This window comes from Sporolactobacillus sp. CQH2019 (genome assembly GCF_028765345.1).
Classification (GTDB): domain Bacteria; phylum Bacillota; class Bacilli; order Bacillales; family Sporolactobacillaceae; genus Sporolactobacillus.
Window position 1 is genome coordinate 288,357 of sequence record NZ_JARAJZ010000004.1, and the last position, 93,973, is coordinate 382,329.

Below are 93,973 nucleotides of genomic sequence, written 5' to 3' on the forward strand. Positions count from 1 at the left end.
GGGTAATGGTCGGAGAGAGCACGATCTCCGGAGCTGAAGAAAATACGGGTTTGATAATTTTGAGGCCCACCACATTTCCCCCTTTTTTAATGTTCCATACAACATATGCAGAAATGAAGGAACGGTCATTGGCAAACAAACGCCTGACAAAAGATAAGAAATGAACCCAGCGGCAACTCACGTTATCCCGGATTCCTTATATATTATTAACGACGATACAATGATTTCAGGGAGCGTATGCAAATGAGACACAACGATTATGAAACGGGGGATCGTACATCCTCTATTCCCCGTCCCTTCCTTTCCTATCCGCGGACCGGGCAGGGGCAGGCCCGTTTATTTATCACCCCCCTGAAAGCCGTGACGACCGAATTTTACACCGTGTCCGATGGCCGGAAAAGGGTGTACACGGAAAAAGATGCCATGGAGGGCTACGGGATTCAGCGAATTTTAAGTTCCGATGAGGTGTCCTACACGAATCTTTTCATCAACGGCATTCTGCAATCCAGGCTGAGTTACACTGTTGAAACCGGAAAACTGAAATTAAAAACGGAGGATGTGCCCGAGAAGGGGACGCCTATTATTCTGCAGATGATAACACTCTAACCGCCCGGAGAAGCTGCGGCGCTGGCCGGTCCGGTCAGCGTTTTCATCAATGATGGCAACAATTCCGCCTGATCTCGGATAGCCGCCTACACGATTATTGCCGCCTCATAATACAGTTAGAGTACAGACCTTCATGGGAGAGATGCAGACTATGAAAATATTGCTGGCTACCTACTGGCCGATTCCGCACGTAGGCGGCGTTTGGACCTATATGTCCCAATTGAAAACGAAACTGGAATCATACGGACATGAAGTCGATTTACTTGGCTATGACGAAGCAAACATCAACGTTACGATGCTCAGCAAAGGGCAGGTGATCGAAAGGGACAAAATAATTCCGCTGATCAACGCCAACCTGACTCCGGATAACTACCCGGCCATGTATGCCAATTTTCTTGTCAAATGGACTGAATTTCAACGGTACGTCTATGAATTGAGCGCGGCCTATTTCGGCATAAACGATTACGACATCATTCATACGCAGGATGTCTTATCGACGGTCGGGATCAGCCGGATCAAAAATAGGGGGATTCCGCTCGTAGCAACACTTCACGGCTCCGTTGCCCACGAAATCAGGCGCCAGCTGCTGACCATCCACAAGTCGGACACCTCGTACATGGCCCGGGCCTATTACGATGATCTGGAGCGCGCCGGGGCTGTCGCCGCCGACACGACCATTGTCTGCAACCAGTGGCTGCGGAATGTCCTGACCGGGGAATTCAATGTTCCCGATCAGCAGCTTAAGGTGCTGCACTACGGATTCGACACCGAAAATTTTCTGCGCAGGATGAAGGAAAAGACATCGGTGGAACGTCCCAAAGATAAAAAAGTGATCATCTACACCGGGAGGCTGGTGGAGCTTAAAGGGCTCAATTATCTTCTGTCCGCGCTCGGTGAATTAAAGAAAGTAAGAAACGACTGGGAATGCTGGATTGTCGGGAGCGGTGAAAAAGAAGCAGAATTGCAGAACCAGTCTTTTTCTCTCGGTCTGACCGATTCTGTGCGCTTTCTCGGAAAAAGAAACGACGTCCCGGCTCTGCTCGCCCATTCCGATATACTCGTTCTCCCGACACTGATTGAAAATCAGCCGCTTTCGGTCATTGAAGCACAGATAGCCGGTAAAGCGATTATCGCCAGCGATGTCGGCGGTGTGCCGGAAATTATCAAACACGGAGTGACAGGGCTGCTTACTCCGCCCAAAGACATTCAAATGCTTAGCAGCCAGATCAACCTCCTGCTTTCAGACGATCGCTTCCGGAAAAAGCTGGGCTCCAATGCCAAAAGATGGGGCATGACCCACTGGTCGATGGATAAAGGCGTCAAAAAACTGATAGATGTTTACCAGCATGCCATCTATCGTAAGAAAATGGGGTGAGGAAATGAGTCATTTCATCGATTCGATTAAATATCTGATCTTTCTCTTCTGCTGGAAAATCGCCGGTTTCTGGAAAAAATTATGGTCCCGGAAAAAAAGCGAAACGGACGCAGTCCTGTCCGATCAGCAAGCTGAAATCGTTTTAATAAATATAGATCAATACCGTTCTTTATTTGCGGCCCCTACCGCTCATCCCGAAATCTTCATGCCGAAACCCGTCTTTGAAAAAATCATCCGTACACTGCCCGCTAACTATGTGATCCCCGACCTGGCCGCCCTGAAAAAAGTGATCGAAGCGTATCATCGGCCGCCCGCACCTGAAATACAGCGGTTTTCAGAAGGCCTGGCCGCCGATTACCGGGTACTGGAAAAAATCAAGTCGTCTCTGCCTGCCGATTACATTTTTCCATTACCTGTGAACTTAAAAACGAATCAGCCCGCCCAGCCGGCGATCAGCGCCATCAGCACTATTCCCGCCGGTGCTTTCCCTGCAGCCGACCCGGATCAGGCGGTCCATACCGACACCGGAATTCCCGGCCTGATAACGCTGACTATCCCTGCAGCCCCTGCCGAAACGCTTTCAAATCAGAAAATCATGAAGCCCGTGTCCGGCCAGGAGAACGCCGGTTCCGCCGACGACTACAAATTTGTCTTTCTGAAATAAAGGGAGGACGATCCGGGACCGGCAAAGTATCTCTTTGATTTTTAATGACGGACCCTCATACCGTGAAATAAAGCGGGCGATACCGGGGTAAATTCAAACCGGGTTCTGATTATTCACACTTATTGGCAGCAAGTCATTTACTGATAATTCTCTGCCGATCACTATTGAATCACGGGCTATTTACTGTCGATTGTTCCGGATATTCTGCGCAGGTTTTTTATATAGAGTGAATAGAAAATGAGGAGGGAAACCGTGAAAGCTGTCGTAACCGGCGGAGCCGGATTTATAGGTTCTCATCTTGTCGACGGTTTGATTGCCAGAGGCGATGAGGTGCATATTATTGATAATTTAAGATCGGGACGGCTGGAAAATGTTCATCCGCAAGCGGTTATTCATATCGAGGACGTTACCGGCGCAAAAGCCGGAGCGCTTATTTTACAGATCAAGCCCGATGTTGTCTTTCACTTGGCCGCCCAGGCCGATGTCACGACATCGGTTCTGGATCCTGGGCTTGACGAGACGATCAATATCAGCGGAACCATCCGTGTACTGGAAGCCTGCCGGCTCGCCCGCGTAAAAAAGATTATTTTCGCTTCCACCTCCGCCGTATACGGCGACATTCGAAAAAGCCCGGTCTCAGAAACAGACCGGACTGCACCGATTTCTTATTACGGCCTGTCCAAACAGACGGCTGAATCTTACATCCGTCTCTACCGGCGATTTTATCAGCTTCCCTACACAATCCTCAGATACGGCAATGTCTACGGACCGAGACAGGTAGCCAAAGGCGAAGGCGGAGTCGTAGCCGTTTTCCTGAATAAGCTTCGAAAGAACGAACCTTTGAAAATTTTTGGAGACGGCGAACAGACACGCGATTTCGTTTATGTCAGAGACATCGTCCGCGCCAATATCGCGGCAATCGATAAAGGAGATGGCGAAACTATTCATGTCAGTACCGCGCAAAGCACATCCCTTAATCAGCTCATCGAAATCCTGCGCCGCCTACACGGTTCTCCGATTAAAACAGAGTATGACGATGCCAAACCGGGAGACATCAGGCACAGCTGTCTGAATAACCGCAAGGCCGGACAGCTTCTCGGCTTTGCCCCGTCCTTCAGCGTCCCGGAAGGGCTGCGCGAGACTTATACAGCCGAGACGGCGCACGGTGCCTCCCGTCGCGGCAGACAGCCGTAACCCATTTCCCGCCCCCATAAGACGGCCGATGATCATCCGAAAAAAGAATGACGGGCCGTGAATTAAAACGGCTGTCCGTACTTGTTAAAATGGGAACATACAAAACCGCGCCCTGCACGCAGACTTTGCCGATCCGTTTAATTCACATATTTATACGTATTGCTGATCATATCCAGCTTCGCGATTTTACCGCTCGCTTTGTAGTAGCGGAAAAATCCGATCGCAGGAGCCGTGTTGGGATCCGCCGCGCTGTCGTTTTGGTGATTTTCCCGCAGCTCAATCGAGTAGTAGGCACCATCATTCGTCGTATCGATATAAACCTGATCCGGCGAATATCCGGCGGCTTTGATCACTGCCGCTTCCGCCTCTGCCTGAGTGACCGTGTGAACACTGCTGCCCGGCTGAGACGAACCGGAAACCGCGCTGCTTCCGCCGGAATCCGCCGACTGCGCGGCAGACGCCCCGGCCTGTCCGCCCGCGGACGTGCCGGAGCTGCCCGAAACGGATTCGGCGGCCGGCTGCGGTTTGATTGCCGCAGTCGAGCCCGTCGCCTGCTCATCTTTAAGTGCCCTATTCTTGATTTCCTGAGCTTGAATCAGCACTGCGTGATCGACGGACGGCCGATCAATTAACTGGCCGGCTGAATCAATGGCTCCGATCAAATCTCCCTTTTTCAGCGATGCTTCGGCAGACTTAAGAGCCTGCGTCTCCGCAAGCAGGGCCGTTGCCTGCTTGTCAGCCTTTTTATCCGCCAAAGCTGTTTCAAAAGCCGTCGCCGCGTGATCATAATTGCCGGCAGTCACTGCGTTTAAACCTTCTTTCATCGCCTGATTGTAAGCTGTATTTGCCCCGCTTCCGCATGCAGCAAGCATGAGTATCGCGGTCAAAATGACAGCTGTCATAACTTTTTTCATAGCGGCCTCCCAATCTGCTGCGTCGTTGACTGTACCTTTCGGTCGTTTTACCGTACCCGATATAAAATACAGGCTGCCTCCCTAAGTATCACCGGCTCAGATCCGTCTTTTTCGGATAAAAGCGATTCGGGCAGCAATCATGGGTAAGGAAAATGTATGATTCTTATCTATCGAATAACCGCTTCATTATTTGTAATCCTGTGCCAGCTGCCTGAATGCTTCCAGTGAGCGTTCAACCTTTTCCGTAGGGATGCAATAGGCAATTCTGAAATAACCGGGACATCCGAAACTGTCGGCCGGAACGAGAATGAGATCATACTTTAACGCCCGGCTGCAGAACCGGCCCGCGTCTTCTTCCATTGCCTTCGGGAACATATAAAATGTTCCTCCCGGCTTGACACAGGAGAATCCGAAACCGGTCAGTGCCCTGTACAGAATATTCATGTTTGTTTCATACACGGACAGATCCGCAGTCAGATCGACAACTTCCGCCACGGCAAGCTGAATGATCGAGGGCGGGCAATTATGGCCGATGCCTCTTGAGATCTGCCCGCACATCTCCACAATCAGTTTCGCATCTTTGCACGCGGGATTGACCGCAAGATAACCGATGCGTTCGCCGGGAAGCGACATCGACTTGCTGAAAGAGTAACAAGTGATGGTGTTATGATAATACTTGGCGGTATAGGGCGCATCCACATGCTTGAAGACAATTTCCCTGTAAGGTTCGTCCGAGATCAGGAAGATATCATGTCCGAATTCGCGTTCTTTCTCTGTCAGAAACGCCGCCAGCCTCTCAATTGTTTCCGTCGAGTATACGATGCCGGACGGATTGTTCGGCGTATTGATTAATACAACCATGACTTTGGATGAAAACATTTTTTCAAATTCGGGAAAATTGATTTGAAAACCGTCGGTATCCGCCGGAACAATCTTCAGAACAGCACCCGTTTTATTGACATAAGGATTGTACTCCGGAAAATACGGGGCGAAGGTCATCACTTCGTCCCCTTTTTTCGTCACGGACCGAAGCGCATGGGCGATCGCACCTGCAGCTCCCGACGTCATAAAAATATGTTCTTTTTCATAGTCCATTCCGAAACGTCTGTTTAGAGATGCCGCAATTTTTTCACGGACCGAAGAGATACCCAAACTCGGGCTGTATCCGTGGACCGCCGCCGAATTTTTGCTTGCCGCCAGTTCAATCAGTTTATCGGTAAAGGCCTGCGGCACCGGAACAGACGGGTTGCCCAGACTGTAATCAAAAACTTTTTCATAGCCGATTTCTTTGGCCCTTTCCGTACCGTATTCGGAAAGTTCCCTGATAACCGACTTCTTGCCCAGCATCTGTTTATATTCCTCAGCGATCATGTCCGTCTTCCTCTCCTATCCCCCGGTTATCCGGTTGTTCAGTCTTTTTTTACGCCTGTCCCTGCAAAGCGGCCGTACAGCATCGGCACCGGCCGGGACAACGTGTCTACCTTTTATTATAACGTCCTTTCTGCGGCTGAAAAAGCCTGTTTTTTTTACACTGCGGCTTCGATGACCCGGCAAGGCGAAAATGTTCCGCCGCCGGCCGGCCTTCCCTTTCAAATGGACTCATTGCCGAACCGGCGCGACTGCCGATAAACAAAATCCAGCCAGTGTTCCCTTTTCCCGGCGCTGCTCCCTTTCATCCCCGTCAGCATCATTCTTTTCACCGGACGAATGCCGCAGAACTGAAGGATATCTTTGCTGATGACCTTCCACTCGACATCCCCGCGCATCAGCCGGTCGTACCAGGCCGGAGCGTCCATCGAATAAATCACCCAGGCTGTCTTCCCTTTCAGGAGCCCCTTCGGCATGAGTCCTTCGTAGACATAGGCAAAACCGGCGACAAATACTCTGTCAAAAAAACCTTTCAAGACGGCCGGAAAACCGTTCCACCAGACCGGATAGATAAAAATATAGTGGTCCGCCTCCTTTAACAATGTACGATAGCGTTCCGTCCCAGGATCGTCTTTCAGGTCCCTTCTTCGGTGTTTCACGTCAAAAGTTAATACGGGATTAAAACGTTCCTGGTATAAGTCGATCGTTGTCACATCGTGGCCGGATTCCCGAAACCCTTTTTGAACCTGTTCCAGCACCGCATGATTAAAGCTGTTCGGATTGGGATGTGCGTAAATAATGAGAACATTCATCTGCGTATCTCCTTCGGTGAAATTATTTACTCTTGAAGCCGCGATCTTTCAAAGTTTCCGAGATCGGCTGACCTTGCATAAACCGGGACAGCAGCGTGCACATAAGTTCAAGTTCATCTTCCGAATAGATATGATTCAACTGATTGTACATTTGCCGTTCTATGTTTTCTACAGACCGTTCTTTTTCTTCACCGGCCGCCGTGAGCCGAAGCGTCACATACCTGGAATCTTTCGCATGGACGATTTTTCTGGCCAGGCCGTCCCGGACCATACGCTCGACAAGCCGTGACGGACTGCCCGATTCGCAAATCAGCAGTCTTCCGAGTTCTTTAAGGGAGATCCCCCTCCTTTCGTGCAAAACGCGTAACACCTCGGCCTGCGCTGCGGTCAGGTCGAGCTCCTTCAACATCTCGTTAAGCTGCCTGTTCCCCTGGCGCTGCGCCGCCAGAATAAGATAACGCAGTGTTTCGGCTTTATAATTCGTTTTCATTTAAATCCCTTCACACGCAAAGATTTCATTTCATGAAGATCGGCTGCAAGATAGATGACCAATCATTTATTATATAATAGGTGACCAATCATCTACTGTCAACCCTACTCCTGCGGGACATGCCCGGGCACCCGAACAGAAAACGATGATTAAAAACCAATTGAAACGCAGCCTGTAATGAATAGGTTGCCGTCAGTTCCGCTGCACAATGGAACGGGAGCAGCCGGGAGGCTGTCCTGAAAACTGCCTGATATTCTGCAGGCATAATCGACAGTTTTTGCGTTCTTGTCGTATAATATATGACGATACATGGAGCGAATGAAAAAAGTGCGTATATTTGAAAGCGCCGCCAAAATCCGGCAGAATCGGACTGTTTCCGCCTGACGCCCGAAGGCCGTTGCCATTTGTGCAGGCAGTCTCTCCGATCTATTCCCGTAAATATACATTCTCGGCGAAAATTGACAATAATCGGCGCATCTATTTATTTTTTATTGTACAGATATGGACGGACATGCAATACAAAATGGATATGCCCTCAACTCATGTATCCAGCCGGACTGCGGCGCGAAACACCATCGATTCTTCCGAAAAGCGATCGCTTGCACGAGAGCCGGTCTATTCCGCCGAATGTTCATGTGATCGGCGGTTTATTTCTCCGGAAAAGAGGGATATCCTGCACAGACAGGCGTTACATGGCGGAAACATCCGATCTTTTTCCTCGGCCCGCCGTGTATTTCTGTGAATCGCGGCTAAAATCGCCGGGAAACACTGAGACATCATCGGCAGGAAGCAAAATATCAACTGTCATCGGCAGTAAACGGACTGGAATCAATAAGTGCAAATGATCAGAACAGCACGGCCGGCCCTGATTGATGGATCAGCTGCGGCCAGGACTTGACCCACTGGCGTTCCCGATTTATCGATCATGACCGGGAATTTATCAGCCAGCGCAGAAAGTTTATCGATCGTCACGCCTGGTTTATCGACCGGAAGGCGCAGTTTATCGGCTGTCACCGGAAGTTTTTCGGCCTTTACATCCGCTTTATCGACCGCTGCGGAAGTAGCGGCAGTTTACGGTCGCGGAAACGCCCTCTGTCTTTCGGCGGTCTCAGGAAAAGTTGATGATCATCTGACGGCCTAGCAGGAAAATGAGCTAAAGAGATACTCATATAATATAAATAAAAGAGTGATTCATTGTGCATCGGTTCTCAACTTCCATCATGAAGGGCTGCGTCCGCGCTTTTCTTTTGTCGCTGATAACGGCGGCCCTGTTTATCGTTCCTTTCATTGTCCGCGGCCATGGCATCTTATACGTCGTCGATGATTTTAACCTTCAGCAGATTCCTTTTAATATTCTTTCTAATGAAGCGATAAAATCCGGAAATGTTTTCTGGAATTGGAACACGGATCTCGGCAGTCAATTTATTGGCGCGTATAGTTTCTATACACTGGGCAGTCCGTTTTTCTGGTTATCGTGCCTATTCCCCGCAAAATTTTTCCCTTATATGGCCGGTCCGCTGCTTATCTTAAAGTTTGCCGTCGCCGGGGCAGCTTCCTACGCCTATTTCCGTCGCTTTATAAAACGTGACGGTGCAGCGCTGATTGGTTCACTGCTGTATGCGTTTTCCAGCTTTCAGCTCAGCGCGATTACTTTTAATCATTTTATTGATGTAACGGCTCTGTTTCCGCTGCTCCTTTTAGCGTTTGAAATGCGGCTCCATGGCGAAGGAAAGGGACTGCTCGCTTTAATGGTTGCCCTGTCGGCGTTTCTTAATTACTTTTTCTTCGTCGGTGAAGTTGTTTTTCTGATCTTGTACTTTATTGTCAGACTGCTCTCTAAAAAGATAGTATTAACGTGGAAGCGTTTTTTGTCGCTGATCTTTGAAAGTGCTGTCGGCGTTGGCCTATCCTCTATCCTTCTGCTTCCCTCTGTCTTATTTGTGGCTCAGAATCCGCGTGTCAGCCAGAACGTTCATTTAGCAGGTTTATCGAATGCTGTTTACGATTGGGCTACCTATTTGAAAATACTGGCCGGACTGTTCATGCCCGCCCAAGTGGAGCATAAGTGGTCAATTCTAACGCCGTCTGATTTTTCGTCCGTCCATGCCTTTCTGCCGCTGTTTGGATTCGTGTTAATCGTTATCTTTGTGCAATTAAACCGCAAGAGCTGGATGCTTAATTTGATGGCTGTGTGTCTGACGTTCGCCTTAATCCCTGTGCTGAATACACTGTTTTATGCAGGCAACACCAATTATTGGTACTGCCGTTGGTATTATATGCCGATTCTGATGATGGCGCTGGCTTCGGCAAAAGTTCTGGACGAGAAGGCGTCCATTGTGTCTATCCGATCAGCCTTTAAGTTTACCATTTTTCTCTATAGTGCCTTTTTGCTGAGTCTTATTCTGTATGCCGCGGATAAACATCAGGAAATTGTTGAAAACGAACAGATGATGCTGTATCAAGTACTGCTGCTGATTTTCGGGCTTACAGCTTCCTGGGGATTGCTGCGTAACCGCAATCAGTCAAATTTTTATAAAAAAGCTGCTGTATGGACGATCATTTTTGCCGCTCTTTCAGGAGCCTATGTCCTTTACGGCAATGAAACGCTCTATCCGCCCGCTAAGGATTTTACCAGAGTCTATACAAAATCTTCTCAATCGATCCATCTGCCGACGAAAGGAACCTATCGGACAGATACGTTACATGCTTACCGCAATGTCAGCATACTGCTGAATCAGCCGGCAATACAATCCTTTAATAGTACAGTAAACGGTTCGATTTTTTCATTTTATGCTTCTGCCGTCGGTGCAGGAAGAGGTTATCAATCACAGATAAGCGATCAATTTTTCGCGCTGCGTCCTTTTTTATCGGTCAAATATATTCTTGTTATGAACGCCTCTGCGCTGACCCCTCCGTTCGGGAATTTCGGTCAAACAGCACTTCCCGATTTGGTGAAAGTTAACCGGGCGGGAGCTTACACAATATATCGTTCCAAAGATTACATCCCGTTCGGATTCACTTTCGATCATGCCATTTCAATGGCGGCGTTCATGAAAACAAATCCTGTTCAAAGACACTTGCTGTTATTAAAAGGCCTTGTGCTCAACGATCAACAAATGAAAACTTACGCCTCCGTTCTGCCGCCCTTGCCGAATGCGGCACTGAACGATCTGTCGATGAGGACCTATCGGCGCGACGTAGCCGACCGAAAGCAGGAAGCGGGGCAGTCATTTACGCGCGACAATCGCGGTTTTACCTCACATATTAAACTTTTTCGGAATAATCTCGTATTTTTCAGCGTACCGTACGACCCGGGCTGGACGGCGACTGTCAACGGGAGGCCGGCAAAAATTGAAAATGTTGATTCCGGTCTGATGGCTGTTCAAGGCAGCCGCGGCAATGATACGATTCGGTTTAATTTTGTTCCGCAGGGGCTGATGCTGGGAACAAAGATTTCCATATTTTCCATGGCCGTGCTCATCCTTTATTTATTTTCTAAGACTGTTTTCCGCAAATTTCTGCGCATGCTGCCTGCAGTCAAAAAAGAATCTTTCTAATTGGGATATGAATAGGCTCTTACTGCTATAGAGCATCTGTCTAAAAGGCTGCTTTTCCTCTCAATTTACCGCAGCCGGTGAACTGCCGCCTGTCCGTACAGTCGATTCTTTATAAATAAAAGGCCCGCTGACAACGTTAGGTGATAACATGTCAACGGGCTGTGTGTTTAGCCAGGCTGCAGCCGATCTCTATTCGATTTTAAGTTTCTTTCTTTAAATCAGGCTTTTATTAAAATTGTTTAATCCGCTTTTCGCCCTTCTCCGTCAGCAGACCGATTTCCGTGCTTATAACGGTACTCCAGCAAGTGATTTAACACGGATATTTGCTGCAATAATTTCTTGCCTATGTTCGTTTCCAGCACTTTCTTCCTTTTCAGCTCACGGTCGACCAGCCGCTTGACAGATAAAACATCCGTGCCGTGCAAAAGCACATCCTCTTTTGAAGTAAAACGTTTGTGGGCGACCAGCTGCATGCCGTAGGAATTATATAACAAAGTATAGCCTGCAATTCCCGTTTTTGGTTGGTAGGCCTTGGAAAATCCGCCGTCAATAACGATCATTTTGCCATGTGCTTTGATCGGATTTTCTCCGTTAATCTCTTCAACCGGTGTATGTCCGTTAATGATATGACCCTGATCGGCGTTCAGATGGAATTCCTTCAGGATTTTCCGGCAGATTTCTTCTTCTTCGCGCAGCTTGTAATAAGGGTTCTTTTGTTCAATATGCGATGTCTTATCTGCGATAAAATATCGCTCAAAAGTGGTCATCTCTTTTTTCCCGAAGAGCGAGGAGTTTTCTCCGGTCCATAAATACCACATCATATCCGTCGCCAGATCGTCCGTCACTTCAGGATGCGCAAAGCCGTATCGTATATAGTGTTCAAAAACGTCGAGCAGGCCTCTTCCGGCATACGCCTTTCCGCTGATCACCATTTTCTTCATCGACCCGTCTTCATTCAGAGGAATGCACCCGTGAATTAATAGGTTGCCGTTGTATTTTAAATAGAGACTGCCCTTCCTCATCAGAAAATTCATATGCCTGGCCAGTTTTTCGGAATGCTGAAAAGAAAACAATAGTTTATCAATGACTTGTTCTTCTTCTTCAAGCAGCCGATCCGGGTGTTTCGGATCAACGGTTGCAAAACAGGTGTCCTGCAGCGCATACGTTTTTCCGTTGACTGTCAGTGTCTCACGGTCATAATCGACGTTCTCGAGCAGCAGCCGGCCGGACATATTGAAATCCGGGCGTCTTTTGATGATCGGTATCTCAAGTTTAAACTGAATCATCGCGATCGCCTGATGGATTTTGGTAATCTGCAGCTGCTCATCATCAAAAATTTCTTTCTTGCCGGCATCGTGTTTCGGCCGGAAAGCACGATTATCATCGTAGTATCTTTCCGCCAGATTCAGAAGCGGCCGCAGATTGATTCCGTATACATCTTCAATAATATCGAGATTGTCGTATCTGGCGCAGATCCGAACCAGATTGGCCAGACATACCTTTGACCCGGCAAAAGCGCCGAGCCACAGCACATCGTGATTTCCCCACTGAATATCGACGGAATGGTAATTGATAAGGGTGTCCATAATCTTGTCCGGTTCAGGCCCGCGGTCATAAATATCCCCGACGACATGAAGATGGTCGACAACCAGCCTCTGAATGGTATAGGCCAGACCGGTGATCAGCTTATCGGCCTGGCCGAGGGAAATGATCCGCTGAATAATTTTCGTATAATATTCTTTCTTATTGGTCAGTTCATCCGTCTTATACAGCAGCTCTTCAACGATGTAAACAAACTGCTCCGGCAAGGCCTTGCGCACCTTCGAACGTGTATATTTGGACGAAGCGAAAGCAACGAGCCTGATCATCCGTTTAATAGTTTCCGCATACCATCCGTACAGGCTTTGGCTGTCCGCCGCCGCTTCCTTTATCAGCTGCAGCTTATCCTCCGGATAATAAACCAGCGTCGCGAATTCATTCATTTCCTGATCGGATAATTCGCCTTCGAAAAGATCGCGGATTTTTACTTTGACATTTCCGGAGCCGTTCCTCAGGACATGTTGAAACGCCTGATACTCTCCGTGCAGGTCGCTGACAAAATGCTCCGTCCCCTTCGGCAGATTGAGAATAGCTTCAAGATTAATGATTTCGGTTACCACTTTTTCCTCACTGTCATATTTCTCGGCCAGCAAATCTAAATATTTCGTATCCACGGTCCCGTGCATCTCCTGTACGCTTCATTCGATTCTGTGATTGCGGAGAAGAAGCTGCCATCGGCGGAAAGCAGCGAAGGAAGATCCGCCGGTGCCCTTAAGAAAGCGCTGCCATTGTCGGAAAACAACGCATGCACCAGCCTCCTCAAATAGTCTAACGGACGGATTCCTATTTGAAAATATGTTTCTGCAAAGATTGAAGCATCTGTTGTAACTATACCACGTTTTCCACTGCATGTTTCCATTTGTGTGAATAAAAGCGATCATGGAGGCGCGGATTCTCAGACACTTTGCTTTTCCATTTGCTGATTCATTTTTTCTATTAAAAGGCCCGGTTTCTCTAGCAGAACAGCCGAACGGATCCATTTTTTCCTATAAATACTCGTTCACTATTGACAAAGGGCCAAATACATATATACTTGTTCATGCTGTACAAACAGTGAATAGGGCACAAGCTGTTTAAAATTAGCTGAAGGAGTTTTTGCACCGCATCACTTTATTGATTTAAAGCATTTGTGTAAAAAACAGAGAAAAAGAGGAAGAATCATGGTTAACGCAACAGAGAAGAACAAGAAATTGCAGCGCGGCCTGCAGCCCCGCCATGTTATGCTGATGGCTATGGCCGGCATGATCGGTACCGGCATCTTCAAGGGGAGCGGCGACACCCTGAACATTGCCGGTCCGAGTGTGATTATCACCTACCTGCTCAGCGGACTGATTCTGTTTATCGTCATGGTCGCGCTGACTGAACTTGCTATTGCTTATCCCGGATTGAATATCCAGCATATCATCCACAAAGCATTCGGATTCCGGGCCTCGATCATTGTCGGCTGGCTTTACTGGATTAACTGGATGATTGTCACTGTTGTTGAAGTTCTGGCCGCAGGCAGTTTCCTGGAATATTGGTTCCCGCACGCGCCTCTTTGGTTTTTATCCGCACTTTGCGGCCTGTTTATTATCGGAATTAACCTGTTCCAGGTTAAATATTACGGAGAATTTGAATTCTGGTTCGGCGGGATTAAAATTACGGCAATCATTATTTTCATCATCATCGGCCTGCTGATTTTATTCGGGGTCATTCCGAGCCATGTCCAGCCTGTGAAGAACTTTTTCGGGTTCGGCGGCTTTTTCCCGCACGGCCTGTCCGGCATCATTCAGGCTTTCCTCGTCGTCATTTTTTCTTACGGCGGTTCTGAACTGATCGGGCTGACTGTGACAGAAACAAGAGATGTCGAGAAAACACTGCCGAAGATTATTAAGAGCGTCGTTTTCCGCGTCATCCTTTTCTACATTCTGCCGATTACGATCATCTGCGGCATGATGCCTTGGAACAGTGTTTCTGCGACTCAAAGCAGCCCTTTCGTTCAAGTCTTTGAAGCCGTCGGAATACCCGGTGCTTCTCAGCTGATGAATTTTGTGCTGCTGACGGCAGTTCTGTCTGCAGCCAATTCAGGCATTTATGCGACCACCCGTACGCTCTACTCAATGGCCGAACGCGGCGAAGCGCCGCAATTTACCCGCAGGCTCTCGCAGCGCGGAGTGCCGGTCGGCGGTCTCGCACTTACCGGCAGTTTTCTTGTCATCGGAGTATTTCTTGCCTTTTTTGTTAAAGATCAGATCATTGTTCAACTGATGAGCATTCCCGGTTTCACCATTATTCTTGTCTGGATCGCCATTTGTGCGGCCGAACTGAAACTGCGGCCGACCTATGGCAAAATCCCGTTTTTCAGGATCATCGGCTTCCCCTATATGACAATAGCCGGAATTGCCGCACTTTCGGCCATTTTTGTTTCGTTTGTGCTGAATAAGGCAAACATGGTCGGATCGATCACCTGCTTCAGCATCATGGCCGTATTGGTTATTATCTCTTATTTTATCAACAATGAACGGGCCGGAAAAAAAGATTCCGACACAGAAACCGATTAGATGAAACGGCTGAATGATCGTTTTGCGGCCGTTTTAAACAGCAATCATTTCCCGATTCAACCGATCATAACCTGACGATCACCGGTGAACGATCGTCTTCATAAACATCATCAATTAATCCCCCGTGTCAGTCCGCGGGGGATTTGAATTGATTGCTTTTTTTAGCTGAAAAAAGCGGCTGCGGTCCGTTTTGACACCCGGAACCTGCAGAACAGCGGTCCTGCCGGTCAAAAATGTTTCATCGGCCGGTCAGATGCTCATTATGAATGGTGCAGAAAATATCGGCCCGATTTGACAGGATGGATTGTCAAATAACCTTGCGTACGGCCGATCATTTAGTCATGATTCAATATGATTCGGATCCCCGTGGACTTTGTTCCATTATTACTTATATTACTTATACGGAATGTACTTATAAATTATCTTTAATGATCCTTATAAGGCCTGTACCTTCGGCCGTTTCAGGTCCGGCGCATATAGGCACGGACCGTGATCGGAGCGAAAACGGCAACAATCACAGCGGCTCCGATGAGCGATATGACAAGATCATGGCCAAACGTTCCATTGTTGGCCAGATAACGGACAGCAGAAACAAGATGTGAGATCGGATTGACATTGACAAACCACTGGAGCCAGTCAGGCATCGTTTTGACCGGTACGAAAGCATTGGAGAGAAACGTAAGCGGGAACAGAATAATCATTGAGATTCCCTGTACGCTGGAAGCCGTCCGCGCGATCACGCCGAAAAAGGCAAAAATCCAGCTGATCGCCCAGGAACATACAACGACAAGCAGCCCGGCAATCACGACGTATCCAAGCCCTCCGTCAGGACGATAGCCCATGATATAGCCCATGGCAAAGGTGAGCACCGTCGCAATGGTATAGCGGATCGTATCCGCCAGCAGAGCTCCCGCCAGCGGGGCAATGCGGGCAATCGGCAGTGACTTGAACCGGTCGAATACGCCTTTGTCCATGTCTTCACGCAGCTGGACACCGGTGACGATTGAGGTTGTGATCACGGTCTGAACGAGAATACCGGGAATGATGACCGGTAAATAGCTTTGTATATTTCCGGAGATCGCTCCGCCGAAAATATAGGTAAACATCAGAGTGAAGAGAATCGGCTGCAGAGTCACGTCGAACAATTGCTCAGGCGTACGCCGAAGCTTCAGCAAACCTCTGTAAGCCATTGTAAACGAATGGCGTACCGACTGGCCGAGACTTACATGGTTACTCAGCCGGCGGCCGGCCATCTGCTCGATCGAAGTGTTTTTCATATCTTCACCTTCCCCGCTCCATCCGTTTCGTCCGGTACTTTTAACGTGTTTTCTTTCGTATCATGGCCGGTGATGGTCAGAAAGACTTCATCAAGGGTCGGTTTCTGCACGCTCAGTTCGTCCAGCCGGATGCCCTTCTCGCGAAAAGCGGTCAGCAGATCGGCAACCCGGTCGGCGTCCACCATCGGTGCAGTAATTTGCCCGCCTTCCGGCGAAACAGTTGACCGGACTTCAAGCACCCGTTCAACGATTTGGCGGGCAATTCCGGCGTCCTGTTGATTTTGAATCCTTAATTGCAGCGATGCGCTCCCGACCGACGCCTTCAGTTCATCGGCGGTGCCTTCCGCGACCACCCGGCCGCGATCGATGACCGCAATCCGATCGGCCAGTTCATCGGCTTCATTAAGGTACTGCGTCGTTAAAAGTACGGTCGAGCCTGTTTGGACCAATCGGCGGATCGTATCCCACATTTGATTGCGTGTACGCGGATCCAGCCCCGTCGTCGGCTCATCCAGAAAAATCAGCGGCGGCTGTGCAATGAGACTGGCCGCCAGATCCAGCCGGCGGCGCATGCCGCCCGAAAAATTTTTCAACGGACGTTTTGCGGCGTCCGTCAGTCCGAATTCCTCCAGCAATTCCGCAGCTTTGTGCCGTGCCTCTGCACGCCCCAGCCCAAGCAGCCGCGAGAAAATGACCAGATTCTCGGTCGCGCTCAGTGATTCGTCAACCGAAGCGTATTGACCGGTTACCCCAATCAGCTGCCGCACGATCTGCGGTTCTTTAATTACATCATATCCGAAAATTTTCGCCGAGCCCGCATCCGGCCGCAGTAAAGTCGCCAGCATTCTGATCGTCGTCGTCTTGCCCGCTCCGTTCGGACCGAGCACGCCATAAACCGTCCCGGCACGCACATTCAGATTTACGCCGTCAACCGCGCGATTGTCGCCAAACGTTTTAACCAGTCCGCGCGCCTCGACAGCCCAATCCCCGCTGCTCTGTGCCACGGCTCCGCCGTGTATATGTTCCATTATCATTCCTCCTCCGTATCATTACTATAACTTGCATCGGCTTTCTTTAGAATGAACTCACGTCGGGGAATCTTCTCGTTCTCAAGGCGGATTTTTCTGCTTCCCTTTCAGGAAGAACATGAATGAACAGCGGCCTCCGGCCCATTGTTCAGATAATGAAGGAGAAAATCCCCAAAAAATGTGCCGGGCAGTTTAACAAAGAGTGCATCTTTGCACTGTCTCAGTGAAGTGGTAAATGTTCACAATAATTTAACAGTATTGTCTTCCAGTTCGTGGTACTATAAAGATACGCTACATTGTGAACATTTTCACAATGTAGCTTTCTTCGGAGGGATGCAAACGACGATCAGCAAAATAATAAATTATATTGGGTAACAATCCGTCATTTTACAATTTTAATTATTTAGTGCCTGCAATAATGACTGCATTTGAATACTTTATGGGGGAAATGATTATGGAAAACAAAAACATCGTGATTATCGGTGCCGGATACGCCGGCGTGCATGCCGCCAAAAAATTAGCAAAAAAGTACGGCCAGGATGATTCTGTTTCAATAACACTGATCGATCGGCATCCCTATCACACAATGATGACTCAGTTACATGAAGTGGCCGCGCAGCGGGCCGAGCCGGAAGACATCCAGTTTGACCTGCACAGGCTTTTTAAGAATTCAAAGGTCAGACCGGTTACGGATGAGGTCAAACATGTAGATCTTAAAGACAAAGTGGTAACAACGGCAGAGGGAACCTATCAATATGACTATTTAATGTTGGGCATGGGCGGTGAACCCAACGACTTCGGTACGCCGGGTGTCCATGAAAATGGATTCACATTACTGTCCTCTGAAGACGCCGTCAAGCTGCACAAACATATTGAAGAGATCGTTCACCGTGCAGCAACTGTCCATGATCAGAAAAAGCGCCAGGCCATGCTGACGTTCACAGTCTGCGGGGGAGGCCTCACGGGAGTGGAAATGATCGGAGAACTGCTGGGACAAAGAGCCCGGCTGGCAAAAATCAACAAATTGGACGAAAAGGATATTTCCCTGTATTTGGTAGAAGCCGTCCCAAACATCCTGAATGTACTTGACCGAAAAGATGCGGGCAAGGCGGAAAAATATATGACGGAGAATGGGATCCGGATTTTAAAAAATTCACCCATTGTTGATGTGAAACCAGACCGTATTATTTTAAAATCGGGTGATGAAATTGCTTCCCACACGTTAATTTGGACGGCGGGGATCAGGGCCAACTCCGATACAAAAAATTATGGAATGGAATCGGCCCGGGCCGGCCGTTTGAAGGTAAATGAATATATGGAGGCCTCCGGACTTGACAATGTTTATGTCGTCGGCGACCTTGCTTATTTTGAAGAAAACGGAAAGCCGATGCCGCAAATGGTCGAAGCGGCCGAACAAACAGGCGGCACCGCTGCCAAAAATATTATTGCATCGATCAGCGGCGGAGAAAAAACGGCTTTCAAGGGAAACTACCACGGAATCATGGTTTCTATCGGGGCAAAATACGGCGTCGCTAATTTAAACGGCATTCACTTAAGCGGCTTTTGGGCTATATTTATGAAACATATGGTTAATCTATATTACTTTTTTTGTATTCGAAGCGGCTATTATATGATCCAATATATTAAGCATGAATTTTTCCATATTAAATCACAATCGTCGGCTCAGGGGTCTAAATCTGTTATTTCCTGATTGAATCTGCCGTCTTCCCCGGGATGTCCCAGAGAGATGGAATAACTTCTGCCCGCTTTCCCGGCTGATCCTCCGTACGAACGGTCCGGACGGCTTGGAAAAGCGGGCTGTTTTGTTTTTTTTTGGAACTGCCGGCCCGCCGCAGAGGTCAGCGATGTTCTCGATGACCCGTCATCCGTTACGTTCTTCTTGATGGGTAGATAGCTTAAACTATTAAAAAGGGCAGGAATGCTCCATCTCCGCAGATGGGAGTACGTTCCTGCCGAAATAAGGTTTCAGATTCTGATTGTAATCAGATTCGAAAACATTCTGTTCCCCTTTATTGAAAAAGGATTGAGGCTCGCCGATTCTAATTGAACAGGTGATATAATCACGAAACATACCTTGATTCGTCTTTCAATATGATTTTCTTTTGATATGAATCGATGTGCTATGATTATTGTATTTGTTTTTCTTTGTTTACCTGCTTTAGATCTCCATCTTTAACTCCTTTTTCAAAGGTTTGCCTGATTCCGTTCTCGGAAGCCGGTCAAAAAATTCCAGCCGATCAGGGAACTGGAATTTTGCCAATCCTCACTCTTTCATATATCTTCCTAGTTCGGGCCAAAAAACCGTTCTTTCCTTTTCTGAAGAACACTCAGGCTGCTGTCCGGGCTCCAAGTGTCAGCTGGGGGTGATTGCCAATGTTTGAATCCACAGCTTTTGATGCATTTTCAAGTGTTGAAGCACTTGCTCCTATTGGCCACAAACCTTCGAATATCTGCGGACTTAAAAAGCGTAATCGGACCGACCCCGCAAAGAAATATACCAAGCGGGAAAAAACAGATAGCCCGGATCATCTATCCTGACACATATGCAATTGCTGAAAATAATACACTGCCAAAAGAAGTAATGGGACGGCTGGAATCAAAGACTACGAAATAAGTTGCAACGGATAAAACAGATTATGAAATCTTTGGCACATAAAAAGAGAGCAGTCCTTGATTATTGGTGACTACTGTTCGTCAGTTCCGAACCGGTACTTAAAATCAATCCAGTTATATTTCATGCACTTTTTTAGTGCTCGTGGTACTTTAAATTAATTAATGATTTAACTTACTTCTTTTCTTTATCAGCCTTATCATCAATCATTTTCAACATAGAAAAACTTAATAACATGAGTCCGCCAAAAGTAGCATAACTTGAATTATCTTTAAAAAAAGTATGAGATATAAAATCAAGAATAAATAAAATCATTGCTATTGATACTAATACTCTTTCTACGTTCATGTGCTATTCATTCCTTTCAGTAAAATTAACCATTTCTCCACGGAATTAAAACTCCATGACGGTAAAAAAAGCTAATCCCATATCTGCCATTGCCAGAAATCCATTTTATTAACCAGGCATCACCAAGTAATCCCCCAGCTATACCAAGTGCCCACCCATAAAGGGCAGGAGGAAGTTTTATTTCTTTAATAATTTTTGACACAGCGACCACTGCACCGGAAACTGAACCAACATTATTAAATACATTAATTATCTGCTTTGTTGTCCTTGAATTTAAATTAACTTCCCAGCCAATTCTCGGAAAATATTTTACTCCTTGCTTACTCACAACTCTAGAACTTGCGAATGCATTCTCCGCAAAAAAACTATTAAAACAAAAAACCATTAAGACTATTATTAACTTTTAACATTTTTCATAGCACTTTCCTCCCTTGTAATTAAATAAAATTATACGTCACTAATAATTGAGAAGGCGGTCGGAAGATGTCGAATAAAATATAAGTTCCTAATTTTTCGAATTAAATATAAATGTTATAGATGCATTTTTCAATAGATACTTTGAGAGGCAATGATCACTTTTTGAATATGACCCTTGGGCTTCCGTCTAGCTCTATTTATGTAATTCTACTGCCATCAACCACTCCAGACTATCTGATAGTAATAAGACAAACATCACTAGTGGGACTTTGAAATCGATATTTTTCAGCCTCGAAGTGCACCATATGACTTTCTAAGGAATTGTAATCAAACATTGAACCTAAACGAAAAAGCAATGATTTATAAAATGGAATGACTATAGATTTCAAAGAAAACTATTTTGGCCAGTTAAACTCAAATTAGCCAGCTGGATTGGGATAATATAGCACTCTCACGTTTGCTGGCACTCTAAAATTGTCTGCCCGGCTAGTTGAGAACTAAATCCTGAATTTTCGTTTATCTAACCCATAACCCAGTTTCGGATTTTCAATTAAAGCTTTATGGAATGGTATGTCCCCAGTTTTAAGAGGCAGGCTATGATCGACATAGGCAATAGATGAGGCATATGAGCGGACAGCGACGCCCTTATAGATTGGAGAGAAGGGCGGCAATGACAGTATTTCAAGCTCTAACACTGATGATTAGTTTTGGTGTACTGATGCTGATTCTGTCAGACAGAAAAAAGAAATGATCCGCTTCATATGCCCATTCGCACTGGCTATGATTGAAGCAGACCATTTTCACTGAATGCAGTTTTAATTGGAATGCTGTTCCGCTCTGTGCGGATATTGCCATTCCGTCGGTGTTCGAGCACCGGCGGTCTTATTTTATGTTCCCTGTGCTTTTATTATGCCCGCATGTAGTGGGAGGCCGCTCAGAGATTTGATCCGGTTACGAAAGATTTTGACGGCAACGCCGGTTCTTCCGGCCAGCCATCAACTCAAAATATATTATCTTTGGAGTTTTCCATATTGGATCTCTTTACAGCGCAGGACCGAGCCCTCTTTTTACTTCTTAATCATTCAATTCTTTACTGATTTGCTTTATCAACGAATGCGTTCGTATAGGTTTTGTTTAAATCAACCTTTTTCACAGCCGGTTTGAAAGAAGAAAGTATTTTCTGAACGTTTTGCGGAACACCGGCAGGCATCTTACCATCGGTTGTAAACATTGGAAGCTGGCCTTTCAACGCCTGAACGTATAGTTTTTCGTCGCCGCTATAATAATCAGGCGGCATTTTTGCTGCAATTTCTTCAGGCGTATGGGTACTCATCCATTTTAATGTAGCGACATAGGCATCTACCAGTTTCTGAACGGTATCTTTGTGGGTGTTGACATAATCGTTCCTCATATAAAGGCTCGTTGAAGCATAGCCGCCGCCTAAAGCCTGGTGAGATGCATTTTTATGGTTCATGTCGACCAATGTGTATGCCAGATTCCGGTTCTGCAGTATAGAAGCAGTGGGCTCACTTGTCACAGCCGCATCGATTTTGCCGTTTTTTATAGCAGCGACTAACGTACTGCCGGCGCCTACCGGAATGGGTGAATAATCACTTTCTTTTCCGCCGCCTTTGACAACGTTATACGTTGCCAACATGTTCGTTGAAGAACCAAGGCCGGTGATGCCGATTTTCAATCCTTTTAAGTCGGAAACAGTTTTGACTTTGTCTTTCAGACGATTGGATACCATCAACGTTTCCCCCGGAACGTCTGCCATCGTAATGACCGCTTCCACTTGTTTGCCTTTGGTCGCAAGATCCAGAGTATGGTCATAGAAACCGCCGGCACCGTCCGTTTGACCGGCCAGCATGGCTACTTCAGCATCCTGTCCGGCACTTTCTTCTACAAGGCTGACGTTGACTCCGTATTTATCATAATAGCCAAGCTGCTGGGCAAGCATAAACGGCATGTAAATAATTTTCTCCAGTCCGCCGACCATGATGACGACTCTGGGCTTCGCAGCAGAACCGTTTGTACTTGAAGACCCCGGCGCGGCCGATGAACAACCTGCCAATAGCATTGCGGAAACGACAAGGCTCGACAGAGCAGCTGTTATATTTTTCATTGTCCTTTTTTTCATGCAGACCCCTCCAAACTGTTATTTGCGAACATACCGCCAGGCAATAAAACGTTTTTCAAGCTTTGAAACACCCCAGTCGGCAATCAGCGCCGTAACTGAAAGGATCAGCATTCCGGCAAATACTCCCGTTGTATCGAATGCTCCTTGCGATTGGGCAATTAAATAGCCTAATCCATGGGTAGCCCCAATAAATTCTCCGACAACCGCTCCGATTAACGCGAATCCAAAGCTGGAATGAAGGCTGGAGAGAATCCAGGTCAGCGCAGACGGTATAATGACATGCCGAGCCAATTGGCCTTTGCTTGCGCCAAGAAGGCGTGCATTGTTGACCAAATTCCGGTCCACTTCACGTACCCCCTGGAAAGCATTGAAAAATACGATAAAGAATGTTAGCACGAGACCGGAAGCAACCTTTGACGGCATGCCCAGTCCAAACCACAGAATGAAAATAGGAACTAAAACAACACGCGGAATGGCATTGATCATTTTAATATACGGTCCTAAGACAACGGACAGCAACTCATTGACACCCAGTACATAGCCAAAGAGAATCCCAAAAACACCGCCGAGGATGAAGGAGAGAACCGTTTCTTCGAAGGTCACCCAAAATTGAAGCCACAGGGGGCCTGCTGTCGTCCCGTTTACGGCCCATGTCCAAATATGTTTCACGATGTCAAAAGGACTGGAGAAAAAGAACGGATCAATTATTCTATGACTTGATAGAAATTGCCAGGATCCCGTCAATACAACAAATACCGCGAGCTGCAAACTTAAATTCCGGGCTCTGATCTTTAATGCTTCTCTCTTTAACTCGGCCTTTCGTGAAATCACTGCCTTATTTGCGGGACTAGCTGCTGAATTTGTTTGCGCTTTCATAGCTGATGATCACCTCGTCCCTCAGATCTTCCCATATTTGCTGGTGAATCCTCATAAAAGCGGCGTCAAAGCTGATTTCCGCAACATTGCGGGGCCTCGGCAGATCAATCCGATAATCCCCTTTGACCGTCGCTCCCGGTCCTGCTGTAAAAACAATGACCCGGTCACTGAGCGCAATCGCTTCTTCTAAATCATGAGTGATAAAAAAAACAGAGGCAGAGGTTTCCTCCCAGATTCTAAGCAATTCATCTTCCATTAAATGTCTCGTATGAACATCGAGCGCTGAAAAAGGCTCATCCATGAGGAGAATTTCAGGTTGAACAATTAAGCATTGGGCCAGAGCCACTCGTTTTCTCATCCCTCCGGAAAGCTGAGCGGGATAATGGCCCTCAAAGCCTTTAAGGCCGACCCGCGCAATCCACTTCCTTGCTTCATCGTAGGCCTCTTCCTTTCTGTTGCCTCGCAGCCTGAGTCCAAGCGAAACATTGTCAATAACGGTTTTCCACGGAAAAGCATTTTCTGTTTGGAAAACACACGCAGCCCGCCGGTTCGTCCCTTCCAGTCTTTGACCGGAGATAGACACCTCACCTGTTGTGGGAGGCTCGAATCCCGCAATAAGGCTTAACGTGGTTGATTTCCCGCAGCCTGTCGGTCCGACAATCGATACGAATTCTCCCTTTGGAATTTGCAAATGAATATCCCGCAGCACAGAATGAACGTCACCCGAGGGCTTGACGAATTCTTTCGATATCCCTTTGAGTTCGATCATAGCCGGTTCGGCCCGAGTATTAGCCTGATATACAGTCTCCAAAGCACTCATTGATTTTCCTCCATTCCTTTTCGATCTGACAGCGCTTACATTTCCGATTATATATTTTTCTGATTTTATATAAATATTTTGCCAATATAAGTGATAAACGTAATAAAGACAATTAAAACGATTTCCGCAACGGGAATAACAGTACGTTTGTCTCTATAAACGTTACTAAAAACTTCCGGTCAAAGAGGAAATCACACGATAAATGTCTGAATTATTTTCTAATCGATCTGTTTGAAAATGAGTATGGTCCGGGATTATCAGGCGATTGCAGGCACTTGTTTCCCAAAGGCCGAAAAAAATGATACGGATGACGGAAAACATGGGTGCCGAACTTGCGGCGGCCGTCGATTACGTACGTATCGGGAGACATCTATTGAGAAGAAGACACGTAAAAGACGGATCTTTTTAGCAATGTTCCAATCCTCCGCTGCTGTTCAACCGAGACAGTACGGGGACAGAAACATCTGAGTCAGACCATTACCATACAAAAAAGATGAATGAATTTGGCGAGGCGCATTCGATTCAGGCAGCCCAGAACGATTTTTCATTGGGTTAGTTGGCGGTTGCTTGCTTCAGAAAGTTCGGAAAGATTCAAGCCCCACAGGCTTTACGCTCTTCTCAAACGATCGTTCAGGCATTCATGGGGGAACCCGATAAAAAACCGGTGGCGTTTCATTGATCGACTGTGCATTCATATTTAGGATTATTTAGTGCCGCTTATACAGACGCATCAGGAACTTTTTAAAAATCGTTCAAGCATTTTACTGGGAGTTGATTAGGTATGGAACGCAAAGAAAACCGGGTAAAGCTGCGCACCAAAATCAACCTTCTTGTCTTATTGAATCTTCTTTTTGTCCTTTTGCTTTTTATCGTTTCTCTTTCTTGGATCATGGTCCGTCGCGAGTTTGATGAAACGGGCCAAAACGCTTTAGCAACCGCAAAAACGGTTGCCGCATTGCCGGAAATCAAACAGGCCTTTAAAGAACCGGACCCTTCTTTGCAGATTCAACCCATCGCCGAAAATATTCGAAAAAAAATCGGAGCCCAATTTATTGTCGTTTCAAACATGCACTTAATTCGTTACAGCCATCCTGACCCAAAAATGATCGGACAGCGCATGGCGGGAAATGATGATACTTTACTCCTGGGCGGTCAGGGGCGCGTTACCGAGGCTGCCGGGACTCTCGGCCTTTCCATACGCGGGAAGTACCCGATTTTTGATCTTGATCATCATCAGATTGGGGTTGTGTCCGTCGGTTTTCTTACCCGGAATATCTGGAAGAAGCTGACTTCATTAATTTTTGAAATCATCGGCCTTGGTGCCGTTGCCGCAGCTTTCGGACTCGTCGGCGCATTTATTCTCTCCGGCCATATTAAAAAACAGATTTTTAACATGGAGCCGAATGAAATCGCTTTCTTAGCAAATCAGCAGGCCGCGATACTTGAATCCATTCGCGAAGGAATCATCGCTATTGATACAACCGGAAAAATAACGACATTAAACCGGGAAGCAAAAAATATGCTGGAAGACAAAAACGGTGATTTAATCGGCAGAGAGATCACCCGTATTTTACCGAACTCCCGGCTCACCGAAGTCATGGAAAAGGGAGCTCCGCAATATGATCATCAGATGATTATGGGAAATTTTCTGGTTGTCGTTAACAGAATCCCTGTGATGTTTAACGGAGAGGTAATCGGAGCGGTGGCGAGTTTTCGCGATAAGCTTCAACTGGACCAATTGGAAAACCGGCTTGCCGATATCGGTAAATACGTCGATACATTACGCAGCCAGCGCCATGAATTTATGAACAAGCTTCATCTTATTTCCGGGCTGATCCAAATGCAGGAATATGACCTTGTCCGGAAACTCATTACCCAGGTAAATGACGAACAGCAAAATATACTTAATTTCTTTCTGGCTCATATCCGGGATCCGGCAATTGTCGGCGTTCTTATCGGAAAAATGCATCGGGCGAAAGAACTTGGCATTCAACTGACGATTACACCGGAGTCCTATGTTCGGGATCGCTGCCCGCATCGGGACATTGTACTGACGATTCTTGGGAATGCCATTGAAAATGCTATGGAGGCCATTCAATCGGCCGCAAGGGATAAGCGGCCGGCTGTGATTTCCGTTCATATGAAAACTGAAATGGCGGGCCTTTATATGGAAGTCAAAGATAATGGCCCGGGCATTGATCCCGATCTGGGAAAAAAACTGTTTGATGACGGGAGCACGACGAAGGGTACCGGCAGAGGTTTTGGATTAGCACTGGCATCCCGTTTAGTTTCACGAATAAACGGGCGCATTCAAATGGTTTCTTCCTCTGAGGGAGCAGCATTGCAGGTTGACTTGCCTATAATGGAGGGACAAAGATGAGTGATCGTGTGTTAAGTGTATTGGTCGTAGACGACGATTTTATGATAGCAAAGCTTCATGGAAAATTTATCGATTCTCAGAAAGGCTATAAATTAGCGGGAACAGCACATAGTTTTTATGAAGCTATAGAATGTATCGACAGATTGCAGCCCGATCTGATTCTTTTAGACATTTACTTGCCCGACCGCTCCGGAATCGAGCTATTACAAGCCATCAGGACTCAAAACAGACGATGTGACGTGATCGTCATCACTGCCGCAAAAGAGCTGGAAATAGTTGAAAACGGTTTTCGTTTTGGCATCATTGATTTCCTGATTAAGCCATTTGATCTGACCCAGCTGCAGACACCCCTAAATAAATATATTCAGTTTAAATCCCGTCTCTCGCTGTCATCCCGGATTGACCAGGAAACAGTGAATGATTTTAAAAAACTGCGGCTATCTGAATCAGGCAGCGCAGCCAGCCCAAAGGGGATCGATACCCGTACGTTGGAAAAAATAAAAAATTGTATGGTGGACGGCAAAGATTCCTTAAGCGCAGACCGGATTGCCGAATTGGCCGGGGTCAGCCTTTCAACGACAAGAACCTATCTTTCTCATTTAGTTAAAGAACGCGTATTGATAGAAGAACAGAAATACGGGACAGTCGGCCGGCCCTTGCGTCTATACCGAATCGCCGATTAATTTCATTGCAACAAAAAACGAAAAGCTTTAATAGGGAAGGCTTTTCGTTTTTTTCAGTTCTAAAGTAAGCCGTCAACCGCGTAACGAAATTGATTTTTACCGTAAAAAAACCTCACTTACTTTGGTGCGATTCTCCGTAATGGGTGTAAGTGAGATTTTCAGAATGAATTCGAATGGGCTTTTCGCTTATTCAAAATAATTCCTCTTTGCTGCGTATACGTTGTTTACTTTTAATTCTTAGATTCCCTTGATTTTTAGTTTATTGCTCTATTAAGCTTGCCAGTCCAGATTGAGAAAAACCTTCCGTAAATAGCGGTAGCAGTATAAAACAATTCCATTACTAACATTGTCAAAGATGCTGGAGAATATCCGTCTTTAAGCGCGTAAAACCAAAGCGCAACATTAACAAAATCTGAAATCAGCCATAATGTATAGGTTTGTGTGTATCTCCTGAAGCATAAAAAGGATGCTGTTCCGCCAATGGCTAACGCCAGCGAATCCCAAACCGGATTGTTATCCGCAGTGATTAATCCGAGATGATATAATCCAAACCAGGCAGCCAGTATTACAACAACCGTAACCGTCCACTGTTTAATACTCAGGCTCTTAATATTGTAATTCTTGCCCCTGCCCCAGGTACGCCAAGTCATTAGGAGCTCTAAATCAATAAGAAAGAAAAAACATAGTTGATCAATGATACTAAACCAATGGTGTGCCTGAAGATTAACAATTACATAGGCTACAACACTAATTGCCCCAAGAAGCCCATTAATTGTGTGGCCTGAAGACATCGAACAAACACAGCCCATACCGAAAAATACACCTACGAATGACAAAAACGTCAGCCAATTAATGGTGCCGGTTAAAAATACTACTGTTTCTGCTCCTACACCAAACCCAAACATCGTCCAGGGAACTGTCGGAATGGAAGTCAGCTGCTGTTTCAGCCATTGCCCGTAGCTTCCCTCAAAACGCTCTTTTTCGATTGCACTTTCCATGATTTTCTCTCCTTCCTAGCTGCTCATTTGATGATTTTGTAAATCATTTTTGGAATTGTTGCTTCTGCAGAGATTTCAATGTTTTGGTAGATAAGCTGTTTCACTTCTTCAATATGCTCATTATTGCTATGAATGGTCATTAAAGATTCGCCTTTTTGAACCGTATCGCCCATTTTTTTATGGAGTTCAATGCCGACCCCGTAATCCAGAGAATCTCCGGCTTTTTGGCGCCCTCCGCCCAGCATCATACTTGCAATGCCAATTTCATCCGCTGATAGTTTGGATACTTTTCCACTCTTTTTGGCAGGTAATTCAAGCCTGAATGGTGCATGGGGCATTAACCGATAGTTGTCGATTACACGAGCATCCCCACCCTGGGAGTCAACCATTGCACGAAAACGGTCTAAAGCTTCCGAAGACTCAATAGTCTTTTCCAGCATTCTTTTTGCATCTTCAAAGCTATTGGCTTTCCCTCCAAGAAGAACCATATAGCTTCCCAAGGTTAATATGAGCGCCTTTAAATCTTCAGGACCTTTGCCTTTTAAAAGGTCAATCGATTCTTCGATCTCTAAAGTATTGCCGATTTTATTTCCTAATGGCTGATTCATATCAGAAATCACTGCCATGCATTGCATTCCGGCACCTTTACCTATTGCTACCAGTGCTTTGGCCAGGTTTGTAGAATCCTCAAGCGTTTTCATAAAAGCACCTGCGCCCGTTTTAACATCAATGACTAATGCATCTGTTCCAGATGCAATTTTCTTACTCATGATCGAACTTGCAATTAACGGAATGGAATCCACCGTATCAGTCACATCACGTAATGCATATATCTTTTTATCAGCGGGTGCAATATCCCCCGTTGCGCCGATAATAGCCAGTTTCTCTTTTGCTACCTGTTTGATGAACGCATCTTTGCTGATTTCAACCTTGAATCCCGGAATAGATTCCAATTTATCCAGTGTTCCGCCTGTATGCCCCAGGCCCCGGCCTGATATCATGGGTACTGGGATCCCAACGGCCGCGACCATAGCCGCTAGTGGGATGCTGACTTTGTCCCCCACGCCGCCCGTAGAATGCTTATCAACTTTAATTCCCGGAATATCAGATAAATCTAAACGTTCCCCGGATTGCATCATCTTCATCGTTAAAGCAGTCCGTTCATGATCACTCATATCTCTAAAATAGATTGACATGAGTAAAGCACTGGTTTGATAATCCGGGATGCTACCGTTTACAACACCATCAATAAAAAAATTTATTTCATCATCTGTTAATTCTTTTCCATTCCTTTTTTTATCAATAATGTCTACCATTCTCATTTGTTATCCCTCCCATCATTAAATAATTACTTCAAGATACTCAAAAAGCTGCTGCCTGCGCCGTTACCTTTAATATTAAAATTATCTAGTATAGTTGCTCCGAAATCTGCGAATGTCGGACGTGTACCTAAAGAACCATTGCTTTTCATACTTGGTGAATAAACCATTAACGGCACCTGCTCTCTAGTATGATCCGTGCCTTTATAACAAGGGTCATTCCCATGGTCAGCCGTAATCATCAGTAAATCGCTGTCTTTCATGCTGTTTAGAACTTTTCCTAGGCATTTATCGAATTCCATCAGTGCTTTTCCAAAACCAATCGGATTACGACGATGACCATACATGGCATCAAAATCAACCAGATTAACAAAGCAAAAACCTGTAAAATCTTTTGCCATAACATGGTTTACATGATTCATTCCATCGAGATTGCTCTCATTATGGTAGACTTCATCGAGCCCCTGCCCTGAAAAAATATCGTTAATCTTGCCAATGCCAATTGTATGAACGCCATCAGCTTGTAAATAATCCAAATCGGTTTTTCCAGATGGCTTTAAAGAGAAATCATGTCTATTTGCCGTTCTTACAAAATGATCCTTATCGGTACCTACAAAAGGTCTGGCGATAACTCTTCCAATGACATAATTTGGTCCATTAACAAGGCCGCGTGTATAGTCGCAGATACGGTAAAGTTCTTTAACGGGGATGACATCCTCATGAGCCGCAATTTGCAGAACTGAGTCGCCCGACGTATAAATGATTAAATCACCTGTTTTTATTTGATGCTCTCCAAGCTCTATAATAATTTTCGTTCCTGACTCCGGCCGGTTGCCAACAATTTTTCTTCCGGAAAAGTCGGAAATCTTTTTCAATAAATCATCCGGAAAGCCCTGCGGAAAATAATCCAGCGGACGTCTGACAGGCAAGCCCATCATTTCCCAATGGCCATCCATACTATCTTTTCCCGCAGAAATCTCTTGCATTTTTCCAAAATATCCCGATGGTTGGCTCATAGACGGAACGCCTTTAATCGGCCGATCCCTTAAATTTGAAATTCCCAGTTTCCGTAAATTCGGCAAATTTAACTTGCCGTCATAAGCCTCTCCGACATGCCCTAAAGTATCAGACCCGAAGCTATCAAATTTATCAGCATCTGCCGCCGCTCCTGTTCCAACGGAATCTAATACAATTCCAAATATACGTTGATAGTTAGTCAATAGAATCACTCCCTTCCGGAAATCCGGCTGCTGCGCCATTTCTAGTATTGGCCCCTCATAAAAAATTACATATTATCCTCTCCCAATATCTTAACCGTTGCACTGACACCCAGGCGGCTTGCACCGGCTGCAATCATAGCCTCGGCTTCCTGACGGCTATGAATGCCTCCGGAAGCTTTTACACCCAAACGGTTGCCCACTGTTTGACGCATCAAAGCTACGTTTTCAGTTGCAGCTCCCGCAGAGCTAAAACCGGTTGAAGTCTTGACATAATCTGCTGTTCCACTTTCAGCCAGTTTACAGGCCTGAACAATTTGGTCTTCCTTTAGAAAAGATGTTTCTATGATAACCTTCAGTAACTTATTTTTGGCATGTACGACAGATGCAACAGACTCGATATCTGCTTTTACGGCTACATCATTTTTACCGATCAGTTCACCAATGTTAATGACCATATCAATTTCTTCAGCTCCGGCTTCAAGTGCAGTTTCCGCTTCGAACACCTTCGCGGCTGTAGGGATTGCTCCCAGCGGGAAACCGATAACGGTAATGGGTTTAACATGAGAGTTTGCCAGCTGATTTTTTACAAAGGGAACCCAATATGGATTAACGCAAACTGATGCAGTACCATATTTAATTGCTTCTTTACAGGTTCTCGCAATATCTTCTTTTGTGGCGTCAGGCTTTAAATTAGTGTGGTCCAAATACTTTGCTAACTCTTTATTAGATAGTCCCACTTTTTTGAACCCCTTTCTATATCTTTACCACCACAATAGCTCTTTTCTTTACTTTTGTAAATATATTAATTGAAATTAATTTCATTCTGAGCCATAATCCAATTTATAAGTTATAATTTTAATCAATAAAGACTTATAGGAGAATGTAAATGGAACTTCCAAAAAATAAAATCAAGCAGGTTTTAGAGGTCAGCCGTCTTTACTACATTGATAATATGAGCCAGGTGGATATTTCTAAGAAATTGAATTTATCGCGTCCCACAATTTCCAGGCTTCTTCAAGCTGCTAAAGAGCAAAATATAGTCGAAATCAAAATTAATGACCCATTCCAGAATATGGATTCTTTAAAACAGCAATTAAAACAGAAATATAATTTAAAGGATGTCATCATTGCCCTGCAAACTAATGATGATAAAGATACGATCTTAGATAAATTAGGTGAAGAAACGGCAAAATATCTGGAACATATTATTCGAAACAATGATGTCATTGGAATTTCCTGGGGGAAAACAATGGATGCTGTTGCCAATCATCTAAAGGAAAGCGATCGCTCTAACATTAATGTTGTGCAATTAAAGGGAAGTGTCACTAATTCAAGGGAAAATAACTTTTCAATTGATATAACCAGAAAATTTAATGCTGCCTATCATACTCAAACTCAAATACTGCCTTTACCGGTTATTTTCGATAATGCACGTACCAAAGATTTAGTTGTAAAGGATCGCTTTATAAAGAATGTCATAGAACAGGGGTATCAAGCCAACATTGCTCTATTCACTGTGGGCACCACCCTGTCCAGTGCGATGCTTTTCCGGTTGGGGTATTTGGACGATATCCAAATAGATCACCTAAAAAGAGTCTCTGTTGGTGATGTTCTATCAAGATTCATCACAGCAGAAGGCAGAATCGCTGACAGTGAACTCAATAATCGGACAGTCAGTATCGCATTAGATGCTTTAAAAGACAAGGAGTATTCTGTACTGATTGCCGGAGGCCGGACTAAATTAAAACCTATCCATGCTGCTCTCCTTGGCGGATATCCCAATGTATTGATTACAGACCAAAATACAGCTAAAAAACTTTTAGAACTATGAGATTGATTCAAATAAGCAACAAAAAATATTGGGGGCTTCGCTTCGCTGGAAGGTCAAAGCTTCACAAAACCGATCATTGACAAAAATAGGCACAACTTCAGCGGCAGTTGAATGATCAAAGCGATTGTATTTCGCAATGTCCTTACGCTGCATTGTTTCTCCATGATTGATGTAGGCAACCAGTAAAATCCGGCAATCAGGCAAGATGATCCGTTTCAGGTGCTCCGATTTTAGCTGTTCCTTTCGGAAGATCACATCGTCTAAAATCCATTCATCATCATTTAAATGCGACTAGTGTCTCTGAGCGCACAAACGAAACACGGCCGTAATGTTCATGGTGATTCCCCCCGGAATGCGTGGTGTGTGATGCAAATTGATACAAAAGCAAAAAGAGAGGGGAAGGATCATTTTTTGATCTCTTCCCCCTCGACATTTAGGTACTGCGGAGTTCCTGATTGAAATGAATCCGTACTGTATCAATCGTTCAGTGCTCATAATGGTGATCGATCAATTAATTCCATTTTTTGCGTTGCTCTTATATAGATAGAGCCTGGCGTAAAACATGATTAAACTGTCATATAATTCTAAAATACTAAGGCAGAACCACTATGCTGTGAACAGGAGTGGATCGGCGCTTCGATTGCCAAACATGCTATGCGGTCACAAATATTTTCAGGTTTCATCGCTACCCTTGTTGAAAAAGCAATAAATAAAGAATGTGGATATCACTGCGGACATCCACATACTCTTTTCATAATAATATAAATTTATACAGTGGTTTTATTACGGAGAATCTTGCAGCATCTGCCCTAGAAAATGTGCTTTCCATCGTTGATAGTGCGCAGTAGGTGGAACGGTGCAGCATCAACAGAAACAAAGTGAAAATTTGTTAAAATATGGAACAGATAAATTTTTTGTCATGCTGATTCAGCCGTATTCAGGGTGAGTCCGGCGCCATTTGGACACGCCGACCGATAAACGAGGTACATTGACCGATAAAATTGCCGTAAAGACCGATAAACGAGATATGTCGACCGATAAAGTTACTGCGCCGACCGATAAACCGGGTATGTTGACCGATACACATTCCTGAAACAGGCTGTTTAACGTTTCGGTGCAAGTTCAGCTGCATTCGGTGCGGCTTTCCCCTATTTCGGCGCGACTCAAGCCCGATTCGGTGCCAGTCAGGCCTATTTCGGAGCAACCGCTCTTTTTTCGGTGCAACTTCAACCGCTTTCGGTGCGGCTTTCCCCCGGTTCGGTGCGAGTCAGGCCTGATTCGGAGCAACCGCTCTTTTTCGGTGCGAGTTCAGCTGCATTCGGTGCGGCTTTCTCACATTTCGGTGCGACTTAAACTCGATTCGGTGCGACTGATAGTTTTTCTCAGTTCCGATTCTACTTTTTCTGATTGGGTGCAGTCTCATAAATCCGATCGGACAGTTGCACAGTACTCGTTAGCTGTGCAACAGCCGTAAAAAAACCTCATTTATTTGTGGTACGGTTCTCCCCTTATTATTTTAAACGCTCTGTAGATTTGTTCGGTCAGGATCAGCCGCATCAGTTGATGGGGAAAGGTGAATTTTGAAAATGAAAGCTGAAAATCGGCACGATGCAGCACGGCGCTGCTCAGGCCGTTTGATCCGCCGATGATAAAGGCGATATGGCTGTGCCCGTACGTGGCCAGCTCCCTGATCTTTTCGGCAAAGGCTTCCGACGCCATCTGTCTGCCCTGTATGGCGAGTGCAGCGGCGTAAGCGTTGTCCGGCAGTTTTTTCAGCAGCCGCTCGCCTTCGGCTGTCTTGACTTGTTCGGCTTGCGAGAGGCTTTCCGGAGCTTTCTCGTCGGCTACTTCGATCACAGAGACATTCGCATAGGGACCGAGACGTTTGATGTATTCCTCAATTCCTTGCTTAAAGTATTTCTCTTTCAGTTTTCCGACACATAAAATATCGATATTCACAGCTTATCCCATCCCTATACATAAGTTATGCACAGAAGTTATGCACATATCCACAGGGCCTGTCCACATTCAGTATGCAAGCAGGCGTTTGCCACCATATCTGTATCAAAAGAAACGACATTTTCTGCCAATGTGGATAACCTGTTGATCCGTACTCTGAATTTTTCCTGTTTTGATTGTCAATCCCGACAGATCGTATCTTTTCTCACACCCCTAATAGATACCTGCATAGATGTTCCGGCCGCATTTCTTAAGCCTATTCAGGTGTCAGACGCGTGCAATTGTCCGATACAGCGTTTCTTCTCCAGTTTCGTTTTATTATAGGAAATGTTGAAACTTATTTCAATTGTACACAGTTTTTCCCCAAATGTGGATAATTTGTGCATAACTTGTAGCGTTTGTACACAGATTGTCCCCAAATCAGCGGGATGCGCAAGTGGGCCCTTTAATAGCAAAAAATTTCTTGTTCCCGGCCTTTCAAACCGGGTTTAGGAAAATGACAGCAGGATGCTTGAAGAATCGTGTCAGTAATAGTTTTTCAACAACGGTCCATTTTCACAGGCCTATCCGTTATTGATTTTAAAAATGACGGGATTTCCCAGAATCTTGGTATAAAAACGCAGGGATGATCCGGATTCAGCCTCCCGCCGGAATTTCCGCTGCCCCGCGGGTGCCTTCCGATATAAAGAAAACAGGCCAGAAACGCAGCGGCAACAATCTTGGCCCCGAACAGGCCGCAGCACGCGGGTATCTTTGTTCAGCCGTTTATATACAGACATAATCCGCTGAAATTTTTGCGCACATACAAAAAAGCCCGGAGACCGTTAAGAGCCCCGGGCCTGTCATCTATTGTTTATGAGAAGGTCGTGCTGCCGAGAGTCAGATCCGCTGTCGATTCCTTTCCCGTTCTATAATACTTGATCTTGACGGTCTGGCCGGCATGAAGATTGTTATACATGTAGGTGGAAAAAGAAAGATAACTGCTGATTTTATAGCCATTGATTTCTGTGATGACATCTCCGGCCTGAAGTCCGCTCTTTGCAGCCGGGCTCCCGTGCTGAACGTCCGTGACGACAAGGCCCGACGTCACGGAACTCGGGAGCTGAAGCTGGCTGATCTCAGACTGCGGCACCATGGAAAGATCGACAATGCTGACCCCGAGCATCGGCCTCTGGATCTTGGTGCCGCTCTCCAGTTTGCTGATAACCGGTTTGGCTACATTAATCGGTATCGCGAACCCGATACCTTCCACAACGCCCTGTGAACTATCCGATGATGAAGTATTGTCCGATGTAATTTTTGATGAAGTAATGCCGATCACCTGTCCGGCGATGTTGACCAACGCTCCGCCGCTGTTGCCTGGATTAATTGCCGCATCCGTCTGCAGCACCTGAGCCTCGACCGTCGTATTATTGCTTTGGACCGGAATTGTCCGGCTGGTAGAGCTGATAATGCCTTCCGTCACCGAACCGGAAAAATCGAGCGGATTGCCGATCGCTATGGCCGGTTCCCCGCGTTTCAGGGTAGATGAATTGCCGAACTGGGCAACCGTTTTGATATCGGAAGAAGAGATCTTGAGAACAGCGAGATCATAAAGGGCATCGGTCCCGAGAACCGTGGCCTGCACCTTTTTATTATCGGTCAGTCTGACTTCAATTTTGCTCGCACCGGAAACGACATGATCGTTTGTTACGACATAAGCGGACGAACCGAGAACTTTGTAAATAATACCTGACCCGATTCCCGATTCGGTATACTGATTATCGAAAAAGTTCGCCTTTTGCAGATTAATCACGGCGACAACTGCCGGAGAGACCTTGGCTACCGCGTTTGTGACCGATGTATTGACATTCACATTAACATCCCGGGTCAGTGTCGGACTGGTGACACTGCTGTTCGACTGGCTTCCGGTCGTCACGGAATAGGGCAGCACACCCAGGCTGGACAAGATCGGGGCAAAAATAAGAAAGCAGACGATACCGACAATGGCCCCGATAAATCCGGCAAAAAACCAGCCTCCGCGCCCCCGTCTTCGCTCCGAATGATTCGGTGCGGGATCCGTCGACGGTGGATTTTCTGTACGATTGTCATCGTAATATCCCATACATCATTTCTCCTCTTCGTTTCGGTTTTTTGATCCCACAGCAAATAGACACAATATTCCCCCAGAGACTTGCCTGTGACTTTAATGTACCACCGATGTTTTTTTTAATAAAAATTATGTGACAATTTTTATAACCGTCGAAAAAAACCCAAAAATCCACCGGAAAAACCGAAGATGAAAAAAACGCTGCGCAGCCCGGCTGAATGATCGGACTGCTCCTATGCTGAATTCAAAGGGTTTATGTACAGGATTTCCTCAAATTGTTTCTGTTAAACCTTAAATCGCCGTCAGCTGAGTCGCATGTTCCGGATCCGTATCAAAAAGTCCGATATCCCGCCCGATTTTCAGACCGGTGCTTTCAAGCTTCTGACCGACGCTCAGACGCGCGAGTTCTTTCATATTATTATCCTTGCTGAGGTGAGCGAGGTAAACTTTCTTGGTCCGGTTTCCGAGCACCTCTGTCAGTGCCAGCCCGGATTCATCATTGGAAATGTGACCGGTGTCTCCAAGAATTCTTCGTTTAACACTCCAGGGATATCTGCCCATCATCAGCATCTCTGTATCGTGGTTGGCCTCCATGATATAGGCGTCCGAATCGCGGATCAGAGCTTTAATCTGCCCGGAAACATAACCGAGATCGGTCAGCAGTGTCAGTTTCCTTTCCTGTTCATGGATTACGTAGAACATCGGATCGGCGGCGTCATGAGAGACGGAAAACGACTCGATATCCAGCCCTCCGAAACGGCGTACAGTGTTCGCCTGAAAGACAAATTTCTGATCTGTCGAAATTTTCCCGACAATCGAAGACATCGCCTGCCATGTCTTCTCATTGGCATACACCGGTGTCTGAAAACGGCGCGCAAAAACGCCCAGTCCCTTTATATGATCGCTGTGTTCGTGCGTGACAAGAATCGCATCAATATCTTCAGGCTTGCGGCCGATCTGGCCGAGCAGCTCAATCATTTTCTTGCCGCTCAGGCCGCAGTCGATCAGGAGATGCTGTCCCTCCGTTTCCAGATAGAGCGCATTTCCCGTACTGCCGCTCGCCAGCACGCTGTAATGCAAAACCATGATTTCTCACTCCCCAAAATGAACAAATCAATCAGCATCGGCCCGCTTTTCCGGCAGAACCGGACGCCCTGTTTCTTCTCTGTTTTTCTTCTTTTCCGGACACTTTATATGGAAATTTGCCGCCTGCAGATCCTGAGGCACTCTGCTGCCGGAGGCTCAGTTTTAACGGCCTCATGCCGAACAGACACGGAGCTGCGGCGCTTTGTTCAGCGCCTATCCGATTATCCGTTCTTCATCGTATAAAAACCGCATCCCGTCCGTCATCAGTTAAGCGACTGGACCGTCCCGGAAACGGCATTCACGAAAAATTCGCTGGTGTTCGTATCTTTCTTAACGACGATATGCCAGGCAGGAACGAAAATCAGCGGATCGGAACCTGCATCGCCGATAAGATTCACATAACCTAATTCAACAACTTTGATTTGCGGATGCTCGGATCCCGGCAAATCATTCGCCGATGCCAGATTATTGATTGCCGTCTCTGCAGAGATGATCCCGACACGATTGGTCTGTTTAAAGCTGAAATAACTCTGCCGGTAACCGCTAACCTGATTATTGCTTACCGTAAAATCAAGCATCGGAATATTGCTCCGGCCGCTGATAAAAACAGGCCGATTGTTGAAGAGCTGGACAAAGTTCGCCGTCCCGCTGCCGGAGCCCGACTGCCACAGCACAAAATCCTGCCCCTGGTAAACCATGGCCAGCAATTTTTTCTGAAAGTTCACATTGCTCACCGATCCTGTGACCGGACTCTCGAACTGACTGTGCAGCAGCAATCCGTTGTTTTCAATACTGATTTTTTGCTTGGCCGTTCCTCTTCCGTTGCTCATCAGCGCGGCAACATCCGCCCTTTCTTTAGAAAAGTCGACCCGGCTTCCGCGAAGGAAGGTGACGTCCTGAGGGGTTGGCGGCAGCACGGTCTGCAGCTTGACACTCCCGTTCTGCAGAACATTTGCATTCTGTCCGTCAACGAGCCCCCCGATGCTTTCCGTTTGCTGTCTCTGGTACAATTCAACGACAAGGAAGACATCCAATAAAAAGAAGCAAATAATGAAAATCGACTTAGTTTTGCTCCAGTTCATGGCGTTCCTCCTCTTTGATTCAGAGAATGCTGCGGCAAGGTGGCGTCGGCTACCGAATACCAGCGATTGTCTATTTTGTAGAACCAATCAGGTGTCAGTATTAACGAATGGTCTTTTCCGATCTGCGGTGTATCCAGTCTGTAGCCGATGGCCATGTCCTCTATATTTTTAATCGGTATCGATGTCCGCCGCAGCTTCTGCAGCGTATCTGTTCCGGAGTCCAGAGTGACGCTGCCCTGAGCGTCGATCAGACTGAGAGTGAGCAGCGTCCTGTTCATCGTGTTGAGCTGTCCGTTTTTCCAGGTCAGTTCCATCGCCGGCAGGTAGGTGTTCGGGTAGTACTCCGTATTATAAGCCATGTAATTGCCGACCTGAATACGGAATTCTGCGCTGGTCTGGTCTTTTCCTGTTGAAATAAGGCCGTCGTATAAGTAATCGTTCGTCCATCCGCTAAAATTGTTAACAAAATCGATGCTGTGGGTAATCGGATCAAAAGAACCCGACGCGCTGCCGCCGATACCCGGATTGACATACTGCAGAATACTGCCTGTTTTTTCAAGCTGCCGAGTTCCATCGGAATAGACTGTTTTCTCTTTTGTATAAAAAACATTATTGGGATCATTGAACAGAACCGATATAAACTCTTCGACCGGCAGTTCCTCATAATAAGTCATGACATCGCTGATCGTGGTTGTCCCAAGCGGCAGATACACAGATTTATTTTTAAACTGCTGCCGGCCGTACGGCTGCAGCACGACTTTCTCAAACGCATTTTTAAACGCGTCCATCGTTAAGTGCCCGACTGTGGCATAAAATAAGTCTTTCCCCTGCTCAGAGCGAAAAACAGCCGTCAGCACCCGTCCGTCTGCCGATGAAGAATAAATTTCCACACGGTCCGCCAACATGCCTGCCGCCAGTGCGGGATCCATCTGTTCGAAATGAAACACTTTCTGCAAGGCGTCAAACGTCAGCGGCCCGGGAAAAACCAGCTCATAGGAAACGCTGCCGATGCGTTTCGGTACGCTTTTTGTGCCGGAAGGAAAGGCATCGGTAAAAGCTGCTTTCTGAAAGAGGTTGTAGATTTTCGTGATCAGGCTGCTGTCCGTCTGCCCGAAGGTCTCATTATTCACATGCTGAAGCACAAGCGAAGGGCGGACCACATCCGCAATATTTTTGGACTGGGCAATGGCAACGGGTTTCACGGATTCGGAAGGCCCCTTATAGTTTTCATAATCTGTCTTATAGAACCAGATATTCCAGGTCATCGCAATGCTTGCCAGCACAAGAGCGCTGAGCAGGATCGTTTTGAACGCTTCGTGATTCACTTTATCCTTCCTCCCGGTCAAGCGGAAGGATAAAGTGAATCGTTGTTCCTCTGTTCCACTCGCTTTCCGCCCAAATATCTCCGCCCTGAGCCTCAATCATTTCCTTGGCAATAGCCAGGCCGAGCCCTGTCCCGCCAAGTTTCCTTGAACGCGCTCTGTCGACCCGGTAGAAACGGTTGAATACTTTGGCCAGGTTTTCCTTTGGAATACCGACACCCTGATCGCTGATCATGGTGCGGATGTTATACCCTCTTCTGACTACCCTGAACGTGATCAGACCGCCTTCCGGAGAATATTTCATTGCATTTGAAAGAATATTATCAATCACCTGCGTCAGCTTATCACGGTCGATCTGGACATAAAAGGGGCCTGCCGGCAATTTGCGGACAAACTGGATATTCTGTTTCTTCGACATCTCAAAACGGTCGATGATACTGTGGCAAAAAGTCACGTAGTCGGTCCGCTGCAGATTGATTTTATAATTTTTGGCGTCGAGCCGCGACAGCTGTAGCAGATCCTTGACAAGACGGATCATCCGCTCCGTTTCCCTCTGCGTGACATCGATAAATTTTGCCGCCAGTTTTTTATCGTTGACCGCACCGTCCTGGAGGGCTTCAAGATAGCTCTTCATCGTTGTCAGAGGGGTCCGCAGCTCATGCGAGACATTGGCAACGAATTCGCGCCGCTCCATGTCCACCTGTTCCTGTTCCGTCACATCATGAATGACGGCGATCAGCCCGTTGACCGCACCGTTTTCCTTTTTGACAACCGAGAAATTCGCTCTGAGCAGAACGGTCTGTTCATCACTGCTGAAGTCAAGCATGATTGAATCGGACATCCCGTAAAGATCCATGATTTTATAGTTCCTGCGGATTTTGAGCAGATCAAGCAGCGAATTTCCGGTGACATCATGACGGTAAACATCGAGCAGTTCTTCCGCCCGGTTATTCATCAGAATCACATTTCCCTTCCGATCCGTCGCAATGACTCCGTCCGTCATGTAAGTCAGAACAGATTTCAGTTTGCGCCGTTCGGACTCGGTTGTAGCAATCGCATCCCTTAATTTCTTTGTCATATTATTAAAAGACGCGGCCAGCTGTCCGATTTCATCCCTTTCGACCATCTCCACCTTCCTCGAGAAATTTCCCTGTGACACTGCGAGTACCTGCCGCTGCATCTGTACCAGCGGCTTGGTAATGGTCCGTGCCAGAAAAAAGGCCAGCACCGCCGTGACAAGGAGAGAGAAGATCGTCGCAGTGGCAAGTATCTGATTGATCGTCCGCAGCTGCGCGTAGACGCCTTCAAATGATTTTTCCACATAGAGGACGCCGTATTTCTGATTGTTCACCCGGATCGGTGTCGTTACGATATCGACCCTCTCCCCGGTATTCCGATCTGTCCGTCGGTATCGATTGGCTTCGTTCGATGATAAAACATCGCGCATGATTAATTCATTGGTCGTTCGCTCTCCGATCACGTTCGAATGTTTGTCGTCCGCCGCGATGATCACGCCATTGTCATCAATAACTTCCATTTCGCGGATGCCGCTGTCCACTCCGGAAAACTGGTTTTTGACCTGCTTGGCCACATTATTCGGATTGCTGCTGTTCGAATCCCTTGCCTCCCGGATCGCTTCGCCGATATTATAGGCCATGATTTTACTCTGGCTGATCAGGGAATTTTCAAAATTGTCCAGCGAATAGGTTTTCAGCCGATCGGTGAAGAAAACGCCGATCAGCTGCATGGCAAGCAGAATGAGCAGTGTGTAAATGATGATGATCTTAAACTGAATCGATTTAAAAAAACCGACTTTCTTCATTCCGCCGACTCCTGATTAGGCACTTTCAGGTAATAGCCGACTCCGCGCCGTGTAATCAGCCAGGCAGGTCTGCTCGGATTGTCCTCAATTTTCTCGCGCAGTCGGCGTACAGTGACATCGACGGTCCGGACATCGCCGAAATAATCATAGCCCCAGACCGTCTGCAGCAGGTTTTCTCTGGTCATCACCTGGCCGATGTGATCGGCGAGGTAGTGAAGCAGCTCAAATTCGCGATGCGTCAGTTCAATCATTTTCCCGCGCTTGGTGACGACATAGGCATCCAGATGAATCACCAGATCGCCGATCTCAATATCATTCTCCTTGCCTTTTTCATCTTCCGGCACCTCCTGCTTGTGACGGCGGAGATTTGCCTTGACTCTTGCGATCAGCTCCCTGTTGCTGAACGGCTTGGTCACATAATCGTCCGCGCCCATTTCCAGCCCGAGCACTTTGTCGATTTCCGAATCTTTGGCCGTCAGCATGATAATCGGCATATTGTGCGTCTTGCGGATTTCCCGGCAGACTTCCATTCCGTCTTTGACCGGCAGCATCACGTCAAGCAGAACCATATCCGGATTTTCTTCCTCCACTTTTTTCAAAGCCTCTTCACCGTCATAGGCACATACAACCTCATAACCTTCCTTTTCCAGATTGAATTGCAATATATCCGCTATCGGCTGTTCATCGTCTACAACTAGAATTTTGCTCTCCATATGAGGCAGCCCCCTCGCAAATCTTTCTTTTTTATGCCCACATTCGTTAAAATGAATAAAATGTGGGCGTCGGCCTTTCCGCCTTCCCGAACGGCCTGCAGCCGTTTTCCGGCCTTCTCAAGGCGCGGCCGGAAAGCGGGACCGAATACTTGACAAAAGATCAAGTTTCATCTCATTTTAACATAAGAAGAATCACTCTGTCATAAATACCCGGGCAGCACACAAAACCTCTGGATCCCTTTCGTCCAGAGGTTTGCCGTTTGGCTTATTAAATTTACTGTATGTAACAAGCCGTGTTTAACGTTCCGTATTCAAAAAGCATGGCTCGAGGCGGAATCGAACCACCGACACAAGGATTTTCAGTCCTCTGCTCTACCGACTGAGCTACCGAGCCATATGTAATGGCGGATCCGAGCGGACTTGAACCGCCGATCTCCTGCGTGACAGGCAGGCATGTTAACCACTACACCACGGATCCATTGGTTGCGGGGGCAGGATTTGAACCTGCGGCCTTCGGGTTATGAGCCCGACGAGCTACCAGACTGCTCCACCCCGCGATAATTTTCAGTTCTTCCGCCGCTGCTTATGATGAATAAGCTCGTCAATNAGACTGCTCCACCCCGCGATAATTTTCAGTTCTTCCGCCGCTGCTTATGATGAATAAGCTCGTCAATGGTACAGCCTTTTCGCGGCACAAACAATATTGTACCATCGATGAATGGAAATAGCAACTATTTTTCAATAAATCATACTGCGTGAACCCATTTAGGCTTATTGATCAAAATTTTCATTGATGAAATGGCCCTGTCCGATCGTCCGGCAACTCATATCTATGGTTTTTTTAGAACTTCCGCCGCCCGATCTGCACGTAAAAAATCGGCCCGGAAACAGAATGACTGCCGCCGGGCCGGCTTATAAGATAAACATAAATAAAGTTGTTGGATCGGAACAATACAAACAGCATGCTTTCATTGAAATGGCCATGTGAAAACAGTTGTCTGCTCATCCAATCGTTCAATGATTCAATCTGAGGTTTCACGACAAAAAGTGTTCTCTCCCGCTCTCTAATAAGCGGTAAGAAAAAAACGGCTTCCGGTTGACAGATCGTGCGCAGCAATCCGATCAAATTTAGGCAGTAAACCAAGCCGCGAAAGGATCAAACCAAACGATTAAAAAGTTAAACTGAAAAAAAGCGGTTACGCCAAAAAACCAAGATGCCGCTCTGAATCAGGCCAATCCCGCTTCGATTCGCCGGAAACCCGCACCGAAATTAAATTCGGGATTTAGAAGGAATCCGCCTGAATCAGCATGACGAAAAAGTCTATCCATTCCCTATTTTTTGGCCTTTTACTTTATTTCTATCGGATTTAGGCGCTTCCGGCGCTGCTGCGCCACAGCGCTGTCCTCAGCAAAAGATTTTTAATTCGGTAAAACCGCTTTTGTTGTCAGTCACTCTATCGGAGTGCGCCATTTGGGCCGACTTGCAGTATTCCCGTTCTGTCAGTCAGGCAAAGACACTGCGCACTTCAATTGTTTGTCTGCGGTCGGGACCGACCGAGAACAGGGAAAGCGGGACTCCGGAGAGCTGTGAGATGCGCTCCATGTAGTGACGGGCATTCTGCGGCAGGTCCGAAAGTGAATCCGCCTGCGTAATGTCTTCCGTCCAGCCGGGCATCTCTTCATAAATCGGGCGGCACTGTGCCAATATATTCAGGCTTGCCGGAAATTCTTCGATCACCCGGCCCTGGTATTCGTAGGCTTTGCAGATTTTTACCGTTTCAAGGCCGGTCAGTACATCGATACAATTCAGCGACAGATCGGTCAGTCCGCCGACGCGGCGGGAATGGCGCAGGACAACGCTGTCAAACCAGCCGATCCGGCGCGGGCGTCCCGTGACTGTTCCGTATTCATGGCCGGTTTCACGGATCCGATCACCGATCTCATTGTTCAGTTCGGTCGGAAACGGCCCGTCTCCCACGCGTGTCGTATAGGATTTTGCGCAGCCGACCACATGATTGATTTTTGTCGGACCGACACCTGCGCCGATTGTTACTCCTCCGGCCACCGGATTGGATGAAGTCACAAAAGGATAGGTCCCCTGATCGATATCCAGCATGCAGCCCTGCGCTCCTTCGAAGAGCACTCGTTTGCCTGCGTCCAGCGCATCGTTTAATACAACCGATGTATCGCAGACAAGACGGCGCACACGTTCGCCGTAAGCAAGGTACTCGCTGTAGATATCGTCAAGATCAAAGCCTTCGCTGTCATACATTTTTTCCAGCAGGCGGTTTTTTTCAGCAAGATTTTTCCCCAGTTTCTTCTTAAATGTTTCCGGTTCAAGCAGGTCGGCCATCCGGATTCCGACTCTCGCCGCTTTATCCATGTATGCCGGACCGATCCCTTTCTGAGTCGTACCGATCTTCGACGCGCCTTTTCTCTTTTCTTCAAGCGTATCCAGTTTCAAATGATAGGGTAGGACAAGATGCGCACGATTGCTGATCCGCAGATTGTCCGTTTTAATGCCCTGTCCTTCCATATAATCCAGTTCTCTGCACAATGATTTCGGATTGATAACCATTCCGTTGCCAAGCACACAGATTTTATTATCATAAAGAATACCTGAAGGCATCAGCTGCAGTTTATATTTTTTTTCATTCCAGACAATCGTATGGCCCGCATTATCTCCGCCTTGATAACGGGAGACAACTTCCGCGTTCTCTGAAAGATAGTCTGTAATTTTTCCCTTTCCTTCATCGCCCCACTGGGCACCCACTACAACTACAGAAGACATGATGTAGCCCCCTAATGATTTATTCACTCAAGCCATCATCAAGTCTAACAGTTTTCCGTCTAAAAAGTCAACGAAAAAACGAACGTTCATATTTAAAACCCGGTTTTTGTTCGGATTTAAAATGTTCGTCATCGGCCGGAATGGCTGACTCTGCAGGCCCTACGCACCGGGGGGCATATCTTCTGCCTGATGTTTCCGGTCAATATTGACAAATTTATTGTATTCCTTGATAAAAGCCAGTTCGACCGTCCCCACGGGTCCGTTTCGCTGCTTGGCGATGATGATTTCGATGATGTTCTGTTTTTCGCTTTCTTTATCGTAGTAGTCGTCTCGATACAGAAAAGCCACGACATCGGCATCCTGTTCGATACTGCCTGATTCACGGATGTCACTCATCATCGGCCGTTTGTCCTGTCTGGATTCAACGCCGCGCGAAAGCTGCGACAGGGCAATGACCGGCACGTCCAGCTCACGCGCCATTGCTTTCAGTGTTCTGGAGATCTCGGAAACTTCCTGCTGCCTGTTTTCCTGGCGGCGCGGGCCGCCCGATCCCAAAATCAGCTGCAGGTAGTCAATAATGACTATATCCAGACCTTTTTCTTGTTTTAATCTTCGGCATTTTGCCCGAATATCATTCACTCGGATACTCGGGGAATCGTCGATATAGATTCTCGCCTGCGACAGGCTTCCCATAGCCATCGTCAGCTTCTGCCAGTCGTCGTCTTCCAGCCTGCCGGTACGCAGCTTCTGGGCATCAATGTTGCCTTCCGCACAGAGCATGCGCATGGCCAGCTGTCTGGCGCCCATTTCAAGGCTGAAAATCGCCACGCTGGCATCATTTTTCGTAGCCACGTTTTGAGCGATGTTCAGAGCAAAGGCCGTTTTCCCAACGGAAGGCCTGGCCGCAACGATGATCAGATCGCTTTTCTGAAAACCGGCCGTCATCCGGTCAAGCTCGACGAATCCGGTCGCCGTACCGGTGACGTCGCCCTTCCTGCTCTGAAGCATTTCAATATTGTCGTATGTTTCAATCAAAACGTCTTTAATTGTCCGGAATTCGCTCGTCCGTTTTCTCTCGGCGACTTCAAGAATTTCTCTTTCGGCATCGTCGAGTATGCTTTCCACACCGTCTTCGCGTGTATAACCTTCGGAAACGATGTGGGTGGCCGTACGGATCAGCCGGCGGAGCAGGGCCTTCTCTGCGACAATATTGCAGTAATACTCGATATTGGCCGCTGTCGGAGCCGAACCGGCAAGATCCGAAAGATAAGAAACACCGCCGACTTCTTCCAGATGCCGGGCGGACTGAAGAGCGTCCGTTACGGTCACAACATCGACCGGTTCATTTCGATCCGACAGATCCAGCATCACGGTAAAAATCAGCTGGTGGCTTGTACGGTAAAAATCTTCGGGCGTGAGCTTTTCCGATGCCGTAATAACTGCCGACGGCTCAAGGAAAACGGCCCCGAGAACAGCCTGCTCGGCTTCCGTATTGTGCGGGGGCGTGCGATCCGCGAATAAGTCACTCATGCTGTTATCCCCTTATTTATACTTGTTAAGCGGCCGTGCTGACAATTTTCGGCACAGCGTACAATTGCCGGGGAAATCTCTGAAACGGCCGGTACGCTGTGAATGCCGCTCATTCTTCCGTGACATGCACTTTCACTTTGGCCGTGATCTGCGGATGCAGTTTAAGCGGCACATCCGTAAAACCGAGGGTGCGTATCGGTTCCGACAGCTCAATTTTCCTTTTATCAATCGAGATGTTCAGTTTTTGAAAAGCCTGTGCGATTTGTTTGCTCGTAATGGAACCGAACAAACGGCCGCCTTCTCCGGATTTTGCCTTCAGCTCAATCGTGATCTTTTCTATTGTATTTTTGAGCGCTTCAGCCTGGCGGCGCTCTTCTTTTTCATGCTCCATTTGTTTCTTTTTTTTCGTATCCAGCTGTTTCAGGCTGCTCTTGCTCGCCGGAACCGCCAGATTTTTTGGAAATAAATAATTTCGGGCATAGCCTTCGGACACTTCTTTGACTTCGCCTTCGTTGCCTTTACCTTTTACATCTTTAACAAAAATGACTTTCATCACGACAAACCTCCCTCAAAATAACTGTCAATGGCCGCTCTGACCTGTTCTGCAGCTTCGCCGACTGTCGTATTCTTCAGCTGAGTAGCCGCGTTATTCAAGTGTCCGCCGCCGCCGATGCTTTCCATAATGAGCTGGACATTTACATCGCCGAGAGATCTCGCGCTGACACCGACCTGCCCGTCAGGCCTCAGGCCGATGACAAAGGATGTCCTGATCCCCTCGAGTGTCAGCAGTGTGTCCGCCGCCTGGGCAAGCAGCACCTGCTCATACTGCTTTTGTTCTTCGCCGACAACAACGGCGATATTGGAGCGATAAATTTTCGTCCTGCGAATGAGTTCGGCGCGCTGATTGAATTGATTCAGGTCATCGCTTAAAAATTTCTGGACGAGAATGGTATCCGCTCCGTGCGCACGAAGATAGGACGCCGCGTCGAAGGTACGGAAACCCGTCCGCAGCGTAAAGTTTTTCGTGTCCACCGCTATGCCGCCCAGCATTGCCGTTGCCTCAATGACTTCCAGCGGACGCTCATTGGGCTGATACTCCAGCAGTTCCGTGATCAGTTCGGATGTCGAGGATGCATAGGGTTCCATATAAACGAGTACAGGATCCTTAATAAATTCCTCCGCCCGCCGATGATGATCGATCACGACAACGCGGGGCGTACTTTCCAGAAGCTGCGGATCAACAACCATAGACGGACGATGCGTGTCCACAATCACGACCAGTGTTCGCCTCGTTGCCTGTCCGCGGGCCTCATCGGCAGAAATAAAGTCGGACCACAGGCTGCGGTTCTCCTGAAGTTCGCGGATCAGCCGGGATACACCGCTCACATTCGGCTCCCGGTCGATAACGATCTTCGCATTGCGTCCATTGGCATGAGCGATTTTCAGGACGCCGATACAGGCCCCCATAGAATCCAGATCGGGCACTTTATGGCCCATAATCAACACCTGGTCGCTCTCCAGCATCAGTTCCGACAGAGCGTGCGAAATAACCCGTGCGCGGACACGTGTCCTTTTTTCAACAGGATTGGACTTGCCGCCGTAAAATTTCACGTCGCCGTCCGGCCGTTTGATCACCGCCTGATCGCCGCCGCGTCCCAGCCCGAGATCAAGAGCGGACTGTGCATAGGCACCCAGGTCTTCAAGCACCGGGGTTCCCGCCCCGACGCCGATACTGAGCGTTAACGGAATATGGCTGAGGGGAACGGTTTTTTCCCTCACCTTGTCCAGAATAGAAAAATGTTCTTCTTCTACTGCCGCCAGCTGTTTCTCGTTCAATACCGCGAGAAAGCGATCGGACGCAGTCCGCCGCAGATAGACGCCGTGATCCGACGCCCAGGTTTTGATCATCGACGTGGTCTCATTATTAATTGTACTCCTGATCTGGTCTTCAAGACCCTCTGTCACTTCTTTATAATTATCCAGGAAAATCAGTGCAATCACTGTTTTTTCATTAAAGTATCTTTTTTTAATCTCCAGAATATCGGTAATATCGGTAAAATAGAGCAATCTTTCCGGCCTTTTCAAACGTACACGGTATTGCCGCTCGTGAATCGTGATGATGATTGATGATTCTTTATCCGATGAGATGAATTCCGCCAGCTCCTCGGAGATCTCCTTTACATTTTTTCCAATATTTGTTTCTTTGCCGCCGGCAATTTTATTGAGATACACGTTGCACCATTCAATTTGCTCGGATTCATCGTAAAGAATAATCCCGATCGGCATCCGCAGCAGTACTTCGCCGCCGACATTTTTAATGCGGTAGGAAAGCCCCGCAACATATTCGATCAGTTCTTTATCAAATTGTGTCTCATTAAACACAAACCAGACGGCAAAAAGAGCCAGCAGAACCAGCCCTGCCAGAGCAAGCATCCAGTTCAGAAACGCAATAAAAATTAGAAAGAGGAGACACAACAGACCGAGTAAGACGAGCTGGTCGCTGCGCCATCGGTGTTTAAATCGGTTTGCCAATTTTTTCAGCTCCCACGGCCGAATTTGCCCGTTCAGGGCGGTACAAAAGTTTCCGCTGATTTCCGCGGATCCCGCTGCCGTTTGCCTTCGCCGCCCTTTTCAGGACATATTCGCGAGCATGCTTCCGAAATATATGGCATCCGGCAAGTCTGGAAACGATGCCGGACTCCGTACCACGGCCTTCCATGAATTTAGAATCTTAAGGTCCGCATCTGCTTTCGAAAGAGGATTAGGAAACTTTGTTCCGCCAAGCCTTCTGTGCAGATAAAGCCTGAGTTGCGCTTATACTATAATCCCTTAAAGTTTTATGCTCTCCGATCGTATAAAAAAAGAAACCGGCACCTCCCGTAAATATCAGTATTCTACAGGATCCGCTGAATTCGCGTTTTTAACAGCCTTTGCTTTTGTATGATCTGACTCACGGATATTAAAATTCAAGTTAATTATACTCAATATTCCTCTCGATTGCAGTAATCAGTGAGTTTTTTCACTGAATCCCTCTTTTCCTCTTCCGAATGTCAATCGTCGCCGGTCGGCCGCTTCACCCAGAGTCCGAGGCAATCGAAAATTCTTGCTCCGGTACAGGTCAGAGCGCAGCCATGGATCCGGGCATCACGTCAAGAAGATCCGGGCAAAAAAAAATAACCGCGGCCGCGAGACCTCGGCTTGAAAAAATCAATTATTCGGCGTTTCTCCTGCCTCTGACTTCCCAGCTGCTTTTACCCTGCATCCGATTCTAGCCTTTCCTTATATAGATCGAACTTATTTAATTTCATCCAATTCAATATTCAGCGCCTTGGCAACACGAGTCCCGTAATCCGGGTCGGCTTGATAAAAATGTTTCGTTTGCAGAATTTTCACTGCCTGGCTGTCTACGGAACCCAGATTTTTTGCAATCGTTTGAATCAGACGATCCCGTTCGTCGGTACTCATGACGTGGTATAAACGGCCGGCCGCAGAGTAGTAGTCGGTATCATATGGCTTGAAATCACCCAGTTTCCCGTGCACTTCATCCTGATGGATTCGAGCACCCGGATCTTCGACCGGTCCCCCGTGACTGTTCGGTTCATAGTTGACAGAGCCATCCTGCCCCTGCGCCATAAACCCGTCCCGTTCGTAGTTGTGTACTTCATTTAACGGACGATTGACCGGCAATTGTTCATAGTTCACACCGAGTCGGTAACGTTCGGCATCTTTATAAGCAAATAAACGTCCTTGAAGGAGTTTATCGGGTGAAGCTTCAATTCCGGGAACAAAGTTCGCCGGTGAAAAGGCCGCCTCCTCGATCTCATCGAAATAGTTCGTCGGATTTTGATTGAGGGTAAATTCACCGACTTCAATCAACGGGTAATCTTTATGCGACACAACTTTGGTGACGTCGAAAATATCATATTTGTAATCCAGTCCGGCTTGATAGGGCAGGATTTGTACGTAAACCTTCCATGAAGGGAAATCACCGGTTTCAATGGCGTTAAATAATTCATTCTGCAGGTAGTCCGTATCTTCACTGGCGGCCTTGGCGGCGACCTCATCGGTCATATTTTGAACGCCCTGCTGGGTAATGAAGTGATATTTTACCCAGAATATCTCGCCTTTGCCGTTCACCCACTTAAAAGTATGGCTGCCATAGCCATTCATCGTGCGATAACTGGCTGGGTTGCCCCGGTCGCCCATTAGATAGGTCACTTGATGCACGGATTCGGGAGAATGAGCCCAAAAGTCCCATTGCATGTCGTTATCCCGCCGGTGAGTCCGCGGATCACGTTTTTGCGAGTGAATGAAATCGGGAAATTTCAGCGGATCATTTACAAAGAAGACCGGCGTATTGTTACCGACAATGTCGTAATTTCCCTGCTGACTGTAGAATTTCAGCGCAAAGCCGCGAACATCGCGGATGGTATCCGGATAACCCGATTCGCCGGCTACTTGTGAAAATCGAAGAAGAATCGGCGTTTCTTTTCCGGTTCCGTTAAACAAGTCTGCCTTAGTATATTCGCTCATGTCATGGGTCAGCTTAAATATCCCTTTGGCACCAGCTCCCTTGGCGTGGACAACCCGTTCCGGGATGCGTTCACGATTAAAATGAGCCAGCTTTTCCAGCAACTGATAATCCTGAATGAGTACGGGACCCCGCTCGCCGGCTGTCAGAGAATGATTGTTGTCGGCCCATGGCTGCCCCGCTTCCGTCGTTAATTGATCCGTCATCTTTAATTCCCCCCTCTATCAAATGATCACAGGCAATTTTCTTATTTACATGATAATCATAATAAAGTGACACCATTTATACAAGAGCGATACCGCAAGGGAAAAAGCTGCCGCGAATGATTCATAAACCGGCACTGACGCGGTACTCTCGCTCGCTCCGGCCGGCGGGGACCGATTTCCTCACGATGGCTGTCAACGGAAGCGTAGCGGCCGTTGCAATGACGTTAATAACGGTGTAAAATAATACTTGTTAGTTTTAAATTGAGAAAGCGTTTTAAATGAACCGATAGATGCCCGAATTCTTCTTCCCGTTTGTTCCCACAGGGTGAGTGAACAAGCAGCGATATTTCGTTGTTTCAACGCTCTAAAAGAATTGGGCCTTTTTCGTATTGATTCTTTTTATATCGGCAGTTTTAGGCTAAAGTGTCATTCGAGAGTTGGTGCAGATCATGGCTGTTATCACTGCGCGGGACGCCTTGAAACGCAAAGATGCGGGACGCAGTTCCGTTATCCGTTCAGGCAGAAGAACGGCCGGGGAAGCTTTTCCGGCCTTGGCGCGCTATCCGGCTGGTCTTTTTAAATTCACCCGTTTCCTGTTCCCGGCGGGTCCAGTAAAGAATAAAAGAATGCTTTTAAAAAGACAATCCTTTTCCGGATTGCCTTTTCTCTTTATTAATTTTCCTCAAGCAAACAATTTAAGGGGGGTGAATCTTTATGGCCCGTGAAAATCCGAAAGCAGTGAAGGCGGCCTGGATCAGTCTGATCAGCAATTTTTTCCTGACATTGATCAAAATTGTCTGCGGTTTGTTCTTTCGCAGCACCGCGCTTATCGCAGACGGTGTGCATAACGGCGGGGACGTTATCGGTTCAATTGCCGCTATCGGCTCAATGAAGCTTTCCAATCATCCGGCCGATAGAGATCATCCCTACGGTCACGGAAAAGCTGAGGATGTTTCCAGCGCTTTCATCGCGATTATTTTAATCGGCGCGGCTTTATTTCTTGTATACGACGCAATTAAAGTCCTGCTCGGGCCCGTTTCGGCGGTCAGTGTCTGGGCGCTTTTAGCAGCCGTTGTTTCAGCAATCTGGAAATGGATCCTTTATGTCTACACTTATAAAACGGCTCAAAAATACCGCAGTAAAAGTCTCCGCGCCGCCGCTTCGGACCATCTGGCCGACATCTTTGCTTCATGCGCTGCCGCCGTCGGCCTCGGCATCGGTTGGGCGGGAAATCTGCTGAATATGCCTGGTGCCCGTTTCGGCGATCCGGTTGCAGGCATCGTCGTCTCTTTTCTCGTGCTGAGAATTGCGATCATTATGATCATAAAGTCGACCAATGTACTTATGGAAAGCAGTGTCCCTGAAGACAAACAGGAAGAGTACCGGCAGGTGTTCCTCTCTTTTCCGGAAGTGAAAAAAATCGATATTTTGCGCGCACGCGAGCAGGGCAACGGAGTGCTGATCGATGCTCAGATCAGGCTCCCTGCTTCGCTCACTATTCAGGAGGGCGACGATATTACCGAGGCAATCAGGCGGCGGATGATCCGCAAATATCCTTATGTCGATGAAGTGCTGATTCACATCAATCCGTGGTACGCGGACCGGGAAGTCGTTGAACCGGATTCTGTTCCCGACCTGAAAAAAAAATGACGATTGATCCATTATCCTTTATAGTTATAAGTAAATAAAACGGTCAGCGTCTGCACACAAATATCTTATCTTTTGAGGTGAGCGAAATGTCAGTTGCTTCAGTAGAAAATACAGCCATTGCGCTGAATGTCGGAGATCAGGCGTTCGGTCTCCCGATCGGAGAAATCCATGAGTTCGTAGAACCGATTCATGCCGTGAAGGTACCGATGACCCATCCCTACTTTCTGGGCCTGATTTCATTAAGAGGTAAAGTTCTGCCCTTGATTAATCTGGCGGGTATCTTTCACATTGATCACAATCCGTTTCCTAAAGAAGATGAAAAATACGTCGTTTGCGGTACAGAGAATGAAATCATCGCTCTTGATATTCATTCTGTCGGCGAACCCTTAACTTTTCATCCTGAAGATCTGGTTCCGGTCAGCGACAAAGGGGAGGCCGTTACCGCCGAACTGAAATTGGAAAAACGCGAGCTTCCTCTGCTGAATATCCAGAAACTTTTCACCCTGACAAAATCACTGAACAGCCTGGAACGGCGCTGAATCGATTTTTTATGAGAAGGATTGACGGATCCTTTTTATGACTACATTAATCTGAATACTCTTAGAAAAAAGATCAAAAACAGGCGGAGGAAGGTGGCACATTCATGGGCATTCACAAATATTTTCAGAGTTTGTCCGACCTGGAAGGGATATTCCGCTGCCCGGGCGTTTTTAAGTATCAGGAACATTCCGTAGCCAGCCATTCTTTCAAAGTGGCAACCATTGCCCAATTTCTTGCCACTGTTGAAGCTCAGGACGGAAAGACGGTCGACTGGAAAACGATGTACGAGCGGGCGATCAATCACGACTATTCCGAACTGTTCACCGGTGACATCAAAACTCCTGTCAAGTACGCGCTTCCAAAACTCCGGGAACTTTTCTCCCAGGTGGAGGGTTCGATGACTCAGGAATTCCTGAACAAAGAATTCCCGCCTGAATTCAGAAAAGTTTATGAAGGCCGGTTTAAAGAAGGAAAAGACAGTTCGCTTGAAGGCCGGATCTTGTCCGTTGCCGATAAGATCGATCTGCTTTATGAAGCTTACGGTGAAATACAGAAGGGCAATCCTGAGCCTTTATTCTTTCAGATTTACAAAGAAGCGCTGGCATCCATCATAAAATTCAAGGATATGGCCGCTGTTCAATACTTTATTCATGTCATTCTTGAAGAAATGATCAATGAGGAGATCTCTTCGCATCAGAAAATTAAAGCCATTACAAAGCGCCTGCTGGCCGGAGAGTCTTCGGAATAACCATCTTTTGAATTTGGACAGCTCTTTCCTTGCCATGGCGAAAAATCTAATTTATGATGTAAGAGCTTGGAACCGTTTATTTTTATCATAGGGCCCGGTCAAATTTCTTACAGTTTTTAAAGGAGTTTTTCTCAGATGAGCAAAAATATGCTGACACAGGATCCTCGCGGAAGAACGCCAAAAAGTACGGCTAACTATGCGGTTCTGATCCTTTCGGTATCGATTATCGCCGACATTTTGATTTTACTGCTTTTTTTTGCACCCTTTATCGGTTACCACGGTAAAATCGGTTTTGATGTTTACCTGCTTCCGAGATTTAATGCCGTTTTCAACAGTTTTACGTTCATCTTCCTTCTGGCGGCCTTTATCGCTGTCAGGAAAAAGAATATCGCCATGCATCGCGGCTTTATTCTGGCCGCGTTTACAACAACCTTTCTCTTCCTGATTTCGTATCTTTCATTTCATTATCTCGCGCCGCCGCCCCATTACGGGGGCACCGGCCTGATCCGTCCCGTCTACTTTTTTCTCCTGATCACCCACAGTACGCTTGCAGCGATCGTTGTCCCGCTCGCTCTTTTCGCACTCGTATGGGGATGGACCAACCAGATTAAGAAGCATAAACGAATCGTTCGCTGGACGATGCCGATCTGGCTCTATGTCAGCCTGACCGGTGTTATCGTTTATCTGATGATGGCGCCGTATTATTAAATAGATCGAAAGGATCGCGCATGAACAGACCCCCTGATACCGGCCTACTGAATAGCCGGTATCAGGGGGTCTTTTGTATGGCCGGGTATTCAATCAATTTTAACAAAACGGCCGGCCAGTATTTCGGCGCTATTGAACCCTTTCATTGCACCATGCTGCCGGGCGCTTCACAGTTCCGGCGCGGGTCCGTCATCAACAGCGGGAAAACAGCGCCGTCTGCAAAAATTGACTGCCATTCACGCATTTATGTAAATAGTCCGCTCTCTGGAAAATTGACCGATGCGAACGGCGGCCTGGCTTCGGGACAGACTGTTTGCCTGCCGCATCATTTGGCTTCGTACAGATAGATCGTCCATGCGGAGGCTGAATTGTTAAATGATTTCAGGAAGCGCAGCCCGTCCTGATCGGCATTCATAATCGGCACGGAAGACAAAATATAACGGCCGCCCAGCTTTTTAAATGCATTGATATTAAGCTGAAGATGGTGAATTTTTACCGCCGACCCCTTCCGGAATTCATAATTTTTTCCCAACTCTGCCGTAAAAAGATAGCATCTGCCGCCCCAGTTGTCGAAATAACTTTTGATTTCTTTGTTCTTATCCAACTCTTTAGCAATAATTTTCCTGAATGTATGCTTATAAGACAGCGGATAGAAATTATTGTAAGTGTCCAAAGTATAGAAACCGTTGTACTGAGCGATCGCCGGGTGAAGGCCGATACTGGCTATGCGATAGTCCGATTGCGGTTTTCCGATAAAAGCGGCAATATCATGGAATTGCTGCACGGCATAAAATTGTTTGAACGTCGGTTCGCCATGAAATTCAATTTCCGGATTGTAATAAAAAAGTACGGCAAGCTGCAGTACGAAACAAATTCTGACAAAACGCCGCCATTTATTTCCCATCTTCCAGAGGATCGCCGCCCCCACGGCAAACATGAGATAGATAAACAAGGGATGCAGATAATGGTAGCGGGAAAAATTAAAAGTTGTCAGAATGCTGATTTTTTCTTTGAGCGGTGCCCACCCCTTATAAAACCAGAAGGCGAACCATACGGACAGCAAAATGTTTATCACAAGGAGACAGACAAACCACTTTCGCAGCCGCTTTCCGCCGCCTCCGTTCCGGATCATCTGCCACAGGACGACGCCAGTAAAGGGAAGAATGACAAATTCATGAACGGTCATCACCTGGTTATGCCCCAATATAAAGTTCTCCAGCGCCAGCTTGGCCGTACTGTATAAACTGCCTGTCGATTCAAGAAATTCATTGCGGTTTGTCGGCGGACCCGGAAAAAGCAGTGATGCAACCAGTCGGTAATCCAGCAGCAGATAGAGGGCGGTCATGAATGCGATCGATCCTAAAAAAAGCAGGTTTGCCTTTCTTTTAACAATCCAATCGCGCAGCCAGAGAAACAACATCGCAGTCAGGAAAAAGAAAAAGCCAAGCACAAAACTGGAATAGAACGGCAATAAAGAAAAGATCAGCCACTCTCTCCAGGTTCCTTTCCGCGCCCTGATATTTAAAAAAGCCCACAGAGCGAGCGGCATCCCCATTGTACTGAGCATTCCGGACGGCCAGAAGGGCGTCAGTGCAAAGGCCAGAGAACCCAGCACACGGACGGGATAAGCATCTGCCGACTTGACGCAGTAATCCCGAAGCAGTAAATACATGCCGAGAAAAGCAAAGACGCAAACGATCGCCTGACTGAGGGAAAAAGCAAGCATTGATGGAAAAAGAACGTGAAGCCAGACAATTCCGCTAAACTGAGAATCGAACGCATTTCTTGAAAGCTCTCCGTTGATGACCTGCGGAATCCCGGCGTTAATGGAACCGAACAACTCGCCGCTGCGATTAAGAACCTGGTACCAGGCGACATTCGAATCCAGATTATCCTGGACACGTATATGAGCGTTTTCGCCCAGTATAAACAGAGGAGACAGATAGACGGCAATTAAGAGAGCTGCAAGAATCAATGCCCTTTTCTCTTTGAACGCCGGACCGGCATGTCTTTGATTGCCGGAGTTCAGCTGCTGATTCATTGTCTTTCACCACACTGTTTCAGGTTAGAACGGACCGGCACGGTCGTTTCAAAAGCCGGCCGCATGCTTAGATCGGAATTCAACCGGCAAAGATGCTGTCCCTTAGGAAGGTCCGCTGAATAAAAAGAACCGCCATAAAAGATCATTCTTTTACCGCGGCCTTTCATTGCTGTTTTCAATTTGACATAAAACTGGAGAAAATCATTCCGTTGTATACGGGAGTAAAGCCATCTGACGTGCGCGCTTAATCGCCTTTGTCAGCTGGCGCTGATATTTCGCACTCGTTCCCGTAACACGGCGGGGCAATATTTTCCCGCGTTCAGAAATAAACCGTCTCAGTAAGTCAACATCTTTATAGTCAATATAAGTAATATGGTTGACCGTAAAATAGCATACCTTGCGGCGTTTACCGCGTGACCGGCGTACTGCCATTCCAAGCACCTCCCTGTTAATCATTTGTTTTTCGTGCCGTTTATCAGAACGGCAGATCATCATCCGATATATCGATCGGCTTACTGTCGTTAGCAAATGGATCTTCAAAAGAAGGGGTATCCTGACCGCGGTTACTACTACTGCCGGCGCTCGCGCCCTGCCGGTTCGCCTGCGGCGGATAGCCCGCGTTTCCCGCAGCCGGAGCGGCGTTCCCGTTGCCGTCGCCATGTCTGGCGCTCTTCGGTTCAAGGAACTGCACACTATCCGCAATAACCTCCGTGACATAGACACGGCGGCCTTCATTATTCTCATAGTTTCGTGTCTGAATGCGGCCGTCGACTCCTGCCAGGCTCCCTTTTGTCAGAAAGTTGGCAGCGTTCTCCGCCTGTCTTCGCCACACGACCACAGGAATAAAGTCCGTTTCGCGATCGCCCTGCTGATTAGAGAACGGACGATTGACTGCAAGCGTAAAACTTGTCACGGCAACTCCGTTCGGTGTATAACGAAGTTCCGGATTTTTTGTTAAGCGTCCGACCAAAACAACCCGATTAATCATCAGAATTCCCCCTGTTCCGCAAATTATTTGCTTTCTTCAGGTTTGCGTTCATCCTTGATGATCATAAAGCGAATCACATCTTCATTGATCTTGACAAGACGGTCGAATTCATCAATTGCCGTGTTTTCGGCCGTTACATAGAGAACGTTGTAAACGCCGGTATTATAATCATTGATTTCATAGGCCAGCCGACGCTTGCCCATTTCCTTGACATCATTGATTTCGGCGCCATTGTCGGTCAGGATGGACGCAACCTTTTCTTTGACTGCTTTTTCCTGATCTTCTTCCAAATCCGGACGAAGAATGTACATAATTTCGTATTTGCGCACGATGTTCACCTCCCCTTGGACTAAACGGCTCCTGAACGGAGCAGAGAGCAAGTCTTCTCACTCATAGGACTTTATCATAACACATTCAGCAAATGATTGCAAGATTCATCGATTCATGCCAAGGTCAGACATTAAATCTGAAATTAACGATGTCTCCGTCCTGCATCACATAATCCTTGCCCTCGAGCCGCAGATGCCCTTGTTCCTTTGCGGCAAGTTCTGAACCGGCGGCCACCAGATCCTCATAAGACACGATCTCGGCACGAATAAAACCGCGTTCAAAGTCGGAGTGGATGATGCCTGCCGCCTGCGGCGCCTTCGTCCCTTTCCGAAATGTCCACGCCCGCACTTCTTTTTCTCCCGCCGTGAAGTAGGTAGCCAGTCCGAGAAGCCGGTATGATTGGGCGATCAGCCGGTCAAGACCCGAAGTTTCAAGACCGAGATCCTGCAAAAACACTTTTTTCTCTTCGCCTTCAAGTTCGGCTATCTCAGACTCAATCTTTGCCGAAATGACAACGACTTCCGATCCGTCTTTTTCCGCATAGTCCCTGACCGCCTGGACATATGCGTTATCGTCCGGTGCCAGCAGATCGTCTTCAGAAATGTTTGCTACATAGAGAACCGGTTTTTTCGTCAGAAAATTGAACGGTTTGACAGCTGTCTCCTCCTCGTCCGTCAGCGCAACATGGCGGGCCGGCTCCCCTGCGTCAAAGGCTTCTTTCAGTTTTTGCAGTGCGGAAAATTCGATGATCGCCTGTTTTTCTTTCTGTTTTGCCAATTTTTCCGTCCGGTCGAGCCGTTTATTTATCTGCTCCATGTCGGCCAGAATCAGTTCCAGATTAATCGTTTCGATATCGTCGATCGGATCGATTTTTCCGGAGACGTGCGTAATGTTTTTATCGTCAAAACAGCGGACGACGTGGGATATGGCATCGACCTGCCGTATAGTGGCAAGAAACTGGTTGCCCAGTCCTTCTCCTTTGCTTGCCCCTTTAACCAATCCGGCAATATCCGTAAACTCAAATGTAGTCGGGATCTTTTTTTTCGGATGGTACATTTCCGTCAGTTTGTCCAGCCGTTTATCCGGAACACTGACGATTCCCACATTAGGTTCAATCGTGCAGAACGGATAATTGGCCATTTCCGCCCCGGCCTGCGTGATCGCATTAAACAGTGTTGATTTGCCGACATTCGGCAGACCTACAATACCTGTCGTTAAGCTCATTATTTTTCAACTCCCCGGATCTTCCCGATCTTTGTTTCGCTTCCATTGTATTCAGAACTTATTCATGACCGTCTGCTTCCCCGGCAGATCCATGTTCGATGATTCGTTTTATTTTTTTCTGGAATTCCGCTCTCGGCATCATCACACTGTGGCCGCAGCCGAGACACTTGATGCGGATATCGGCGCCCATCCTAATGATTTTCCACTGATTGACGCCGCACGGATGTGATTTTTTCATCTCAACGACGTCGTTTAAGTCAAAGATAATCCGAGGTTTCGCCATCTATTATTCCCCCTTCTTAAAGAAGACCTTGATCGTCGCTAAAAGAATATACGAGTGTCCGCCGCCGATGCAACCGTATCAGAAACTGATTTTTTCTCTTAGAAAACCGGAGAGCGCATCAATCGGCAGACGGACCTGATCCATCGAATCCCTATCCCTGACGGTAACCTTGCCATCATCTCTTGAATCAAAGTCATAGGTAATGCAGAAAGGAGTCCCTATTTCATCCTGCCTGCGGTATCTTTTGCCGATCGATCCCGTCTCATCATAATCGACCATCCAATCCTTCGCCAGGCTCCGGTAGATCGCCTGTGCTTCATTGCCGAGTTTCTTTGAAAGCGGAAGAATGCTTGCCTTATAAGGAGCGAGCACCGGATGCAGATGAAGCACGATCCGTTGATCATGATCATCGATTTTCTGTTCCTCATAGGCATCGGCCAGAAAGGCGAGAGTGACACGGTCAGCGCCGAGCGAAGGCTCGATCACATACGGGATATAGCGTTCATTCAGGTTTTGATCGATATACTGCAGATCCTGCCCCGACACTTCCATATGGCGGCGCAGATCGTAATCCGTTCTTGATGACAGGCTCGACAGTTCTCCCCATCCGAACGGGAAGAGGTACTCGATATCCGTCGTCGCATTGCTGTAATGCGGTAGTTCTTCTTTTTCATGATCGCGGAGCCGGAGATTGTCTGCTTGGATATTCAGTGACTTCAGCCATTCGAAACCGAATGAGCGCCAATATTGGAACCATTTCCCGTCTTCGCCTGGTTTGCAGAAAAATTCCAATTCCAGCTGTTCAAATTCCCTCGTACGGAAAGTAAAATTTCCGGGCGTGATTTCATTGCGGAACGATTTGCCGATCTGGCCGATGCCAAAAGGAATTTTCTTGCGCATCGTTCGTTGTACATTTTTAAAATTCACAAAGATGCCCTGAGCCGTTTCCGGACGCAGATAAATTTCGTCTTTGGCCGATTCCGTCACGCCCTGATAGGTTTTAAACATCAGATTGAACTGTCGTATTTCCGTAAAATCGTGTTCTCCGCATTCCGGGCACTTGATTGCATGAGACTCGATCAGTTTTTCCATAGTAGCAAAGTCCAGTCCGTCCACCGGTCCAGGAAGCTCTTCCCTCGGAATGTTGCTTTCAATAAGTTTATCAGCCCGAAAACGTGACTTGCATTTTTTGCAGTCAATCATCGGATCATTAAAATTTGTAATATGGCCGGAAGCTTCCCATGTTTTCGGATTCATCAGAATTGCCGCGTCCAGTCCGACATTGAAAGACGGTTCCTGAACGAACTTTTTCCACCATGCCTGCTTGACATTATTTTTCAGTTCTACGCCAAGCGGACCGTAATCCCATGTATTCGCCAGGCCGCCGTAAATTTCCGATCCTGGAAAAATGAATCCCCGATGTTTCGCCAGATTGACAATTTGCTCCATTGTTTTACTCATTCGCCGGACTCCCTTATTTTCAAAAATAATGAAGCTCCCGTCTGCTAGGCAACGAACAGCCTAGGGACGAGAGCTTTTATTGACTCACGCGGTTCCACCCTAATTGATGCGGACAATCCGCACCCTCTTTTAAAAACTGCAGCTCAAGAATGCCTTCTTCAGGTGCTGTTTCCGGGTTCCCACTCTCCCCGGATCACTGTGTAACAGCCGCTCCTGCTTACTCTTTTCTCTCATTGCCGAAAAAAATTTTCAAATCTATCCATTTTCGCTTTCTGTTACATAGTATAGCCCATTTTTCGGAAAAAGGACAGTAATTCTTGTTTTTCCCAAATAAAGCCGAAAGATGACGTCTGAACGGTATATCACCCATAGCAGATATTTGAAATTCGGGCAGTGGAAAAGGATGAGCCAAATGCGAGGGCGCCGGATTTTCTAGGGAAACAGGTATAGATTCTCCGGATAGTCCGTATACTGATAATACTTTATTAAGGAGCGGAAACTATGAATCTTAGGCAGGAAAAACAAACAGCGCATTATGAGGACAAAGTCTCCCACGCTTTGCTCGTCCGGGCGATTCGAAGCTATCTTCCCTCGCCCGGAACAAATCCGCTCGTTATCGTCTGCATCGGGACGGATCGCTCCACCGGAGATTCACTTGGCCCGCTGGCCGGCACTTTTTTGCAGAAGCATACGATTCCCGATACTTATATTTATGGTACTCTGGAAAATCCGGTGCATGCAGTAAATCTTGAAGACACCCTCAGTACCATAGCGGCCTCCTATCGGAATCCTTTTATTATTGCCATTGATGCCTGCCTGGGCAAGCAAAAAAATATCGGCATGATCTCAGTTTCAAAAGGTCCTGTTCTCCCGGGTGCAGGCGTTAATAAAAAACTTCTGCCTGTCGGGGATATCAACATTACCGGAATTGTCAACGTCAGCGGCTTTATGGAATATTCTGTACTCCAGAATACACGGCTTAATATTGTGATGAGTCTTTCGGAGGTTATCAGCCGCTGTCTTTATCTTGCCATTCTTTCCCGCGATAAAGCCGGTCTCCCGGCTCGAATGCACCTCAGCCGTCATTAACAGCATCTGTCCGGCTAAAGTGCGATCCTGAAACTCGTTTATAATGTGCAGTCAGACTTTAAAGCCTCATTTTTTATCAGCTTTAAACAGGCATCCGCAGAAAAGCAGCGCTTTTTCGAGAGAAAAAATAGGAACCAATGTTTTTCACGCGCATTTAAAGCATCTTTCATCAGTCCGGGAGGTGAATCCCTGCTTTCTCTGAATCGTAATTCAAATAAAAAATTAGGGGGCAGCTGTTACGGCCGCCCCTCAAGCAACTCAAGCAGCCGATTCAGATCATCGGCTGAGTAGTAATCCATTTCAATTTTCCCTTTTTCCTTGTTAGCTGTCGGCTTTATTTTTATTGACGTGCCGAACCGTTCACGAAGCGTATGAACCTTCTCCTTCAACTCGGGAGGCATGATCCACTCTTTTTTCATCGATGTTTCACGTGAAACATGATGATTCAATTTTTGAATCAGCGCCTCAAGCTGCCGTACATTCATTTGCTCCTTAATAATCTTATCGACAACCTGCGGAATCCGTTTTCTGTCCTTAAGCCCAAGCAATGCCCGGCCGTGCCCCATTGAGAGCTTTCCGTCTTCAAGCAGTCCTTTGACGGTTTTATCCAGCTGCAGCAGGCGTAAATGATTTGTGATATGCGGCCGGCTCTTTCCGAGTTTTGCTGCCAGTTCCTCCTGAGTCAGATTCAATTCATCCATTAATCTTCGATAAGCCGAGGCCTCTTCAATAGGATTTAAATCTTCCCGCTGAAGATTCTCAATCAGAGCAATCTGCATCATTTCTTTATCGGAGAGCTCTCTGATAATCGCCGGAACTTTTTTCTGGCCGGCGATTTTGGCAGCCCGGAATCGGCGTTCCCCGGTAATAATATCGTAGCCTTTAATACTTTTTCTGACGACCAGCGGCTGAATGACTCCATGCTCTTTAATGGACTGGGCCAGTTCTTCCAACCCTTGTTCATCGAATTTTTTACGGGGCTGATAAGGATTAGTCCTTAGATCGCTTAATTCGACGTTTTCTACTGTATCTTCCTGTTCGTCGGAAAAAGTGGTCGGAAAAAAAGCATCAAGGCCCTTACCTAACGCTTTGCTCATTCATCATCACTTCCTTCGCAAAGTCAAGATAGACTTCAGCACCTTTTGATCTGGCATCATAAATGATGATCGGTTTTCCATGGCTTGGTGCTTCGCTCAAACGGACATTGCGGGGAATGACAGTCTGAAAAACACGATCCTGAAAATATTTTTTCACTTCCTGAATGACCTGAATTCCCAAATTTGTTCTCGCATCGAGCATCGTCAAAAGCACACCTTCAATGGCCAAATGATGGTTCAGGTGTTTTTGCACAAGCCTGACTGTATTCAATAGCTGGCTGAGTCCTTCCAGCGCGTAATATTCACACTGAACCGGAATGATGACGGCATCCGAAGCCGTCAGGGCATTGATTGTCAGTAAACCGAGCGAAGGCGGACAGTCTATGATTATATAATCATATGTATCTTTTATCTTTTCCAGAGCACGTTTCAGCCTGACTTCCCTCGAAATTGTCGGAACCAATTCAATTTCCGCTCCTGCCAGTTGAATCGCGGAAGGAATCACGTCAAGATTTTCAATAGCCGATTTTTTAATCACCTTCCGGATTTCCGTATCCTCCACTAAAACATCATAAATGCATTCATCAACTTCACCTTTATCAACACCTGAACCGCTTGTCGCGTTTCCTTGAGGATCAATGTCAACCAGTAACACTTTACAGCCCAGCATAGCCATGCAGGCACTGAGATTTACAGCCGTCGTTGTTTTACCTACGCCGCCTTTCTGGTTGGCGATCGCTAATATCTTGCTCACACCTTCACCTACTCTCAAACTTCGATCGCTATCTTTCATTCTATCATGAATTCTCAGATCCAGGTTCATAATTCAACGATTTGCACAGAAAAAAGGAGCCGCAAATAAGATGGCTCCAAAATTACAGCCTTCACTTATTTATTTTTTAGGGATGCGGATCGTAAACTGGTAGTATTCGCCCATGTCTTCTTCACTGGTATCTATATTAAGTCCCGAATCCGTCACCATATGGACAGACTGGCGAATAGTGTTGACTGCGATTCGCGAATCGCGGCTTAACGAGACACGCCTTGTCCGCTTTTCTTTTGTTTTCTCCGCATCCTGATCACGTTCCAGTATTTTTTTGATGCGACTCTCGGTTTGTTTCACATTTAATTGCTTTTCGATGATTTCATGCAACAATTTTTCCTGTTTTTCAGGATCTTTTAATATAATTAATGCTCTTGCATGCCGTTCTGTTATTTTCTTTTCGAGAATCGCACTCTGTACGGATGGCGGCAGTTTCAGCAGCCGCAACTTGTTGGCAATCGTCGACTGCCCTCTCCCGAGTTGCTGAGCCAGGCTTTCCTGTGTCAGCCCGTGAATATCTATTAGTCTTGAATAAGCCATTGCTTCCTCGATCGCCGTCAGTTCTTCCCGTTGCAGATTTTCGATCAGCGCTACGGAAGCCGTTTGATCATCGTCAAACATTTTAACGATCGCCGGTATTTTTTCCCAGCCCAGAGAAGAAACAGCCCTCCAGCGCCGTTCACCCGCTATAATTTCATAGCGGTTCCCGACTGGCCTAAGCACGATCGGCTGAATGACACCGTGTTCCTGAATAGTCTCGGCGAGTTCCCGGAGTTTCTCCTCATTGAAAATCGAACGGGGTTGATATTGATTGGGAATGATTTTGGAGACTAGAATCTCCTGAACGCGCTCGTCCGCATTTTCCCGGGGATCAAGACTTGTTTCTTCCTCACCGCTTTGGTTGAAAATCTTAGAAAAAGGATGCTTCATCTTTCCGACACCACCTTTTTGCTGTCTGACCCAATTATTACTTCGCTGAAAAAATAATAAATCCTGCAAAAATAACGATCCGTGTTCCACGTGAAACATTATAAAGGATTTTTTGCCGGAATACCCGGTTTTCTCGGATATTTTTGGGGAGTCTCACCTATTTTCCTTATAAAGAAAATATTGCGGCGGCTGTCTTCTTCCGGAAGAACAAGTGAAACCTTTCTATCCAATTTTCCCCCTAACAGATCAATGGCATGACCGGCCAGTTCCAGCTCTTCTTCTGATCGCGGCCCTTTTAACGCAATAAACTCGCCGCCACGCAAAACCAAGGGCAAACAGTACTCACTGAGTACCGAAAAGTTAGCAACCGCGCGGGCAATCACGACATCAAAGCTCTCCCGCTTCCCCGCTTTACGTGCAAAGTTTTCGGCACGATCATGGCAAAACGTGACACCGCTCATTTGAAGCGATTCAGTCAAAGCCTGCAGAAAGATCAACCTTTTATTAAGTGAATCGACAATCGTCAGTTCCATTTCTGGAAACAGTATTTTCAACGGAACTCCCGGAAAACCGGCTCCGGATCCAACATCGCAAATGTGAAGCGGGCCCTGGAAAGAAAAGTAGAAGCTTGGAGTGAGTGAATCGTAAAAGTGCTTGACGGCTACTTCTTTTTCATCCGTTATTGCCGTCAGATTCATTTTTTTATTCCATTCAATCAGTTTCTGAAAATAAATGTCAAACTGTCCCTTTTGTTTTTCAGACAAATGAACGTCTTGTTTTAAAAGGATCTGTTCCAGCAGCTTCATAGCATCCTCCATGGATTGGGATCAGCCTGTTTTTCTGGCAAGCCTTCCCTGTTCAAGATAAACGAGCAAAATAGCAATATCGCTCGGATTGACACCGGAAACCCGGGAAGCCTGTCCAACAGATAACGGCTTAACCTGACTGAGTTTCTGCCTCGCTTCCGTGGCCAGTCCGCCGATCTGATCATAATCCAGATCTTGGGGAATTTTTTTCTTCTCCATTCTTTTCATTTTCTCAACCTGTTCGAGCTGTTTATTAATATAACCTTCATACTTTACCTGAATCTCCACCTGCTCGCCGACTTCATCAGACACCGTTTCGCTCCGTGGAAGAAGACCGGCGACATCACGGTAAGTCAGCTGCGGACGTTTTAACAATCGGTCCGCCTTCATCGGTTCCCTGATCGGTGCGGCTCCTCTGCTTTCAAGCAGCGCCGTGACTTCTTCAGAAGGTTTGACCGTCGTCAGCGCAAAACGATTGCGCTCCTTTTGAATCTGCCGCTTTTTAACAAGAAACCGGCAATATCGTTGTTCCGATATCAGACCGATGTCGTGGCCCAATTCCGTGAGCCTGAGATCAGCATTATCATGACGAAGAAGCAAACGGTATTCGGCACGCGATGTCAATAAACGATAAGGCTCTTTTGTTCCTTTGGTCACAAGATCATCGATCAGGACGCCGATATATGCCTGTGAACGGTCCAGTATCACCGGGTCCATGCCCAGCACCTTTCTTGCAGCATTGATACCGCCCATTAAGCCCTGCCCCGCTGCTTCTTCGTATCCGGAAGTCCCGTTGATCTGTCCGGCCGTAAAAAGTCCGCGGATCTTCTTGGTTTCAAGAGAAGGCCAGAGCTGGGTCGGCACAAGGGCATCATATTCAATGGCATAGCCCGGACGCATCATTTCCGCATTTTCCAGACCCGGAACTGTTGCAAGCATTTTCCGTTGAATTTCTTCCGGCATACTTGTCGAAAGGCCGTCAACATAGACTTCGCTTGTTTCCTTTCCTTCCGGCTCCAGAAACAGCTGATGACGGTTTTTATCGCTGAAACGGACAATTTTGGTTTCAATGGAAGGACAGTATCTTGGGCCCGTGCCGACAATAACACCCGAATAGATCGGCGAACGGTCCAGATTCTCATGAATAATTCTGTGGGTTTCCGGATTCGTGTAGGTCAGCCAGCACGGAATCTGATCTTTTACATACTCGGTCGTATCATAGGAGAAAGCGAGCGGAGCCTCATCGCCGGGCTGAATTTCCGTCTTCGAATAATCAATCGTCCGCCCGTTAACACGCGGCGGAGTTCCCGTTTTAAAACGGACAATATCAAAGCCGAGCGCACGGAGATTATCTGCCAGCCTGACGGAGGCCTGCATGTTATTAGGCCCGCTTTCATATTGAAGCTCTCCGATAATGATTTTTCCCTTTAGATAGACACCCGTCGTTAAGACAACGGACCGGGCACGATATTCCGCACCGGTTGCGGCAACAACGCCCTTGCAAATCCCGTCTTCAACAATCAGTTCTTCTACCATCCCCTGGCGGAGCGTTAGATTTTCTGTCTCTTCAATCGTTTTTTTCATTGCCCGCTGGTAAAGCTGCTTATCGGCCTGGGCTCGCAGCGCGCGGACCGCCGGACCTTTTCTGGTGTTCAGCATCCGCATCTGAATGTACGTTTTATCAATATTATGGCCCATTTCACCGCCGAGCGCATCAATTTCCCTGACAACAACGCCCTTCGCCGGACCTCCTACCGAAGGATTGCAGGGCATAAAGGCAATTCCCTCCAGGCTGATTGTCAGCATCAATGTCTTGGCTCCCATCCTTGCCGCCGCGAGTCCCGCCTCGACACCGGCATGGCCGGCTCCGACAACAATCACGTCATAGTCACCGGCTTGATATCTGTTCATTTTGTCATCCTCCTTCAGCTGTTATCACGAACATCTATTTTAAGCCGATACGGCTAAATAACCGCCGGCATTTATTTTCCAAGGCAAAACTGCGAAAAAAGCTTATCAATCAAACTGTCGTCTACTGAATCACCGATAATTTCTCCAAGGATATCCCACGTCCGCTTTACATCAATCTGAACAATATCAACGGGGAATCCCTGCTCTGCGGCTGCAATGGCATCCGATATAGCCGACCTGGCCTGCTTTAATAAAGCGATATGACGAGTATTGGAAACATAAGTTTCAGTCTTCGCCTGTGCACCTCCGCTAAGAAAAAGCGAAGCAATTACCTGTTCCAGTTCTTCAGTTCCCTTATCCTGCAAAAGCGAAGTACGGATAACGGGACGGCCGGATACAAGCCGCTGCAGTTCATCCGCCGATACATGCGATGGAAGATCCGTCTTATTTAAAATAATAATTGTCTGTGTATTCCCGATCATGTCAAACAAACGGCGATCATCAGCAGTCAGTTCTTCATTGTTGTTCAGAAGCAGGAGAATAAGATCGGCCGACTTCAACGCTGCCTGCGACCGCTCGACTCCGATTTTTTCCACAATATCTTCTGTTTCTCTAATACCTGCCGTATCGACAAGTTTCAGCGGAACACCTCCGACATTGACATATTCCTCAATCACATCGCGGGTTGTCCCCGGAATATTCGTCACAATGGCTTTATTCTCATGGACGAGATGATTCAGCAGAGATGATTTCCCGACGTTCGGTTTTCCGATAATCGCCGTCGACAATCCTTCCCTCAATATCTTTCCCTGCTTCGCCGTCGAAAGGATTCCGTCGATTTTTTTTTCGACCCGGGACGCTTTTTCAAAGAGCAGTTTCCCCGTCATGACTTCAGCATCGTCGTATTCCGGATAATCAATGTTGACTTCAACCGCGGCAAGCATGTCGAGCAGTTCATCCCGGAGTTTACGGACCAATCCGGAAAGCTTCCCTTCTATCTGGCTCATGGCCACATTCATGGCCCGGTCGGTCTTCGCGCGGATCAGATCCATGACGGCCTCGGCCTGAGACAGATCGATTCTGCCGTTCAGAAAAGCCCTTTTTGTAAACTCGCCGGGCTCCGCCATCCGCACATTCTGATCCAGAACCAGGCTGAGTACCCTATTAACGCTGACCAGTCCGCCATGGCAATTGATTTCAACAACATCTTCCCGAGTAAATGTTTTGGGTTTCTTCATCACTGAAACCATGACTTCCTCAATTGTACGGCCGGTTTCCGGATCGACGATTTTTCCATAATGAATGGTATGGCTCTTTACTTTTGTCAGGGACGCTTTCCCTTCAAATAATCGATCCGCTGCGGGAATCGCCTCAGGTCCGCTGAGACGGACAATACTGATCGCACCCTCTCCGATCGGAGTCGACACGGCAGCAATTGTATCATAATCCAATTTTATCACCCCTTCCCTTAGAAGTCCTCTATTCAACCATGCCCGGAACGGATTCAAAATAAATTCAGTTCAAAGCAATTATTTCTGTGAAGCAAACCTTTACCCGGTAAAAACAGCAATACCCGTCTGAAAAGTCGGCTGCCCGGTTAAACAAACTCTGCTGAGCAAATATCTAAGAAACGGCACCGGTTCATTGTTTGTTCCCGGTAATCTATCAGACCGTCACGTCGTCACATTTTATTTTTCAAATAAAACGGAAATTATTCAGTGTGCACTCTACAGATGATCGGAATTATTTTCCGCTGTCCCCCCGTTACCGTTACGATCCCAAGAAAAAATTCAGCGGTTCCACCAGCATAATCAATCCACAGACTAAACGAAAGATAAAAGAAAAAAGCGCGCAAATAGGCGCGTTTTTCTTTCACCGATCACTAATTATCTGAAAGAGCGACTGTCACGTAACGGCGCGGTTCTTCGCCGAATGAAAAGGTCTTCACTTTGCTGTTCCCGGCAAGTTCCGAATGAATGATTTTCCGCTCAAAAGACGGCATCGGTTCAAAACGGTAGGCTTTTCCGGTTTTTGCAACCCTCTCCGCTACACGGTCGGCAAGAGAAATTAATGCCTTCTTCCTTGTCTCGCGATAATTTTCCGCATCAAGGATCAGCGTCATCCGATGATCGGAATTTTTATTGACGACAAGATTCGCCAGATACTGCAAGGCATTTAAGGTTTGGCCGTGCCTGCCGATCAGCTGCGAAACATCCCGTCCGACAAATTGACAGCGGCAGATCCTTCCGCTTTTGTCACTGACCTGAATATGCGCCGAGATATCCATTTTCTCGATCAGATTCCTCAGAAAATCGATACCCGAATCAAAGGGCGTTTTTTTCAAAGTGACACTCACAAGTGCTTTCCTTGATCCGATTCCGAGAAAACCGCCCCTCGGTCGTTCGATTACCGTGACTTCTACCTGATCGACGGTCGCATTAAGTTCCTCGAGGGCTGAAGATACAGCCAGGTCAACTGTCTTCCCATATTTCGAGACTTCCCTCACTTTTTCTTAGCGCCTCCGGATTCCGTTCTCGCCTGTGAAATATCCTTCTTCTCATAAATAAAATAAGTCTGGAATATCATGAAAATGTTTCCGACAACCCAGTAAAGAGCCAGAGCCGATGGGAAATAAAGAGCAGGCACAGCAATCATTATCGGAAAAACATAGGTCATCATCGCCATCTGAGGATTGGAGTTGCCCATTCTGCCAACCATAATCTTCTGCTGCAGAAATGTCGACAAAGCGGCAATGATCGGCAGAATATAAAATGGATCCGGCGCCCCGAGCTGAAACCACAGGAACGACTGTTTCTTGATTTCCCATGTCCGCATGATTGCCTGATAAAAAGCAAAAAGAATCGGCATCTGGATCAGCAGCGGCAGACAGCCGGAAAGCGGATTGACCTTATTCTCCTGAAAAAGTTTCATCTGCTCTTGCTGCAGTTTTTCCTGAGTAGCCCGGTCTTTAGAGCTGTACTTTTCCTGCAGGGCCTTGATTTTCGGCTGCAGATCCTGCATGGCCTGCGAGCTTTTTACCTGTTTTGCCATGAGCGGCAGCAGAACAAGCCGGACAATGATCGTCGTAATAATAATGGCAATGCCGTAACTGTCCCAGAACATATGAGCAACATAGATGATAAACTCCGACAGCGGATATACAAAATACCTGCTCCAGAATCCTGTACTCTGAGCATTAATCGGTTGATTCACATTCGAACAGCCCGCCAGCAAAACAGCCAGCAAAATCAAGATGCCCACCACAGCTCTTTTTTTACGCAAAACGCTACCTCCTCGATAGGTCCCGAACGATATTTTAAATTTTTACGGTTTTTCTCTATTCGTGTCTTTTCCGGGAACAGGATCGAACCCGCCCGGATGAAAAGGCTGGCATTTTAGCAGACGACGGACGGTCAGCCAGCCCCCTTTAAAAACGCCGAACCTGTCAAATGCCTCCACGGCATACTGCGAACACGTAGGATAAAACCGACAGGTCGGAGGTGTTAAAGGAGAAATAAATTTTTGGTACAGCCGAATTAAAAAAATAAAAATATATTTCATCGTCAAACATCCCTATTACTCAATATGGCACCCGCTTTTTTTAACACGTGAACCAGACTGTCCTGCATTTCCTGATGAGACATCGTTCGGACCGGAAGGCGCGAGATCACAACATAATCATTGCCAAGTTCCAGTTTGTCCGATAAATTTCGAAATATTTCCTTAATGTTCCTTTTAATATGGTTTCGCATAACGGCATTTCCCATCTTCTTGCTGACCGACAGTCCGAGACGGATATACGGCCGTCCGGTCTGCTTAAGCACATAGACGACGAACTGGCGATTGGCGAAAGACCTGCCCCTGTCAAAAACCGACTGAAAATCTTTATTTTTTTTTAATCTTTTCAACGTCTTCATCTTGTCCCTCCATAATGGGACATACCTTTTTCATAGACAGCATACAAATATTATACAAATGTAAAGGCCTGTGTAAAAAAGACCACTGTAGGTCTCACAGTGGCCTTATGCAGACAGAACTTTTCTTCCCTTGCGCCGGCGGTTTGCCAAGACTTTACGGCCGTTTGCCGTTGCCATGCGTGCGCGGAAACCATGCACCTTTTTTCTTCTCCGATTATTAGGCTGAAAAGTACGTTTCAATGATATTACACCTCCTAGCAAAACAGGAAAAACCAGTCTTATTAATTATAAGGACCCATCATCCAAAAGTCAAACAACGCGGATCCGTTTTCTCCTTCATTCAGTCGACAAACTGTGCATAATTTCGAGCCGCCGTTCGCTTTTTTCCACCGATTGTCGACATCTTTTTCACAAATTATCAAGCTGTGAACAACTTTCCCGTGCATAGTTATCCGTCTGTGGATAACATTTGCAAAGCATTGCTTTGCCTGCAATTTTTTGATATGATCATACTGCTTTAATTGTGCAAACAGTTTGTTTATCAACCGTTTTTTCCACAGGCTGTGGATAAAAATGTGGATATTCATAAACAGCCGTTTCTTCTTTTATCCACAGCTCGGTGATTATTGTTGACGATTCTTTTTTTTATGACAAAATCAACCTTATTTACTTTTTCTCTTTGTGGATAAATAACTCGCGCAACAGAATCGCGGGTCGCAAAGGCCGGGCAGTCCGCCGTGTGGTGCGGCGCTTTGTTCCGGCCCTTTGCGCTAGTTTTGCTGTTTTTTGTGCTTTCTGAAAGAAAAGATACCGCTTACCAGAGAGGGACGAAAAATGTCCCATAAAAACTCTGCTTTTGTGTCAGCCACAGACAGATGATCATTTTCAGCATCCTCTTAAAGCACAAATAGAGCACAAAAAACATGCTTCAATTTTTCAAAAGGGGGGCCGCCAGGCATTGGATAATCTTAAAGAAATATGGAACCAGGCACTTGCGATTATAAAGAAAAAACTCAGCAAGCCCAGTTTTGAAACTTGGCTGAAAGAAACACAGGCCCAGTCAATAAACGGACAGACAGTCATCATCAGTGTCCCCAATGAATTTTCCCGCGACTGGCTGGAAGAGCACTATTCCAGGCTGATTTCCGATATTCTTTACAACATCACAGGTGTCCATTACAATGTCCAGTTTGTTATCCCGCAAAAAAGGTCCGGCGAAACCGAAAAACCGGGGCCGCCGAAAACAAGAAAGAGTGATCTAATGAATCCCAGGCCGCAGAACGGCTACTCGGACAATGCAGGCCGTTTAAACCAAAGCACTCCGAGACGCATCGAAGAATTGAACAACAGTATGCTCAATTCAAAAAATACATTTGAAACATTTGTTATCGGTTCGGGAAACCGCTTTGCCCATGCCGCATCGCTGGCCGTTGCCGAAGCCCCGGCAAAAGCTTATAACCCGCTGTTCATCTACGGCGGTGTCGGGCTGGGGAAGACCCATTTAATGCACGCGATCGGGCATTACGTAATCGAACACAACCCGGCCGCGCGGGTTGTCTATCTTTCTTCCGAAAAATTTACGAACGAATTCATCAACTCGATCCGCGACAATAAAACCGTCGAATTCCGAAACAAATATCGCAGTGTCGATGTGCTACTTATCGACGATATTCAGTTTCTCGCCGGGAAAGAACAGACTCAGGAGGAATTTTTTCACACGTTCAATGCACTGCATGAAGAATATAAGCAGATCGTCATCTCAAGCGACCGGCCGCCGAAAGAAATTCCGACGCTTGAAGACCGGCTTCGTTCCCGTTTCGAGTGGGGGCTGATTACAGATATCACGCCGCCCGATCTCGAGACGCGGATCGCCATTCTCCGGAAAAAGGCCAAAGCGGAAGGCCTCGATATTCCGAACGAAGTCATGATTTACATTGCCAATCAAATTGACACAAATATCCGTGAACTGGAAGGTGCGCTGATACGCGTCATCGCCTTCTCATCCCTGAACAATCAGGATATCAATGTCGATCTGGCCGCAGAAGCGCTAAAAGACATTATTCCTTCGTCAAGGCCGAAGACCATCACGATACAGGATATACAGATGACTGTCGGAGAAGAATACAGTTTGAAACTGGAAGACTTTTCCGCAAAGAAAAGAACTAAGTCAATTGCTTTTCCGAGGCAGATTGCTATGTACCTTGCCCGCGAACTGACCGATTACTCTTTGCCGAAAATCGGGGAAGAATTCGGAGGACGCGATCACACCACGGTCATTCATGCTCATGAAAAAATAACGAAGCAACTTGCGTCCGATCGTGAGCTGCAGCAGAAAATCAACAGCCTCATCGACCGTCTCAAAGCGCCGATTAAGACACAATGAACATTTGAAAAGAGATCGTCGTTCACAGGGTGTGTATAAGTCCGGTATCATGCTGCGGCTTTGTTCACATTTTATCGACATGTGAATAACCCGGATTTAGAACTTTGTCGGTGTTATCCACATGTTCACAAGCCCTACTGCTGTTATGACTATTTTTAATTACTTTTTATAAATAAACACTGGGGGAAATAATCATGCAAGAAACGGAAGACACGAACCGAAATACAACACTCGCTATGAAATTTACAGTTCGAAAAGACAAACTGGGCGATGCTGTCAATCGTGTGATGAAAGCGATTTCCACAAAGACAACTGTGCCGATCCTGACAGGTATTAAAATAACGGCCGGTTTAGACGGAATAACATTGACCGGCAGTAATTCCGACATTTCGATTAAATCTTTTATTCCCGTTGAGGAAAATGACAGTGAAAATGTGGTCATTGAATCGACCGGGAGCATTGTCCTCCCTTCCCGCCTTTTTTCCGAGCTGGTCCGCAAACTTCCCGCTGAACAAGTACTGATTGAAGCAGACAGCCGCCTGATCGCAAAAATCACATCGGGAAAAGCCGAATTCAGCCTGAACGGACTGGATCCCGACGAATATCCGAATCTTCCGGTCATTAACGAAGGCGACGTCATCAGCATCAGAAAAGATCTTCTGAAAGATCTGATCAGGCAAACGGTTTATGCAGTATCCGTCTCGGAAACCCGTCCCGTACTGACCGGCGTAAAATGGACGATTCAGAACGGCAGACTGGATTGTGTGGCGACCGACAGCCATCGTTTAGCGCAAAGATCGGCCTCCATTGACATTCCAAACGAAACGGAAGCTTTTAACATCGTGATCCCGGGGACGAGCCTGAACGAATTGTCGAAAATACTTGACGATGACAATGACGAAAAAAATGTCGATCTGGTCATTACTGCCAATCAGGTCCTTTTTAAAACGCATAATACGCAGTTTTATTCACGGCTTCTGGATGGAAATTATCCGGACACAAGCCGGCTCATCCCAAAAGACAGCAAGACAACGATGACGCTCGCAACAAAAGATCTTTATCATTCAATTGAACGGGCCTCGCTTCTGGCAAAAGAAGAACGGAACAATGTCGTCAAATTGCGGGCGGAGGGCAATCAGGTTGAGATTTCATCCCAGTCGGCAGAACTCGGCCGTGTTTTTGAAACGTTAAACTCGGAAAGCTTCGAAGGAGAAACTCTGCATATTTCCTTCAGCGCGAAATTCATGATGGATGCGCTTAGTAAAATAGATGCACAGAACGTCAAAATTTTTTTTACGGGGCCGATGCGGCCGTTCATTATCCGTCCGATCGGCGACGAAGGGATCCTGATGCTGATCCTGCCGGTCAGAACATTTTAACGTAGGTATCCGAAAGGCCCGGCAGAAAAACTGCTGCCGGGTCTCGCCTTTTTTTACTGCCGGCCTTCCCTGCTGCTTTTTTAAGAAGGCGAATACCTGATTTTACTGACGAAAAGAGGCGGAAATGATGAATAAAGTAGCATTGGACGAGAAGGAAGACTTTATTACGCTTGGGCAGCTCCTCAAATACACAGGAACGATTCAGATGGGCGGCGAGGCTAAATGGTTTCTGATGAACCATGAAGTTTATGTAAACGGCGAACGTGAGATGCGCAGAGGAAAAAAATTGCGCGAAGGCGATCGGATTAAAATTGCGAAAACGGGCGAATTCGTCATCGGCAGGCAGTAAGGGGGCACCCCGGCTTGAAACTGGAATCTATAGAATTGACAAATTATAGAAATTACAGCCATCTGTCGCTGTCATTTTCTGATTCCGTCAATATATTTCTGGGGGAAAATGCTCAGGGAAAAACCAATCTTCTGGAAGCGATCTATGTATTGGCGATTGCCAAGTCTGCAAGAACGGCTCATGACAAAGATTTAATCAAATGGGATAAAGAATATGGTAAAATAAAAGGTAAAATAACAAGACACGGCGATACGGTCCCGATGGAAATTGTTATCTCAAAAAAAGGGAAAAAAGCAAAGGCAAACCATCTTGAGAAGCGCAGGCTGAGCGAATATGTGGGCATCTGCAATGTGGTCATGTTCGCTCCCGAGGATCTGAATCTCATTAAAGGCAGTCCGGCGATCCGCAGGCGTTTCATCGATATGGAGATGGGACAGATTGCGCCTGTTTATATACATGATTTAGGTGAATACCTGAAGGTGCTTCAGCAGAGAAATGCACTGTTAAAAGATTTTTCACGCCATGCCGGCAGTTCCGGCGCTCTGCTGGATATTCTGACTGAGAAACTGATCGAACTTGCTTCCGGAATCGTCATGCGCAGGCAGGCATTTGTTTCCGGACTGAACAAATGGGCAATCGAAATTCATTCGGATATCAGTCACGGCAGAGAACGTCTTTCAATTGCTTATCATTCCTCGGTCCGTGACGTATTAGAAAACTGTGATCGGTCAAAAATAGTTAATGCCTATGAGGAAACTTATGAACGGCTGAAAAAGAGAGAGATTGAAAGGGGATTGACGCTGATCGGCCCGCACCGCGACGATCTGCAATTCCGGATCAATGACCGTGATGTCCAGACATTCGGCTCACAGGGCCAGCAGAGGACGGCGGCCCTCTCAGTGAAACTTGCAGAGCTTGAGTTGATCAGGCACGAGGTGGGCGAATATCCGCTCCTTCTCTTGGATGATGTGCTGAGCGAGCTCGATGATGCCAGAAAAACACACCTGCTCGGCGTATTTAAACAAAAGGTGCAGACGTTTGTCACGACAACATCCGTTGCCGGGCTCGACCGGAGCCTATTGGATCGTGCGGCACTTTTTCAGATTCATCAGGGAACAGTAGAATCATTGAAAGGCTGAGGCCAATGTATGTCCATCTGGGCGAAGGGATGGTCGTTGATTCAAGTGAAGTCATTGCTGTATTTGATTATCAAACCATAAAAGACGCGGAAATGAATCAGAAAGTTTTTTCCAGCCAGAAGAAAAACGGAACCTGGGTGCAGAATGCGGACCGTCCTGCTAAATCTGTCGTTTTGACCGAGAATAGATGGTACGTGTCCCCCTTTAATTCCGCTACAATCAGGAAAAGGATCGGATCAGCTTTCTCCCTTCTGAAAAACACGAAGTAGAAAAGCCGGGAATTAAGAGGCATTCTGTGTCTGATGATACCAAGTTAGGTGGGGTATGGATGAAGGAACAACGTGATGTAAATCAGTCTTATAACGCCAGCCAGATTCAGGTCCTCGAAGGACTCGAAGCCGTCAGAAAAAGACCCGGCATGTATATCGGCACGACCGGTGAAAGAGGGCTGCATCATCTTGTATGGGAAATTGTCGACAACTCGATCGATGAAGCGCTTGCCGGCTACTGCAGCCATATTCAGGTCATCATTGAGCATGACGGCAGTATCACGGTGATGGATGACGGCCGGGGGATTCCTGTCGATATTCAGAAAAAGGTCGGCCGGCCCGCAGTGGAAGTCATCATGACCGTCCTTCACGCAGGCGGAAAGTTCGGAGGCGGCGGATATAAGGTGTCCGGCGGCCTTCACGGCGTCGGCGCCTCGGTAGTCAATGCACTGTCGACCACTATGTGGGTCAAGGTCTACCGCAACGGCCACATTTATTATCAGGAATATCATCGCGGCAAACCGGCCGAAGACCTGAAGGTGATCGGAGACACCGACCGTACAGGGACGACGACCCACTTTATTCCCGATCCCGAGATTTTCAAAGAGACGACCCGTTTTGATTACGATACGCTGCGCACCCGCGTCAGAGAACTGGCTTTTTTAAATAAAAATATTCGTATTTCGATTGAAGATAAACGGGAGAAAGACAAAAAAGAAACGTTTCATTTTGAGGGCGGCATCCGTTCCTATGTTGAATTTCTCAATCGTTCAAAAGAAGTTCTTCACCAGCCGATCGACCTTGAAGGCGAAAAGGACGGAATTAAGATTGAAATCGCACTGCAGTACAACAGCGGTTTTTCAAGCCAGCTTTATTCCTTTGCCAATAATATTCACACTCATGAAGGCGGGTCGCATGAATACGGCTTTAAAATTGCCCTGACCCGCGTCATTAACGATTATGCCAGGAGAAACCAGCTTATTAAAGGCGCCGACCAGAATCTGAGCGGAGACGATGTGCGCGAAGGTCTGACTGCTATCGTCTCGATCAAACATCCGGATCCCCAGTTTGAAGGCCAGACGAAAACAAAGCTGGGCAATCCGGAAGTCAGGACCATTACCGATACATTATTCTCGGAAGCATTTTCAAGATTTCTGTATGAAAACCCGGATGTCGCGCGGCTGATCGTAGAAAAGGGCATTGTCGCGTCGAGAGCGCGGACCGCGGCCAAAAAAGCCCGTGAACTGACGAGGCGCAAGAGCAGTCTTGAAAGTGCCTCGCTGCCCGGCAAACTGGCGGACTGTACATCGCGGGATGCCAGCATTTCTGAGCTGTATATTGTGGAGGGCGATTCGGCGGGCGGCTCGGCAAAACAAGGCCGCGACCGGCTGTATCAGGCGATACTGCCGCTGAGAGGGAAAATATTAAATGTAGAAAAGGCGCGGCTGGACAAGATTCTGTCCAATGCCGAAATCCGCGCGATGATTACCGCACTCGGTACGGGCGTCGGTGAAGAATTCAAACTGGAAAAAGCACGGTATCATAAAATTATTATTATGACTGATGCCGATGTCGACGGCGCACATATCCGTACCCTATTGTTAACGTTCTTTTACCGGTTTATGCGGCCGCTTCTGGAAAACGGATATGTTTATATTGCTCAGCCGCCGCTGTATCGCGTCCAGTACGGAAAAAACCTGCAGTATGCTTACAATGACCGGGAATTGGAGAAGATTCAGAGCACTCTTCCTGAAAACGTAAAACCGGTCCTGCAGCGTTATAAAGGTCTTGGAGAAATGAATCCCGAGCAGCTCTGGGAAACAACGATGGATCCGGGCAATCGCGTCGTGCTCAAAGTGAATCTGGAAGATGCGATTGAAGCGGATCAAATATTTGAGATGCTGATGGGCGACCGGGTGGAGCCGAGGCGCGACTTTATTCAGGAGAATGCCCATTACGTTCAGAATCTTGACGTCTAACGGGATACGCCTGTAAAGCGGGTCGGCGTTATATGAGTGCGTGGATTGAGCTTGTCCCGCAAGCCGTGGGACGGGTCAGTGTTATCGCTAAGGAGGAAAAAAGATGGCAGAGCAAGATGAATCAAGGGTCAGGCCGGTCGATATCGGGCATGAGATGCGCACGTCGTTTCTTGATTATGCAATGAGTGTCATTGTCAGCCGTGCGCTGCCCGATGTTCGGGACGGACTCAAACCGGTTCATCGGCGGATTCTTTTCGCCATGAATGAACTGGGGATCACTGCCGACAAGGCCTATAAGAAATCGGCGCGAATTGTCGGAGAAGTGATCGGCAAGTACCATCCGCACGGCGATTCTGCGGTCTATGAATCGATGGTGCGGATGGCGCAGAATTTCAGCTATCGTTATGAACTTGTGGACGGTCACGGAAATTTCGGTTCGGTCGACGGCGATCCGGCGGCGGCGATGCGCTATACCGAGGCGCGCATGTCGAAAATATCCATGGAAATGGTCCGCGATATCCGCAAGGATACGATCGATTTTCAGGATAACTATGATGGATCGGAGCAGGAACCGGCCGTGCTTCCCTCGCGTTTTCCAAACCTGCTGGTAAACGGAGCCTCCGGTATTGCCGTCGGTATGGCAACGAATATCCCGCCGCATCAGCTCGGCGAAGTGATTGATGCCGTACTTGCCCTCAGCAAGGATCCGGAAATCCGTGTGGAAGAACTGATGCAGTATATCCCGGGTCCCGATTTTCCGACAGGCGGCCTGATCCTGGGGCGGGAAGGAATCCGGCGGGCGTATCGGACGGGACGCGGATCGATTATCGTCCGGGCCAGAGTTGAAATCGAGGAACATCCGAGCGGCAAGCAGAGCATCGTTGTTACCGAATTACCCTACCAGGTCAATAAAGCAAAGCTGATCGAACGCATTGCCGACCTGGTCAAGGAGAAAAAGCTCGACGGCATAACCGACCTGCGCGATGAATCGGACCGGAGCGGCATGAGAATGGTCATTGAAGTCCGCCGGGATGCCAATGCCAATGTACTGCTGAACAATCTGTACAAACATACCGGCCTTCAGACCAGCTTCGGCATCAACCTGCTTGCTCTGGTCGACGGCAGGCCGCGTATTCTGAATCTGAAAGAGTGTCTCCACTATTATCTGGCTCATCAGGAGACCGTGATCCGGCGGAGGACCCGCTTTGAACTGAAGAAGGCGGAAGCAAGGGCTCATATTCTCGAAGGTCTGCGGATTGCTCTCGATCACCTGGATGAAGTGATCGCCTTGATCCGCGGTTCGAAAACGGCGGATATCGCCCGAAGCGGATTGATGGAAAGTTTTGCACTGACCGAGGAACAGGCACAGGCGATCCTTGATATGCGCCTGCAGCGGCTGACCGGTCTCGAACGTGAAAAAATCGAACAGGAATATGCGGAACTGATCAAGAAAATTGCCGAACTGAAGGCCATTCTCGCCGATGAACAGAAAGTCCTGCATATCATCCGAAAAGAATTGCGGGAGATCAAGGAAAAGTATAACGATAAACGCCGTACGGAGATAACGGTCGGAAGCGATCTTTTTGAAGATGAAGATCTGATCGAGCGTGAGGACATCGTGATTACCGTTTCTCATAACGGCTATGTCAAACGGATGCCGGTCGGAGCATATAAAAGTCAGAATCGCGGCGGCCGCGGCATTCAGGGCATGGGTACTAATGAAGACGACTTTGTCGAGCATCTTTTTCAGACCACGACGCATCATCGGGTGCTCTTTTTTACGAACAAAGGAAGAGTATTTCAGCTTAAGGGTTATGAAATTCCCGAACTGGGCAGGACGGCAAAGGGGATTCCGATCATCAATCTGATTCAGATAGAGAAAAATGAATATGTTACGGCGTTTTTTCCGATCGAAGACTTTGATGATGCTCATTATCTTGTTTTTCTGACGAAAAAGGGCATTACGAAACGATCCCCTCTCTCTGACTTTTCCAACATCAGAAAAGGGGGCCTGTTTGCCGTCACAGTGCATGATGAGGACGAATTAATCGCTGTCCGGCTGACGGACGGCAAAAGAGACCTGATCGTCGGTACGAAAAAAGGGATGGCAATTCGCTATAATGAAAATGATGTCCGATCAATGGGCAGAAACGCGGCCGGCGTCAAGGCAATCACGCTGGAAGCGGGAGATGAAGTCGTCGGCATGGGTATTGCCGGCGATGACAACGACGTGCTGATCGTAACGGAAAAAGGGTTCGGCAAACGGACTGCCTGCAGTGAGTACCGGAAACAGACGCGCGGTGGAAAAGGTCTTAAAACATGCAATATTACTGAAAAAAACGGCAATCTGGTTGCTCTTCGGACGGTTGAAAAGGATGAGGATCTGATGATTATGACCGCCAACGGCGTTATTATCCGGATGCCGGTCTCCGGAATTTCGAAGTTGGGGAGAAATACAATGGGCGTCACGCTTATCCGTGTCGATGAAGGAGACAGCGTGTCGACCATTGCCCGCATTCAAAAGAATGAAGAAGACAATGGGGACGCCCTGCCGAAGGACGATCCCGGCGACAGCGGGGAAGAAGAAGAAAATCCGTCGGAACAATCGCAGCAGCAGGATAAAGAACCTTAATCTTTAGAATGTGAGGAAAACAGCATGCTGGTGAAAGCGAGCGAACTGGAAGCAGGCTATGTACTGAAAAAAGACGTTTACGCCAAATCGGACAAGCCGCTGATTCGTTCGGGCACTGTTCTGGAAGACGTGCATCTGGCCTTCCTGAAAGCATTCCTGATCGACAGCGTCGAAGTGGAAACAAAAACAGTCTCGGGCCGGACGCTGCATACGGGCAGAGATAAGCCGGACAGACCCGCGGAAACATCCGATCCGGAAAAACCGACGGGCAATGCTTCGGACGATAAATATCAGACGGCTGTTTCTGCCTACCGTTCGTTTTTTAGACAATGGCAATCCGGTTCGGGAATCAATATCGGGGCATTCAGGAAGGCTGTGATGCCGCTTCTTGCGGATTCTCTTAATGATCCGATCTGGATTGCCCGTTTTCTTTTGAAACGGACAATGATTCGCAGCAGAGCGGATCGAAGCGTCACGATGGGATTTCTTTCCGCTTTTCTTGGGAAAAAGCTCAGTTTTTCCCAGGGAGACGTCTATCAGATCGGGCTGGCGGGCATGCTCGCCGATTGCGGTCTGGCCAAACTGCCGCCCTCCGTCCTGAATCAAGAGGAAAACAGCACGGTAAAAGAGCGGCTGCTGTATGAAAGACATGTCACGGACAGCTACAAAATGCTGAAAGATGTTCCAAGTTTGCGGAAAGAAACGTTGCTCGCTGTCATCCAGCATCATGAGCGGGAGGACGGAAGCGGCTATCCGCTCCGGTTGAACGGCGAACGGCTCAGCTCTTTCGCGAAGGTACTGGCGGTCTGCGACAGTTTTCTTCATTATGCGGCAGCGAGCCCGGAAAACGGGGGGCCGGTACGGATACTTGACCGTCTCAGGGAGGCCTCTTATGGAAAATTGTCCGGATATCTTCTGGATAAATTTTGCGATGAGGTGATGACTCTTTTCATCGGTTCTAAAGTCGTGCTGTCGGACGGCCGGGAGGGAAAAATTATTTTTATCCCTGCCAAAACAGCAACGCGTCCGCTCATCCGTCTGGAAAATAACGAGGTCATCAGTCTTTCCGAAAAGAGACGGCTCAGTATTGACCGGATTGTGACCGGTTGATCACGAATGCGTCAAGCGATTCCCGTGCGGATGCCCGGCCCGTTTCCGGTCTTTTTTGTTCCGCTTTCAAAGGGAAACGGCGGAACAGCGTAAAATTTGCCGAATCGGAAGCCGTTGTTAGAAAAGTACAACTTCGTTTAGTCTTCTTGACAGTCGTTTGTCCAGTTGATAAGCTAACAATAAAAATTTCGGGTAGTGAAGACAATTATCTATGGGGGTAAAACGTTCATGCGAGAAGACAAATTTGCAAAAGAATCACTGACTTTTGATGACGTATTGCTGATCCCTGCCGAGTCTGAAGTTCTGCCCAGGGACGTCTCCGTAAAAACCGCGCTGACGAGTACGCTTAAGTTAAATATACCGATTATCAGTGCCGGGATGGATACGGTGACCGAAACAACGATGGCGGTTGCTATGGCCAGGCAGGGCGGCATGGGTGTGATTCACAAAAATATGTCCATTGAGGAGCAGGCGGAACAAGTAGACAAAGTCAAAAGGTCAGAGAGCGGCGTTATCACGAATCCCTTCTTTTTGACTCCGGACGATCAGATTTTTGATGCGGAACACTTAATGAACAAATATCGCATTTCAGGCGTTCCGATTGTCGACAATAAGAAGGAGCGGCATCTAGTCGGCATCCTGACAAATCGCGATATGCGGTTTGTCAAAGATTACTCCTCACGAATCGGCGACATGATGACAAAAGACAATCTGGTCACGGCACCGGTCGGTACGAGCCTGAGCGAAGCGGAAGAGATATTGAATCGCCATCGGATCGAAAAACTGCCGCTTGTCGACCGCAACGGCGTCTTAAAAGGGCTGATTACAACTAAAGACATCGAGAAAGTCGTTGAATTTCCAAATTCGGCGAAAGATGAACACGGCAGACTGCTGGTTGCGGCTGCCGTCGGTGTCACTTCCGATGCTCTGCTGCGTGTCGAAAAACTTGTCGAAGCCGGGGCGGATGCACTTGTCATTGATACGGCGCACGGCCATTCAAAGGGCGTGCTGGAAAAAGTCGCCGAGATTCGTAAAGCCTATCCGAATATTAACCTGATTGCCGGAAATGTAGCCACTGCGGAAGGGACAAGGGCGCTGATTGATGCCGGCGTAGATGTCGTCAAGGTCGGTATTGGACCGGGATCGATCTGTACGACCCGTGTTATTGCCGGTGTCGGCGTCCCGCAGATTACGGCGGTCTATGATTGTGCCAATGAGGCGGACAAGCACGGCATTGCCGTTATTGCGGACGGCGGTATCAAATACTCGGGAGACATTGTGAAAGCACTGGCGGCGGGCGGCAGCGCAGTGATGCTGGGCGGACTGCTGGCCGGAGTCGATGAAACGCCGGGAGAAACTGAAATTTATCAGGGCCGGCAATTTAAAGTCTATCGCGGCATGGGTTCGGTAAGCGCCATGGAGCACGGCAGCAAGGACCGTTATTTTCAGGAGAATCAAAAGAAACTTGTCCCCGAAGGCATTGAGGGGCGTGTTCCTTACAGAGGAAAACTGGCGGATACGATCTATCAGCTGATCGGCGGGCTGAGGTCCGGTATGGGATATTGCGGAACAGCGACGATACAAGATTTACGCAATCAGGCCAGATTTACAAGAATTACCAACGCCGGTTTGCTGGAAAGCCATCCTCATGACGTGCAAATTACGAAAGAGGCACCGAACTATTCTATTAAATAATTAAACACATAATATATTTTTTACGAGACGAGCTGTTTCGCCTCGGTTTTCTATGTCTTTCGTTCATCGCGGGATCGGGATGAAGCGTGAAACCATTCGGGGGTGTAGGGGTTGAATTTCAGTAAACGGCTGCATCGTTATGCAGTGACAGGTCTTGTTTTTATTCTGGCGCTGGTGCTGGGCCTTCAGAGTCTGCCCGCTTCTACGGCAAAAGCGGCGGATACGCTCGGCATTCAAGCTAAATCCGCTATTCTCGTCGACTATAACAGCGGACAGATTTTATACGAAAAGAATGCGGATCAGGTATATCCGCCGGCCAGCATGACCAAGATGATGACCGAATATCTGGTGATGCAGGCGCTCCATAATAAAAAACTGACATGGAATACGAAAGTGTCGATCAGTAATTATGCTTATCAGATTTCGCAGAATCGTACGTATTCCAATGTTCCGTTAAGGATGGACTATCAATATACCGTCAGAGACCTGTATGAAGCGATGGCCATTTATTCGGCAAACGGAGCGGCCATTGCTCTGGCTGAAAAAATCGGCGGTTCAGAGAAAAATTTTGCCAATTTAATGAATCAGACAGCCAAAAAACTCGGCATGACCAATGCTCATTATATTAACAGTACCGGGCTTGAAAACGCCGATCTTGGTAAATTCGCGACTGAGGGCGGCGCGAACGGCGCCAACGAACTGTCGGCGCGGGATATTGCTAAGCTGGCTTATCATGTGATTAAAGACTATCCCGAAGCACTGAACATTTCAAAGGTTCCGGTCAGGAATTTTACGGCCGGCGTCGACTCTCCTATCCAGATGGTGAACTGGAACTACATGCTTCCCGGACTTGGATCGAACATGAAACAGTACACATACGAAGGCGTGGACGGGCTGAAAACCGGTCATACCGATCTTGCCGGCTATTGCTTCACCGGTACGGTGAAGCAGAACGGTCGCCGGCTGATCAGTGTTGTCATGGGGACCGATTCCGACGGTCAGCGTTTCGAACAGACAAAAACGTTATTTGATTACGGCTATCAGCAATTTTCTAAAAAAGCCGTTGCCCGTAAGAATCAGCCGATCCCCAATCAGAAGGCTGTTGCCATCCGTAACGGCAAGGCGGGAACAGTGAAACTTGCTTTTGGAAAATCGATGAATCTCATGGTAGCGGATGGAGAAAACCCGAACGTCGCATTCCGGGTTACGCTTGACCGTTCAAAACTGGACAAAAACGGACAGCTGGAAGCTCCGGTCCAAAAAGGCGAACAGATCGGCTATGCCACGCTTGCAACGAACGGAAACACTGCGTACGGGCATTTATTTGCGAATGACAATAAAATTCCGGTCGTGGCCGCCGAGCAAGTGGATCAAAACAGCTGGATTGTCCGGATGTTTCAAGGAATAGGCAGTTTCTTTGCGGGAATTTTTTCATGGATCGCCGGCCGTTTTTGAGAAAAGTAATTTAAAAGAGCAGTAGACGCGGAATCAGGAGATTATTTGACATCAATCTTCTGATTTTCTCTTAATCTGAAGTGAAAAAATAGTCAAAATATCTCCAAAATATAGTTATTCACTATGAATTATTGTACACTAGAGTTACCCGAATTCGAAAGGAAATTTTTAAGGCTGAAAATGGAGGAGTAGTCATGGCTGAAAAAGGTACAGATAAAGTTAAAAGAGGCATGGCCGAAATGCAGAAAGGCGGCGTGATCATGGATGTGGTCAACGCCGAGCAGGCCAAAATCGCGGAAGAAGCGGGCGCTACCGCTGTAATGGCGCTTGAGCGCGTACCGTCGGATATCCGCAAAGCAGGCGGCGTCGCACGGATGGCCGATCCGACGATCGTTGAACAAGTCCTGAATGCTGTTTCGATCCCGGTTATGGCGAAGGCGCGTATCGGGCATATCGTTGAAGCACGGGTGCTTGAGGCAATGAAGGTCGACTATATAGATGAAAGCGAAGTGCTGACGCCGGCAGACGATGTGTATCACATTGATAAAAAAACCTTCACGGTGCCTTTTGTCTGCGGCTGCCGCGATCTGGGTGAGGCGGCGCGCCGGATCGGCGAAGGTGCGGCGATGCTCCGGACAAAGGGCGAACCGGGAACCGGCAACATTGTCGAAGCCGTCCGTCACATGCGTCTTGTGAACAGTCAGGTGCGCAAGGTTGTCGGTATGTCGCCGGATGAATTAATGGTCTATGCAAAAGAACTGGGTGCGCCTTATGAAATCCTTCTTCAAATTAAGGAGGCCGGACGGCTTCCGGTTGTCAATTTTGCGGCCGGCGGCGTGGCAACGCCGGCAGACGCCGCACTGATGATGGAGCTTGGAGCCGACGGTATCTTTGTCGGATCGGGCATTTTCAAATCGGAAAATCCTGCAAAATTTGCCAAAGCAATTGTTGAGGCGACAACTTATTACAAAGATTATGAGCGCATTGCAGAACTTTCAAAGGGTCTTGGTGAACCGATGAAAGGGATTGATATGGGTACGCTTACGCCTTCCGAGCGGATGCAGGACCGCGGGTTATAAGGTGGTTCAAGCGATGACGACAAAAATCGGCGTTTTGGCGGTTCAGGGAGCAGTAAGCGAGCACATTAAAGCACTGAAGGCATCAGGCGCAGAAGCATACACGATAAAGAGCATCCGGGATCTGGAAGGCCTTGACGGGCTTGTCCTTCCCGGCGGAGAAAGCACAACCATGCGCCGGCTGCTGGACAAATACGGACTCTTTGAAGCCATCAAAGATTTTGCGGCGGACAAGCCTATTTTCGGTACGTGCGCAGGATTGATTTTGATGGCAAAAAAAATCGAGGGGCAAAAGGGTCCTCATCTCGGCCTGCTCGACATCGATGTCAGGCGTAATGCTTTCGGCCGTCAGGTTGACAGCTTTGAAGCCGATCTGGCAATCAAGCATGTGGCCGACCATTACGATGGCGTCTTTATCCGGGCTCCGTATATTAAAAGTGTCGGCGCCGGCGTTGAGGTGCTTGCAACTTATCAGGATAACATTGTTGCCTGCCGTGAGGGGCGGTTCCTCACATGTGCCTTTCATCCGGAGCTGACCGATGATTTGCGGATGCACCGTTATTTTGTTCAAATGGTTGAGGAAACTGTCTGACTGCTTGCATTTTTTCCCGGCTTATTGTAAATTTTTATTAGTGAAAAATGTGAACTTGATGACGGGAACAATTAGTGACGAGGTCCTTGCAAAGAGAGCCGCAGACGGTGGGAAGCGGTGAAGGGCACGGCATGAATCCGTCCCTGAGAGAAATGCTGTCGGACAGGCATAAACGGATCGTTTCCGTTATCAATGATCAAGCGGCTTGTGAGCTCTTGAAAGATCATAAGCAATTTGGGTGGCAACGCGGGTTAAATCTCGTCCCTTGGTTTAGACAGGGACGGGATTTTTATTTTAGGGAGGCGCAGTGACGATGTTAGACATGAAACTTTTAAGGGAACATTATAATGAAATCGAAAGGAAGCTGAATAAAAGAGGCGAAGACCTCAGCGATTTCAAAAGATTTCCGGCATTGGACGAGAAAAGACGGATGCTGATTAATCAGGCTGAGGCTCTGAAGGCGAGACGCAATCAGGTATCGGCCGATGTGGCAGCGAAGAAACGGGCGAAAGAAGATGCCCGGGATCTGATTGAAGCGATGCGCGAGGTCAGTGCTCAGATCAAGACGCTCGACGGCGAGCTGCACCGGATTGAAGACGAACTGCATCAGGTCATGCTTTCCATACCGAATATTCCTCATGAAAGCGTACCGCTCGGCGACGGTGAAGAAGATAACCAGCCGATCCGCTTCTGGGGGGAACCGCGAAAATTTTTATTTGAACCGAAGCCGCACTGGGACATTGCAACCGGCCTCGATATCCTTGATTTTGAACGTGCGGCCAAAGTAACCGGCAGCCGCTTTGTCTTTTACAAGGGACTCGGAGTACGTCTGGAACGTGCACTGATCAGCTTTATGCTGGATCTTCATACGGAAAAACACGGCTATACGGAAATGATGCCGCCGTACTTGGTCAACCGCGACAGCATGACCGGCACCGGACAGCTGCCGAAGTTTGAAGAGGACGCTTTTAAAATCGCCGACGACCGGGATTATTTTCTGATCCCGACAGCGGAAGTGCCGGTGACGAATTATTATCGTGACGAGATTTTAAACGGCGACGATCTGCCGATTGCCTATGCGGCGTACAGTGCCTGTTTCCGTTCAGAGGCGGGTTCGGCGGGACGCGATACACGCGGAATCATCCGCCAGCACCAGTTCAATAAGGTCGAACTGGTCCGCTTCGTCAGGCCGGAAGATTCATACAATGAACTTGAAAAACTGACCGGACATGCGGAAGAGGTACTGCGGCTGCTGAATCTGCCGTACAGGGTTGTCAGCATATGTACCGGGGATCTCGGGTTCACGGCGGCAAAGAAATACGACCTGGAAGTCTGGATACCCAGCCAGGACACGTATCGTGAAATATCATCATGCAGTAATTTTGAAGATTTCCAGGCGAGACGGGCCAATATTCGGTTCAGGCGCGAGCCGAAAGCAAAACCTGAATATGTCCACACTTTAAACGGATCCGGTCTCGCTGTCGGGCGTACAGTTGCGGCGATTCTGGAAAATTACCAACAGGAAGACGGCAGCATCCTGATTCCCGAAGCGCTTCGCCCGTACATGAAGAATCTTGAAAAGATCACGGCGGCAAACAACTGAAGACGGATTGTGAAAAATTGATCGTAATTCGAGGAGGCGGAAAAAACGATGCCCTTTCATCAGAGAGTGGATAATGAAGCAAGGCTGACGCGAATGATCGAAGACCTGGGTATTACAATAAACACGGGGAAGCCCCGGAAGGAAAAGCAGGATTCCGATCCGAAAGAAAAAAATAAGGAAAACGAAAAGAACTGAATGAAAAGCCGCGTGCTGAGAGAGATGCTCTCCCCACGCGGCTTTGTATTCTCGGGTTCTTTTTATCGCTTTTTTCCCGCTTCGCTTGCCAGCTTCTCCTCAATCAGCGGAATGACGGAATCCAGCGAATCGGGATGGTAAATAAGGTCATAATCATCAATATCAATCTTCAATACCGGACATGTGTTGAAATGGGCAATCCACTGTTCGTAACGTTGAAACATTTCCTGCCAGTAGCTGACCGGCGTTTCTTTTTCTGATCCCCGTCCGCGGGAACGAATGCGTTTTATTGTCGCGTCAAGCGATCCGTGCAGATAAATCAGGAGGTCGGGATGGTGAAAATAAGGGGTCATCACCATGGCATCGAACAGCGATGTATAGGTACGGTAATCTGCTTCGGACATCGTCCCTTTTTCATAATGCATCCTGGCAAAGATGCCTGTATCTTCATAGATTGACCGGTCCTGAACAAATCCGCCCGGCCAGGCGTCCATACGCTTGTTCTCTTTAAATCGTTCGCCAAGAAAATAAATCTGGAGCTGGAAGACCCAGCGTTCAAAATCTTTGTAAAAAGCATCAAGATAAGGATTTCCGTCAACTTTTTCGAGAGAGGTCCGAAAGTGCAGACGCCCGGCCAGAGCCCTTGCAAAAGTCGTTTTGCCGATACCGACCATACCTGCGACTGAAATGAGACACTTCGACGGTAACTGACTTGGATTCATAAATAGATTCGCCTTTCTGAAATAAAAATAGCCGCTTTGTTTTCGCTTAAACGGCCGCAGACAGAGAACATACATACGTTCCTTTCAGTTTATCATGTCCTCCTGAATTTGAAAAGAGGACGGAAGACAGCCTGTCCGCTTTGTTATACGGACACGATAAATGACCGTTACGTTATTAAGATATCCGGCAGAGCCGGTTTCACCCGTCTGATTGAATAAAGACGCGAAAATGGAGAAAAAATGGAAACGGCATAATGATACAAACGGGATGCCGATGAAGAATGCCAATGTATCGGTAAAGTATCCGGTTACAAAATGGCTAAATTTATTTGACACCGGGTTGAAGTTGTGCTAAATTAAAGTAAACCATTTTACTACTTAATATATGATCTGGATGTAAGAATGAAGACCCTTCCTTGAAGTGTAGTAGTTTTTACTTCTGGAAGGGCCTGTTTTTTTATATCCTGGTTCACTGTTAAATGGTGGGTGGTTTTATTTCACGCGCGGGCAGCGCAAGGTTTTAGGGAGGCAGTAAAGCATGCAAAACGGTAAAGTAAAATGGTTTAATGCAGAAAAAGGTTACGGTTTCATTGAAGTTGAAGGCGGAAATGATGTATTCGTACACTATTCTGCAATCGAAGGCGACGGTTTCAAAACGCTTGAAGAAGGCCAGGAAGTCAGCTTCGATATTGTTGAAGGCAACCGCGGACCTCAGGCAGCAAACGTTACGAAACTGTGATCGATAACCATAGCCGATGATGCAAAAGCAGTCCTCTCTAAATATAGGGCTGCTTTTATTTGCGTTCTGTTGCGGACCGCAGGACATTGAAGAAAAATGCTTCAGCCGAAACTCCGAAATCCCCGCTGTTCAAAACCGTGTTTTTTTTGTATAATAATAAATGTCGCTTAAAAAGATACTGCAGATACGGCTCTGTAGCTCAGTGGATAGAGCGTCGGTTTCCTAAACCGTGCGTCGGGAGTTCGACTCTCCCCAGGGCCACTACTTAAACCCTTGATACATAAGGGTTTTTATTTTTTCCCTTTTTACATATTCGCCTTTCACCGTGAATTTTCTTTTTTTACAATCCGTGCGCATATGCTCATCATGTAATCTCTCTCTATTTTTTTTATAAAAAGGTTCCTCCGCTGCCTCCCTATCGTATAAAGGCCTTCATATCAAGGTTTTTAACATATATGCGCGATTGTTCGGCTTTCAAGCAAAACGTTAAAAAAACATATCATCCAAAAACGGAGTGCCTCAACAAAGCGAAAATGAGCCTCCCCCCTTTATGGAGGAAGGCAGCGGCGGGATTCCGCACTTATTCAGCGTTTTAAAAAGTCCGGCGTTACATTGGAATAGAGGATTGTGTCTCCGTTACAGAAATAATTGTTAACTTTTATCATAAAACAGTTAATATTTTATCTTACAAAACAGGAAAAAATACAACAGAAAGCCCCGCTGCATGTTCCCGAAAACCGGAAATCAAGGCAGGGGGATTCAAAATTACTTGACTGTTGAAATTGTACTAATCGGGCTGTCTTAGCCTGTTTTTCGGCTTAAACTGATACAGTTTTTCTAATCTGTTATATGTCCTGTTGGTTTGTCTTGGTTACTCTGTCGCCTCTATCTTGTGTCCGAGAATGGGCCAGGACAGAGCCGAGACGCTCCCCAAATCGGGGGGAATGACTTTCATCTGCGCTCAAAATTGAGCTGACCTATCCCGCCCATTGCATTTCTTACAGGTTACCGGGTATAATAAGGACACAGGGAACATAAAATAAAACCGCCAGTGCGCGAACACTGACGGAATAGCAATATCCGCACAGAGCGGAACAGCGCTTAAAACTGAATTACATGTGATGAATAATCCGTCTCAGCCACCGTGAATGGCATATGGGCGGATTATTTCTTTCTGTCTGACAGCATGAATACCAGTACACCGAAAGAAACCATCAGTGTTAAGGCTTGAAATACTGTCATTGGCGCCACCCCCATTCTATAAGGGCGTCGCTGTCCGCTCATATGCATCTATTGCCTGTTCTGATTATAGCATGTCATGCCTCGGATTTGACCCATAAACCAGGTCAATCAAATCGACCTGACTAAACAAATCCTTAAATCTGAGGGATCCGCCTAAAATTGGATAGACTCACTCTTTTTTTTAGCGTTAGAGATGTTGGAATAGTCGGCTAAGCAAATGAATCCTTTATGGGAAGTTGGTAAACGGTGGGATCCGAAACCCCTATGTGTTTTAAATGTCAGGGTTTGACTGGCGTTTAGTATAAAAAAGTACAGGGCCCGGATCAATCAATATATCGTCGCAATGGCCATCTTCCTGGTAATGGCACCGGGGGATTGCTTTTTGCATTGATTTTTTGTTTCAAATATTAGAATGTGTAATATATTCTAACTGGACAGTCAAAAATTTTAGGATGCTAAGAAATCAGTAATTCGTCTTGTACTTCAGGTGTTTCCTGCTTTTCCTGAATTATTTGTGTTAGTGTTAAATGCTGGTTTCGGGCAAACCGTTGAAAAATCGTTTGGCGTAAATGAGCCATGATCGTGGCCTCTGAAGCTACCCCTTTGGACGGTGTCCTTAAAAAGCGGAAAAGTTTACTTTTCCGCTGGC

82 protein-coding genes, 4 tRNA genes, 2 pseudogenes and 1 other annotated feature (1 of these 89 running past the window's edge) are annotated in these 93,973 nt (G+C 47.2%); of the genes and pseudogenes, 34 read left to right on the top strand and 54 right to left on the bottom strand.

The window, feature by feature from the left end:
• Positions 1–70 carry the start of a DUF4183 domain-containing protein gene (locus OYT88_RS07710; protein ID WP_274399089.1) on the bottom strand. Its footprint begins 311 nt before the window's first position, so only the first 70 of its 381 coding nucleotides appear in the window; it begins with the start codon at positions 68–70; its stop codon lies off the left edge, out of view.
• A gap of 173 nt (positions 71–243) precedes the next feature.
• Here OYT88_RS07710 and OYT88_RS07715 point away from each other — a divergent pair, with 173 nt between their 5' ends.
• From OYT88_RS07715 to OYT88_RS07730, 4 genes are all read left to right on the top strand, one after another.
• Positions 244–606 carry a DUF4183 domain-containing protein gene (locus OYT88_RS07715; protein ID WP_274399091.1) on the top strand — a complete coding sequence of 121 codons (363 nt, stop codon included), beginning with the start codon at positions 244–246 and terminating at the stop codon, positions 604–606.
• Between the two features lie 151 nt (positions 607–757).
• Complete coding sequence (locus OYT88_RS07720; RefSeq protein ID WP_274399092.1) at positions 758–1,981, top strand: glycosyltransferase family 4 protein; 1,224 nt, start codon at positions 758–760, stop codon at positions 1,979–1,981.
• Between the two features lie 4 nt (positions 1,982–1,985).
• Entirely contained in the window at positions 1,986–2,645 is a 660-nt protein-coding gene (locus tag OYT88_RS07725; RefSeq protein ID WP_274399094.1) for a hypothetical protein, read from the top strand.
• Positions 2,646–2,897: 252 nt separating this feature from the next.
• Positions 2,898–3,839, top strand: a complete 942-nt coding sequence (locus OYT88_RS07730; RefSeq protein WP_274399095.1) for an NAD-dependent epimerase/dehydratase family protein — start codon at positions 2,898–2,900, stop codon at positions 3,837–3,839.
• A 137-nt stretch (positions 3,840–3,976) separates the two neighbouring features.
• Here OYT88_RS07730 and OYT88_RS07735 read toward each other — a convergent pair whose 3' ends face one another.
• From OYT88_RS07735 to OYT88_RS07755, 5 genes are all read right to left on the bottom strand, one after another.
• Positions 3,977–4,753: an outer membrane protein assembly factor BamD gene (locus OYT88_RS07735; protein ID WP_274399096.1), complete on the bottom strand. Its 777-nt coding sequence runs from the start codon at positions 4,751–4,753 to the stop codon at positions 3,977–3,979.
• A 186-nt stretch (positions 4,754–4,939) separates the two neighbouring features.
• On the bottom strand, positions 4,940–6,124 hold the full coding sequence (locus tag OYT88_RS07740) for a pyridoxal phosphate-dependent aminotransferase (RefSeq protein WP_274399098.1): 1,185 nt from the start codon (positions 6,122–6,124) through the stop codon (positions 4,940–4,942).
• A 218-nt stretch (positions 6,125–6,342) separates the two neighbouring features.
• Positions 6,343–6,933, bottom strand: coding sequence for an NAD(P)H-dependent oxidoreductase (locus OYT88_RS07745; protein WP_274399099.1), 591 nt, complete (start codon positions 6,931–6,933; stop codon positions 6,343–6,345).
• A 22-nt stretch (positions 6,934–6,955) separates the two neighbouring features.
• On the bottom strand, positions 6,956–7,423 hold the full coding sequence (locus tag OYT88_RS07750) for a MarR family winged helix-turn-helix transcriptional regulator (protein WP_274399100.1): 468 nt from the start codon (positions 7,421–7,423) through the stop codon (positions 6,956–6,958).
• Positions 7,424–8,251: 828 nt separating this feature from the next.
• Complete coding sequence (locus OYT88_RS07755; RefSeq protein ID WP_274399101.1) at positions 8,252–8,437, bottom strand: hypothetical protein; 186 nt, start codon at positions 8,435–8,437, stop codon at positions 8,252–8,254.
• A gap of 182 nt (positions 8,438–8,619) precedes the next feature.
• Here OYT88_RS07755 and OYT88_RS07760 point away from each other — a divergent pair, with 182 nt between their 5' ends.
• A complete protein-coding gene (locus OYT88_RS07760) occupies positions 8,620–10,980 on the top strand; it encodes a YfhO family protein (RefSeq protein WP_274399103.1) in 2,361 nt (786 codons plus the stop codon).
• 239 nt (positions 10,981–11,219) lie between these two features.
• Here OYT88_RS07760 and OYT88_RS07765 read toward each other — a convergent pair whose 3' ends face one another.
• A complete protein-coding gene (locus OYT88_RS07765; protein ID WP_274399104.1) occupies positions 11,220–13,193 on the bottom strand; it encodes a fructose-1,6-bisphosphatase in 1,974 nt (657 codons plus the stop codon).
• A gap of 546 nt (positions 13,194–13,739) precedes the next feature.
• Here OYT88_RS07765 and OYT88_RS07770 point away from each other — a divergent pair.
• Positions 13,740–15,119 carry an amino acid permease gene (locus OYT88_RS07770; RefSeq protein ID WP_274399106.1) on the top strand — a complete coding sequence of 460 codons (1,380 nt, stop codon included), beginning with the start codon at positions 13,740–13,742 and terminating at the stop codon, positions 15,117–15,119.
• Between the two features lie 461 nt (positions 15,120–15,580).
• Here the strand turns inward: OYT88_RS07770 and OYT88_RS07775 are convergent, their stop codons facing one another.
• Together OYT88_RS07775 and OYT88_RS07780 are read right to left on the bottom strand one after the other, a co-directional pair.
• Entirely contained in the window at positions 15,581–16,396 is an 816-nt protein-coding gene (locus tag OYT88_RS07775; RefSeq protein ID WP_274399107.1) for an ABC transporter permease, read from the bottom strand.
• Positions 16,393–17,424: an efflux ABC transporter ATPase subunit, DrrA-related gene (locus OYT88_RS07780; protein ID WP_274399109.1), complete on the bottom strand. Its 1,032-nt coding sequence runs from the start codon at positions 17,422–17,424 to the stop codon at positions 16,393–16,395. Before OYT88_RS07780 ends, OYT88_RS07775 begins: the two co-directional genes overlap by 4 nt.
• Before the next feature lie 454 nt (positions 17,425–17,878).
• On the opposite strand from OYT88_RS07780, the pseudogene OYT88_RS07785 reads away from it, so the two are divergent.
• Positions 17,879–19,093 (top strand): annotated as a pseudogene (locus tag OYT88_RS07785) (NAD(P)/FAD-dependent oxidoreductase); the annotation flags it as partial.
• Positions 19,094–19,818: 725 nt separating this feature from the next.
• Complete coding sequence (locus OYT88_RS07790) at positions 19,819–19,983, top strand: hypothetical protein (RefSeq protein ID WP_274399110.1); 165 nt, start codon at positions 19,819–19,821, stop codon at positions 19,981–19,983.
• Between the two features lie 247 nt (positions 19,984–20,230).
• Here the strand turns inward: OYT88_RS07790 and OYT88_RS07795 are convergent, their stop codons facing one another.
• Together OYT88_RS07795 and OYT88_RS07800 are read right to left on the bottom strand one after the other, a co-directional pair.
• Positions 20,231–20,404, bottom strand: coding sequence for a hypothetical protein (locus tag OYT88_RS07795; protein ID WP_274399112.1), 174 nt, complete (start codon positions 20,402–20,404; stop codon positions 20,231–20,233).
• Between the two features lie 25 nt (positions 20,405–20,429).
• A complete protein-coding gene (locus OYT88_RS07800; protein ID WP_274399113.1) occupies positions 20,430–20,732 on the bottom strand; it encodes a hypothetical protein in 303 nt (100 codons plus the stop codon).
• Between the two features lie 759 nt (positions 20,733–21,491).
• On the opposite strand from OYT88_RS07800, the gene OYT88_RS20890 reads away from it, so the two are divergent.
• The gene (locus OYT88_RS20890; protein ID WP_443217497.1) at positions 21,492–21,572 is read left to right on the top strand and encodes a putative holin-like toxin; all 81 of its coding nucleotides are present in this window, start codon (positions 21,492–21,494) and stop codon (positions 21,570–21,572) included.
• A 339-nt stretch (positions 21,573–21,911) separates the two neighbouring features.
• On the opposite strand, the gene OYT88_RS07805 is transcribed toward OYT88_RS20890, so the two are convergent.
• Genes OYT88_RS07805 through OYT88_RS07815 form a run of 3 tightly spaced genes read right to left on the bottom strand, consistent with a single transcriptional unit; the run spans position 21,912 to position 24,657 of the window.
• Positions 21,912–22,961: an ABC transporter substrate-binding protein gene (locus tag OYT88_RS07805; protein ID WP_274399115.1), complete on the bottom strand. Its 1,050-nt coding sequence runs from the start codon at positions 22,959–22,961 to the stop codon at positions 21,912–21,914.
• Between the two features lie 18 nt (positions 22,962–22,979).
• The gene (locus tag OYT88_RS07810) at positions 22,980–23,837 is read right to left on the bottom strand and encodes an ABC transporter permease (protein WP_274399116.1); all 858 of its coding nucleotides are present in this window, start codon (positions 23,835–23,837) and stop codon (positions 22,980–22,982) included.
• A complete protein-coding gene (locus OYT88_RS07815) occupies positions 23,809–24,657 on the bottom strand; it encodes an ABC transporter ATP-binding protein (protein ID WP_274399117.1) in 849 nt (282 codons plus the stop codon). The genes OYT88_RS07810 and OYT88_RS07815 overlap by 29 nt, the downstream gene beginning before the upstream one ends.
• A 781-nt stretch (positions 24,658–25,438) precedes the next feature.
• Between OYT88_RS07815 and OYT88_RS07820 the strand changes: the two genes are divergently transcribed.
• Positions 25,439–27,037 (top strand): ATP-binding protein, encoded by a 1,599-nt coding sequence (locus tag OYT88_RS07820; protein WP_274399118.1) that lies wholly within the window; start codon positions 25,439–25,441, stop codon positions 27,035–27,037.
• Positions 27,034–27,720: a response regulator gene (locus tag OYT88_RS07825; protein WP_274399120.1), complete on the top strand. Its 687-nt coding sequence runs from the start codon at positions 27,034–27,036 to the stop codon at positions 27,718–27,720. The genes OYT88_RS07820 and OYT88_RS07825 overlap by 4 nt, the downstream gene beginning before the upstream one ends.
• A 254-nt stretch (positions 27,721–27,974) precedes the next feature.
• Here OYT88_RS07825 and pnuC read toward each other — a convergent pair whose 3' ends face one another.
• The 4 genes from pnuC to deoC are packed head-to-tail and all read right to left on the bottom strand — an operon-like array spanning position 27,975 to position 31,994.
• Positions 27,975–28,718, bottom strand: coding sequence for a nicotinamide riboside transporter PnuC (pnuC, locus tag OYT88_RS07830; RefSeq protein ID WP_274399122.1), 744 nt, complete (start codon positions 28,716–28,718; stop codon positions 27,975–27,977).
• A gap of 23 nt (positions 28,719–28,741) precedes the next feature.
• Positions 28,742–30,040, bottom strand: coding sequence for a pyrimidine-nucleoside phosphorylase (locus OYT88_RS07835; protein WP_274399124.1), 1,299 nt, complete (start codon positions 30,038–30,040; stop codon positions 28,742–28,744).
• 26 nt (positions 30,041–30,066) lie between these two features.
• Positions 30,067–31,296, bottom strand: a complete 1,230-nt coding sequence (locus OYT88_RS07840; RefSeq protein ID WP_274399125.1) for a phosphopentomutase — start codon at positions 31,294–31,296, stop codon at positions 30,067–30,069.
• A 26-nt stretch (positions 31,297–31,322) separates the two neighbouring features.
• Positions 31,323–31,994 (bottom strand): deoxyribose-phosphate aldolase, encoded by a 672-nt coding sequence (gene deoC, locus OYT88_RS07845; protein WP_274399126.1) that lies wholly within the window; start codon positions 31,992–31,994, stop codon positions 31,323–31,325.
• A 149-nt stretch (positions 31,995–32,143) separates the two neighbouring features.
• On the opposite strand from deoC, the gene OYT88_RS07850 reads away from it, so the two are divergent.
• Positions 32,144–33,088, top strand: coding sequence for a sugar-binding transcriptional regulator (locus tag OYT88_RS07850; protein WP_274399127.1), 945 nt, complete (start codon positions 32,144–32,146; stop codon positions 33,086–33,088).
• A gap of 1,485 nt (positions 33,089–34,573) precedes the next feature.
• On the opposite strand, the gene rlmH is transcribed toward OYT88_RS07850, so the two are convergent.
• The 15 genes from rlmH to OYT88_RS07925 all read right to left on the bottom strand — a co-directional run bounded on the left by rlmH (position 34,574) and on the right by OYT88_RS07925 (position 52,219).
• Entirely contained in the window at positions 34,574–35,047 is a 474-nt protein-coding gene (gene rlmH / locus OYT88_RS07855) for a 23S rRNA (pseudouridine(1915)-N(3))-methyltransferase RlmH (RefSeq protein ID WP_274399128.1), read from the bottom strand.
• A gap of 853 nt (positions 35,048–35,900) precedes the next feature.
• Positions 35,901–37,151: a S1C family serine protease gene (locus tag OYT88_RS07860; protein WP_274399130.1), complete on the bottom strand. Its 1,251-nt coding sequence runs from the start codon at positions 37,149–37,151 to the stop codon at positions 35,901–35,903.
• Positions 37,152–37,427: 276 nt separating this feature from the next.
• Positions 37,428–38,222, bottom strand: a complete 795-nt coding sequence (locus OYT88_RS07865; RefSeq protein WP_274399131.1) for an MBL fold metallo-hydrolase — start codon at positions 38,220–38,222, stop codon at positions 37,428–37,430.
• A gap of 263 nt (positions 38,223–38,485) precedes the next feature.
• On the bottom strand, positions 38,486–39,304 hold the full coding sequence (locus OYT88_RS07870; RefSeq protein WP_274399132.1) for a two-component system regulatory protein YycI: 819 nt from the start codon (positions 39,302–39,304) through the stop codon (positions 38,486–38,488).
• Entirely contained in the window at positions 39,301–40,629 is a 1,329-nt protein-coding gene (locus OYT88_RS07875; protein ID WP_274399133.1) for a YycH family regulatory protein, read from the bottom strand. The genes OYT88_RS07870 and OYT88_RS07875 overlap by 4 nt, the downstream gene beginning before the upstream one ends.
• A 1-nt stretch (position 40,630) precedes the next feature.
• Positions 40,631–42,448 carry a cell wall metabolism sensor histidine kinase WalK gene (walK, locus tag OYT88_RS07880; RefSeq protein WP_274399134.1) on the bottom strand — a complete coding sequence of 606 codons (1,818 nt, stop codon included), beginning with the start codon at positions 42,446–42,448 and terminating at the stop codon, positions 40,631–40,633.
• Entirely contained in the window at positions 42,445–43,161 is a 717-nt protein-coding gene (gene vicR / locus OYT88_RS07885; protein WP_274399136.1) for a cell wall metabolism response regulator VicR, read from the bottom strand. The genes walK and vicR overlap by 4 nt, the downstream gene beginning before the upstream one ends.
• Positions 43,162–43,482: 321 nt before the next feature.
• Positions 43,483–43,555, bottom strand: a tRNA-Phe gene (locus OYT88_RS07890).
• A gap of 8 nt (positions 43,556–43,563) precedes the next feature.
• Positions 43,564–43,639, bottom strand: a tRNA-Asp gene (locus tag OYT88_RS07895).
• Between the two features lie 2 nt (positions 43,640–43,641).
• Positions 43,642–43,718: transfer RNA gene (locus OYT88_RS07900), tRNA-Met, on the bottom strand.
• A gap of 947 nt (positions 43,719–44,665) precedes the next feature.
• Entirely contained in the window at positions 44,666–45,952 is a 1,287-nt protein-coding gene (locus tag OYT88_RS07905) for an adenylosuccinate synthase (RefSeq protein ID WP_274399138.1), read from the bottom strand.
• A gap of 159 nt (positions 45,953–46,111) precedes the next feature.
• Positions 46,112–47,482 carry a replicative DNA helicase gene (gene dnaB, locus OYT88_RS07910; protein WP_274399139.1) on the bottom strand — a complete coding sequence of 457 codons (1,371 nt, stop codon included), beginning with the start codon at positions 47,480–47,482 and terminating at the stop codon, positions 46,112–46,114.
• 109 nt (positions 47,483–47,591) lie between these two features.
• Positions 47,592–48,035, bottom strand: coding sequence for a 50S ribosomal protein L9 (gene rplI, locus OYT88_RS07915; protein ID WP_274399140.1), 444 nt, complete (start codon positions 48,033–48,035; stop codon positions 47,592–47,594).
• Positions 48,035–50,014, bottom strand: coding sequence for a DHH family phosphoesterase (locus OYT88_RS07920; RefSeq protein ID WP_274399141.1), 1,980 nt, complete (start codon positions 50,012–50,014; stop codon positions 48,035–48,037). Before OYT88_RS07920 ends, rplI begins: the two co-directional genes overlap by 1 nt.
• A gap of 762 nt (positions 50,015–50,776) precedes the next feature.
• Positions 50,777–52,219 carry a catalase gene (locus tag OYT88_RS07925; RefSeq protein ID WP_274399142.1) on the bottom strand — a complete coding sequence of 481 codons (1,443 nt, stop codon included), beginning with the start codon at positions 52,217–52,219 and terminating at the stop codon, positions 50,777–50,779.
• 714 nt (positions 52,220–52,933) lie between these two features.
• On the opposite strand from OYT88_RS07925, the gene OYT88_RS07930 reads away from it, so the two are divergent.
• The 5 genes from OYT88_RS07930 (at position 52,934) to OYT88_RS07950 (ending at position 56,212) form a co-directional block, all read left to right on the top strand.
• Entirely contained in the window at positions 52,934–53,869 is a 936-nt protein-coding gene (locus tag OYT88_RS07930; protein ID WP_274399144.1) for a cation diffusion facilitator family transporter, read from the top strand.
• A gap of 86 nt (positions 53,870–53,955) precedes the next feature.
• Positions 53,956–54,408 (top strand): chemotaxis protein CheW, encoded by a 453-nt coding sequence (locus OYT88_RS07935; protein ID WP_274399145.1) that lies wholly within the window; start codon positions 53,956–53,958, stop codon positions 54,406–54,408.
• 104 nt (positions 54,409–54,512) lie between these two features.
• On the top strand, positions 54,513–55,157 hold the full coding sequence (locus OYT88_RS07940; RefSeq protein ID WP_274399147.1) for an HD domain-containing protein: 645 nt from the start codon (positions 54,513–54,515) through the stop codon (positions 55,155–55,157).
• 147 nt (positions 55,158–55,304) lie between these two features.
• Entirely contained in the window at positions 55,305–55,865 is a 561-nt protein-coding gene (locus tag OYT88_RS07945) for a DUF420 domain-containing protein (protein WP_274399208.1), read from the top strand.
• A gap of 77 nt (positions 55,866–55,942) precedes the next feature.
• On the top strand, positions 55,943–56,212 hold the full coding sequence (locus OYT88_RS07950; protein WP_274399149.1) for a hypothetical protein: 270 nt from the start codon (positions 55,943–55,945) through the stop codon (positions 56,210–56,212).
• On the opposite strand, the gene OYT88_RS07955 is transcribed toward OYT88_RS07950, so the two are convergent.
• The 7 genes from OYT88_RS07955 to OYT88_RS07985 all read right to left on the bottom strand — a co-directional run bounded on the left by OYT88_RS07955 (position 56,191) and on the right by OYT88_RS07985 (position 62,192).
• The gene (locus OYT88_RS07955; RefSeq protein WP_274399150.1) at positions 56,191–57,906 is read right to left on the bottom strand and encodes a DUF6044 family protein; all 1,716 of its coding nucleotides are present in this window, start codon (positions 57,904–57,906) and stop codon (positions 56,191–56,193) included. The genes OYT88_RS07950 and OYT88_RS07955 overlap by 22 nt on opposite strands.
• Positions 57,907–58,107: 201 nt before the next feature.
• Positions 58,108–58,338, bottom strand: a complete 231-nt coding sequence (gene rpsR / locus OYT88_RS07960; protein WP_274399151.1) for a 30S ribosomal protein S18 — start codon at positions 58,336–58,338, stop codon at positions 58,108–58,110.
• A 43-nt stretch (positions 58,339–58,381) separates the two neighbouring features.
• Complete coding sequence (locus tag OYT88_RS07965; RefSeq protein ID WP_274399152.1) at positions 58,382–58,894, bottom strand: single-stranded DNA-binding protein; 513 nt, start codon at positions 58,892–58,894, stop codon at positions 58,382–58,384.
• 23 nt (positions 58,895–58,917) lie between these two features.
• A complete protein-coding gene (gene rpsF, locus OYT88_RS07970; protein ID WP_274399154.1) occupies positions 58,918–59,223 on the bottom strand; it encodes a 30S ribosomal protein S6 in 306 nt (101 codons plus the stop codon).
• A gap of 124 nt (positions 59,224–59,347) precedes the next feature.
• Positions 59,348–60,448 (bottom strand): redox-regulated ATPase YchF, encoded by a 1,101-nt coding sequence (gene ychF / locus OYT88_RS07975; RefSeq protein WP_274399156.1) that lies wholly within the window; start codon positions 60,446–60,448, stop codon positions 59,348–59,350.
• Positions 60,449–60,506: 58 nt separating this feature from the next.
• On the bottom strand, positions 60,507–60,731 hold the full coding sequence (locus tag OYT88_RS07980) for a DUF951 domain-containing protein (RefSeq protein WP_274399157.1): 225 nt from the start codon (positions 60,729–60,731) through the stop codon (positions 60,507–60,509).
• Positions 60,732–60,809: 78 nt separating this feature from the next.
• The gene (locus OYT88_RS07985; RefSeq protein WP_274399158.1) at positions 60,810–62,192 is read right to left on the bottom strand and encodes a glycine--tRNA ligase; all 1,383 of its coding nucleotides are present in this window, start codon (positions 62,190–62,192) and stop codon (positions 60,810–60,812) included.
• Positions 62,193–62,693: 501 nt separating this feature from the next.
• Here OYT88_RS07985 and yyaC point away from each other — a divergent pair.
• A complete protein-coding gene (yyaC, locus tag OYT88_RS07990) occupies positions 62,694–63,281 on the top strand; it encodes a spore protease YyaC (RefSeq protein WP_274399159.1) in 588 nt (195 codons plus the stop codon).
• A gap of 236 nt (positions 63,282–63,517) precedes the next feature.
• On the opposite strand, the gene OYT88_RS07995 is transcribed toward yyaC, so the two are convergent.
• The 11 genes from OYT88_RS07995 to rpmH all read right to left on the bottom strand — a co-directional run bounded on the left by OYT88_RS07995 (position 63,518) and on the right by rpmH (position 73,005).
• The gene (locus OYT88_RS07995; RefSeq protein WP_274399160.1) at positions 63,518–64,378 is read right to left on the bottom strand and encodes a ParB/RepB/Spo0J family partition protein; all 861 of its coding nucleotides are present in this window, start codon (positions 64,376–64,378) and stop codon (positions 63,518–63,520) included.
• Positions 64,359–65,132, bottom strand: a complete 774-nt coding sequence (locus OYT88_RS08000; RefSeq protein ID WP_274399161.1) for a ParA family protein — start codon at positions 65,130–65,132, stop codon at positions 64,359–64,361. Before OYT88_RS08000 ends, OYT88_RS07995 begins: the two co-directional genes overlap by 20 nt.
• A gap of 138 nt (positions 65,133–65,270) precedes the next feature.
• Positions 65,271–66,131 (bottom strand): nucleoid occlusion protein, encoded by an 861-nt coding sequence (noc, locus tag OYT88_RS08005; RefSeq protein ID WP_274399162.1) that lies wholly within the window; start codon positions 66,129–66,131, stop codon positions 65,271–65,273.
• Positions 66,132–66,229: 98 nt separating this feature from the next.
• Positions 66,230–66,937 (bottom strand): 16S rRNA (guanine(527)-N(7))-methyltransferase RsmG, encoded by a 708-nt coding sequence (gene rsmG, locus OYT88_RS08010; RefSeq protein ID WP_274399163.1) that lies wholly within the window; start codon positions 66,935–66,937, stop codon positions 66,230–66,232.
• Positions 66,938–66,958: 21 nt separating this feature from the next.
• Positions 66,959–68,848: a tRNA uridine-5-carboxymethylaminomethyl(34) synthesis enzyme MnmG gene (gene mnmG / locus OYT88_RS08015; protein ID WP_274399164.1), complete on the bottom strand. Its 1,890-nt coding sequence runs from the start codon at positions 68,846–68,848 to the stop codon at positions 66,959–66,961.
• A 71-nt stretch (positions 68,849–68,919) separates the two neighbouring features.
• The gene (mnmE, locus tag OYT88_RS08020; protein ID WP_274399165.1) at positions 68,920–70,299 is read right to left on the bottom strand and encodes a tRNA uridine-5-carboxymethylaminomethyl(34) synthesis GTPase MnmE; all 1,380 of its coding nucleotides are present in this window, start codon (positions 70,297–70,299) and stop codon (positions 68,920–68,922) included.
• Positions 70,300–70,730: 431 nt separating this feature from the next.
• Positions 70,731–71,354, bottom strand: coding sequence for an RNA-binding cell elongation regulator Jag/EloR (gene jag, locus OYT88_RS08025; RefSeq protein ID WP_274399166.1), 624 nt, complete (start codon positions 71,352–71,354; stop codon positions 70,731–70,733).
• Positions 71,351–72,130, bottom strand: a complete 780-nt coding sequence (spoIIIJ, locus tag OYT88_RS08030; RefSeq protein WP_274399167.1) for a YidC family membrane integrase SpoIIIJ — start codon at positions 72,128–72,130, stop codon at positions 71,351–71,353. Before spoIIIJ ends, jag begins: the two co-directional genes overlap by 4 nt.
• A gap of 42 nt (positions 72,131–72,172) precedes the next feature.
• Entirely contained in the window at positions 72,173–72,409 is a 237-nt protein-coding gene (yidD, locus tag OYT88_RS08035; RefSeq protein ID WP_274399168.1) for a membrane protein insertion efficiency factor YidD, read from the bottom strand.
• A 2-nt stretch (positions 72,410–72,411) separates the two neighbouring features.
• Positions 72,412–72,765: a ribonuclease P protein component gene (rnpA, locus tag OYT88_RS08040; protein ID WP_274399169.1), complete on the bottom strand. Its 354-nt coding sequence runs from the start codon at positions 72,763–72,765 to the stop codon at positions 72,412–72,414.
• A gap of 105 nt (positions 72,766–72,870) precedes the next feature.
• Positions 72,871–73,005: a 50S ribosomal protein L34 gene (gene rpmH, locus OYT88_RS08045; RefSeq protein WP_188803355.1), complete on the bottom strand. Its 135-nt coding sequence runs from the start codon at positions 73,003–73,005 to the stop codon at positions 72,871–72,873.
• 718 nt (positions 73,006–73,723) lie between these two features.
• On the opposite strand from rpmH, the gene dnaA reads away from it, so the two are divergent.
• The 14 genes from dnaA (at position 73,724) to OYT88_RS08115 (ending at position 90,621) form a co-directional block, all read left to right on the top strand.
• Entirely contained in the window at positions 73,724–75,148 is a 1,425-nt protein-coding gene (gene dnaA, locus OYT88_RS08050; RefSeq protein ID WP_274399170.1) for a chromosomal replication initiator protein DnaA, read from the top strand.
• A 236-nt stretch (positions 75,149–75,384) separates the two neighbouring features.
• On the top strand, positions 75,385–76,527 hold the full coding sequence (gene dnaN, locus OYT88_RS08055; RefSeq protein WP_274399209.1) for a DNA polymerase III subunit beta: 1,143 nt from the start codon (positions 75,385–75,387) through the stop codon (positions 76,525–76,527).
• A gap of 127 nt (positions 76,528–76,654) precedes the next feature.
• Entirely contained in the window at positions 76,655–76,876 is a 222-nt protein-coding gene (yaaA, locus tag OYT88_RS08060; RefSeq protein ID WP_274399171.1) for a S4 domain-containing protein YaaA, read from the top strand.
• A 14-nt stretch (positions 76,877–76,890) separates the two neighbouring features.
• On the top strand, positions 76,891–78,015 hold the full coding sequence (gene recF / locus OYT88_RS08065) for a DNA replication/repair protein RecF (RefSeq protein WP_274399172.1): 1,125 nt from the start codon (positions 76,891–76,893) through the stop codon (positions 78,013–78,015).
• Between the two features lie 5 nt (positions 78,016–78,020).
• On the top strand, positions 78,021–78,284 hold the full coding sequence (gene remB, locus OYT88_RS08070) for an extracellular matrix regulator RemB (protein WP_274399173.1): 264 nt from the start codon (positions 78,021–78,023) through the stop codon (positions 78,282–78,284).
• A 59-nt stretch (positions 78,285–78,343) separates the two neighbouring features.
• Positions 78,344–80,263 (top strand): DNA topoisomerase (ATP-hydrolyzing) subunit B, encoded by a 1,920-nt coding sequence (gyrB, locus tag OYT88_RS08075; RefSeq protein ID WP_274399174.1) that lies wholly within the window; start codon positions 78,344–78,346, stop codon positions 80,261–80,263.
• 103 nt (positions 80,264–80,366) lie between these two features.
• On the top strand, positions 80,367–82,895 hold the full coding sequence (gyrA, locus tag OYT88_RS08080) for a DNA gyrase subunit A (RefSeq protein ID WP_274399175.1): 2,529 nt from the start codon (positions 80,367–80,369) through the stop codon (positions 82,893–82,895).
• A 24-nt stretch (positions 82,896–82,919) separates the two neighbouring features.
• On the top strand, positions 82,920–84,005 hold the full coding sequence (locus tag OYT88_RS08085) for an HD-GYP domain-containing protein (RefSeq protein ID WP_274399176.1): 1,086 nt from the start codon (positions 82,920–82,922) through the stop codon (positions 84,003–84,005).
• A gap of 228 nt (positions 84,006–84,233) precedes the next feature.
• Positions 84,234–85,700, top strand: coding sequence for an IMP dehydrogenase (guaB, locus tag OYT88_RS08090; protein WP_274399177.1), 1,467 nt, complete (start codon positions 84,234–84,236; stop codon positions 85,698–85,700).
• A gap of 111 nt (positions 85,701–85,811) precedes the next feature.
• Positions 85,812–87,155, top strand: a complete 1,344-nt coding sequence (locus OYT88_RS08095) for a D-alanyl-D-alanine carboxypeptidase family protein (protein ID WP_274399178.1) — start codon at positions 85,812–85,814, stop codon at positions 87,153–87,155.
• 194 nt (positions 87,156–87,349) lie between these two features.
• A complete protein-coding gene (gene pdxS / locus OYT88_RS08100) occupies positions 87,350–88,234 on the top strand; it encodes a pyridoxal 5'-phosphate synthase lyase subunit PdxS (RefSeq protein ID WP_274399179.1) in 885 nt (294 codons plus the stop codon).
• Positions 88,235–88,247: 13 nt separating this feature from the next.
• Positions 88,248–88,823 (top strand): pyridoxal 5'-phosphate synthase glutaminase subunit PdxT, encoded by a 576-nt coding sequence (pdxT, locus tag OYT88_RS08105; protein WP_274399180.1) that lies wholly within the window; start codon positions 88,248–88,250, stop codon positions 88,821–88,823.
• A gap of 49 nt (positions 88,824–88,872) precedes the next feature.
• Positions 88,873–89,092, top strand: a binding site (T-box leader).
• Between the two features lie 44 nt (positions 89,093–89,136).
• The gene (gene serS, locus OYT88_RS08110) at positions 89,137–90,426 is read left to right on the top strand and encodes a serine--tRNA ligase (protein ID WP_274399181.1); all 1,290 of its coding nucleotides are present in this window, start codon (positions 89,137–89,139) and stop codon (positions 90,424–90,426) included.
• Positions 90,427–90,474: 48 nt separating this feature from the next.
• A complete protein-coding gene (locus OYT88_RS08115; protein ID WP_274399182.1) occupies positions 90,475–90,621 on the top strand; it encodes a hypothetical protein in 147 nt (48 codons plus the stop codon).
• Positions 90,622–90,683: 62 nt separating this feature from the next.
• Here OYT88_RS08115 and OYT88_RS08120 read toward each other — a convergent pair whose 3' ends face one another.
• Positions 90,684–91,343: a deoxynucleoside kinase gene (locus OYT88_RS08120; protein ID WP_274399183.1), complete on the bottom strand. Its 660-nt coding sequence runs from the start codon at positions 91,341–91,343 to the stop codon at positions 90,684–90,686.
• A gap of 538 nt (positions 91,344–91,881) precedes the next feature.
• Here OYT88_RS08120 and cspD point away from each other — a divergent pair.
• Positions 91,882–92,082, top strand: coding sequence for a cold-shock protein CspD (gene cspD, locus OYT88_RS08125; RefSeq protein ID WP_023511604.1), 201 nt, complete (start codon positions 91,882–91,884; stop codon positions 92,080–92,082).
• A gap of 188 nt (positions 92,083–92,270) precedes the next feature.
• A tRNA-Arg gene (locus OYT88_RS08130) sits at positions 92,271–92,343 on the top strand.
• A 903-nt stretch (positions 92,344–93,246) separates the two neighbouring features.
• On the opposite strand, the gene OYT88_RS20895 is transcribed toward OYT88_RS08130, so the two are convergent.
• Entirely contained in the window at positions 93,247–93,372 is a 126-nt protein-coding gene (locus OYT88_RS20895) for a putative holin-like toxin (RefSeq protein WP_443217496.1), read from the bottom strand.
• A gap of 407 nt (positions 93,373–93,779) precedes the next feature.
• Positions 93,780–93,973, bottom strand: a pseudogene (locus tag OYT88_RS08135) (hypothetical protein); the annotation flags it as partial.

Bases quoted from the DNA above. Each gene is read 5' to 3' on its own strand.
- OYT88_RS07715 (WP_274399091.1), top strand. From the start codon at position 244: ATGAGACACAACGATTATGAAACGGGGGATCGTACATCCTCTATTCCC.
- OYT88_RS07720 (WP_274399092.1), top strand. From the start codon at position 758: ATGAAAATATTGCTGGCTACCTACTGGCCGATTCCGCACGTAGGCGGC.
- OYT88_RS07725 (WP_274399094.1), top strand. From the start codon at position 1,986: ATGAGTCATTTCATCGATTCGATTAAATATCTGATCTTTCTCTTCTGC.
- OYT88_RS07735 (WP_274399096.1), bottom strand. From the start codon at position 4,753: ATGAAAAAAGTTATGACAGCTGTCATTTTGACCGCGATACTCATGCTT.
- OYT88_RS07740 (WP_274399098.1), bottom strand. From the start codon at position 6,124: ATGATCGCTGAGGAATATAAACAGATGCTGGGCAAGAAGTCGGTTATC.
- OYT88_RS07745 (WP_274399099.1), bottom strand. From the start codon at position 6,933: ATGAATGTTCTCATTATTTACGCACATCCCAATCCGAACAGCTTTAAT.
- OYT88_RS07750 (WP_274399100.1), bottom strand. From the start codon at position 7,423: ATGAAAACGAATTATAAAGCCGAAACACTGCGTTATCTTATTCTGGCG.
- OYT88_RS07770 (WP_274399106.1), top strand. From the start codon at position 13,740: ATGGTTAACGCAACAGAGAAGAACAAGAAATTGCAGCGCGGCCTGCAG.
- OYT88_RS07775 (WP_274399107.1), bottom strand. From the start codon at position 16,396: ATGAAAAACACTTCGATCGAGCAGATGGCCGGCCGCCGGCTGAGTAAC.
- OYT88_RS07780 (WP_274399109.1), bottom strand. From the start codon at position 17,424: ATGGAACATATACACGGCGGAGCCGTGGCACAGAGCAGCGGGGATTGG.
- OYT88_RS07790 (WP_274399110.1), top strand. From the start codon at position 19,819: ATGTTTGAATCCACAGCTTTTGATGCATTTTCAAGTGTTGAAGCACTT.
- OYT88_RS07795 (WP_274399112.1), bottom strand. From the start codon at position 20,404: ATGAACGTAGAAAGAGTATTAGTATCAATAGCAATGATTTTATTTATT.
- OYT88_RS20890 (WP_443217497.1), top strand. From the start codon at position 21,492: ATGACAGTATTTCAAGCTCTAACACTGATGATTAGTTTTGGTGTACTG.
- OYT88_RS07805 (WP_274399115.1), bottom strand. From the start codon at position 22,961: ATGAAAAAAAGGACAATGAAAAATATAACAGCTGCTCTGTCGAGCCTT.
- OYT88_RS07810 (WP_274399116.1), bottom strand. From the start codon at position 23,837: ATGAAAGCGCAAACAAATTCAGCAGCTAGTCCCGCAAATAAGGCAGTG.
- OYT88_RS07815 (WP_274399117.1), bottom strand. From the start codon at position 24,657: ATGAGTGCTTTGGAGACTGTATATCAGGCTAATACTCGGGCCGAACCG.
- OYT88_RS07820 (WP_274399118.1), top strand. From the start codon at position 25,439: ATGGAACGCAAAGAAAACCGGGTAAAGCTGCGCACCAAAATCAACCTT.
- OYT88_RS07825 (WP_274399120.1), top strand. From the start codon at position 27,034: ATGAGTGATCGTGTGTTAAGTGTATTGGTCGTAGACGACGATTTTATG.
- pnuC (WP_274399122.1), bottom strand. From the start codon at position 28,718: ATGGAAAGTGCAATCGAAAAAGAGCGTTTTGAGGGAAGCTACGGGCAA.
- OYT88_RS07835 (WP_274399124.1), bottom strand. From the start codon at position 30,040: ATGAGAATGGTAGACATTATTGATAAAAAAAGGAATGGAAAAGAATTA.
- OYT88_RS07840 (WP_274399125.1), bottom strand. From the start codon at position 31,296: ATGGCGCAGCAGCCGGATTTCCGGAAGGGAGTGATTCTATTGACTAAC.
- OYT88_RS07850 (WP_274399127.1), top strand. From the start codon at position 32,144: ATGGAACTTCCAAAAAATAAAATCAAGCAGGTTTTAGAGGTCAGCCGT.
- OYT88_RS07860 (WP_274399130.1), bottom strand. From the start codon at position 37,151: ATGGGATATTACGATGACAATCGTACAGAAAATCCACCGTCGACGGAT.
- OYT88_RS07865 (WP_274399131.1), bottom strand. From the start codon at position 38,222: ATGGTTTTGCATTACAGCGTGCTGGCGAGCGGCAGTACGGGAAATGCG.
- OYT88_RS07870 (WP_274399132.1), bottom strand. From the start codon at position 39,304: ATGAACTGGAGCAAAACTAAGTCGATTTTCATTATTTGCTTCTTTTTA.
- walK (WP_274399134.1), bottom strand. From the start codon at position 42,448: ATGAAGAAAGTCGGTTTTTTTAAATCGATTCAGTTTAAGATCATCATC.
- vicR (WP_274399136.1), bottom strand. From the start codon at position 43,161: ATGGAGAGCAAAATTCTAGTTGTAGACGATGAACAGCCGATAGCGGAT.
- OYT88_RS07905 (WP_274399138.1), bottom strand. From the start codon at position 45,952: ATGTCTTCTGTAGTTGTAGTGGGTGCCCAGTGGGGCGATGAAGGAAAG.
- dnaB (WP_274399139.1), bottom strand. From the start codon at position 47,482: ATGAGTGACTTATTCGCGGATCGCACGCCCCCGCACAATACGGAAGCC.
- rplI (WP_274399140.1), bottom strand. From the start codon at position 48,035: ATGAAAGTCATTTTTGTTAAAGATGTAAAAGGTAAAGGCAACGAAGGC.
- OYT88_RS07925 (WP_274399142.1), bottom strand. From the start codon at position 52,219: ATGACGGATCAATTAACGACGGAAGCGGGGCAGCCATGGGCCGACAAC.
- OYT88_RS07930 (WP_274399144.1), top strand. From the start codon at position 52,934: ATGGCCCGTGAAAATCCGAAAGCAGTGAAGGCGGCCTGGATCAGTCTG.
- OYT88_RS07935 (WP_274399145.1), top strand. From the start codon at position 53,956: ATGTCAGTTGCTTCAGTAGAAAATACAGCCATTGCGCTGAATGTCGGA.
- OYT88_RS07940 (WP_274399147.1), top strand. From the start codon at position 54,513: ATGGGCATTCACAAATATTTTCAGAGTTTGTCCGACCTGGAAGGGATA.
- OYT88_RS07945 (WP_274399208.1), top strand. From the start codon at position 55,305: ATGCTGACACAGGATCCTCGCGGAAGAACGCCAAAAAGTACGGCTAAC.
- OYT88_RS07950 (WP_274399149.1), top strand. From the start codon at position 55,943: ATGGCCGGGTATTCAATCAATTTTAACAAAACGGCCGGCCAGTATTTC.
- OYT88_RS07955 (WP_274399150.1), bottom strand. From the start codon at position 57,906: ATGAATCAGCAGCTGAACTCCGGCAATCAAAGACATGCCGGTCCGGCG.
- rpsR (WP_274399151.1), bottom strand. From the start codon at position 58,338: ATGGCAGTACGCCGGTCACGCGGTAAACGCCGCAAGGTATGCTATTTT.
- OYT88_RS07965 (WP_274399152.1), bottom strand. From the start codon at position 58,894: ATGATTAATCGGGTTGTTTTGGTCGGACGCTTAACAAAAAATCCGGAA.
- ychF (WP_274399156.1), bottom strand. From the start codon at position 60,448: ATGAGCTTAACGACAGGTATTGTAGGTCTGCCGAATGTCGGCAAATCA.
- OYT88_RS07980 (WP_274399157.1), bottom strand. From the start codon at position 60,731: ATGGCGAAACCTCGGATTATCTTTGACTTAAACGACGTCGTTGAGATG.
- OYT88_RS07985 (WP_274399158.1), bottom strand. From the start codon at position 62,192: ATGAGTAAAACAATGGAGCAAATTGTCAATCTGGCGAAACATCGGGGA.
- yyaC (WP_274399159.1), top strand. From the start codon at position 62,694: ATGAATCTTAGGCAGGAAAAACAAACAGCGCATTATGAGGACAAAGTC.
- OYT88_RS07995 (WP_274399160.1), bottom strand. From the start codon at position 64,378: ATGAGCAAAGCGTTAGGTAAGGGCCTTGATGCTTTTTTTCCGACCACT.
- noc (WP_274399162.1), bottom strand. From the start codon at position 66,131: ATGAAGCATCCTTTTTCTAAGATTTTCAACCAAAGCGGTGAGGAAGAA.
- rsmG (WP_274399163.1), bottom strand. From the start codon at position 66,937: ATGAAGCTGCTGGAACAGATCCTTTTAAAACAAGACGTTCATTTGTCT.
- mnmG (WP_274399164.1), bottom strand. From the start codon at position 68,848: ATGAACAGATATCAAGCCGGTGACTATGACGTGATTGTTGTCGGAGCC.
- yidD (WP_274399168.1), bottom strand. From the start codon at position 72,409: ATGAAATATATTTTTATTTTTTTAATTCGGCTGTACCAAAAATTTATT.
- rnpA (WP_274399169.1), bottom strand. From the start codon at position 72,765: ATGAAGACGTTGAAAAGATTAAAAAAAAATAAAGATTTTCAGTCGGTT.
- dnaN (WP_274399209.1), top strand. From the start codon at position 75,385: ATGAAATTTACAGTTCGAAAAGACAAACTGGGCGATGCTGTCAATCGT.
- yaaA (WP_274399171.1), top strand. From the start codon at position 76,655: ATGAATAAAGTAGCATTGGACGAGAAGGAAGACTTTATTACGCTTGGG.
- remB (WP_274399173.1), top strand. From the start codon at position 78,021: ATGTATGTCCATCTGGGCGAAGGGATGGTCGTTGATTCAAGTGAAGTC.
- gyrB (WP_274399174.1), top strand. From the start codon at position 78,344: ATGAAGGAACAACGTGATGTAAATCAGTCTTATAACGCCAGCCAGATT.
- gyrA (WP_274399175.1), top strand. From the start codon at position 80,367: ATGGCAGAGCAAGATGAATCAAGGGTCAGGCCGGTCGATATCGGGCAT.
- OYT88_RS08085 (WP_274399176.1), top strand. From the start codon at position 82,920: ATGCTGGTGAAAGCGAGCGAACTGGAAGCAGGCTATGTACTGAAAAAA.
- guaB (WP_274399177.1), top strand. From the start codon at position 84,234: ATGCGAGAAGACAAATTTGCAAAAGAATCACTGACTTTTGATGACGTA.
- pdxS (WP_274399179.1), top strand. From the start codon at position 87,350: ATGGCTGAAAAAGGTACAGATAAAGTTAAAAGAGGCATGGCCGAAATG.
- pdxT (WP_274399180.1), top strand. From the start codon at position 88,248: ATGACGACAAAAATCGGCGTTTTGGCGGTTCAGGGAGCAGTAAGCGAG.
- serS (WP_274399181.1), top strand. From the start codon at position 89,137: ATGTTAGACATGAAACTTTTAAGGGAACATTATAATGAAATCGAAAGG.
- OYT88_RS08115 (WP_274399182.1), top strand. From the start codon at position 90,475: ATGCCCTTTCATCAGAGAGTGGATAATGAAGCAAGGCTGACGCGAATG.
- OYT88_RS08120 (WP_274399183.1), bottom strand. From the start codon at position 91,343: ATGAATCCAAGTCAGTTACCGTCGAAGTGTCTCATTTCAGTCGCAGGT.
- cspD (WP_023511604.1), top strand. From the start codon at position 91,882: ATGCAAAACGGTAAAGTAAAATGGTTTAATGCAGAAAAAGGTTACGGT.
- OYT88_RS20895 (WP_443217496.1), bottom strand. From the start codon at position 93,372: ATGCATATGAGCGGACAGCGACGCCCTTATAGAATGGGGGTGGCGCCA.